Origin of the sequence: Herbiconiux sp. 11R-BC (assembly GCF_049472555.1) — a bacterium.
Lineage (GTDB): Bacteria > Actinomycetota > Actinomycetes > Actinomycetales > Microbacteriaceae > Herbiconiux.
Genome location: NZ_JBCEBO010000001.1, coordinates 514,271 through 629,613, shown reverse-complemented (window position 1 = coordinate 629,613; position 115,343 = coordinate 514,271). Strand labels below are relative to the sequence as shown.

The following is a 115,343-nucleotide window of genomic DNA, read 5'->3' as shown; positions in this document are numbered from 1 at the left end:
CGACCGCCACGAAGTAACCGCGCCGCACGGCGCGACCGGAAACGCATCAAGACAGGTCGGATAACGATGGCGACAACCGAAACACTCTCGAGGCGCTCCGCGGGGAACGCGGGCGGGGAGGCATCCACTCCTCCGCCCGCGCCCACCCGGCGCAAGCGCCGGCGGCCCTCCACCGGGCAGCTGGCTGCCTGGGGCTTCCTCGCCCCGCTCATCGTGTACCTGCTCGTCTTCTATGCCTATCCGCTCTACCGCAACATCGAACTGAGCCTGCACGACTACACCGTGCGCTCGTTCGTGCAGGGCGGGGCCGCCTTCGTCGGCTTCGACAACTACGTGTCGGTGTTCACCGACCCGACGTTCGGCCCCGCTCTGCTGCACACCGCCCTCTTCACCGTGATCTCGATCATCTTCCAGTTCTCGATCGGCATGGGGCTGGCGGTGTTCTTCCACCAGCACTTCAAGCTCTCCGCCACCCTGCGGGCCCTGTTCCTGGTGCCGTGGTTGCTGCCGCTGATCGTCTCGGCCTCGACCTGGGCCTGGATGCTCAACAGCGAGTCGGGCATCGTCAACTCGGTGATCGAGGGGCTCGGCGGCCAGCAGGTGAACTGGCTCACCTCGCCGCAGTGGGCGCTCACCTCGGTGATCATCGCCAACATCTGGATCGGCATCCCGTTCAACCTGGTGATCCTCTACAGCGGGCTGCAGAACATCCCGAACGACCTCTACGAAGCCGCCGCGCTCGACGGGGCGAACGGCTGGCAGAAGTTCTGGCGCATCACCTTCCCGCTGCTGCGCCCGGTGTCGGCCATCACCATCCTGCTCGGCCTGATCTACACCCTCAAGGTGTTCGACATCATCTGGATCATGACGCGCGGCGGGCCCGCCGACTCGTCGACGACGCTCGCGACCTGGTCGTACCAGATGGCGTTCGGCACCGCGCTGCCCGACTTCAGCCCGGCGGCGGCGGTGGGCAACGTGCTCATCATCATCGCGCTGATCTTCGGCTTCCTCTACATCGCCGCCCAACGCCGTCAGGAGAAGAACTCATGACCGCCCGCAAGACCTGGTGGAAGACCACGATCGGCGTCGTCCTGACCGCCGTGATGCTCTTCCCGGTGTACTGGATGATCAACGTCTCGCTCACGAAGACCGCCGACATGCGCAAGGACCCGCCGAACTGGTTCCCCTTCGACCCCACCTTCGACGGCTACCGGGCCGTGCTGAGCGAGCAACTCCCCTACCTCGGCACGAGCCTGATCGTCGGCTTCGGCACGGTGGCGCTGACCCTCGTGATCTCGGCGCCGGCCGCCTACTCGCTCGCGAAGCTGCGGCCGCGCGGCGGCACCCCGGTGAGCTTCGTGCTGCTGATCGCCCAGATGATCCCCGGGGTCATCATGGCGATGGGCTTCTACGCGATCTTCCTCAACATCGGGATGCTCAACTCGGTCTGGGGGCTCATCGTCGCCGACTCGACCATCGCGGTTCCGTTCGGCGTGCTGCTGTTCACCGCCTTCATGCAGGGCATCCCGAACGAGCTGATGAACGCCGCGACGATCGACGGCGCCGGCCGCTGGCGCACCTTCCGCTCGGTGGTGCTGCCGATCAGCCGCAACTCCATCGTGACGGTTTCTCTGTTCGCCTTCCTCTGGGCCTGGTCGGACTTCGTGTTCGCCTCCACGCTCGACGCCGGCGGCAAGCTGCAGCCCATCACCCTCGGCATCTACAAGTACATCGGCAACAACAACCAGGAGTGGAACTCGATCATGGCGACCGCCGTCATCGCTTCCATCCCGGCGGCCGTGCTGCTCGTCATCGCCCAGCGCTACGTCGCTGCCGGCGTGACCGCGGGCGCCGTCAAGGACTGAGACAGAAAGAACCGCACTGACGATGACACTCTCTTCCGACACCTCGACCGCGACCAGCCGCGGGGTCCGGCAGGCCGGCGCCCTGGGCGGCCCGGTCGTGCCGAGCACGAGCATCCTGCGCCCGCTCACGCAGCAGGAGATCTCGGTCACCGGCGGCTTCTGGGGACACCAGCAGCAGCTGAACGCCACCGTCGTGATCGAGCACTGCCTGAGCTGGATCGAACGCATCGGCTGGCTCGGCAACTTCGACCGCGCCGCCGCCGAGACGATCGGCTCCGATCACGCCGGCATCGAGTTCGTGGACTCCGAGGTCTACAAACTGCTCGAGGCGATGGCCTGGGAGCTCGGCCGGGAGCCGAACCCGGAGCTCGAGCAGAGCTACCGCACGGTGGTGGCCCGCGTGGCCGCGGCCCAGGAGGCCGACGGCTACCTGCACACGAGCTTCGGCCGATCCGGCCAGCCCCCGCGCTACTCGAACCTCGAGTTCGGTCACGAGCTCTACTCCTTCGGGCACCTGCTGCAGGCCGCCGTGGCGCGGCTGCGCACCGGCCACGACGACGAGCTGCCGGCGGTCGCGCGCCGGCTCGCCGACCATGTCTACCGCGAGTTCGGGCCCGACGGCCGGGTGGCCGTGTGCGGGCATCCGGAGATCGAGCCGGCGCTCGCCGAGCTCTCACGGGCGACCGGCGACGCCCGCTACCTCGAACTGGCCCGCCTGTTCGTGGAGCGGCGCGGCACGGGTACGCTCGCGCCGATCCCGTTCGGGGCCGAGTACTTCCAGGACGACGTTCCGGTGCGCGACGCCACCATCCTGCGCGGCCACGCCGTGCGGGCGCTCTACCTCGCCTCGGGCGCCCTCGACGTGGCGGTCGAGGACGGCGACGGGGAGTTGCGGGATGCGGTGGCCGAGCAGTGGGAGAACACGGTCGCCCGCCGCACCTACATCACGGGCGGCATGGGCTCCCACCATCTCGACGAGGCCTTCGGCGCCGACTACGAGCTGCCGAGCGACCGGGCCTACTCCGAGACCTGCGCGGGCATCGCCTCGGTGATGCTTGGCTGGCGCCTGCTGCTGGAGACCGGGGACGAGAAGTACGCCGAGCTGATGGAGCGCACGCTGCTCAACAACATCCTGGCCTCGCCGCGCGAGGACGGCCGCGCCTTCTTCTACACCAACACCCTGCACCAGCGGGTGGCCGGCGTCGAGCCCGACGAGAACGAGGTGAGCGTGCGCGCGCTGTCGAGCCTGCGTGCACCCTGGTTCGAGGTGTCGTGCTGCCCCACCAACGTGGCGCGCACGCTCGCGAGCGTCGACCTCTACTTCGCGACGGCCACGGATGCGGGGGTGCAGCTGCACCAGTACGGCGAGTACGCGCTCGACGTCGATCTCGCCTCGGGGGCCCGTATTCGGGCTCACCTGACCTCGGGCTATCCCTTCGACGGCGCCGTGACGGTGACCTTCGACGCCGACACGGCCGGGGAGATCGAGCTCGGGCTGCGCATCCCGGTCTGGGCCCGCCGCGGGGCGACGGTCACGGCCGGCGGTTCCACGACCCCGGCGACCCAGCCTGTGCACACGGTACGCGGCCGCTTCGCCGCCGGCGACTCGGTGCTGCTCGAGCTGCCGCTCGAGCCCCGGTTCACCACGGCCCACCCCCGGGTCGACGCGGTGCGCGGCCAGGTGGCCGTGGAGCGGGGGCCGCTCGTGCTCGCCGTGGAGTCGACCGACCTGCCCGGCGATCTCGACACCGAGCACGTCGTCGTCGACACCGAGGTCGCACCGGTCGCCACCGCGCGTGGCGCCCGGGTGAGGATGCTGCCCCGCGACGGGGCCGCCGACCAGGCGAGCTGGCCGTACGCCTCCGCCGTCGTGGAGGGCGAGGCAGCCGGCATCCACGTCGACTATCTGCCCTACCACGCCTGGGGCAACCGGGGCCCGTCGACCATGCGGGTCTGGGCCCCGCGCGCGAACGGCTGAAGCGGGCACGGGGGACGGATCATGGTCGGGTTCCAGGAGCGCAACGGAGCGCTCGAGGTGCGGCACCGCCACGAGGTGCTGCGCATCGAGGCGTGGGGTGACGACAGCGTCAGGGTGCGGGCGAGTCTGCACCGGCTGCCGATCGAGAGCGCCGGTGCGCTCGGCGATCGGCCGCCCGAGGGTCGGGCCGGTGTCGTGACCATCGTGTCGGCGACGCGGGCGACGCTCGACTCGGGTGACCTGCGAGTGGTCGTGGAGTTCGACACCACGGCGGCCTACCCGGAGCCGTTGCTCCGCTTCGAACGGCGCAGCACCGGGGAGACCCTGCTCGCCGAGAGCCGCGAGCACTTCTGGCTGCCGGGATCCCGGGTGTTCCTCGGCAACCGCTCCGGCGCCTACGAGGTGCACCAGCAGTTCGAGGCCTACCCGGGCGAGAAGCTCTTCGGTCTGGGCCAGCGCACGCACGGACGCCTCGACGTCAAGGGCCTGTCACTCGACCTCGTGCAGCGCAACGGCGAGGTGAACATCCCGTTCGTGCTCTCGAATCGGGGCTACGGGATGCTGTGGAACGTCCCCGCGCTCGGACGAGTGGAGTTCTCGGAGAACGTCACGCGCTGGCAGGCCGGTCAGGCCCGGGAGATCGACTACTGGTTCACCGCGGCGCCGAGCCCGGCCGGGATCCTCGGACGCTACGCCGACGCCACCGGCCACAGCCCGGAGCTGCCCGAGTGGGCGAGCGGGTTCTGGCAGTCGAAGCTGCGCTACCTCGATCAGGAGGAGCTCCTGGGCGTCGCTCGCGAATACAAGCGGCGGGAGCTGCCGCTCTCCGTGATCGTGACCGATTACTTCCACTGGTCGGCCATGGGCGACTTCCGATTCGACGAGGCCGAATGGCCCGACCCGCGCGCGATGGTCGACGAACTCCGAGAGCAGGGCGTCGAGCTCATGGTGTCGATCTGGCCCACCGTCTCGCCGCTCTCCGAGAACTTCGCCGACTACCGCGACCTCGGGTTGCTGGTGGGGGCCGACCAGGGCGTCGAGTTCCAGCAGACCATCCAGGACAAGCGGATGCCGGTGCCGATGCCGGTGGCGTTCTACGACCCCACCAACCCCGCCACCCGCGAGTACGTCTGGGGTCTGGTGCAGAACAACTACCTCGATCTCGGCATCCGCGTGTTCTGGCTCGACGCCTCGGAGCCGGAGCTCAACCCCGCGCATCCCTCGAATCTCGCCTTCTACGCCGGCCCGGGAGCCGAGGTGGCGAACGTCTACCCGCGCGAGAACGCTCGGCTCTTCGCCGAGGGGATGCGCGCGGCCGGGCAGCCGCCCACCGTGCTGCTCTGCCGCTCGGCCTGGGCCGGTTCGCAGAAGTACGGGGCCGCGGTCTGGTCGGGTGACATCCCGGCGACCTGGCTCTCGCTGACGCAGCAGATCCGGGCCGGCCAGGCCATCGCCGTCTCGGGCATCCCGTGGTGGACCACGGACATCGGCGGCTTCCACGGCGGCGACGCCCGCGACCCGGCGTACCGCGAGCTCATGATCCGCTGGTTCCAGTTCGGGGTGTTCTGCCCGCTGTTCCGGCTGCACGGCGACCGGGAGCCGCGAACGCCGACGAGCTCGGCGAAGACCGGCGGCCCGAACGAGGTCTGGTCGTTCGGCGCGGAGGCCTCCGACATCATCGCGGGGGTGCTACGGCTGCGGGAGAGACTGCGACCCTACATCCACGAGCAGATGCGCGTGGCGGCGGCACAGGGGCTGCCGCCTCTGCGGCCGGTGTTCGTCGATTTCCCCGACGACCCCGAGGCATGGACGAGCGAGGACCAGTTCCTGTTCGGGCCCGACCTGCTCGTGTGCCCGGTGTCGGCTCCCGGGGTCACGCAGTGTTCCGTGCACCTTCCGGCCGGCGCCCGCTGGGTCGATGCGGCGAGCGGTCGCACGTACGCGGGAGGCGCGTCGATCGTCGCGGACGCCCCGCTCGAGCGGATCCCGGTGTTCGTGCGCGAAGGGGCCGCGGTGCTGGGGGCGCTCGCCGCGTCCTGACCGACCGACCGGCCGGCCCCACCGACCGGCCGCACCGACCGGCCGCTCCGCCCTGCTTCCACCGTCCGACTTCCACCACCTGACTTCCACCACCAGCACCACCGAATCCGTCCGATGATGAAGGGACCGACCATGAAGACTGTCCACTCGAGCCGAGGGCTCGACCAGAGGCGGCACACCCGCCGGCGAGGAGCGTTCCGCGCGGCGGCTTCGGCCACCGTCGGGGCGGTCGTCGTCTCGCTCGCCCTCGCCGGAGCGGGCGTGGCCCATGCGGCGGCACCGGCATCCGGGGTTCCGGCTGCGGTGCCCGCGGTCATCCCCGACGGCAGCCTGCTCGCCCACTACGACTTCGACGGCGACCCGCTCACGAGCGGCACCGTCGTCGACCGCACGGGGCACGGCCTCGACGCGACCATCGTCAACACGGCGCAGGCGGCGCTCGAGCCGGGTTCGGCATCCGGATCGACCGCGCTCACGCTGCCCGGCGGGGCCTGGAACTCCAACGGCGCCTACGTCTCGCTGCCGAAGACGCTCATCGCCGGCAAGAGCGACATCACCGTGTCGGCCCGCGTGAAGCTGAACTCCTCCACGCAGGCCTGGCAGTGGCTGTTCGGCATCGGCACCAACACCACGCAGTACATCTTCACCACGCCCAAGAACAGCGACGGCTTCCTGCGTACGGCCGTCACCACGAACGGCCCCGGCGCCGAGGCGCAGGTCACCGGGTCTGCGGCGTTGCCGCTCGGCCAGTGGACCACCGTCACCGTGACGCTCGACAGCGCGGCGCACAGCCTCACCACCTACCTCGACGGCGTGGCGGTCGGCTCGGCCACGACGTCCGTCGACGCGACCCAGCTCATCGCGAACTCCGCGACCGTGGCGGGTTACATCGGCAAGTCGTTCTACAACGACCCCCTGTTCGCCGGTTCGATCGACGACTTCAGCGTCTACGGCATCGCCCTCTCGGCCGATCAGGTGACCGAGCTCGTCGACGGGGCCGTGCCCACCGTCGACGGCCTCGCGCAGACCGCGTTCGACGTGCGCACCACGGTCGGCACCGCTCCGGCGCTGCCCGCCACGGCCACCGCGCACTACTCCGACGGCTTCGATCGCCCGGTGCCCATCGCCTGGGACGCGGTCGACCCCGCGGCCTACGCCCAGCGAGGCAGCTTCACCGTGAACGGCACGGCGGCCGGGGAGGCCGTCACCGCCACGGTGAAGGTGATCGTGGCCGGCGAGCTGTCGATCGACCTCTCCAGCGACACCGGCGCCTTCCACGGCGGAGCCTCGGGAACGCTCTACGGCCTGTACGGCCCGGGCATCCCGAGCGACAACCTGATCGAGGGCATGGGGTTGCGCACCGTGGCGACCAAGGCGCAGGACGGCCCGCAGCATCCGGGCGCCGACGCCCTCGAGGTGGTGCAGCCGCTCGCGAACGCCACGAACGGCGACGTCTACATCTACATGACCGACATCAACCGCGGCTTCCCCTACGAGTGGGAGGGGGACACCCCGGCCGCCAAGCTCTCGGGCTACATGGACAAGATGGCCACCCAGGTCGACCAGGTGCTGCAGCTGCCGGCCGACCAGCAGGACAACATCGTGTTCGTTCCGTTCAACGAGCCCGAGGGCAACATGTTCGGCACCGGTCAGTGGAGCTACGACGGCGTCAGCTGGCTCGACAACCCCGCCGACTACTTCGCCGCGTGGGATGCCGCCTACCGCATGATCAAGCAGAAGATGCCGTCCGCGCGGATCGCCGGCCCGAACACGAGCGTGCTGTTCTCGCAGGTCGAGGGCTTCCTGCAGCACGCCGTGGCCGAGAACACGGTGCCCGACGTGATGACCTGGCACGAGCTCAGCAACCCGGCGAACATCCGCAACAACGTGCCGGTGTACCGCGCGATGGAGCAGCGCTCCTTCGCCGGGACCGCCTACGAGGGGCGGCAGCTGCCGATCAACATCGACGAGTACGCGTTCAACTACCACACCTCGGTTCCCGGGCAGATGATCCAGTGGATCTCGGCGATCGAGGACTCCAAGGTCGACGCCGACATCGCCTACTGGAACATCGACGGCAACCTCAGCGACTCCGCCGTGCAGTCCAACCGGGGCAACGGCCAGTGGTGGCTGCTCAACGCCTACTCGCAGATGAGCGGCCACACCGTGAGCGTCGACCCGCCCTCGCCCGACCAGAGCTACACCCTGCAGGGAGTGGCGACGCTGGACGAGTCGAAGGCCCAGGCGCGCGCGATCTTCGGCGGCGCATCCGGCAACGCCCTCGTGAGCTTCGACCACGTCGACCCGGCGGTCTTCGGCGACCGGGTGCACGCGTCGATCCAGCGCATCGACTGGAGCGGCCAGGTCGGCGACTCGGCCGGCCCCGCCGTGGTGTCGGAGACGGACGCCGTGGTCACAGGCGGCAGTGTCGACTTCGACTTCGGCGGCTCGCTGCCGGCGCTCGACGAGTCGTCGGCCTACGAGATCGTGCTGACCCCCGGAGCGAACGCCAGCGACCAGGCCGTCGCCCCGACGCTCTGGAAGGCCACGTACGAGGCTGAGGACGCGGCTCACACCGGCTCCGGCTACTCGAAGAACGGCGTCGAGGGCTCGCCCGCCGACGTCTCGAAGTTCTACACCTCGGGCGGCTACGACGTGGGAGGACTCCGAACCGGCTCGAACGTCACGCTCGACTTCCCGGTCGACGTGCCGCAGGCGGGCAGCTACGACCTCAGCGTGTTCGCGAACTCCCTGAACACCTACGGGCTCGTGGCCGACCAGGGGCCGACGAACGTGTTCCTCACGGTCGACGGCGGGGCCGAGCAGGAGATCTTCCTGCCGCTCGGCTACAAGTGGGTGGTGTGGGACCACACCGACACCACGGTCGACCTCACGGCCGGCGCCCACACCATCCGGCTCGCGGCGAAGAGCCTCGACGGAACCAAGGGCACCAAGGGCGACGCGATCGTCGACAAGATCGACCTCTCGCTGGCGAACCCCGCGGCGGCGGACCGGCTCTACGAGGCCGAGTACGCGAGCCTCGACGGCGCCACCACCGACTACTCGCACGCGGGGGTCTCGGCCTCCGGGGTGGCCTCCGTCGGCGCCGGGCAGTCGGCCACCTTCTGGGTGTACTCGGCCCGGGAGGGGGAATCGATCCTCGGCGTCGACACCCTCGGCGGCGGCACCGGCACCCTCACGGTGAACGGCAACGACGTGGCCACGGTCGGCGACAGCACGACCGCGACCGTCTTCCTCGACGGTGGCGTCAACAAGGTGACGGTCACGGGCACGGCGGGCAGCATCCTGCTCGACCGCCTGCGCGTGCAGCAGAGCGACGGAGCGCTCGCCTCCACCGAGTACGAGGCCGAGAGCGCCGTGCTCGCCGGCACCGCCACGGCCACACCGCTGTCGCTCGCGAGCGGCGGCCTGGCCGTCACCGGAGTGGGAGGGGCGCCCGGCAACGGCAACACCCTGACCTTCGACCACGTGACGGTCGACAAGGCCGGCACCTACGCGCTGACCGTGCGCTTCTCGAACCAGGAGCAGTCGCCCGCCACGCACTACAACCCCGACCCGCTGGCCCGGCCCGCGGACATCTCGGTCAACGGCGCGGCACCGGTGCGCGTGCTGTTCCCGCACTCGTTCCACCAGAACGACTTCTGGGAGCAGACCGTCGACGTGCAGCTGCAGGCCGGGGTCAACACCATCCGGTTCTCGTCGCAGGAGAAGACCAACTTCGACGGCACGAGCTACATCTCCGACACCTTCCCCGGGGTGCTGCTGCGCTCGCAGTACGCGCCGAACATCGACAAGATCCGGGTGACGCCGATCGTCGCGGACTCCACGCCGGAGCCGCAGCCGGTGGTGGTGGATCGGATCGCGGGTGCGGACCGGTTCGAGGTGGCGGTGAACACCTCGAAGGCGGGGTTCCCGGACGGGGCGTCGACCGTGTTCGTGGCGTCGGGTGCGGTGTTCCCGGATGCGCTCTCCGCGGCTCCCGCGGCGACCGTGGCGGATGCGCCCATCCTGCTCACCGCATCCGGATCATTGCCGGGCGTGGTGCGTGACGAGATCGTGCGGTTGCATCCGGACAAGATCGTGATCGTGGGTGGTGTGAACACCGTGAGCAGCACCGTCGAGACGGCGCTCGCCGCGCTCGCCCCGGTGTCGCGCATCGGTGGTGCCGACCGCTTCGAGGCGTCACGGAACATCGCCGCGGCGGCGTTCCCGAACGGTGCTCCGGTGGCCGTGCTGGCGGCCGGGGCGAACTTCCCCGACGCCCTCTCGGCGGGTGCCGCGGTGGCGGGACGCGGGCCGGTGATCCTCGTGAACGGCGGGGCCTCCGGGCTCGACGACGCCACGAAGGCTCTTCTCGGGCAGCTCGGCGTCACCGAGATCGCCATCGCCGGAGGGCCGAACTCGGTCTCGGACGGCATCCAGAGCGATGCCGCCGCGATCGCGGCGACGGTCCGCCTCGGTGGTGCCGACCGCTACGCGGCCTCGCGGGCCATCACGGCGCACTTCGCCACCACCGCAGACCGCGTGCTGCTGGCGACGGGGGAGAAGTTCCCGGATGCGCTGGCCGGTTCGGCGTTCGGCCCCAAGGTGGGCGCGCCCCTGCTCACGGTTCCGGGCACCTGCGTGCCGGCCGAGACGCTGGCGCAGATCACCGCGCTCGGTGCCACGAAGGTCACCCTCCTGGGCGGCCCAAACACTCTGGCTGAGGGGGTGGAGTCCCTCACCGCCTGCCGCTAGCCGCAGCCGCGGGGCATCGCGCCCGTCGGGAAGGCGTCCACTCCTTCGGGGGTGGACGCCTTCTCCGCGTCACTGGACCGGTCGCGACCCGGCCCGGGTGGGCTAGGCTGGGGGCGTGTTCGTGAATCCCTGTTGTCGCCGCTAGAGCGACCTTCTCCCTCAACAGTCGGATTCGCCACGCCCCAGCCGCCGCTCACGCAGCGCGCCGTGCGACACAGGCACGTGATCGCTGCGGGCCCCAGTCAAGGACACAAGACATGAAGTACGCGAACAGCGTCATCGACCTCGTCGGCAACACCCCGCTCGTCAAGCTCAACAGCGTGACCGACGGCATCCAGGCCACGGTCCTGGCCAAGATCGAATACCTGAACCCCGGTGGTTCGTCGAAAGACCGCATCGCCACCAACATCATCGACGCCGCCGAGCGCGAGGGCCTCTTGAAGCCCGGTGGCACGATCGTGGAGCCCACCTCGGGCAACACCGGCATCGGCCTCGCACTCGTGGCGCAGCAGCGCGGCTACCGCTGCATCTTCGTGCTGCCCGACAAGGTGGGCGAGGACAAGCGCAATGTGCTCACGGCCTACGGCGCCGAGATCGTCGTGACGCCCACCGCCGTGGCTCCTGAAGACCCCGACTCCTACTACTCGGTCTCCGACCGGCTGGCGCGCGAGATCCCGGGCGCCTTCAAGCCGAACCAGTACTCCAACCCCAACGGCCCGCTCAGCCACTACCAGACCACCGGCCCCGAGATCTGGCGCGACACCGAGGGCCTCATCACCCACTTCGTGGCGGGCGTCGGCACCGGCGGCACCATCAGCGGCACCGGCAAGTACCTCAAGGAGGTCTCCGACGGAGCCGTGCAGGTGATCGGCGCCGACCCCGAGGGCTCGGTCTACTCGGGCGGAACCGGCCGGCCCTACCTCGTGGAGGGCGTGGGCGAGGACTTCTGGCCCACCGCGTACGACCCCACCGTGGTCGACGAGATCATCGCCTCGACCGACGCCGAGTCGTTCGAGATGACCCGGCGGCTCGCCCGCGAAGAGGGCCTGCTCGTCGGCGGCTCGAGCGGCCTGGCCGTCTCCGTGGCCCTGAAGGCCGCGCGCGACCTCCCGGCCGACGCGGTGGTCGTGGTGCTCCTGCCCGACGGTGGCCGCGGCTATCTCGGCAAGATCTTCAACGACAAATGGATGCGCTCCTACGGCTTCGCCCCCGAGAGCGAGGGGTCGACCGTGCGCGAGCTCATCGGCGGCAAGAACGGGACCCTGCCGGCCCTCGTGCACGCGCATCCGAGCGACACCGTGCACGACGCCATCGACATCATGACCACCTACGGCGTCTCGCAGCTGCCCGTGCTCTCGGCCGAGCCGCCCGTGGTGATGGGCGAGGTGATCGGCTCGCTCGACGAGCAGACGCTGCTCGACCAGGTGTTCGGGGGCCGCGCCGCCATGACCGACAAGGTGGGCGACTTCGTCGCGCCGGCCCTGCCGCTGATCGGCATCAACGAGCCCGTGTCGGCGGCCCGCCAGGCCCTCACCACGGCGCCCGCGCTGCTCGTCTCCGACGACGGCAAGCCCGTCACCGTCATCACCCGTCAAGACCTCCTCACCTTCCTCAGCGAAGCGTGACCCCCGACCTCACGAAAGACACCATCATGGCTTCCAAGAAGAACGAGAGCTTCGAGACCCGCGCCATCCACGCCGGCCAGGAGTTCGACCCCACCACGGGCGCGATCATCCCGCCCGTCTACCTCACCAGCACCTTCGTGCAGGACGGCATCGGCGGCTTCCGCGGAGGCTACGAGTACGCCCGCGGCGGCAATCCCACCCGCACCTCGCTCGAGACGCTGATCGCCTCGCTCGAGGGCGCCAAGCACGGCCTCTCCTTCGCCTCCGGCCTCGCGGCCGAGGATGCGCTGCTGCGGGCCGTGCTCGAACCGGGCGACCGCATCGTGCTCGGCAACGACGTCTACGGGGGAACCCATCGCCTGATCAACCGCATCCACGGCAAGTGGGGCGTCGAGAACGTCGTGGTCGAGATGAGCGACCTCTCCGCGGTGGCGAAGGCCGTCGCCGGCGGCAAGACCAAGCTGCTCTGGCTCGAGACCCCTTCGAACCCGCTGATGAAGATCAGCGACGTGGCCGAGCTGGCCGAGATCGGCCACGCGGCCGGCGCCCTCGTGGTGGTGGACAACACCTTCGCGTCGCCCTACCTGCAGCAGCCGCTCTCGCTCGGCGCCGACATCGTGGTGCACTCCACCACCAAGTACCTCGGCGGCCACTCCGACGTGCTCGGCGGCGCCGTGGTGCTGAACGACGACGCGCTCGAGGAGAAGGTGCGCTTTCTGCAGTTCGCCTCCGGCGGCGTCTCGGGGCCGATGGATGCCTGGCTCACCGTGCGCGGCATCAAGACCCTCGCGGTGCGCATGGACCGGCACTCGAGCAACGCGCAGACGATCGCCGAGCACCTCGTGGGCCACCCGGCGCTCGACGCGGTGTACTACCCGGGCCTGCCTACGCATCCGGGGCACGAGCTCGCGAAGCGGCAGATGAAGTCGTTCGGCGGCATGATCTCGCTCGCTCTGAAGGGCGGCCCGAAGGCGGCCCGCAAGTTCGCGGAGTCGACCCAGCTGTTCCAGCTCGCCGAGTCGCTCGGCGGCGTCGAGTCGCTCATCGGCTACCCCTCGGAGATGACCCACGCCTCGGTGAAGGGAACGCCGCTCGAGGTGCCGGAGAACGTCATCCGTCTCTCGGTGGGCATCGAGGCGGTCGACGATCTGCTCGCCGACCTCGAGCGGGCACTCCCGCGCAAGTAGCGGAGCCGGCATGACCACTCGCGAGCAGCCCGACGAGGAGACCCTGCGCGGCCGAGCGGAGCGGCTGAAGGAACGCGTCTACGTCACCTTCACGAGCCTGGCCGTGGTGCTCGCTCTGAGCGCGCATCCGGAGGATACGACGGCCGGCGCTGCGGTGACGACCTTGCTCGTGGTGGTGCTCGGAACCCTGCTGGCCGTGTTCGTGGCCGACGTCATCTCCCACATCGCGGTGCACGCCGCGCTGCCGACGGGCGCGGAGTTCCGGCAGATGGTCGGCGTCACGGCCGGCGCGATCGGCGTGGTCGTGCTGCCGCTGGTCTTCCTCGGGCTCTCGGCCCTCGGGGTGTGGAGCCTGGCCGCGGGCCTGCGGGCGAGCTCGATCGCCCTCATCGCGGGGCTCGTGGTGATCGGCTACCTCGCAGCCCGGCGCGTGAATCTGCCCGGGTGGCAGCGGGCCATCGTGCTGCTCGCCGAAGCGGTGCTCGCCCTCGCGGTGATCGGCCTAGAACTGCTCGCGCACGGCTGAGTCCTGCTCGGGAGCCGGGGATGCGCCGCCCTCCGAGGGCAGCGGCTGCTGGATGCGCGCGGCGGCGATCGCCGCACGCCCCGACGGCAGCGCGATGGCGACCGTGATCACGAGCACCGTCGCGATGCCCGCGAGCACGAGCAGCAGCTGCACGCTCACGACGTCGGCCAGCGGCCCGAACACGGTCATGCCGATGGGGGTCGCGAGCGCCATCACGATGCTCACGTAGCTGAACACACGGCCGTGCATCTCGGGCTGCACGGTCTCCTGCACGAGCGTCATGAACGGCGTCGAGAACAGGGGAACCAGCAATCCGAACGCGAACATGAAGGCGTAGAACACCACGAGGTTCGGGCTCAGGCCGAGGCCCACGGTGAACACGGCGAAGCCGAAGGTCGACACCAGGATGAGGCCGATGCGGCTGCTCCTGGCCAGCACGGTCGACACGAGCACCCCGCCGAGCAGCATGCCCGCACTGAAGGCGAGTTCGAGCACGGTCACCATCCACACCTCGGGGCCGAAGGTGCGCGCCACCATGAGCGGCGTGATGAAGGAGGGCGCCACGGTGAGCAGGAACAGGATGGCGAAGACCACCAGCAGCCAGCGCACCACCCGATGGCCGCCGATGTAGCGCATCCCGGCGGCGAGGTCGGCGAAGTAGCCGCTGGTCCTCTCCGAGACGGCGGCGAGGGTGGGGACGCGCACGAAGAGCATCAGGCCGATGCCGATGGCCGCCGTGACCACGTCGATGAAGAACACCGGCACGATGCCGAAGAGACCGAACACCGCCCCGGCCGCCGCCGGGGCGAGCAGGGCCATCGCCGACTGCACCGTCTGGTACATGCCGTTCACCCGCATGAGCTGATCGGGCGGGGCGATCTGCGGGATCATCGCCTGCACCGCGGGGGTCTGGAAGCCCGCACCCACCGAGCGCACGCCGACGGCGAGCAGGATGATCCAGAGCTCGGTCACGCCGCTCAGCATCAGCAGGGCCAGTGCGAGGGTCACGATCGCGATGGTGCCGTCGGAAAGGATCACCAGTACCTTGCGGTTCATGCGGTCGGCGAGCGTGCCGCCGAAGATCGACACGATGCCCTGCGGGGCGAAGGCGGCGAGGGCGTAGAGGGCCACGGCGAAGCCCGACTTGGTCTCGAAGGTCACCCACCACATCACGGCGTACTGCACGACCATCGAGCCGAAGAGCGAGATGGTCTGGCCCGTCAGGAAGAGGCCCGCGTTGCGCTTCCAGTGCACAGGGCTCCTCTCGGGTGATCGCCGGGCGCGGATGTGAACAGCGTACACATCCCCGGTGTGGTGGTCGAGGTCGGGTCGTCGCTCAGTGGCCCGAGCCGAGCTCCACGAGGAGCACGCCCAGCATGATGAGGGCGATCCCACCCGCCATCACCAGGGTGAACGGCTCCTTGAAGAACACCCGGCTGAGCACGGCGGTGAGCGCCACCCCGACCGCGGCCCAGATGCCGTAGGCCACGCCGAGTGGGAGCCCCGTTCCGAGAGCGAGCGAGAGCAGGGCGAAGGCGGCGAGGTAGCCGGCCGCCACCGGAACGTACCAGAGCTTCGAGCCGTGCACGGAGGCGCGGAGCGACAGGGTGGCCGTGACCTCGGTGAGGATGGCGCCGGCGAGGAAGAGCCAGGCCATCAGAGGGCCCCGCTCTCGCCCGGAGGGGCGCCCTCGACCTCGGAGGCCGCCGTCTGCGCGGCGCGCCGCGCGGCGAGAGCGCGCTGCGAGCCGAGCTCGACGCACAGCACCCCGCCGATGATCACCAGGATGCCGAGCATCATCAGCGGGGTCAGCGGCTCGCCGAAGATCGCGGCGGCGAGCACCGCGGTCAGTGCCACGCCGAGCGCGCCCCAGATGCCGTAGGCCACGCCGAGCGACATGCCCGCGCGCAGCACCAGCGACAGGAACAGGAAGGCGGCGAGGTAGCCCACCACCACGAGCGCGTACCAGGCGGGATGCTCGAGGGCCGCCTTGAGCGAGAGCGACGCGGTGACCTCGCTCACGATGGCGCCGGCGAGCAGGAGCCAGGAAGTCATGCGTCGAATCTATCGCGCGGCGGGGATCCGCTCTTCTGCACGCGGGCCGCCGGGGGCGCGGGCGTGGGCCCGGCCGAGCATCACCCCGCCGAGCACGAGCGCGGTGCCCAGGGCCTGCGCCGGGCCGAAGACCTCGCCGGCCACGAGGGTGCCCAGCAGCACCCCGGTCACCGGGTTGAGCAGCCCGATCAGCCCCACCGTGGAGGCCGGCAGGTGGCGGAGGCCGGAGAACCAGGCGACGAAGGCGACCGCGGTCGCGACCACGGTGACGTAGGCGAAGCCGGCGACGGCGGGGGCATCCAGCGCGGGAGGGGCGCCCTCGACGAGGGCGGCGAACGGCAGCAGGAGCAGGCCGCCGGCCACGAGCTGCCACGAGGTGGTGGCGAGGGTGCTCTCGCCGCCGGTGCTCCACTTCTTGGACAGCACGAAACCCAGCGAGGAGAGCAGCATCGCCGCGAGGGAGGCCAGCACGCCGAGGGGCCGGATGCCGGCATCCGTGCCGGCGCTGCCGCCTCCGCCGAGCAGCATGACGCACACCCCGCCGAAACCCAGGGCGGCGCCGGCGATCGCGAACCCGCGTGGCCGCTCCGCGAGCAGCGGCCACGCGAGCAGCATCAGCGCGGCCGCCGAGCTCGCCATGATGGTCGAGGCCACGCTCGAGGGCAGGAGCTGCGAGGCCAGGTAGATCAGCACGAAGAACGCGCTCACGTTCAGTGCGCCGAGCGCGAGCGACTTCCACCACCAGGCCCCGCGGGGCCGCGAGCGTGCCACGGCGACGAGCAGGATGCCCGCGGGCAGCGCTCGCAAGGCGGCGCCCCAGAGCGGATGGTCCAGCGGCAGGAACTGGCGGGTGACGAAGTAGTTCGAGCCCCAGGCGATCGGTGCGATCGCGGTGACCAGCAGCCAGGGCCAGGTGCGCCGGGCTCGATTAGTTTCCATGGAAGCGACTATAGCTTCCAAGGAAGTTATAGTCGAGAGCATGGAGAATGCCGACCGGGTCGCCCGCATCCAGGAGGAATGGCGCCGCGAGCGCCCCGAGCTCGACGTGTCGCCGCAGGGCGTCATCGGCCGGCTGCATCGCCTGGCCGGCCATCTCACCGGCGAGCTCACGGAGGTCTACGCCCGGCACGGTCTCGGCGAGGGCGAGTTCGACGTGCTCGCCACCCTGCGGCGCTCCGGGCCGCCCTACGAGCGGGCGCCGGGCGAGCTCGCCGAACACACCATGGTCACCACCGGGGCCGTCACCAAACGGCTCGACCGGCTCGTGCAGGCCGGCCTCGTGACCCGCCGACCGGCCGGCGGCGACGGCCGGCGCCGAGTCGTCGCCCTCACGCCGAAGGGCGTGCAACTGATCGACGCCGCCTTCGCCGAGCACATGGCGAACGAGCGCCGGCTCGTGGAGCAGCTGAGCGCAGCCGACCGCGCCGCCCTCGAACGCATCCTCACCGGCTGGCTCGCCGCGTTCGAGGGCTGACGGCCCGCCCGGTCACTCCTCCAGTTCGCGGAGGTGACGGTACTTGCCCTTGAAGTAGAGCAGCGGCTCCTCCTTGTGCCAGGAGGCGGGGCTCATCTCGTTGACCTGGCCGATGACGATGTAGTGGTCGCCCGCTTCGTACTCGGCCCAGATGTCGCAGTCGAGCCACATCAGGGTGCCGTCGATCACGGGGTTGCCGGCATCCGTCGGGGTCCAGTCGATGCCGGCCCACTTGTCGGTGCCCTTGCGGGCGAACTGGTTCGACACGGTGTGCTGGTCGTGGGCGAGCACGTTGACGGCGAACCGGCCGGTCTCACGCACCCGCGGATAGGTGGTGGAGTTCGTCATCACGCTGAACGACACGAGCGGCGGCTCGGTGGAGACGGAGTAGAACGACTGGCAGGTGAAGCCGATCGGTCCGTCGTCGTCGACGCCGCTGATGATGGTGATGCCGGAGGCGTAGTGCCCCAGCGTGTCGCGGAAGACCCGGGGGTCGAACGCGGGGCCGGAGACGCGGGGTTCTTCGGGGGCGATGGTCATTGTCGTGAGCTCCTAGGTGCGGTTATGCAACCGGTGACGAGAAAGAGGCGAGGGCCCTGGTCGACGCGGCGACCGTGGCGAGGGCGGCGAGGTTGGCGGCGTACTCCGCGGCGGCCTGCTCGACGAGCTCGTCGAGGCGGTCCATCTGGCCGGCCACGAAGTAGAAGCCGCGGCCGGGCACGACCGCACCCAGCTCCACGAGCAGCGGTGCGAGGTTGACCGTCGGGCCCATCGCGTGGGTGAGGTCACCGCCCGTGTGCACCGGGATCGCCGTCACACCCGAGAGGCCGTTCGCCGGATACCGGTCGAGGAAGGCCTTCAGAAGGCCCGTGTAGGTGGCCTTGTAGGTGGGTGAGGCGAACACCGCGAGGTCGCTCTCCGCGACCCGGGCGTTCAGTGCCGCCATCTCCTCCGAGGGCCACGCGAAGATCTCGGCCGTGTGGTCGGCCAGATCGATGATCTCGAGCTCGTAGCTGCCCGGGGCGAGGAGTTTCTCGACCAGGGTCTCGGCGACCTTGAGTGTGCGCGACCTCGGCTTGGGATTGCCGACGACGATCGTCGTTTTCAGAACCATTGCTTCTCACTTCATACCGATTGACAGGAAATGAGGATGCCGTGGTCACCGCCCAGCACGACGAACGATCCGGAACCGCGAGCCGGGCATGGAGACAGCGACATCTCTCACACACCACCGAGATTTTTTGGCCCGGTGGGCCCGCAACGGCTTACGTTGCCTTTTCATTATGCGCGCCCGACGTTTCTCGCGTGTTACATGACGTCGAGTGACGGTATCTCGCGGCAAGCTGGCCGTTCTTCGCTTCACAGACCGGCGGGTGCGCGTCAGGCTGGGGTCATGTCCTCCGGCGGCTCGGTCGGGCTCGCCCAGGGGGCGGCCCTCTACGTCGCAGCCGTGCTCGGAACCGGCATCCTGGTGCTGCCGGCGCTCGCTGCCTCGGCTGCCGGCCCCGGCTCGATCATCGCCGTCCTGGCGCTCATCGTGCTCTCGGTGCCGCTCGCCGGCACCTTCGCCGCGCTCGCCGCCCGCTACCCGGATGCCGGGGGCGTCGCGACCTTCGTGCGGCGGGCGCTCGGCCCGACACCGGCTCGAATGGCCGGCTACTGGTTCTTCTTCGGCGTGAGCGTCGGAACACCCGTGGTCGCGCTCCTGGGAGCGGAGTACATCGTGGCGGTGCTCGGCGTCGACCCCGGGCTCGCCTTCGTGATCGCGCCGGCGCTGCTGGTGCCGCCCTTCGTGCTCAACCTCTTCGGCCTGCGCTTCTCGGGCCGGGTGCAGCTCGTGCTCTCGGGGCTGCTCGTGGCGATCGTGGTCGGCGTGGTCGTGGTGGCCGCCCCGGCGACGGATGCGCGGAACTTCGCTCCGCTGCTGCCGCACGGCTGGGCCGGCGTCGGCGTGGCCGTCAGCCTCTTCGTCTGGGCTTTCGCCGGCTGGGAGGCCGTCACCCATATCGCGGGCGAGTTCCGCCGGCCTCGCCGCACCATCCCGCTCGCCACGGCCATCGCGATCGTCGTGGTGGGCGCCTGCTACCTCGGTCTCCAGCTCGTCACCGTGGGAGTGCTCGGCGATCGGTCGGGGTCCAGCGCCGTTCCCCTGCTCGACCTCGTGGCCGCCACCGCGCCCGCCTGGGGCCGGTGGGCCGTCGCCTCCGTCGCCGGAGTGGTCGCCCTCGGGGTGCTGAACGCCTACGTGGCCGCCTTCGCCAAGCTCGGCGCCTCGCTCGGGCGCGACGGCGACCTGCCCCGGATGCTCGGGGCCGGCGCCGAAAGCGGCGGAACGCCCCGCCGGGCTCTCGGTCTCGTCGCCGTGCTGGCGGCCGTCTACTACGCGGCCATGGTGATGACCGGAGGAGCGCTCACGCCGTTCATCCTCATCCACACCTCCGACATGGTGGCGGTCTACGCGCTCGGGGTGGTGGCGGCGGTGCGGTTGCTGCCGCGCTTCGGTGCGGGGTGGTGGCTCGCGGTGGTCTCGGTGGTGCTCGTCGCCGGGCTCGTGGCGCTCGCCGGGGTGACGCTCGTGGTGCCGGCGGTGCTCGCGGTCGCCGCGGTCGCGGTCGGGCTGGTGCGGAGTGCCCGCGGCGCGCGACACGCCCGGCGCGTCTGATGTCGGTGGGTGGATTTATCCTCAGGTGAATCGGCCTCCACTCTCCACAGGGTGCTCGGGAAGGGCGGATTTCCGCCCTTCCGGCTGTGGATGGATTGGGGGCGGAGCTGTGCAGAGTTGTGGATTACCTGTGGATAATTACACGCGTGTAACACTTCATCTAGGGGTCCTCGATATCCCCGACAACTAGATGTAGTATTGAACTCCCGGCGCTGAGAAGCCCCTGAAAGTCTTTATCCACACCAGAAAGGTGCATTCCTTATGGCAATCACGGTCTACACGAAGCCCTCCTGTGTCCAGTGCACTGCGACCTACCGCGCTCTCGAGAACAAGGGGCTGGAGTTCGAGATCTTCGACCTCTCGGTCGACGAGAAGGCGCTCGAGACGGTCAAGGAGCTGGGCTACCTGCAGGCTCCCGTCGTCATGACCTCCGAGGGCGACCACTGGTCGGGCTTCCGCCCCGACAAGATCGCCGAGCTGGCCGCGCGCGCCGCGAGCTAAGGCGATGTCCGACGACCTCGTCTACTTCTCGAGCGTCTCCGGAAACACCCGCCGCTTCGTCGAGTCGCTCGGCCGACCGGCGTCGCGCATCCCGATCTACTCGCGAGAAGATCGGCTCACGGCCACCGAGCCCTACGTCCTCGTCCTCCCCACCTACGGCGGGGGCGGGATGGGCGGGGCCGTTCCCAAGCAAGTGATCCAGTTCCTCAACGATGAGCGGAACCGATCGCTCATCCGAGGCGTCATCGCCGCGGGCAACACCAATTTCGGCGAGGCCTACTGCCTTGCGGGCGACATCGTCGCGCGCAAATGCAAGGTCCCGCTGCTCTATCGATTCGAAGTATTCGGAACCCCGGATGACCGTGAGGCCGTCCAGATTGGATTGGACACACTGTGGAAGCAACTCTGATCGACGCGCCCACCGCCGCGCCGGCGCTCGACTACCACTCGCTCAACGCGATGCTGAACCTCTATGACGAGAACGGGCTGATCCAGTTCGACAAAGACAAAGAGGCCGCGAAGCAGTACTTCCTGCAGCACGTCAACCAGAACACCGTCTTCTTCCACAACCTGCGCGAGCGCCTCGACTACCTGGTCGAGAAGGAGTACTACGAGAAGGCCGTTCTCGACCAGTACTCGTTCGAGTTCATCCAGCAGCTCAACGACCTCGCCTACTCGAAGAAGTTCCGCTTCGACACCTTCCTCGGCGCTTTCAAGTACTACACGAGCTACACGCTGAAGACCTTCGACGGCAAGCGCTACCTCGAGCGCTTCGAGGACCGCGTGGTGATGACGGCCCTCGGGCTCGCCCAGGGCGACGAGAAGCTCGCCACCAACCTCGTCGAGGAGATCATCGGCGGCCGCTTCCAGCCGGCCACCCCCACCTTCCTCAACACGGGCAAGGCCCAGCGCGGCGAACTCGTCTCCTGCTTCCTGCTCCGCATCGAAGACAACATGGAGTCGATCGCCCGCGGTATCAACTCGGCGCTGCAGCTGTCCAAGCGCGGCGGCGGTGTGGCCCTGCTGCTGTCGAACATCCGCGAGGCCGGTGCCCCGATCAAGCAGATCGAGAACCAGTCCTCGGGCATCATCCCCGTGATGAAGCTGCTCGAAGACAGCTTCAGCTACGCCAACCAGCTCGGCGCCCGTCAGGGTGCGGGTGCGGTGTACCTGAGCGCGCACCACCCCGACATCATGAAGTTCCTCGACACCAAGCGCGAGAACGCGGATGAGAAGATCCGCATCAAGACGCTGTCGCTCGGCGTCGTCGTGCCCGACATCACCTTCGAGCTCGCCAAGAACGACGAGGACATGTACCTCTTCTCGCCCTACGACGTCGAGAAGGTCTACGGCCTGCCCTTCGGCGACATCTCGGTGACCGAGAAATACCGCGAGATGGTCGACGACCCGCGCATCCGCAAGACCAAGATCAAGGCCCGTGAGTTCTTCCAGACCCTCGCCGAGATCCAGTTCGAGTCGGGCTACCCGTACATCATGTACGAAGACACCGTCAACAAGGCGAACCCCATCAAGGGCCGCATCAACATGTCGAACCTGTGCTCGGAGATCCTGCAGGTCAACACGCCGACGACGTACAACGAAGACCTGTCGTACGACAACATCGGCAAGGACATCTCCTGCAACCTGGGTTCGCTGAACATCGCGCTCACCATGGACTCGCCCGACTTCGGCCGCACCGTCGAGACCGCCATCCGCGGCCTCACCTCGGTGTCGAACCAGTCGCACATCACCTCGGTGCGCTCGATCGAGGACGGCAACGACAAGTCGCACGCCATCGGCCTCGGCCAGATGAACCTGCACGGCTACCTCGCCCGGGAGCGCGTGTTCTACGGCTCGGAGGAGGGTGTCGACTTCACGAACATCTACTTCTACACCGTGCTGTTCCACGCGCTGCGGGCCTCGAACGCGATCGCGATCGAGCGCGGCGAGAAGTTCGACGGCTTCGAGGACTCGACGTACGCCTCCGGTGAGTTCTTCGACAAGTACACGGATGCCGAGTGGGCGCCCGCCACGGCCCGCGTCGCCGAGCTGTTCGAGACCTCGAACATCCACATCCCGACGCAGGCGGACTGGCAGGAGCTCAAGGCCTCCATCCAGGCCCACGGCATCTACAACCAGAACCTGCAGGCCGTTCCGCCCACCGGGTCGATCTCGTACATCAACAACTCGACCTCGTCGATTCACCCGGTGGCCTCGAAGATCGAGATCCGCAAAGAAGGCAAGATCGGTCGCGTCTACTACCCGGCGCCGTTCCTCACGAACGACAACCTCGAGTACTACGACGACGCCTACGAGATCGGCGCCGAGAAGATCATCGACACCTACGCCGCGGCCACGCAGCACGTCGACCAGGGCCTCTCGCTGACGCTGTTCTTCAAGGACACCGCCACCACGCGCGACATCAACAAGGCCCAGATCTACGCCTGGCGCAAGGGCATCAAGACCATCTACTACATCCGTCTCCGCCAGCTCGCCCTCGAGGGCACGGAGATCGATGGCTGCGTCAGCTGCATGCTGTAGCCGATCCCCGTTCCTTAGTTTTCTGAATCGAGAATGAGACGATGACCCCTCCTCCCTCCGAGCCGCTGAAGCTGCTCAACAAGGTGCAGGCGATCAACTGGAACCGCATCCAGGACGAGAAAGACGTCGAGGTGTGGAACCGGCTGGTCAACAACTTCTGGCTGCCCGAGAAGGTGCCGCTGTCGAACGACGTGCAGTCGTGGGCCACGCTCACGCCGGCCGAGCAGACGCTGACCATGCGCGTGTTCACGGGGCTCACGCTGCTCGACACGATCCAGGGCACGGTGGGCGCCGTCTCGCTGATTCCGGATGCGCTGACCCCGCACGAGGAGGCCGTGTACACGAACATCGCGTTCATGGAGTCGGTGCACGCCAAGTCGTACTCGTCGATCTTCTCGACGCTGTCGAACACCAAGGACATCGATGAGGCGTTCCGCTGGTCGACCGAGAACCCGAACCTGCAGAAGAAGGCCTCGATCGTTCTCGACTACTACCACGGCGACGACCCGCTGAAGCGGAAGGTGGCCTCGACCCTGCTCGAGAGCTTCCTGTTCTACTCGGGCTTCTACCTGCCGATGTACTGGTCGTCGCGGGCGAAGCTCACGAACACGGCCGACCTCATCCGCCTCATCATCCGGGATGAAGCGGTGCACGGCTACTACATCGGCTACAAGTTCCAGCGCGGGCTCGAGCTCGTCGACCAGGCGAAGCGCGACGAGATCAAGGACTACACCTTCTCGCTGCTCTACGACCTCTACGAGAACGAGGCTCAGTACACGCAGGACCTCTACGACGAGGTCGGTCTCACCGAAGACGTCAAGAAGTTCCTGCACTACAACGCGAACAAGGCCCTGATGAACCTCGGCTACGAGCCGATGTTCCCGAAGTCGGTGACGGACGTGAACCCCGCCATCCTCTCGGCCCTCTCGCCGAACGCCGACGAGAACCACGACTTCTTCTCGGGGTCGGGCTCGTCGTACGTCATCGGCAAGGCCGTGAACACCGAAGACGAGGACTGGGACTTCTAGGCCCTTCCGCTCGTCGTTCTTGCTCTTTCGGCGCCCTCCGCCGCCTGCCCGTCAGGTGTCGGAGGGCGCTGTTTATTTGAGTATGAGTACTTCGGGGTGGAGGACGTGACCTCTGCTATTTTCTGAGGTTATGTCACCTATGAATCGAAGGCTCGCCACCACCATCGCAGCGGGCGCCCTCCTCGCCGGAATCGTCGTCCCGCTCGGCGGGCAGAGCGCGCAGGCCCTGCCGCCGAACTGCACTATCGAAGAGACCTGGCACAACGGCACGTCCTATTACAGCGAGGACGACGACACATACGTCGAGACCGGCATCCATGCGACCAGGAAAGTAGTCTGCGGTCCGACCACCGATTGGACTCCGGGCGGCGATCCGTCGACCGGCGGTGGCCCGACGACGCCCCCGGGGGCACCCCCGGCGCCTCCCGGGCCGACACTCCCGAAGCCGCCCGACTCCGTTCCGCCGAGCGTCGCGCCACCCTGCGTCGACGGGGCGAACAATGACCCCACTCCGGGGAAAAGCCCCGGGGAGCCGACGGGAACGGGGGACACGCTGCTGGCCAACCTCGCAAAGCTCGCCGCCGACGGATACCTGAAGATCGACTCGACCGGGCCATCCCGCTTCGTGACCCTCGACATCCCGCTCAGCGACCCGGTCGGCAGGGAGGGCACCAACCCCTTCGCCGGGATGTCGCCGGAGGAGGCCACGCGAGCCATGTATTGGGAGAACGGGGTCGACCCCACTTACGCCGAAGTGGCCGGTGGGGCGAAGGCCGTGCTCAATCTGGTGAAGCTGGCGGTCAACGGCCTCAAGAGCCCGGCTGCCCGAGCGGAGTTCTACTGGGCCTACCGGCAACTGGATGCCGCTTCGCGGTCGGACGTCATCCTCAAGATCGGTCGAGTGGCCTATGAGATCGAGAAGGAGTGGAAGGGGAACATCCCGCCCGCGCTCAAGGGTGTGCTCGAGGACATCTACGCGCTGCTCGAGCAGCTCATCAACATGGCGAGTGCGGAACCTGCCGAGAAGACGTCGGCGGCGCTCTACGCGAGTGTCAGTGCTGCCCCGAAGGCAGGTGGACGTGACACCGGGAACACCGGGGTTTGCGGTCAACTCCAGCAAGCCACCGCGAGTGCCGGTACCGCACCGGCCGGACTGTCGGTTGCGGGGGACTGGGCGCACGTCACGCTCCAGGGAACGGTCGCGGGAACGCTGATCGCGAAGATCAAGGCACTCGCTCCCTCCCCTGTCACGTGTCCGACGGTCTCGATCGGCGTGACGGCCGGACCGAAGGAGCGCGTCAACGTGACCAGCGACTGTGAAGGAACGATCGTCGGAACGCGGGTGCTCACGCGCCAGGAGATCGGCGGTCTCTCGCCGATGGATCGGGCGACCCTGCTGGCGGGCAGCGAGTCCGACCCCTTCGTGACCGGGGCACTCGACTACTCCCCGAGTTCCGAGTTCGACTGGGCGACGCCGGATTCGACGTCGATGTTCTCCAACGCCGTCGCCTCCATGGCGGGCAGCAGCGCGGACGGAAGCCTCGAATACCAAGCTCCGGCGTATCGCGGCGGAAACAACGACGTGGTCGTGGTCGCAGCGATGGACGAAGCGGGCGTCGAGCATCCCTTCCTCGTCAAGGTCGCGGTGAAGTCACCTGCACGCTGCGACAACCTCACGAAGCCGGTCGGCCCGAGCACACCGACGTTCCGCGCGGTCATCCAGGATGGTGCGCTGCAGCTGGTGCGCAACGTTCCGTTCACCCTCAACCTGGGGTCGTTCTGCAGCACCGACATCCGCGACTCGTATCGCGTGATCATGGAGAAGGCGATTCCCGGAACGAAGGGCACCGTCAACGCCGACGGCACGATCACCTTCACCTGGACCGATCCGGACGTCGTCAGCGACCGGAAGGACGTTCTCACGCTGACCCCGTGGGACGAGACGACCGGGGCGCCGGGCGAGACCGTCGAGATCCCGGTGGTCGTGCGAGACGTCGCGGCATCCTGCGACGACCTGGAGGTCGATTACGACATGAAGACGCTCAAGGGCGCGCCGATGGAGATCCCGATGCAGTGCGGGATGGAGGGGGGACTGAAGGTGCTCGCACCGCCGTTCCTCGCCTTCAACGTGCCCGGCCCCGACCTCTCGACCCAGGTGGTCGACGGGGGGACGTTCAAGACCGACGGCACGACGCTGACGTTCACGCCGAGCGCGGCGGGTGCCGAGGTGTCCACGGCGCACGTCGTGCCCTGGACGGTCGATCCGGGCACCTACACGCCCTACAGGGTGCACGGCAAGGTGTTCGACATCGATGTGAGGATCTCGGACTGAGCACCGCGGGCTCCGCTCGGCCACACGGCCGGGCGGGGCCCGCGCTCTTGACAGGGGCGCCGTCGCGTGAGGGGATGGGCGCATGAGCCGTCGTGTCGTGATCGCGCCCGACTCGTTCAAGGGGAGCGCGAGCGCCGCGCAGGCGGCCGCCGCCATCGCCGCGGGGTGGCGGGAGGTGCATCCGGGCGACGAGGTGGTGTGCGTTCCGCTGGCTGACGGCGGGGAGGGGACGCTCGACGCGTTCGAAGCCGCGCACCCCGCGGCCGAGCGGATGCCGGTGCTCGTCACCGGACCGGACGACCGGGTCGTCGAGGCGTACTGGCTGCTGTTGCCGGCCGCGCCCGGAACCGGAGAGGGGGCGGGGCGCACCGCCGTCGTGGAGCTGGCGAACACGAGCGGCATCACCCTGCTGCATCCCCTGCGTCCGCTCGAGGCCCACACCCTCGGGTTCGGCCAAGCCGTGCGAGCGGCCCTCGACCACGGGGTCGGGCGGCTCGTGCTCGCCCTCGGCGGCAGCTCCTCGAGCGACGGCGGGGCCGGGCTGCTCACCGCGCTGGGGGCGCGATTCGTCGACGCGAGCGGCGCCTCCGTCGCCCCGGGCAACGGGGGCCTCGCACACGTGGTCGCGGCCGACGTCAGCGGGCTCACTTCCGTGCCCGCGGGCGGCGCGGTGGTGTTGAGCGACGTCACGAATCCGCTGCTCGGGCCCGACGGTGCCGTGGCGGTGTTCGGGGCGCAGAAGGGCGTCGAGCGCGCGCTCGCCCCGGTGGCCGAGGCGAACCTCGCCCGGTTCGCCCGACTGATGACGGAGGCCTTCGGCACTGACCCCGAGACGCCCGGCGCCGGCGCTGCCGGCGGCACCGGATTCGCGCTGCTGGCCTGGGGTGCCGAACTCGTCGCCGGGAGCGCGGCGATCGGAGCCGAGCTCGGGCTGCCGGGCATCGTGGCCGGCGCCGACCTCGTGATCACGGGGGAGGGACGCTACGACGACCAGTCCGAAGACGGCAAGGTGCCGGGGTACGTCCGCGGGGTGGCCGAGGCCGCCGGCGCGAGCACCGCGCTCGTGGCCGGGGCGATCGCCCGCCCGCCCGTGCTGTTCGGCGCATCCGTGTCGCTCACCGAACTCGCCGGCAGCAGCGAGTCGGCGCGCGGGGATGCGCCCCGCTGGCTCCGCGAGGCCGGCCGCCGGCTCGCGAGCGGCTGATGCCCGGCGGTCAGGGGTGCGCGAGGATCTCGGCGTTGAGCCGCCGCTGCCACGCCGCATCGGCCCACATCGGGTGGTGCGGCGCCGCGTTCGAGCACAGCACCATGCCCCACACCCCATGCTCGAGCGCCGTGCGGATGCCGTGCTCGGCGAGAGCGAGACCCCCCGGCCCCTCCTCGAAGCCGCCGTGCAGCGGGGTGTAGCCGATCCAGCCCTCGCCGACGACCGCCGGGATGCCCTTCCAGCGCGCCCACTCCGCCACCGCGATCACGCGCGACTCGATCTCGCGCCGCATGACCTCGCGATAGCCGTCGTAGTGGGCGTCGAGCCAGGCATCCCACGCGGAGGGGTCGAGCCAGTCGTAGCCGTAGATCATCTGATCGGTCACCACGGTGGCCTCGAACTTCCACGCCGCCGCCCGCCCGTAGGCGGCGACTGTCGGCGCATCCGGCCGCAGCAGGCTCCGCAGCATCGGGTTCGGGAAGTCGTCGCTGCCCTCCGAGCGGATGTCGATCAGCTTCTGCAGCGCATCCAGCACCCCGTAGCTGTAGATGTGGAACTGCGCGGCCCCGAAGCCCTCCGGCAGCTGATGCATGACGAGGTGCGGCGGCTTGCCGTAGCTGGCCGTCACGAGCAGATCGGGATGCGCCTGCCGCAGCCGCGCGAGCACCGCCGAGCCGCTCGGCTCGCCGGCCGGTCCGGCTTCGCCCAGAGCCGGGAGGATCGAGAAGTCGACCTCGTTGTGCAGTTCGACCAGGGCGATGCTCTCGCGGTGGCCGGCCTCGGTGAGGAAGTCGAGCATCCGGTTCCAGGATGCGCCCAGCACCGAATAGCGCTCGGCCAGAGGCACCGCGTCGATCGCGTCGAACCAGTCGCGGGCGCGCGCGAAGGCGGGCGACTGCTGATACTCCCAGCTCGCGAGGATGACCACGAGCCCGTGCCGCTCGGCCGACTCGAAGAGCTCGAGCAGGCGATCGCGCAGATCGACGCGGTAGCCGCCCGGGGTGTCGTACCAGCGCGTGCGCTGACCGAACCAGCCGCCGGCGGGTGACGCACCGAGGCCCTCGATCTCGAGCTCGGCGGCGAGCGAGGTCAGCGGGAAGCCCTGGTTGCTCAGGCCGCTGAACAGCAGCAGGGGAGCGGCGCAGATGCGGATGGCGTTGTAGCCGAGCGCGGCGGTGTCCGCGCAGGCGGCGTCGAGGTCGTCGTAGGGCCCGCCGGGTTCGGCGCGGGTGTACCAGGAGAAGTCCCAGAGGCTGATGGTGAGCCGTCGGGGGAGGTGCGGTGGGATGGGGCCGGTGAGCGCGGTGAGGTCCGGCCCCGGGGCGCTGCCGGAGCCGAGGTAGCGCGCGGTGGCGTCGTCGGGGTCGCTCACGCCGGGCCCTCCCCGCCGGTGCCGGCGGCGCCGCCGGCGGTTGTGGTGGTGGCGGCGCTCGCGGCGACACTCCTCGCGACGGAGATGCCGGAGCCGCCGTGGGCGCGGCCCTCGCGCGCCAGCGACCGCAGCTCGCGCGCCGCCGCCGTCCGCGCATCCGCGGTGTCGATGTCGAAGAGCAGCAGCTCGGGCAGCGAGGTGGCGAAGTAGTCGACCGCCGGCTTCTGCCGCTCGAGTTCGTCGGCACGCTCGTCGAGGGCGGCCCAGACCGCCTCGGCTCCGGCCGGCTCGCCGAGGCGCAGATGGGCGATGCCCACCCAGTAGTCGGCGGCCGCTGCGGGGCGCGGGGCCACGGCGAGCGGCCCAGCGCCGTCGCGGGCCTGCTGCCAGGCCTCGAGGGCGGCGGCGTCACCGGCGGCGTCGAGCGCGTCGCCGAGCAGAACGTAGCGTTCGGCCAGGCTGTCGGCGGGATGCCGCCCCTCGCCGAGGGTCTCCGGCACCGCGATCCCGGAGCGCAGCAGTTCGGCGGCGGCGCGCGCATCCGTCTCGAGCAGCCGGCGCGCGACGGCGAGCGTGGCCCGGTCGTAGAGCGCGATCGCCTGCCCTTCGCCGCCCTCGAAGGGCTGGAAGCGCCGGGTGGAGAGCACCTCGAGCGCCTCGTCGACCCGGCCCGTGGCGAGCAGCAGGTCGAGGCGGTGCAGGGCGAGGTCGTCGCGCGCCCAGCCGGCGTCGCCGTGGGACTCGATCGACGCCAGCCGCTCGGCGGCCGGGAGCCCGCGCATCGCCGAGAGCACGTCGCGTTCGAAGACCAGCCGCGGGTCGTGGGGGCTCAGCTCGAGGGCGCGAGCGAAGCATCCGTCGGCGCGTTCGGCGTCTCCGGTGGAGTTCATGATGGCGAGAGCGGCGTTCCGCCAGGCCACCGGATCGGCCGAGCCGAGCGCGAGGGCCGTCTCGAGTGCCCGACGCGCATCGTCCGGCCGTCCCGCGTCGAGCAGCCAGGCGCCGAGCAGCGCGGGGGCGGTCGCATCGGCGGGGTCGGCCGCGATCGCGGCGGTGAGGGCGTCGAACTCGTCGAGCCCGGCGGGGAAGGCGTGCCGGGCGTCGGTGGCGCGGGCGGCGGCGCGCTCGGCCGCGGCCGCGGCTCCGGCAGCGGTTGCCACCTCGGCACCGCCCTCGGCGTGCGTCTCCGCACCGGCGAGGGCCTCGAACCAGGTCGCGCGGAGGTAGTGGCGCAGCGGGTCGGGGTTGCCGAAGGCCGGGAGGCTGGTGCGAGGGGCGCCGGCCAGGGAACGGGCGGCCTCGGCGTCGCTGAGGGCGATCGCGGCGGCGAGCTCACCGGCCCGGGCGAGCCAGCAGGCCACCACGAGCGGGGTCTTCGGGTCGGCGGTGTCGAGCCGCCCGGCGAGGGCGAGCGCGATCGGGTCGAGCGGGTCGTGCCGCAGGGCGTCGTCGAGGGCGGAGGCCGCCGCGGCCTCCAGGCCGCCCTCAGCCGAGCGGGAGGCCCGGGGCGGTTTCGCCGTGCTCGACCGCTCGACCGCCGTCGGCGGGGCGGGTTCAGCGTGTTCACCGGGCGCGTCCAGTCGGCTCGGGACGCCCCGCGGAGCGGCGGCGGTGGCGCGCGCGATGTCGGCGGCGCGCTCCGCGGCCGCGAGGCGGCGCAGCGCCAGCACGCGCAGGGCCCGCGCCTCGGTGCTCGACGCATCCGTGCGCAGCGCCGCCTCGGCGTGCTCCAGCGCGGCACGCGCCTCCCCGGCGCGGAGGGCCAGGCGGGCGAGCGCGAGGCCGGCCGGATGCGCCCACGCGGCATCCCAGGCGGCCTTGGCGAAGCGCTCCCCGGCCTCGTCGAACCTGCCGAGCCGCTCCAGAACCAGCCCGAGACGGTAGCTCGCCTCCCCGCTCGCCGGGTTGAGGTTGCGCCGGGTCAGCCGTTCGAGGGCGGACTCGAACAGCATCCGGGCCTCCGCGTAACGGCCGTGCCGGTAGCGCTCGGCGCCGAGGGCGACCGCCGCGCGCGAGTCGTGCGGATCGCGCCGCAGCACCTCCTCGAAGTACGGCGCGGCCGACCGGGTGGGATGCCGGTACTGCGCCAGGTGCACGCCGGTGAGGTAGAGCTCGTCGGAGCTCGGGATGGCCGCCGGCAGCGGCGGCTCGGTGGCGACCCGCGGCTCGGCGCCCGCATCCGGCCGCCGCGGCGTCCACGAGATCAGTTCCCGGCCGTCCGCGACCACCCGCAGGGTGAAGTCGTGTGCGCCGAGTCCGGGCTCGGAGGCGGCGTCTCGGGGCGCAGCGACGCCGTCCGGGCCGGCCTCCGGGGTGACGTCGACGCTCTCGACGAACGGATGCCCCGGCGAGAGCGCGAGCTCCCACTCGGCCACGAGCTGCTCGCCCCGCGACAGCGCCACGGTGGCCCACTCGAAGACGGACGCGCTGGCGACCCCCACGCGCACCGAGAGCGCATCGCGACCGGCTCGGGAGCCGCCCGCCGCCCCGCCGCCCACCGGTCCGAGCGAGAGACTCACGGCCACCTCCGTCGTCGCCTGGTGCGCCGGCCCGATCTCGTGGATCGGGTACCAGTACTGGCTGAACCGCCGCGTCTCACCGGGCGCGAGATAGCTGAAATCGGGCTGGTTGTCGGTGAACACCCCGGCCATGAGCTCGATGTAGGGGCCGTCGCTGTCGGTGAGCTGCGCATCCCAGGCCCGGCCGATGGGGCCGTCACCCCAGGTCCACTGCTTCTTGCCGGGGGCGATGGTGTGCTCCGCCCAGTGCACGAAGCCGGCGCCGGCGCGGTGGTCGTAGCCGCCGAAGAAGTCGTCGCGGGTGTCGGTGATCATGTAGGAGGTGGGAACCGGGATGTTGCCGGCGAAGTCGAGCCGGTCGGCCCCGGGCCGCGACGCCGCCAGCGCCGGGTAGTCCACCCCGTAGTACGGCCGGTCGGCCCGGGGGAACGCCGTCACCGCCCGCCGCGCGTGATCGGCCACGTGCGTGACGTCGGTGGGGAAGAAGGACTGGTACTCGTCGTGCGATGCGGCGGCCACGTTCGCCCACCAGAGGAAGGTCTGCGGCTCATCGGTGCGGTTGTGCAGCCGGGCCGTGACCTCGACGAGCGCGCTGTCGCCGCGCATCCGGATGCCGTGCGTGCCCCGCATCCGCTGCAAGGGGTCGAGGTCGCTGTGCCAGACGGTCACGTCGTCGTCGGCCGCGCGCTCGATCACGGTCTCGACCGGCAGGAAGGTGGCCGGCCGGTGGTGCTGCGGCCAGTTGAACTCGACTCCGCCCGAGATCCACGGCCCGGCGAGCCCCACGAGCGCCGGCTTGATCACGTTGTTGCGGTAGAAGAAGTCGTAGCCGCGCACCTTGTCGAACCCGATGTGGATGCGGCCGCCGATCTCGGGCAGCAGCATCAGCCGCACGAAGGCGTTCTCGAGATGCACGGCCTGCCAGAGCCGCGGCGTCTTCTGGGCGGCGATGCGGTCGGTGAAGGGGATCGGGTACACCTTGCCGCTCGAGCCCTGGTAGACCCGGCGGTCGAGGAACAGCGGATAGCGGTCGGGCTCAGCGGGCTCGTAGGTGTCGATCGCCACGGGCTCGCTCCAGCAGGCGACACCGCCGGCGTCCAGGATGCGCTGCTGCGCGGGGGGCGCGGGAGGCAGGTCGATGCGGCTCTGGGCGTCTTCGGCGGTGCTCACGCATCGAGACTAGGCAGTGCCGCGCGCCGGATCCATGCTCGTATCGCCCGAGCGACCTGGACGATTCGCTGATCTGTGAGCGCGAGCAGTGCGTCGGCCGGCGGTCGAGACGGCGTCCCGCGCTCAGACGAGTGCGGTCGCCAGCACCGCCTGCCGCGCCGCGTACTGCTGCCGGATGACGGCGCGGTGGTCGGGCGCCGGGCTCGCCGCGAGCGAGAGCGGCCAGGCCGGTCGCGAGCCGCTGAGCGCCCACCCTGCCTGCACGGCGGCACCGTCGGCCACGTACTCGCCGGGCGTCGGGATGCTCACGGGTACGTCGAACACCTGCGCCGCAATGGCCTGCACGGCCGGGTTCAGCGCCGCTCCGCCGATGAGCAGGATGCGCCGCGGCGCCACGCCCACTCGGCGCACGGCGTCGAGGCCGTCGGCCAGTCCGCAGAGCAGTCCCTCGATCGCCGCCCGCGCGAGTCCCTCGCGCGTGGTCGAGGCGAGCGTCATGCCGAAGAGCGTGGCGGTGGCCTCCGGCAGGTTGGGGGTGCGCTCGCCTTCGAAGTACGGCTGGAGCACGAGCCCGCCGGCTCCGGCCGGGGCCGCGAGCGCGAGGCGGCCGAGGCCGTCGTGGTCCACGCCGAGCAGCGCGGCGGTGGCATCGAGGATGCGGGCGGCGTTCAGGGTGGCGACGAGCGGGAGGAACGCGCCCGAGGCATCCGCGAAGCCCGCCACCGTGCCGCTCTCGTCGGCCGACGGCTCCCCGGTCACGGCGAACACGGTGCCGCTCGTGCCGATCGACACCACGACGTCGCCCTCCGCCGCTCCGAGGCCCAGGGCGGCTCCTGCGTTGTCTCCCGCGCCGGCCGCGACGAGGATGCCCGCGGGCACGAGGACCGTGCCGCTCGCGTCGCGCACCTCGGCCGTCTCGCCCGCCGTCTCGGCCGGGCCGAGCACGCGGGGGAGCACGGCGTCGTGGCCGAGCGCGGCTGCGAGCAGTTCGCGGTCGTAGTCGCCGGTGCCGGGGTTCCAGTAGGAGGTGCCGCTCGCATCCGAGCGGTCGGTGGCCAGCGCATCGAGCTCGGGTCCGAGCGGGCCGTCCTCCCGCGACCCGAAGCCGCGCAGCCGCCAGCTCAGCCAGTCGTGCGGCAGGGCGACCGCCGCGACGCGTGCTGCGGCCTCGGGCTCGGCGTCCCGCAGCCAGCGCAGCTTGGTGGCGGTGAACGAGGCCACCGGCACCGAGCCGGTGCGTCGCGCGAGCGCGCCCGCACCGAACTCGGTGATGAGCTCCCGCGCGGCGGCCGCCGAACGGGTGTCGTTCCAGAGCAGGGCCGGCCGGATGACGCGACCCTGCGCATCCAGCACCACCATGCCGTGCTGCTGGCCCGCCACCGAGACGGCGGCGACCCCCTCGAGCCCGCCGGCGTCGGCGACCGCGGAGAGCAGGGCGTCCCACCAGGCCGCGGGGTCGACCTCGGTGCCCTCCGGATGCGCGGCGCGCCCCGAGCGCACGAGCGCGCCGGTCTCGAGCTCGCGCACGACGACCTTGCAGCTCTGGGTGGACGAATCGATGCCGGCGACAAGCGTCATTGGTGTCTCCCGAATACTGTGCGCAGCCGCACGGTGCGTAAAAGTTCTAGGTCACAACATATTCGATGAGTGCCCGGCTGCCAACCGGAACGGCCCGGCCGGGCCGCTCCGAAGAGCGATCCCGGCCGGGCCGTCGAGGTGGTGCGGTGGCTCAGGCGCGTCCCGCCGCCCGGCGCGAGCGGCGCGAGAGCGAGTCGATGATCACGGCGAGCACGAGCACGATGCCCGTGATCATGTAGCGCACCGAGGAGTCGAGGTTGAGCAGGGTCAGCCCCGAACTGATCGACTGGATCACGACGATGCCGAGCAGGGCCGAGAAGGCCGAGCCGCGGCCGCCGAAGAGGCTGGTTCCACCGATCACGGCGGCGGCGATGGCGTTCAGGTTGACGTCGCCGCCACCCGAGGACTGGTTCGCCGCCGCGAGCCGCGAGGCCGCCAGGATCCCGCCGATCACCGCGAGGGTCGAACAGAGCACGAACACCGAGATGAAGATGCGGTTCACCCGGATGCCCGAGCGCCGCGCCGCCTCCACGTTGCCACCCACCGCGAACACCGCACGGCCCCACTTCGTGCGGGTGAGCGCGTAGTTGATGATGAGCACGAGCGCGAGGAAGAACAGGAACATCGCACCCACGCCGCGCGTGAGGTTGAGGTACCAGGTGACGACCCCGAGCACCACGAGCAGCGCGATGCTGCGCACGAGGATGGAGCCGGTCGTCATGGCCGAGAGGCCGGCCTTCGCGCGGCGGCGGGCCTGCGAGACGAGCTGCCAGGCGAACACCGCGACCACGAGCACCACGAGCGTGTAGGAGGCCCACTGCGGCAGGAACCACTGCTGCGCGAACTGCACCAGGAAGGAGTCGAACGGCAGGTTGATCGAGCCGCTCGGGCCGAGCACCCACAGCTGCAGACCCAGGAATCCGAGCAGGCCCGCCAGCGTGATCACGAAGCTCGGCACGCCGAATCGCGTGTAGAGGAATCCGTACACCAGGCCGATGGCGGCGCCGACGGCCAGGGCGAGGACGATCGAGGCGATCGGGTTCCAGCCCAGGTTCACGAAGGTGACCGCGACGATGGCCGCGGCGAGACCGCTCACCGAACCCACCGACAGGTCGATCTCGCCGAGCAGCAGCACGAGCACGATGCCGATCGAGATCGTGCCCACCGCAGCGCACTGCATGGTGAGGTTCACGAGGTTCGTGGAGGAGAGGAAGTTCGGGTTGAGGATCTGGAACACCGCCCAGATCACGATCAGCCCGATGACCACCGGTAGCGAACCGAGATCGCCGCCGCGCACGCGGATGAAGAACGCGCGCACGGCGCCGCCGGCGCCGGAGCTCTGGATGAGCCGCTCGTCCTGCAGGTCGGTGGCGACGGTCGATGCCGTGGCGTCCTGAGTGGGCTCTGCTGATTTCGTGTCGCTCATTCGGAGACCTCCGTCACCATGGATGTCGCTGCGGTCTTGGCTGCGCGCCGGGTGACCGCGTTGTCGGATGCGCCGGTGATGGCGGCGATGATGGTCTCGCTCGTGACGTCGGCGACGCGGAAGTCGCCGTTGTTGCGGCCGAGACGGAGCACCATCACGCGGTCGGCGACCGCTTGCACGTCGGCGATGTTGTGGCTGATCAGCACCACGCCGAGGCCGCGTTCGCGCAGGCGCTCGATGAGGTTCAGCACCTCGGCCGTCTGGGCCACGCCGAGCGCGGCCGTCGGCTCGTCGAGGATGACGATGCTGGGCTCGCCGATGAGCGAGCGGGCGATGGCGACGGTCTGCCGCTGGCCGCCCGAGAGCGAGGCGATGGGGGTGCGCACCGAGGGGATCTTGGCGCTGAGCTCGCGGAGCAGGGTCCAGGAGCGCTTCTCCATCTCGACCTCGTCGAGGGAGCCGCCGTGGGTGAGCTCGCGGCCCAGCCACAGGTTCGCGACCACGTCGAGGTTGTCGCAGAGCGCGAGATCCTGGAACACCGTGGCGATGCCGAGCTCCTTGGAGTCGGCGGGGCTCACGATGTTCACCCGGTTGCCCTCGAACTCGATGGTGCCGCCGTCCGGCGGGTGCACACCGGCGAGGATCTTCACGAGCGTCGACTTGCCGGCGCCGTTGTCGCCGACGATCGCGACGACTTCACCCGCGTACACATCCATGTCGATGTCGGTCAGGGCTTGGATGGCACCGAACTTCTTACCGACTCCGCGGAGCGACAGCACGTGTGCTCCGGGGCGGTTCCGTTCGGTAGTGGGCGGTGACGTCAGCGTCATGTTCGTTCCCTTGTCGTAGTGAGGACGGTAGCACGCACGGGTGCTGACCGGAACAGGAGGTTCCGGCCAGCACCGTGCGTTCTACGTGGTGTTCGTTTCGGTAGCGGTGTCGCTGCTACTTGATGTTGTGCGCCGTGCACGCAGCGGCGTACTGGGTGGTGCAGATGTCGGAGACCTTGTAGAAGCCGTCCTTCACCACGGTGTCCATGATGTTGTCGACGGTCACGACGACCGGGGTGAGCAGGGTGGCCTGGGTTCCGCTGACGGTGGTGTCACCGGTCACGGTCTTGCCGCCGGCCAGGTCGACCGCGATCTCCGCGGCCTTCTCGGCCTCCTGCTTGATGGCCTTGTAGACGGTCATGTACTGGTCTCCCGCGACGATGCGCTGGATGCCCGCGAGCTCCGCGTCCTGACCGGTGATGATCGGCCACGGCGACACGTTCGCCGCCTTCAGTGCTGCCACGGCGCCACCGGCGGTGCCGTCGTTGGCGGCGTAGACGCCCGCGATCTGACCGGAGTACTGGGTGATCTGGCCGGCGACCCACTCCTGGGCCTTGTCGGGGCTCCAGTCGGGGGTGTCGAACTCGGCGAGCACCTTCACGCCCGAGGCGTCGATCTCCTTGTGGGCGCCTGACTTGAACAGGGCGGCGTTGCCGTCGGTGGGCGAGCCGTTGACCATCAGGATGCCGCCGCTCGCGCCGGTCTTCTTCAGCTCGTCGACGATCGCGGTGCCCTGGAGCTCCCCGACCTTCTCGTTGTCGAAGGAGATGTAGTAGGCGAGCTGCCCTCCGGCGACCAGACGGTCGTAGGAGATGACGGGCACGTTCTGCGCGTTCGCCTCGGACACGATGCTCACGGCCGCCTTGGCGTCGACCGGGTCGAGCACGAGCACCTTGGCGCCCGCGGTCAGCGCCGACTCAGCCTGCTGCTGCTGCTTCGATGCGTCCTGGTCGGCGTTGGAGTAGAGCACCTGTCCGCCGCCGAGGTCCTTGACCTTGGCCTCGAACAGCGGGCGGTCGAACTGCTCGTACCGGGCCGTCTTCGACTCGGGGAGGAGCAGGGCGATGGTTCCTCCGCTCGAGGCGGAATCGGTGCTGCTTGACGTTCCTGAGGAACCGCTCGAACACGCGGTCAGCGCTCCTGCCGCGACGAGGAGTCCGGCTGCCAGGAATGTGAGTTTCTTGGTGGTCTTCATTGATTTACCTCTCACTGGACCGCCCTCATTGGCGGTTTTGTCCGAGTGTGTCACTGGATTCACTTGGCGTCAACTCTTGAACTCAACAGAGGGTAGAAATGCAACCATGTCGTTACATCCCGAATTCAATGGGACGTTTCACTGAGCGGATTCGACAAGGCGGCCCTCGGCATCCAGGGCCACGTGGTCGATCGCGAGGGCGAGCGCGCCCATGAGCTCGGAGCGGTCGCCGAGGGTGGAGCGCATCACTTCGGGCGCCTCGGTGGTGCCGCCGAGGGCTGACCGTTCGAGGGCGTGGCGCAGCGGCGCGATGAGGATCTCGCCGCTCTGCGCGAGCTCGCCGCCGATGATGATGCGATCGGGATCGAGCAGGTTGCACAGGCTCGCGGCGGCGATGCCGATGTGGCGGCCCGCGTCCGCGATGACGCGGCTCGAGCTCGGATCGCCCTCCTCGGCGCGGATGATGAGGTCGCTCAGGCGCTGCACGCTCGGGTCGCTGCGGAACAGGTCGAGCAGCGCCCGCCCGCCCGCCAGGGTCTCGAGGCAGCCGCGGTTTCCGCAGCGGCAGATGGGGCCGTTCTCGTCGATCGTGATGTGGCCGATCTGTCCGGCCTTGCCGGTGACGCCGCGGAACGGCACGCCGTTCACCACGAGCCCCGCGCTGATCGTGTGGCCCACCCGGATGTAGGCGGCGACGCCCTCGATGCGCGAGAGATCCCCTCGGGTCTCGGAGATGGCGCCGAGGTTGGCCTCGCTGTCGACGAAGGTGGGGGCTCCCGTGCGGCGGGAGAGGCTCTCGGCGATGTCGACGCCCTCCCAGCTGCGCAGGAGCCCGAGTGGGGCGACGGTGCTGCTGCGGGTGTCGACCGGGGCCGGCAGGCCGACGCCGATGGCCAGGAGGTCGGAGAGGCTGGCGCCGAGCGACTCCGCCATGTCGGTGAGCAGCAGCGTGGCGCGATCGAGCTCGCTGTCGTGCCGGTGGTCGGCCGCGAGCGGCACGTGGGTCTCGGCCACGATCGTGCGGGCGGTGTCGGAGATGGCCACGCGCAGGTGCCGGCTCGAGAAGTGCAGCCCCGCCACGAGGCCGAGCTGGCGGGCGAGGGTGACCTGGATGGCGCGCCGCCCGCTGCGGGAGGTGGTGGAGGTGTGCAGCACCCCGGCCGCCGAGAGCTCCTTGACGATGTTCGACACCGTGGCGGGCGACAAGCCGGTGGCCCCCGCGAGCTCGACCTGGGTGAGACGGCCGTGGAACTTGAGGGCATCGACAATTCTCCCGCGATTGGCTTCGCGCAATGAACTCTGCGACCCCGGCGTCGGGTTGACGTGCACCACAGGGTCACCATACACGCGTCACCGCTCGGCACCCTCGCGAAAACCCGCTGTTCAACACTTGCGCTGCGCAAACTACTCGTGCGAGAGTAGTCGCGTGTCATCCATCCGTCTGTTCATCCTCGACGCCCTCGACAAGCGCGGCGACATGCACGGCCACCAGTTGCGCCTGCTCGCCGAGGAGGAGCACGTGCAGTTCTGGACCGACATCACCGTCGGCTCGCTCTACGGAGCCATCAAGCGCCTCGCCAACGAGGGCCTCATCGTCGAGGTGCGCACGGAGCGGGAGGGCGGCTACCCGGAGCGGCAGGTCTACGCCGTCTCCGCGAGCGGGCGCGCCGCGCTCGCGGTGCTGCGGGAGCAGGGTCTGGCCGACATCTCCTTCCGCCCCGACCCCTTCGACCTCGCCATCACGCGCCTCGACCCCGAGCGGCTCGACGAGCTCGGCGCAGCCCTCGGCCAGCGGCTCGCCACCCTGAGCACACGGCTGACCGAGCAGCAGGAGCGCAACCGGCGCGCCGATCCGTATCTCACCCTCGCCGAGCGCTGGGCGCTGCAGCACCGCGAAGACCGGCTCACGGCCGAGATCCGCTCGCACGAACGACTCCTCGACTCCCTCCCCGACATCATCGCCGACGAACAGGCACGAAAGGTCAACGGTCATGACTGACTCCCCGTCCCCCTCCTCCGGCGCGGCCACGGCCGGCGGGCCGCCGGCCGTCTCCCGCCGCGCCTGGCAGGCGCTCGTCGTGCTGCTCGCCGGCATGTTCATCGCCCTGCTCGACACCACCATCGTGAACGTGGCGCTGCCGAGCATCCGCACCAGCATCGACGCATCCGAGGCGACCCTGTCGTGGATCATCTCGGGCTACGCCCTCGCCTTCGGCCTCGCCCTCATCCCGGCCGGCCGCATCGGCGACCGCATCGGGCACAAATGGGTGTTCTTCACCGGCGTCGCGCTCTTCACCGTGGCGAGCCTGGCCTGCGGGATCTCGCAGAACGACGTGCAGCTCGTCGTGGCGCGGATCGTGCAGGGCCTCGCGGGCGGCATGTTCGTGCCGGCCGTGACCGCGTTCATCCAGCTGCTGTTCCCGCCGATGTCGCGCGGCAAGGCCTTCGCCATCATGGGCGCGGTCATCGGGGTCTCCTCGGCGCTCGGCCCGATCGTCGGCGGGCTCATCATCCAGGCGTTCGGTTCCGAGAACGGCTGGCGCCTGGTGTTCGGGGTGAACCTGCCGATCGGTGTCGCCACGCTCATCGCCGCGGCCATCCTGCTGCCGCACCGCGCTGAGACGGCGGCCGTCGCGGCGGCGGCATCCGGCCCGACGGCGGGGCGGGGAAGTCGCCCCGGTGGCGCCCCCGCGCCCGCGCCGGCGGCGAAGGCCGGGCTCGACTGGTTCGGCCTGGTGCTCATCACCGGCGCGCTCGTCGCCCTGCTGGTGCCCCTCATCCAGGGTCAGGACGAGGGCTGGCCGCTCTGGACCTACCTCTCGCTCGGCGGCGGAGTGCTGCTCCTGGTGGCCTTCGGCGCCTGGGAGGTGGCGTTCACCAAGCGGGGCCGCACGCCCCTCGTGCCGCCCCGGCTGTTCCGGCATCCGGCGTTCACGGGAGGCACCATCCTGGCGCTGGTGTACTTCGCGGCCTTCACGAGCATCTTCTTCACCATCTCGATCCTCTGGCAGGCGGGCCTCGGCCACACCGCGCTCGAGTCGGGGGTGGTCTCGATCCCCTTCGCCATCGGCAGCATCGTCGGCTCCTCGCAGAGCAACCGTCTGGCGCAGCGGCTCGGCCGCACCGTGCTCGTCATCGGAACGGCCGCCGTCGCGGTGGGCCTCGCCTGGGTCTGGCTCGTGCTGCTGCTCACGAACCCCTCGGATCTCACCAACTGGGAGCTGATCGCGCCCCTGCTCCTCGCCGGCCTCGGCAACGGGCTCTTCATCGCGCCCAACGCGCAGTTCATCGTGGCCACCGTCGACCGCAGCGAGGCAGGCGCGGCGAGCGGCGTGATCAGCGCCATGCAGCGCGTGGGCAGCGCCATCGGCATCGCGGTGATCGGCAGCGTCTTCTTCGGCTCGCTCGTCGTCAGCGGGCCCACTCCGGATGCGCTCGCCAGCGGTTTCGTGACCAGCGCGGCCGCCGCGATGGGTGTCAGCGTGGCCTTCGCCGTGGTGGCGTTCCTGCTGGTGTTCGCGCTGCCCAAGCGCACGGGGGCGCCCGGCGGCCACTGATCGCTGCCGGCTGATCGCCCATCGTCGATCGTGGCGGATGCTTGCGCTCGCGCGCGGGCATCCGCTACTGTCGGAGACCGCGACACACGGTCGTGAGGAGAAAGGGGAGGTGAGTTCCATGGTTCCGTTCATCGACATGGTGCTTCCCCCGGTCTCCCCCCTCGTCGCCTAGGCGTTCCGCCTGCTGCCGGGGCCGACCCCTGGGAAGCACCTCCACCCCGTTCGATCATCCGATCTTCGATGGAGAGAGTCTTCTCGTGTTCACCTCAGCTCTGCGCGCCCACGACGGCGCGCTCCTGCACTTCGTCAATCACGACCCGGTCTCCTGGGTCGATCCCGAGCAGTTTGGCCGCGGCATCGCGGCCGGGACGCACCGCCGCGAGTGGGTCTGGCTGGCCTTCGCCGACGAGGGCGCGAGCGAGCCTCTCGCCCGCGCCGTCTGGTGGGGGCCCGTCGGCTCCGTCCACCCCGTGGAGCTGCGGTGCCTGCTCGTGCACCCCTCGGTGCCGCACCCGGAGGTCTGGGCTGCCGCACTCATCCGCTCGGGGCACCGGGCGTTCGCGGAGGCGGGGGCCATCCTGGCTCCCGACCTGGTGGTGGAGGTCGCGGCCGCGCGCCGGGACCACCCCGCCGTGGAGCGGGCGCTCGCGTGGCGCCGGCTGGCCGCCGAGCAGGCCGGCCTGCCGGTCGTGACCGAGCGGATGCTGCCCGCCGGCAACCCCGCCCGAGCGGAGGGCGCGCTCGTCACCCGAGGCGCCGAGCCGGGGGGTGCGGCGGACGAGTTCCTTCGGGTCACCTACTCGGCGCGCCCGCTCGGCGCACCGAGCCGCCCGGCGCTCGCCGGCGCGGGGCGGTGACGCCTGCACCCGCCGCGCGGCCCGCGCGGCGCTCGTCGCGCCGGGCGTGCTCGTCCCGTCGGCGCACCCACGCTCGTCCCGCCGGGCCTGCTCGTCCCGTCGGGCGGGCTGGTCCGGCGGAGCTCGCGAGCGCGTCCGCGGGGTCCGGAGCGGGTAGCGTGTGAATCGTGACTGACGTGGCGGGCGAGGCTCCCGCGCCCCGCGCTGCCTTCCCCCGCTGGGGGCTCGTCGACGTGTTCGCCGGAGCGGTGGCCTTCCTGCTGCTCTCCTCGGCGGCGCAGCTCATCGCGCGGCTGCCGGCGGTGGCGGCGCAGCCGCAACTCGCGTTCTGGATCAACCAGGTGCTCGGGGGCTGGATCCCGCTCATCGCCGTCGTGCTCGTCGCCTCGCGCCGGCGCGGCCGCGGGCGCCTGCGCGCCGATTTCGGGTTGCGCCTCGAGCCGCTCGACCTCGCCATCGGGCTGCTCGCGGGCATCCTGCTGCGTTTCGCCTCGGTGGGCATCGCGGAACTCGTGCGCCTCCTGGCCGGAGCCCCGGCCACCCCGTTCGCCGGCGGCGTGGGCAGCGACCCGGTGTGGTTCGTGCTCACCGCCGTGGTGGCCGCCTCGATCGTGACGCCCGTGGTGGAGGAGCTGTACTTCCGTGGGCTCGCCCTGCGCGCCATCCAGAATGCGGTGCTCGGCGGTATGGGCCGCACGCGCTCGCGCGACTACGACCCGGCCCTGGCGCCGGCCGTCAGCCCCGCCCGCGCGACCGCGGCGGGAGTCGTGGCCGTGGCCGGATCGGCACTACTCTTCGTGGCGTTCCACCTCGACGGCGTGCCGGAGACCGCGGCCGCCGTCTCGCGCCTGATCAGCCTGCTGCTCGTCGGTCTCGTGCTCGGGATGCTCGCCCTGCTCACGAAGCGCCTCGGCCCCGCGATCGCGGCGCACGCCGTCTTCAACCTCTCGGTCGCGGTGCTCGACCTCGTGGCCGCCGCGTCCGCCCCCTCGGTCCCCACCCTCGGCTGACCCGGCACGCCCCCGGCCTCGTCATTTTCGGCTGAAAGGCCGGGTGGTTTGGCACCAGTAGTGACGAGGCTACCGGGGGTCAGGAGAGGGGTTCGCGGGAGGCGCCGGCCGAGGGCGTGACGACGAAGACATCCGGATGCGCGTAGCCGGCGTCGGCGAAGGCGCTCTCGACGGCGGCGCGCAGGGCGTCCACCTTCGAGCCGGCGATCACGGCGATGGCCGATCCGCCGAAACCGCCGCCGGTCATGCGGGCGCCCACGGCGCCCTGCAGCTGCGCGGTGCTGACGGCGAGGTCGAGCTCGGGCACCGAGATCTCGAAGTCGTCGCGCATCGACACGTGCGAGGCGTCGAGCAGCGGGCCGATGGCCGTGGCCCCGCGGTCGCGCAGGGTGCGCACCGTCTCGAGCACGCGCTCGTTCTCGGTGATGATGTGGCGCACGCGGCGGAACGTCTCGTCGTCGAGCTCCGCCTCGGCGCGGCCGAGGTCGTCGACGGTGAGGTCGCGCAGCGAGGTGACCCCGAGCAACCGGGCTCCGAGCTCGCACGAGGCGCGGCGGGCCGCGTAGCCGCCGGTGGCGTGCTCGTGGCTCACCCGGGTGTCGATCACGGCGATGACGAGGCCCGCATCCGCGAGTCCGAGCGGGATCACGGAGGCGTCGAGCGAACGGCAGTCGAGCAGCACCGCGGAGTCGCGGGCGCCGAGGAGCGACGCCGACTGGTCCATGATGCCGGTGGGCGCGCCCACGACCTGGTTCTCGTTGAACTGGCCGATGCGCGCGATGGTCTGGCGGTCGAAGCCGAGCCCCCAGAGCTCGGTGACCGCGAGGCCGAACACGCTCTCGAGCGCCGCCGAGGAGGAGAGACCCGCGCCGACGGGGATGTCGGACTCGAGGTAGGCGTCGAAGCCGGTCACGCCGTCCAGCGACGCCCCGAACTCGCGCGTTCCCCAGACCATGCCGAGCGGGTAGGCCGACCAGCCCGAGACGGTGTCGGGACCGATGGCGTCGATGGCGATCTCGACCGTGTCGGGCGCGAACGAGGTGGCGATGCGGATGACGCGGTCCTCGCGCATCCGCACGGCCATCAGGGTGCGGCGGTCGATGGCGAAGGGCAGCACGAAGCCGTCGTTGTAGTCGGTGTGCTCGCCGATGAGGTTCACCCGGCCGGGCGCCGACCAGAGCGAGTCGGGGGTCTTGCCGAAGCGGGCGGAGAAGCCCTCCAGCACGGTCTGTTCCAGGGTGGTCATCGTTCGCCTCCCGCGGCGGTCGTGGGGGTGGGGGCGGCGGTTTCTTCGGCGGCGGTCGCCAGATCGGCGCGCTCGAGCGCCTCGCGCAGCGCGGCGGCGCTCGTCTCGGGCGGCACGTCGCCGATGAAGGCGCCCATCGCCGACTCCGAGCCCGCCAGGAACTTGAGCTTGTCGACGGCCCGGCGCGGCGAGGTGATCTGCAGCATCAGCCGGATGTCGTCGCGGTGGGTGTGCACGGGCGCCTGGTGCCACGCCGAGATGTAGGGCGTGGGGGTGTCGTAGAGCGCGTCGAGACCGCGCAGGATGCGGCGGTACAGCACGGCGAGCTCGTCGCGTTCCTCGACGGTGGTCTCGGCGAAGTCGGGCACGTGCCGGTGCGGCAGCAGGTGGATCTCGATCGGCCAGCGCGCCGCGAACGGCACGAAGGCGGTGAAGTGCTCGCCGCGCAGGATGACGCGGTCGGACTCCTGCTCGAACGCCAGGATGTCGGCGAAGAGCGTGGGCCCGTAGCTGTCGATCGAGGCGATCAGCTTCTGGGTGCGCGGGGTGATGTAGGGGTAGGAGTAGATCTGCCCGTGCGGGTGGTGCAGCGTGACGCCGATGGCCTCGCCGCGGTTCTCGAACGGGAACACCTGCTGCACCCCGGGCAGCGCGGAGAGCGCGGCCGTGCGGTCGGCCCAGGCCTCCACCACGGTGCGGGCGCGCGATGCGGAGAGCGTGGCGAACGAGCCCTCGGTGGAGGGGCTGAAGCACACGACCTCGCAGCGCCCCACCGAGGGGCGGGTGCGGCCGAGGCCGATACGGGAGAGCTCCGCGAGGGTCTCGAGGTCGGCGGCGTCGGGGCCGGCGGTTCCGGATGCCCCGGTCGCCTCGGCGAGGTCGGGCCCGAACGAGGGCGACTTGTTCTCGAACACGGCGACGTCGTAGTTGCTCGGCACCTCGGTGAGGTTCTCGGGGCTCGAGGGCGCGAGCGGGTCGAGGTGCTTGGGCGGCAGCATCACGCGGTTCTGGCGCGCGGCGGCGATCGAGACCCACTCGCCGGTCAGCGGATCCTGCCGCATGGTGGCCACCGGGGGCCGCGGCACGGCGGGCCGGGAGTCGGGCGCCCGATCGGGGTCGAGGGTGGTGTCGGCGTCGTCGAAGTAGATGAGCTCGCGGCCGTCGGAGAGCCGGTGCGGGCGCTTCGCGATGCCGTGGGCGAGCACGGAGAGCTGGTTCACATCCCCGAGTAAGCCACTTTCGTTTGCACAAGTCAAGTCGAAAGTTGAGGGCGCGACTTACGGATTGACAAGAAACCCGAAGTGAACGAAGCTCGTGAGGTGACCAGCGAATCCGAGCAGTTGCCGGCGGCGGTGCGGCGCGAGCGCATCCTCTCCCGGGTCTCCGAGAACGGCTTCGTGCGTGTGGCCGACCTCAGCCGGGAGTTCGGAGTGTCGGAGGTCACCGTGCGCTCCGACCTCGACGCGATCGAACGCGAGAGCCCGATCGACCGGGTGCACGGCGGCGCCGTGCTGCGCGGCTCGCCGAGTCGCCGCGAGGAGCCCTTCGAGTCGGCGCTCACCACGGCCGCGCTCGACAAGCGGCTCATCGGCACGGCCGCCGCGCGGCTCGTGCAGAGCGGCATGAGCGTGATCCTCGACGTGGGCACCACTCCAGCCGCGGTGGCCGCGGCCCTGCTGGCCCGCGACGACCTCGACGACCTCGTGGTGGTGACGAGCAGCCTCACCACCGCGCTCGCGCTCGAACCCGCCATCCCGCGCTTCACCGTGGTGGTGACCGGCGGCACCCTACGGCCCCTGCAGCACTCGCTCGTGGCCCCGTTCGCCACGAAGGTGCTCGACGAGCTGCGGGTCGACGTGGCGTTCATCGGCGGCACCGGCGTGCATCCGCAGGGCGGGGTGACCAACGTCAACCTCGCCGAGACCGAGGTGAAGCGGGCGATGCTGCTCGCGGCCGACCGGGCCGTGGTGGTGGCGGATGCGTCGAAGCTCGGCCGCATCGACCTCGGCCGCATCGGGCGGCTCGACGAGTTCCGCACCCTGGTGACCGCGGGGGCCGACGCGGCCACCCAGGAGAGTTTCGCCCGCGCGGGCGTCGAGGTGATCTCGGTGTGAACCCGGCACCGTGAATCCCGCGGTGCCTCAGCTGTGAAAAGCTGTTAACCTCCAACAACCACCGGCGCCGTCGCCGCACATCAGCGGCAGCGCGCCCGCAGGAACAGCTCTTCGTGACCACAGTCCTCCACCCGGGCGATTCGCTCTCAGCCCGTCAGCGATTCGTCTACGTCATCATCCTCGGCGCCCTCACGGCTCTCGGCCCGTTCACGATCGACCTGTACCTGCCGGCGTTCCCGGTGCTGGAGGCCGATTTCGACGTGCCGGCCGCCGTCATCCAGCTCACCCTGAGCGGCACGACGATCGGCTTCGCGCTCGGCCAGCTGATCGTGGGCCCGTGGAGCGACCGGGTGGGCCGTCGCCTCCCGCTCATCGTGGCGACCACGGTGCACATCGTCGCGTGCGTGGGCGCGGCCGTGGCGCCCGACATCTGGAGCCTCGGCGCCTTCCGCGTGCTCCAGGGCATGGGCGCGGCCGCGGGCGGCGTGGTGGCGATGGCGATGGTGCGCGACCTCTTCGGCGGCCGGCGGCTCGTGGTGATGCTCTCGCGGCTCGCCCTCGTCTCGGGTCTCGCGCCGATCATCGCGCCCGTGATCGGCTCGCAGCTGCTGCTGATCGTCGACTGGCGGGGGATCTTCTGGGTGCTCGCCTGCTACGGCGCTCTCGTGGTCGCGGTGGTGGCTCTCTGGATCCGCGAGACCCTGCCGGTGGAACGGCGGCACGACAGCGGCCACACGACAGCGCGGCAGCGGTACCGGGCGGTACTCACCGACCCGGTGTTCGTGGGCGCGGCGATCATCGGCGGGATGACGTTCTCGGCGCTGTTCTGCTACCTCTCGGCGAGCTCTTTCTTGTTCCAGCAGGTCTACGGCTTCGACGCGCAGCAGTACGGGCTGCTGTTCGCCATCAACTCCCTCGCCGTGGTCGGCGGCTCGCAGGCGGCCGCGCGCCTCACGAAGGTCATCGGGCCGCAGTGGATCCTCGCGGGCTCGACCGCGGCCATCCTGATCTTCGCCGTGCTCATCATCGTGTTCGAGAGGCTCGGCTTCGGGCTCTGGGGCACGCTCATCCCGCTCTGGTTCTTCATCGCCGCGTGCGGCTTCACCTTCCCCTGCGTGCAGGTGCTCGCGCTGAACGGGCACGGGCACGAAGCCGGCACGGCGGCGTCGCTGCTCGGAGCGGCGAACTCCGGATTCGCCGGGCTCATCTCGCCGCTGGTGGGCGTGTTCGGCATCGGCAGCGCCGTGCCGATGGCCGCGGTGATGTCGGGGGCGGCGGTGGTGGGCATCCTCTCGCTCTGGTTCGTGGTGCGACCGCGGCGGGTTCCGGCCCTGGCGCGGTAGAGCTCCCGCGCCGGCTCGCGATGAGGGCTCTCACCCGGAGGCCCTCACCCGGTAACGTCGACTCATGAGAATTCTCCTTGTGGGCGCCGGCGGAGTCGGCGACGCCATCGCGAAGATCGCAGCGCGGCGATCCTTCTTCGAACTGCTCGTCGTGACCGACTACGACCTCTCCCGGGCCGAGCGCACGGTCGCCTGGATCGCGGCGAAGCACGGCGCGGACGTGGCCGCCCGCTTCGCGACCGACCGCATCGACGCCTCCGACCCCGACGACGTGGCCGCCGTCGCGGGACGGCACGGCGCCACCCACGTGATGAACGCGGTGGAGCCGAAGTTCGTGCCCACCATCTTCGCCGGGGCGCTCGCCGCGGGAGCCGACTACCTCGACATGGCGATGAGCCTCTCGGAGCCGCACCCCACGCATCCGTACACCCAGACCGGCGTGAAGCTCGGCGACGACCAGTTCGCGCAGTCGGCCGACTGGGAGACCGCCGGCCGGCTCGCCCTCGTGGGCATGGGCGTCGAGCCGGGGCTGTCGGACGTCTTCGCCCGCTACGCCGCCGACCACCTGTTCAGCGAGATCGACGAGCTGGGCACCCGCGACGGCGCGAACCTCGTGGTGCGCGACTCCGACGGCAACGAGATCTTCGCGCCCTCCTTCAGCATCTGGACCACGATCGAGGAGTGCCTCAACCCGCCCGTGATCTGGGAGAAGGACACGGGCTGGTACACGACGCCGCCGTTCTCGGAGCCCGAGACCTTCCTCTTCCCGGAGGGCATCGGCGAGGTCGAGTGCGTCAACGTGGAGCACGAGGAGGTGCTGCTGATGCCCCGCTGGGTGGACGCGAAGCGCGTCACCTTCAAGTACGGGCTCGGCAACGAGTTCATCGGCATCCTGAAGACCCTGCACCAGCTCGGCCTCGACAAGACCACGCCGCTTCGGGTGCGCTCGGCGAACGGCCCGGTCGAGGTCGCGCCGCGCGACGTGGTGGCGGCGGGCCTGCCCGACCCGGCCACGCTCGGCCCGTTCATGACCGGCAAGACCTGCGCGGGCCTCTGGGTCACGGGCACGGGCCCCGACGGCGAGCCGCGCGAGGTCTACCTCTACCACGTCAGTGACAACGAGTGGACGATGGCCGAGTACGAGGCCCAGTGCGTGGTGTGGCAGACGGCGCTCAACCCCGTCATCGCGCTCGAGCTGCTGGCCACCGGCGTCTGGTCGGGAATCGGCGTCCTCGGGCCGGAGGCCTTCGACGCGCAGGCCTTCCTCGACCTGATGGCTGCGCCCGAGTCGGGCGGGGGCTACGGCCAGGCCTGGGGACTCGAAGACCGGCTGGCCTGAGCCATGACCACCACGGCGCCGATCCACACGAGCGGCTCCGCGCTGCCCGTGACCGTCGAAGCGGTCGAGCTGCACCGCATCGCGATGCCGCTCGTGCGGCCCTTCGAGACGAGCTTCGGCCGGCAGACCGACCGCGAGGTGCTGCTCGTGCGGGTGCTGACGGATGCGGGGGAGGGCTGGGGCGAGTGCGTCGCCATGAGCGAGCCCGTGTACTCGAGCGAGTACGTCGACGGGTGCGACGACGTCATCCGGCACTACCTGGCTCCGGCGCTGCTCGACGCGGCGACCGTTCGCGCGTCGGACGTGGCCGGGGTCTTCGGCTTCGTCGTGGGGCACCGGATGGCGAAGGCCGCCGTGGAGACCGCGGTTCTCGACGCGCAGCTGCGCGCCTCCGGGCAGAGCTTCGGCGAGTACTTCGGCGCCGTGCGGCCCGAGGTCGACTGCGGCGTCTCGGTGGGGATCTCGCCCGATCTCGACACGCTGCTCGAGGAGGTCTCGGGCTACGTCGAGGCCGGCTACCGCCGGATCAAGCTCAAGATCAAGCCGGGCTGGGACCTCGAGCCGGTGGCCGCGGTGCGCGCCCTGATCGGGGATCTGCCGCTGCAGGTCGACGCGAACACCGCCTACACGCTCGCCCACATCGACCACCTGCGTGAGCTCGACGAGTTCGGGCTGCTGCTGATCGAGCAGCCCTTCCCCGAGGACGACATCGCCGCCCATGTGCGGCTCGCTCGCGCGATCGACACCCCGGTGTGCCTGGACGAGTCGATCACCGGGGTGGGCGTGGCGATCGACGCGATCGAGCGCGACGCGACCTCGGTGGTGAACATCAAGGCGGGCCGGATGGGCGGCTACCTCGAGGCGGTGCGCGTGCACGACGCCTGCCGCGACCGCGACGTGCCGGTGTGGTGCGGTGGCATGCTCGAGACCGGCCTCGGCCGGGCGGCGAACGTGGCGCTCGCGGCGCTGCCGGGCTTCACGCTGCCGGGCGACACCTCGGCGAGCGATCGGTACTTCGCCGAAGACCTCACGGAGTCGTTCGTGCTCGTCGACGGCCGCCTCGCGGTTCCGACCGGCCCGGGCTCCGGTGTGACCGTGCGCACCGAGCTCGTCGAGGCCTGGGCGGTGCGGCCGGCCGAATTCATCACCCGTGCCTGAGCGCCGCCGCGAGCCGGGGCTGCGTGTGCGGCCCTTCGATCCCGCCCGGGAGGCCGACCGCGCGGCGATCCTCGACATCTGCCTGCGCACGGGCGACGCCGGGGGCGACGCGAGCGCCCTCCACCCCGACCCGCGCGAGCTGACCGACCGCTACGCCACCCCGTACCTCGACGAGGCGCCGGAGTGGTGCTTCGTGGCCGAGAGCGCCGACGCCGGAACCGCTGCGCGTGTGGTGGGATACATCCTCGGGGTGCCCGACACCGCTGCCTTCGCGGCGGCGACGGGGCTGCGGCTCCCCGCGGTCGCGGGCCACCCCGCCCACCTGCACGTCGACCTGCTGCCGGAGGCCCAGGGCCAGGGCGGCGGCCGGATGCTCATGGACGCCCTGCTCGCCCGCCTCACCGCCGCCGGCATCCCGGGCGTGCACCTGGTCGTCGACCCGCGCAACACCGGCGCCCTCGCCTTCTACCCCCGCCTCGGCTTCACCGAACTCGCCCGCACCCCCACCGGCGTCATCTTCGCCCGCCCCCTCCCACACCCCCAACCTCCGAGCTAGCCCCCCGGCACCCGCGGCCCCGCGACCCCCCCACTACGTCGCCTTTGCCCGCACCGTGCCGCAGCCCGAGCCTTCGAGCTAGTCCCCTCCCCGAGTGCAGGCTGCAGGCCGCGCTCGACGACCCAGGGTGAGCGCGCGGCCGCGAAGCGACCGCCCGCGAACATGTCGCGCGGCGCCGGGCAAGGACCGGCGACGCCCGCGTGGGCCGCGCGCAGCACGGCCTACGCGGCAACCAGCACAGCGGGCGACATCAGCGCGATCAGAGCGAGCGCCAGCAGCGAGATCGCCCCCGCGACACACAGGCCGCCCACCCAGGGCCAGCGCTCGAACCAGTAGAGCAGCTCCGGTGACTCGGCGCGCAGCTGCGCCGCCGTGACAGGGTCGGGGAGGTGGCGGATCGGCACGTCGAACGCCGTCGCCACGCGGTCGAGGTCGGCGTCGGTCCAGAACTCGCCGCGCATGCGCAGCAGCAGCTCGCCGCCCGAGTCGAGCAGGAACAGCTGCCGGTTCGTCTCGGTGGAGACGCCCCGGTAGACGTCGACGAGGTAGGCCGTGGCGATGCGCTTGGCCGGGATGCGGTTGTCGTGGAAGAAGAAGCCGCGCTCGATCAGGCCGCCGCTCGTGAAACGGATGCTCACCTGCCGAAGCAGGAAGGCGCCGGCCAGATACAGGGCCAGCACGAACAGGAACGCGATGATGACGCGCGGCCAGGTTCCCCGGGGCAGGGCGAACCACAGCATGGCCGCGAACACCGGCAGGATGAGGGCGCCGGCCACGAGCCGGGTCTGCCCGAGAACCTGGGACCGCGGCCGCACGAGCGAAGCCCCGGGGTTCTGGGCGAGGCCCACGGTGGCGGCACGGGGGGTGGCGGCACGGGGGGTGGCGGCACGGGGCGAGGCGGCACTGGGGGAGGTGGTACTGCGGGTGACGGTACTGCGGCGGAGCGGCATCCGGTCTCGAATCTGCTGGGGGCTGGCGACGGACAGCCCTCGGTGGTCGGTTCCCTGTGCCGATGCTAGAGCCGCGCGCGCCGCCCGGACAGAGGCCGTCCGGGGGACAAAACCGACCCCGCTCCCAGGATTCTCCCAGAGCGGGGCCGGTTCGGTCGGGCCGCGCGGTGCGGACGTGACCCGGTGCTGTGCGGTGCCTCAGCCGATGTAGCCCTGCAGGGTCGCGTAGAGCGCATCCGACACCGTGTTCGGGCCGCCCAGCACCACGATCTTCGCCGGGTTCAGCCGGTTCAGTTCGGCCGCGACGGCGGCCGGGATGCTGTCGGCCGTGACGAGTAGCACGGGGCCGCCCTTCACGATCGCGGCGGCCGATCCGGAGAGGGCGTCGGGGAAGACGGCTCCGGAGGCGATGTAGACGTAGGGCACGCCCGGCGAGAAGGTGGCCGCCGAGACCGCCGCGGAGACCTCGTAGCGATCGGCGCCCGCGATCCGCGAGGTGGGGGCGATGCTCTGCAGCTGCGCCTTCACCGCGTCCGACACGGTGGCCGTGCCGCCCAGCACCACGATCTTCGCGGGGTTCAGCCGGTGCAGCTCGGTGGCGACCGTCGCCGGCACGCCATCCTTCGAGACCAGAAGCACGGGACCGCCGAGCTTGCCGGCGGCCGCCGACCCGGAGAGCGCGTCGGGGAAGACGGCTCCGGAGGCGACGTAGGCCACCGGCACGTTCGGCGAGAACGCGTCGGCCGAGACCGCCGCCGAGACCGCGAAGCGGTCGGCGCCGCCGATCCTCGTGGTGGGCGCGGTGGCCTGCAGGGCGGTCAGCACGGCATCCGACACCGTGTTGGTTCCGCCGAGCACCACGATCTTGTGCGGCATCAGGCGGGCGAGCTCGGTGGCGATGACCGAGGGGATGCCGTCCTTCGAGACCAGCAGCACCGGTCCGCCGAGCTTGCCGGCGGCCGCCGACCCGGAGAGCGCGTCGGGGAAGACGGCTCCGGAGGCGACGTAGGCCACGGCGACGCCGGGCGAGAAGGTGCTCGCCGAGACCGCGGCCGAGACCGCGTAGCGGTCGGCCCCGCCGAAGCGGAAGACGGTCGCGTCCGGGGCGATCACCGCCGCCGTGGGCGCGGAGGTCGCCGAGAGCGGATCGTAGCCTGTCTTCGTGCCCGAGGCCGTGAAGGTGATGGTCTTGCCGACGTCGGCGGCGACCGGGGTGTAGGTGAGACCGGTTGCTCCGGCGATCGCCGTGCCTCCGGCGGACCACTGGTAGGTCAGCGTCACCGGCGCCGGGGCCCAGGGTGCGACGGTCGCGGTGAGCAGTTGGCCCACCTGAGCCGTGCCCGCCACCGTCGGAGCCACGGGGCTGAGCGCGAGCAGCGGGGCGCCGTTGCTGTCGTACATCGCGTAGTCGTCGGTGGTCAGCTCGCCGTTCGCGGTGATGTTGAGGCCGAAGCTGATGCCCGTGATGTCGACGGGGATGGCGGGAGTGGTGAAGTCCGCCTGCGTGTAGATGCTCGCGGGCGGGAACAGCGGGCTCGAGGTCCAGTAGCTCCACACGCCCACGGTGTTGCGGGTGTAGATGGCGAACTGGGTGTTCGCCGTCGACATGTAGAACGCTCTCAAGGAGTAGGTGGCGCCCGGTGTCACGCTGGGTGAGCATCCGGATTCATCGAACAGGGCGAGCAGCTTCGCATCGCCGCTCACGTAATTCGTCATGGTGACCTTCGACGCCGTCGCTCCCGTGTGCCCCGGTGTGACCGTGGTGAACGTCGGGGTGTTCGTGCCGAAGCTCGATCCCCACCAGCACTGCGGGATGTTCGTGACGGTGCCGGGGGTCTCCAGGCTCGGGTTCTGCACGCCGTTCACGCCCGGGCCCGGAGGCGGGGTGAGGGGCGGGCCCTGCACGAGGGGCTTCACGGCTCCGCCGACGACCTGGTTCACGGTCTGCACGGTGCCGTTGCCGGCGGTCTGCCAGTCGGCGAGCCAGGTGGTGAACTGGTCGAACAGGGCGGCGTCGATGGTGGCGTTCGCCGGACTCGTGTCGCACGTGGTGGCACAGATGTGGTGGAAGGTGAACTGCACCCAGCCGTGGTCGACCGCCGCGGCCTGCGTGACGCGGGACTCCAGGGCGGCGAGGTCCCACGTGCTGTCGACCTGGTCGGCGGCGACCGTCATGAACGGGTCGGCCGGCGGGATGGTCTCGGCGACGCCGCAGTCCGGGCATCCGGAGCCGGGCGGGGTCTTCAGGTCGCCGAGCGAGCGGGCGCTGTTGTAGCCGCAATCCGCGACGGCCTGCTCGACGGCGGCGTTGGAGGAGGCGAAGGGATACGCGAAGTCGGTGATGGGGTAGCCCCAGTTGGTGAGGTTCACCCGGTCGTTGCAGATCTCGCGCTTCACGTCGTCGGCACTGAGTGTCGTGAGGTCGGGGTGGTGGACGGTGTGGCCGGCGATCTCGTTGCCGGAGGCGTAGAGCGTCGCGAGGTTGGCCTGGGTCATGTAGTCGGGGGCTCCGACGTAGCCGGAGATGATGAAGAAGGTGCCCTTGAGGCCCTTCGCGTTGAGCGTCGACGCGGCCGCCATCTGGTCGGCGTTGCCGTCGTCGAAGGTGAGCGAGACCACGGTGTTGCCGGCCGCGTGCGCGGGCTCTGCGACGGCGAGCACAGCGACCGCGCCGAACGAGGCCATGAGGGCGGCCACGGTGGCCACGGCGAGCCGCCGGAGGCGGGAGGGATGCGGCGAGGGCCCGGTGCGGGCTCGGGTCGTGGCAACGGCGCTCTCGTACATCAGGTACCCCCTACAGTCGGTTCGCCAGGCGCGATCGAGCGATCCGCCTGGCCGGGTCAGGGAAGTCGAGTCACTTCCTGGGGGGAAGTTAGCAGCGGCCCGGATGCTGGGCCCAGGTCGTTTCCCGCACGATTTCCTTGCGGGCAACCGCGCGGTTTTCCGCACCGCGGCGGGGCGTGGGCGGACATAGGGTGTCGGGGTGGGCAGACCGTCCCGCCGGCCGTCGGGACGCCACCGGCGCCGTCGGGACTTCACCGGATGGACTCCCCGCGCGGGCCCTTAGGCCCTAGGCGCGCGCCACCCGCCTACCTATGCTGAGCCCATGACGACCACATCGGGTTCGGTTCCACTCGCCGCCGTCGACGCCTGGTGGCGTGCGGCCAACTACCTCTCCGTGGGGCAGATCTACCTGCAGGGCGACGCGCTGCTGCAGCATCCGCTCACCGTCGACGACGTGAAGCCGCGCCTGCTCGGGCACTGGGGCACCACGCCGGCTCTCAACCTGGTGTGGGCGCACCTCAACAAGCTCATCGTCGAACGCTCCACGAACGTGGTCTACATCGCCGGGCCCGGCCACGGCGGCCCCGGCGTGGTGGCCAACGCCTGGCTCGACGGCACCTACTCGGAGCTGTTCCACACCATCCCGCTCGACGGCACCGGCATGCAGCGGCTGTTCCGCCAGTTCTCATTCCCCGGCGGCATCCCCTCGCACGCGGCTCCCGAGACGCCCGGCTCCATCAACGAGGGCGGCGAGCTCGGCTACTCGCTCGTGCACGCCTACGGGGCCGTGCTCGACACCCCCTCGCTCGTCACGGCCTGCGTGGTGGGCGACGGCGAGGCCGAGACCGCCACGCTCGCAGCGAGCTGGCACCTGAACAAGTTCCTCAACCCGGCCACGGACGGCGCGGTGCTGCCGATCCTCAACCTCAACGGCTACAAGATCGCGAACCCCACGCTGCTCGCGCGCATCCCGGAGCGCGAGCTGCTCGCCCTCTTCACCGGCTACGGCTACTCGCCGCGCATCGTCGCGGGCGGTTTCGACGGGGAGGACCCGATGCTCGTGCACGAGCGATTCGCCGCCGCGCTCGCCGCGGCTCTCGACGACATCGAGGTGATCCAGGATGCGGCGCGCCGCCCCGAGCATCCCGTCACCGAGCGCCCGGCCTGGCCGATGATCGTGCTCAAGACCCCCAAGGGCTGGACGGGCCCGAAGGTGGTCGACGGCCTGCCGGTGGAGAACACCTGGCGGGCGCACCAGGTGCCGCTCTCGGGCGTGCGCGACAACCCCGCGCACCTGGCGCAGCTCGAGGAGTGGATGCGGAGCTACCGGCCCGAGGAGCTGTTCGACGACGCCGGCCGGCCCGTCCCGTGGCTCGACGCCAACCGCCCCGACGGAGAGCTGCGGATGAGCGCCAACCCGCACGCGAACGGCGGGCTGCTGCTGCGTTCGCTCTCGCTCCCGCCGCTCGAACCGCACGCGGTCGACGTCTCGGCGGAGCGGGGCGCCGTGGTGGAACCCACCCGGATGCTCGGCCGCTGGCTTCGCGACCTCATCGCCCTGAACCCCGACAACTTCCGCATCTTCGGGCCCGACGAGGTGGCGTCGAACCGCCTCGACGACGTCTACGAGGTCACGGCCAAGGCCTGGCAGGGCGAGGTGCTCGCCACCGATGAGCACCTCGCGCACGAGGGCCGGGTGATCGAGGTGCTCAACGAGAACCTCGCGCAGGGGCTGCTGGAGGGCTACCTGCTCACGGGGCGGCACGGGCTGTTCACCTCCTACGAGGCCTTCATCCACATCGTCGACTCGATGTTCAACCAGTACGCGAAGTGGCTCGAGTCCAGCGCCCACGTGGAGTGGCGGCGGCCGGTGGCCTCGTTCACCTATCTGCTGTCCTCCCACGTCTGGCGGCAGGACCACAACGGCTTCTCGCACCAGGACCCGGGCTTCCTCGACCACGTGGTGAACAAGAAGGCGAGCGTCGTGCGGGTGTATCTGCCGCCGGACGCGAACACCCTGCTGGTGACCGCCGAGCACTGCTTCGGCACGCGCGACTATGTGAACGTGATCGTGGCCGGCAAGCAGCCGACCGCCACCCTGCTCTCGCTCGACGAGGCGCGGGCGCACGGCGCGCGCGGGCTCAGCGTGTGGGAGTGGGCCGGGACCGAGCGGGAGGGGTCGGAGCCGGACGTGGTGGTGGCGTGCGCGGGCGACATCCCGACGGTCGAGGCGATGGCGGCGGTGCAGATCCTCGCGCGCGAGATCCCGTCGCTCGCGGTGCGCTTCGTCAACGTGGTCGACCTGATGCGCCTGCAGGACAGCTCGGAGCATCCGCACGGCCTCGATTCGGACGACTTCGATGCGGTGTTCACCCGGGACAAGCCGGTGATCTTCGCGTTCCACGGCTACCCCTCGCTCATCCACCGGCTGACCTACCGGCGCACGAACCACGCGAACATCCACGTGCGCGGCTTCAAGGAGATGGGCACCACGACCACGCCGTTCGACATGCTGATGCTCAACGACCTCGACCGGTTCCGGCTCGTGATGGACGTCGTCAACCGGGTACCGGCGCTCCGCGTGGCCTACGCCGGGCTCTCGCAGCGGATGGACGACGAGCGCGTCGCCCACCGGGCGTACACCCGGGCCCACGGCGAAGACATGCCCGACGTCGTCGGCAGCGCCGGCCTCCCCTTCGCCCCCGGGGGAACGGATGCTGCTGCCGCGGCCGACACGGGCGACGACAACGCCCGCTAGACCGGCTCGATCCTCCCGATCGGCTCGCGCTTCTCCGCCTGGAAGCGGTCCTCGGTGCGCCCGAGGGCCCAGTAGCCCGAGAGGGAGAGCTGGTCGCGGGCGACGCCGCGGGCGGAGAACAGGGCGCGCAGGGCCTTCATCGACTCGCGCTCGCCGTGGGCGAAGATCTGGGGGCGGCCTTCGGGCCAGGGCTCCTCGGCCAGGGCTCTCGCGAGGTCTCCGGTGGGGTCGGGGCCCTCGGCGGCATCCGCCGCGTCGCGGACGAGCCAGTTCACGGTGACGCCCTCGGGGGCGTCGAGCGGGATGACGTCGTCGTCGTTCTCGACGGTGACGAACGCGAGGCCGGTGGCGTGGGCGGGCAAGGCCTCGAGGGCGGAGGCGATGGCCGGGAGCGCGGAGAGGTCGCCGGCGAAGAGGTGCCAGTCGGCGTCCGCGTCGGGGGCGTAGGCGCCGCCCGGGCCGCGGAAGGTGATGCGGTCGCCGGGCTCGGCGGAGCGCGCCCAGGGCGCGGCGAGCCCCTCGTCGCCGTGCACCACGAAGTCGAGCGAGATGGTGCGGGCCACCGTGTCGACCGAGCGCACGGTGTAGGTGCGGGTCACCGGGAGGTCGGCCGGGTCGAGGGTCTCCCGGAGCGCCTCCAGGTCGTAGGGCGGCTCGAGACCGAGCTCGGGCTTGGCGAAGAAGAGCTTCACGTACCTGTCGGTGAAGGGGCTGCCGGCCACGGCGTCGAAGGCGGGGCCGTCGAAGTCGCCGCCGCCCAGCACGAGCCGCACGAGGTGCGGGCTGAGGCTCTGCCGTTCGATCACCTGCACGGTGGTCTGCGGCCGGGTGGGACGGGTGAGGTTGGTCGTCATGGTGAGGGCAGCCTAACCCACGGGTCGCACCGTTGCCTGAGGTGGGGTGCGGCGCCGGGTGGCCGTACGATCGGAGCATGAGCAGCACGAATCTCCTCGGACTCCCGGAAACCCTTCTGCCCGACGAGCCGGAGGTGAAGGAGGCTCTCTCCCGCGCCATCGGCTTCGACGTCGACGAGGTGCTCGAGGCCACGGTGAAGGACTTCCCCACCTCCTCGCTCGCCTGGGCCACCCTGGCCGACCGTGCCTGGTACCGCGGCGAGATCGTCGCGTCGTACGCCTACGCGCGCGTGGGCTATCACCGCGGCCTCGACGCCCTCCGCAAGGCGGGCTGGCGCGGCCAGGGCCCGGTGCCGTGGTCGCACGAGGGCAACCACGGCGTGCTTCTCGCGCTCTACATGCTGCGCCGGGCCGCCGAGGGCATCGGCGAGAGCGCCGAGGTGGTGCGCCTCACCGAGTTCCTCGAGGGCGCCGACCCCGCCGCCATCCCCGCCATCGAGGCGGGCGGCCGCTAGCGCTCCCCGAGCGCCCGCCGGACGCCGAAGGCCCGGCCAGGGCGTGCTGCCCCGGCCGGGCCCTCAGAGCGTGCTCTAGTGCGGGCGGGAGGCCGTGCGGCGTCGCCGGACGGCGAGCAGCAGGGCCGAGCCGAGCAGCAGGGTCGCGGCGGTCGCGGCGAGCGGCAGGCGCGCATCCGGAGCCCCGGTCGCGGCGAGAGTGCCTGTTCCGCCACCGCTACCGGTACCCGAGGAGGAGCCGGTGAGGCCGATGCCGGTCGAGCCCGCCGGGACGGAGGAGCCGCCGGTGTCGCCAACGGTTCCGCTGGTGTCGCCACCGGTTCCGGAGCCGCCGGTTCCGCCGCCACCCGATCCGCCGCCGCCGGGCCCCGTGGTGGGCGGCGTCGTCGGCGTGGTGGTGGGTGGCGGGCTGGTCGGCGGTGTGGTGGCGCAGTCGCTGCCGGTGAACACGTTGTTCTGCAGCGTCACCGCCCCGTTCCGCGCGAGGGCGCGGCCGTCGACGGTGGCTCCGCTGTCGAGCGAGATCGAGGTGAGCGCCATGATGGTGCCCACGAACGAGGTTCCCGTGCCGAGCGTGGCCGTGCTGCCGATCTGCCAGAACACGTTGCAGCTGCGGGCGCCGTTGAGGGGCACGACGCTCGACGAGGTGGCTGTGGTGAGGGCCGAGCCGATCTGGAAGACGAACACCGCGTTCGGGTCGCCCTGCGCATCCAGGGTCAGCGGGCCGGTGAGGCCGATCGAGCTCGCTGCGGTGTAGACGCCCGGCGTCAGTGTGAGGCCCCCGAGGTCGCCGGCCACGCTCGCGTCGCTGGCCTGTCCGGCCGCGGCGTTGTAGGCGGTGGTGAGATCGCTTTGGGCCTGCAGAGCGGCCGCGTCGGCGGAGTGGCTCGCGCCGAGCACGATGCCGGGCGGGAAGCCGCTGATGGCGGACCCCGGACTCACTCCGATTCCGCGCGAGAGCACGCTCGGGCCCGTATTGGTGACGGCCTGGCCACCGAGCACCGAGTAGGCCGCGGCTGTGCCGAGACCCACGGTGGTGCCGATGGCTCCGGCGGGCGGCGCTGCCAGCGCCACGATGGCGAACGCGGCGATACCGGTCACGGTTCCGGCACCCAGCCGGACAGTGATGGATCGTCGACGGTTCGGGTTGTTGTTGTGGCTTTGCATGAAAGCCCCCCTGAATCTCCGTTGCACGGAGCCGCTCTCACAAGGTGCGAGTCTGTCTAACCGTACGCGCAGGCGCGCGCGTTAACTATGCTGATCGGCACATTGGCAGGCTCAGGTGTTAGCCTGCACACCAAGTGGACCGACTCCCAGACGATGAGTCAGCCTGAACAGGCACGTGGAGGTTCGGATGCACGAGGGGGAATTGTCGAGGCTCGCGCTCTCGGCCGGTCACGAAGATCTCCGCTTGCCGGAGCTCAGCACGGCCGAGCTCGAGAGCCTGTCGGTGCGGGTCTCGGCGCTGGCGACCGACCCGGCCATGGCGCCCGACGGCGCTCTCGCCCTGCGCTTCGAGTGGCTGCAGCCGATGATCGACGCCGAGCTGCGCACCCGCGACGCCACGGCCGGCTGACGACGAACCGGGCCGCCCTCCGAGGAGGACGACCCGGCGCCGGTGTTGCGGAACACGCGGCTCAGACGGTGAGTGTGACGTCCGCTTCGCCCTCGCGGTTCAGGCCCGCGGCGTTCGGCGGGGCCGCCGCCGCGTCGATGCCGCCGGCGGAGACGATGGCCTCCACGCGCTCGCCGAGCGTCTGGTCGACGTTCTTCCAGTACTGGATGGCGCGCGCCTTGATCTCGGACACCGTCACCTGCCCGACGTGCCCGGCGATGTTGTTCACCAGACGCTCCCGCGCGGCGTCGTCGAGCACCTCGCGCACGAGCGTGCCGGCCTGACCGAAGTCGTCGTCCTCGGCGTGCAGGGTGGCGGCGGTGCGCTGCAGCTCGCCGTCGTTCTGCCAGCCGGGGGTGTCGCCCGCGGCCTCGGCGGAGGCCGCGGGGCCGCCCACCGAGTTCGGGGCGTACACCGGCGTCGACGGCGGGTTGAAGGCGTAACGGGAGGCGCCGTCCTTCGAGTAGCTGTGCACCTCGGCCGCGTGCGGCGCGTTCACCGGCAGCTGCGCGTGGTTCGTGCCCACGCGGTAGCGGTGCGCATCCGCGTAGCTGAAGATGCGGGCCAGCAGCATCTTGTCGGGCGACGCCGCGATGCCGGGAACGAAGTTCGACGGCGCGAAGGTGGCCTGCTCGATCTCGGCGAAGTAGTTCTGCGGGTTGCGGTCGAGCGTGAGGGTGCCGACGCGGTGCAGCGGGTAGTCGCCGTGCGGCCACACCTTCGTGAGGTCGAAGGGGTTGAAGCGGTAGCTCTTCGCGTCCTCGTAGGGCATGATCTGCACCGACAGGGTCCAGCTCGGGAAGTCGCCGCGGTCGATCGCCTCGCCGAGGTCGCGGATGTGGAAGTCGGCGTCCTCCCCGGCGATCTGGTTGGCCTGTTCCTGGCTGAGGATCTCGATGCCCTGGTTGGTCTTGAAGTGGTACTTCACCCAGAATCGCTCACCCGCGGCGTTGATCCACTGGTAGGTGTGCGAGCCGAAGCCGTCCATGTGGCGCCAGGATGCCGGCAGCCCGCGGTCGCCCATCAGCCACGTCACCTGGTGGGCGCTCTCGGGGCTGAGCGACCAGAAGTCCCACTGCATGTCGTTGTTGCGCAGGTGCGAACCCGGCAGGCGCTTCTGCGAGTGGATGAAGTCGGGGAACTTGATGCCGTCGCGGATGAAGAACACCGGGGTGTTGTTGCCGACCAGGTCGTAGTTGCCCTCGGTGGTGTAGAACTTCAGGGCGAAGCCGCGGGGGTCGCGCCAGGTGTCGGGCGAGCCCTGCTCGCCCGCGACGGTGGAGAAGCGCGCGAGCGCCTCGGTGGTCACGCCGGGCTGGAAGAGCGCTGCGCGGGTGTAGGCCGACACGTCGTCGGTGATCTCGAGGGTGCCGAAGGCGCCGCCGCCCTTGGCGTGCACGATGCGCTCCGGCACCTTCTCGCGGTTGAACTGGGCGAGCTTTTCGACCAGGTAGTGGTCGTGCAGGGGGATGACGCCGTCGGCGCCGACGCTCTGCGAGTGGTCGTCGCTCGCGACGGGGGCGCCGGAGTTCGTGGTGGTGTAGTCGGTCATGCTCGTGTCTGTCTCCTCGGTTTCGTGTGCGTGCTTCTGGTCGGATGGGTCTCAGGCGTTCTGGCAGGCCGGGCAGAGCCCCCAGAAGGTGACCTCGGCGGTCTGGATGGCGAAGCCGGCCGCGTCGGAGGGGTGCAGGCAGGGCGCGTGCCCGACCACGCAGTCGACGTCCTGCACGGCGCCGCAGCGGGAGCAGATCGCGTGGTGGTGGTTGTCGCCGATGCGGCGCTCGTAGAGTGCGGGCGAGCCGGCCGGCTCGATGCGGCGGATGAGACCCGCCTCGGTGAGTGCGCCGAGCACCACGTACACCGACTGCAGCGTGATGTCGGGCAACGTGCGGCGGACGGCCCGATGTACCGCCTCGGTGTCGGCGTGCGGCATCCCGTCGAGGGCCTCGAGCACCGCGAGCCGCTGCGCGGTCACCCGGAGCCCGGCGGTTCGGATGCTCTCGGCGGGCTCGGGCGTCATCCTCCGACGCTAGTCGTTATTACGAACAATTCACAATAAGCCCGGTCACCCGGGCGATTCGCGAGCTGCTCCGGGCGGCCCGCATCCGGCCCGCGATCAGAGCAGTTCGTCGTTCTGCGGCACGGCGACCGCCCGCAGGTACGCCTCGCGGAGGTAGGGTTCCGCACCCGCCTGGCGGGCGCGCCAGCGGGGGAGTGCGGCCTCGAGATACGCGGCGGCCTCGAGGCGGAACTCGGCCAGCAGCATCCGCTCGTCGAGGAGGGTGGAGCGCCCGTCCTGCAGCACGCGGCGGCCGTCGACCCAGACCTCGTGCAGCGAGCTGCCGTTCTCGGCGAACACGAGCTGCTGGGCGGCGTCGTTGAGCGGCGTGAAGGCGGTCGTGGCGGTGAGGTCGAACACCAGCAGGTCGGCGGCTCGTCCCGGGCCGAGGGATCCGGCGCGGTCGCCCCAGCCGGCGGCGCGCGCCCCGGCGACGGTGGCGGCGTGCAGCACCTCCGACACGAGCGGCCAGCGCCGGTAGTCGGGTTCGGTGATCGTGTGCAGCAGGGCGGCAGACTTCAGCACCTCGAGCATGCTCAGCGAGTCGTTGCTCGAGGCGCCGTCGGTGCCGAGCGCCACCCGCACGCCGGCGTCGTGCAGGGCGCGCCAGCCGAGAAGCCCCGAGCCCAGCTTGAGGTTCGAGAGCGGGTTGTGCACCACCGTGGCGCCCGAGTGGGCGAGCAGGTGCAGATCGCCCGCGGTGAGCCAGACGCCGTGCGCCGCGGTGAGGCTCGCGCCGAGTACGCCGAGCACACCCAGGTCGGCGAGATGCTCCACCACGGTGCGCCCGTGGTACCGGCCGCGCGCGAGCACCTCCTGCATCCGTGTCTCGAGCAGATGCGTGTGCATGATCTCGCCGTTCCGGGCGGCGTCGGCCGCGATGCGGGTGAGGAGGCCGTCGTTCACGCGCTGCGGGGCGCTCGGGGAGGGCGCGAACCGGATGCGCGGGCGGGTCTCCGCCAGCCGTCGCGCGTCGGCCGTCAGGGCGCGGTAGGCGCTCTCGATCTCGCCCGACGGCGGAAGGGCGGCGCGACTGGCCGCGAGGATCCCGGCCGGCAGCACCTCGTCGGCGAACGGGAGCCGGTCGACCAGCGGCACATCCACCACCGAGGCCGCACAGGTGGCCCGGAGCCCGGCGTCGTCGTAGGCCCGCATCACCTGGGCGAGCGACTCCGCGGTCACCGCCGGAACCTCGCCCACGTCGTCGAGAACGGTGGTCGCCCCGCCGCGGAGCGACTCGATCGCGGCCACCATCGTGCGGAGGTAGACCAGGCGGTCGGATGCCGGTGGGGCGTCGGCGGGCGGATAGCTGAGCAGAGTCCACATCTCGAGCGGCAGCGGGGCGCTGGTGCCGCGGAGCAGGATCTCCCAGGAGTGCGTGTGCGCGTTGACGAGGCCCGGGGTGAGCAGGAGCCCGGTGGCGTCGATGACGGTGAGGTCGTCATCCGGAGTCCCGGTCGGAGCTCCGGCCGGACGGCGAGCGTCGCGGTCGGTGACCGACACGATGTCCGTGCCGTCGACGAGCAGGTCGCCGCGGAAGGGTCGGGCGCCGTGCCGCTCGTCCATCGCGATGATGAGGGCGTTGTTCCAGAGGGTCGCCATGGTGTCGCCGCCCCTAACGCAGCCGGGCGATGCGGGAGGTGAGTTCGGCGTAGAACGCGTCGGCGTCGACATCCCGCGCGTAGAGCACGTTGCGGGGAAGCTCCGTGATCTGCCAGTAGTCGGCCACGAGCATCCCCATGGTCAGCTCGCTGCCCGTCTCGACGCGCGCATTGATCAGCCGGCACCGGAACAGCTCGGGCCGCAGCAGGTAGAGCGGCACAACCGGGCCGTGCAGGGGAGCGCCCTCCCAGCCGTACTTGGCGAGATCGAAGGTCTCCGAGAAGGTGAGGAGGGCGTCGACCGCGCGACCGCACTCCGTGCCGAGGGCCGAGAAGGCGTCGAGGCGTTCGCGCGTGTTCCGCAACTGATGGGTGACGTCCAGCGGCAGCATGACGAGGGGGATGCCGGACTCCAGCACGATGGCGGCCGCGTGCGGGTCGACGTAGATGTTGAACTCGGCGGCCGGAGTGATGTTGCCGACCTCGAAGTAGGCACCGGCCATCATCACGACTTCGTCGATGTGGTCGGCGATGTCGGGCGCTTCGGTGAGGGCGACGGCGAGCGTCGTCATGCTCGAGAACTGTGCGATCGTCACCGAGCGCGGCGGGGCGGCGCGGCAGAGGCGGATGATCGCGGCGACGCCGGTCTCGCTCTCGGCCTCGCCCTGCACAGGCGGGAAGTCGTAGCCGTCGAGCCCCGTCTCGCCGTGCACGTGCGCGGCCGTGACGAGGGGACGCAGAAGGGGCTGCGCCACACCGCGGTGCACCGGCACCTCCGTCGCGCCGGCGAGCTCGAGCACGGCGAACACGTTGCGCACGGTGTTGTCGAGGCTGGTGTTGCCGGCGCTCGCGACGACGGCGAGCATCCGGAACTCCTCGGGTGAGGCGAGGATCGTCCAGAGGGCGACGGCCTGTTCCTGGCCGGGGTCGGTGATGCAGATGAGGTCGCGCATCCTGACGCCTTTCTGTGTCGGGAGGAGGGGGACGGGGGCGCCGGCGCCGGAGACTCGGTCCCCGGCGCCGGCGAGGCCTGGTCAGGGCGCCGAGGGCGTCTCGATGGTGATGGAACCGGCGATGATGCCGGCCTTGATGGTGTCGAGTTCACCCTGGAGCGCCGGATCGACCTTCGAGGCGAAGTCGTGGAACGGGCTCATCAGCACGCCGCCGTTGTCGAGCGTGCCGACGTAGGTGGTGTTGTCGAAGGTGCCGCCGGCCGAGGCCTGGATGACCTCGGAGATCGACTTGGGCATGTCGCGGGCGATCGAGGTGAACCAGATGTCGTCGTACTGCGGGTCGCTCACGTACATGTCGGTGTCGACGCCCACGAGGGCGATCGGGCGGGTCGCCTCACGGATGGCCTGCGCGGCACCCTGGTAGATCGGGCCGCCGACGGGGACGATGATGTCGGCGCCCTGGTCGAGGATGCCCTGGGACACCACCTTCGCCGCGTTGATGTCGCTGAAGTTGCCGGTGAACTGGCCCTCCTGGGTGTCGGGGTTCCAGCCGATCACCTGCACGTCGGCGCCCTTCTGCGCGTTGTAGTACTCGACGCCGCGGGCGAAGCCGTCCATGTAGAGCGTGACGGGCGGGATCTTCGCGCCGCCGTAGGTGCCCACCTTGCCGGCCTTGGAGTAGCTCGCCGAGGCGTAGCCCACGAGGAACCCGGCCTGCCCGGTGTCCCAAGCCACGCCCTTCACGTTCGGGGCCGAGATGGAGGTGTCGTCCACCATGATGAAGTGCACGTCGGGGTTCGCGGCCGCCGCCTCCTTGGTGGCCGAGGCGAGCAGATAGCCCATGGTGACGACGGTCGTGCAGCCCTGGTCGATGAGGCTCGCGATGTTGGGCGCGTAGTCGCTCTCGCTCGCGGACTGGACGTCGATGTGCTTCACGCCCAGGGTCTTCGCCGCGTCGGTGATGCCCTGCAGGCCGAGCTGGTTGAACGACTGGTCGTTGAAGCCGCCCTGGTCGCTGACGATGCAGGGGAGGAACCCGTTCGCGGCGGCCGTGGAGCCGGCCGTGGAGCCGGTCGTGTCGCTCGGTGCCGACGCGCAGCTCGCGAGGGTGAGGCCGCCGGCGAGCACCAGGGCGGTGGCGGCGGCGACGCGCCGGGTGCGGGTGGAGGTGGGAGGGACGTTCATGATGCTCCTGTCGTGGTCGGGTGGTGCGGGGGAGGGGGTGGATGGTGCGGGTGCGGGTGCGGGTGCGGGTGCGGGTGATGCGTGGTGCTGGTGGAACCTGGTGCAGGTGGTGCGGGTGGTGCAGGTGGTGCGGGTGTGGTGGTCAGCGGGGCTCGGCGACCCAGGCGTAGATCTCCCAGATGTAGCCGTCGGGGTCGACGAAGTAGCTCGACCGGGCTCCCCACTCGAAGTCGGCCGGCGGCCCCGACGCCACGAGGCCGCGGCCGACCAGCTCGGCGTGCAGCCGGTCGACCTCGTCGCCGCTGTCGAGCTCGACGGCGAGCATGAGGTGCCCACCTGCGTGCCCGAAGCCGTCGAGCGGAAGGGCGTCGACGGCCACGAGCACGAGCTCCGTGCCGCCGGCGTCGAAGGTGCTCCCGGTGCGGGCGAACCCGAGACGCTCGAGGAAGGCCGCGGTGCGATCGGGGTCGCCGACCACGATCTCGACGCGGCTGACTCTCGAATGCGCGGTCTCGCCCGCCACGAGCTCGAGGGCGAAGCCGTCGGGGTCGACCACCGAGACGCCGCCGGCGGCATCCCGCCGGGCGCCGGGCACGCGGCCCGCCACGTCGGCGACCATCTGCGCCGGCACCTGGATCGTCAGCCGGAACGGCAGTCCGGCCGCCGCCGGGTAGCCGGCCCCGACGGTCTCGGCGATGCTCGGGCGCATCCACATGGCCAGCCGCGGGCCCGTGGTGAAGACGAAGTCGGCGAAGCGCACGTTGCGCATGCGCCGCTCGAATCCGAGCAGCTCGCGATAGAAGTCGTCGCTCACCGCCACGTTCGTGTTGACGAGGCAGATGTCATCCAGTTTCATGGCTCTCCGAAGGTCGGGACGGGAGGGGGAGGGCGCGCCGGAGGAGCGCTCGTGGCGGGTGCACGAACGCGCGGCGGAGCCGGGGTGGGCGAGTGAGGAGGCGTGCGCCGCACGATCGGCCGACGAGGGGGCGCTCGCCGCGGGCCGCGTGGATGCAGCCTCGCGCCGAGCGCGCCGGGGTGCCGGTGAGGGCAGCGCGCGCCCGCTTCTCAGGCGGAGGCGGCTCGCAGTCGGCGCACTCCTCCCCGGAAGCGGGGCGGGGTCACGAGTTGAAGGAGAAGACAGAGGTGTTGTGGCGGCCGCTCTGGCGGCGCAGGCAGAACCACTGGCAGAAACCAGCTGATTCGTGCGACATCCTCATGACTCCGAAACTACGCCAGGCGTGTGACGCGCGTGTTTCCTGATGCGAACATCTGGATGACGGCGGGCCGGGTCAGAGCCAGCCGTTCTCCTCCGCGATGCGGGCGGCGTCGGCCCGGTTGCGGCCCGCGGTCTTGCCGATCGCGCTCGAGAGGTGGTTGCGCACCGTTCCTTCCGAGAGGTGCAGGATGCGCGCGATGTCGGCGATCGAGCCGCCCGTTCGCGCGGCCTCCAGCACGTCGGTCTCGCGCTCGGTCAGCGGGGAGTCGCCGTGCGCGAGAGACTCGGCGGCCAGCGTCGGGTCGACGACGCGCAGGCCCTGCTGCACGCGGCGCACCGCATCCGCGAGCTGGGCGGCCGGGGTGTCCTTCACCACGAAGCCGGACGCACCGGCCTGCATCGCCCGGCGGAGGTAGCCGGGCCGGCCGAACGTGGTGACGATGATCACGCGGCAGCCCGGGAGGGCGGCGCGCAGCTGGGCGGCGGCCGCGATGCCGTCGATGCCGGGCATCTCGATGTCGAGCAGCGCCACGTCGGCGCGAGCCGCGACCGCCGCGTCCTGCACCTCGTCGCCGCGGCCCACCTCGGCCACGACCTCGATGTCGGGTTCGAGGCCGAGCAGGGCGGAGAGCGCCCCGCGCACGAGGGCCTGGTCGTCGGCGATGAGCAGACGGATGGGGGCGCGGCCGGGGGCCGGAGCGGCGCCGCTGCCCTCGCCGGCGCCGCTCACAGCATCACCTTCAGGCTGAAGCCGCCCAGATCGCTGCGGCCGACGCTCATCCGGGCTCCCGAGCTCTCGACACGCTCGCGCAGGCCGGCGAGACCGCTGGAGCTCGCGGCCGCGGCCGAGGGGCCGACGCCGTCGTCGGCCACCTCGATCTCCCGCGGCCGGAACACGATCCGGCAGAGCGTCGCGCCGGAGTGCCGCACCACGTTCGTGACGCCCTCGCGCACCACCCAGCCGGCCAGCTCGCGGCGGTCGGCCGGCACGACGTCGGTCGACGAGGGGAGGTCTGCGGCGATCCCCGCCGCGTCCAACGCCGATCGGGCGGCGGCGAGCTCCCCGCTCACGTTGACGCCGCGGAAGCCGGCGGCCGTTGCGCGCACATCGGCCAGCGCCCCCCGCGCCAGCTCCTCGACCTCGGCGATCTCGGTGCGCGCCCGTGCCGGATCGACGTCGAGCAGCCGCCCGGCGAGCTCGGCCTTGACGGTGATGACCGTGAGCGAGTGGCCCAGGATGTCGTGCAGATCCCGCCCGAGGCGGTTGCGCTCGCGCTCGACGGCGAGTGCCTCGAGTTGCGCCTGCGTGTTGCGCAGCTGTGTCATCGCCGCGGTCGTGCGCCCGAACGCGGCCATCATCAGCGAGATCGACACGATGATCGCGGGCAGCAAGAGGATGTCCGAGGTCCAGCCCCAGGTGGCGCCCGCGGCGACGAGGGCCGCGGCTCCGAGCCCGATGATCGCCGAGAACGCCACTCTCCAGCTGAGGATGCTCATGCCCACCAGCACGCCGACGTAGGTCCAGCTCGCGATGACGTTCCAGCCGACCCAGGGGAAGAGGCTGAACGAGAGGGCGAGCAGGGCCGCCGGCACCAGCATCCTGAACCGCCGGGGCGTCGCCCATGACAGGGGCACGCTCACCAGGAAGGCGAGCGCGAAGACGACGATGAGGGCGATGCCGGCCACGGCGGAAGCGGCCGAGTCCGACTTCTCGACGACGTCCTGCCCGATGTTGAGCAGCCAGATCAGCGAGATCACCGCCCCGAAGTACCAGCGGCGGGCGCTCTGCGAGAGCAGGATGCCGGGGCCCGTCGGCCGGGAGGGTGCAGCATCCATGCCAGCCACTCTAGGCCGGGCCGCCGCCCTGGGCGGGGTTGCCGCTCTGGGCCGGGCTGCCGGTCTGGGCGGGGTCGCGGCCACCGACGTCACTGGCTCCGGCACGGTCACACCCGCTGGGTGTCGCGACGGAACGCCCAGGCGGTACCGGCCACGAAGAGCGCGAGCCAGGCGAGTGCGTTGACGACCCAGAGCAGGTCGAGGCCCTCGCCGGTCAGCGGCGCACGGGCGATCTGGCTGATGCCGTACACCGGGGTGAACGCCGCGATCGACTGCATGAAGTCGGGCATCGAGCTCACCGGGTAGAAGAGGCCGCCGAGGAAGGCGAGCAGCACGATGGCGAGGCTCGTGATCTGGGCGGCGTTCTCGCCGGGGACGAGGTAGCCGACCATCAGGCCGAGGGCGGTGAAGACGGCGGCGGCCAGGATCCAGCCGCTGAGGCCGGTGCCGATCCACTGCACGGCCGAGAGCTGCACGCCGCTGAACGCGCCCGCCGCGAAGGTGGCTGCGACGGCGAAGAGGCCCAGCAGCATGCCGGCGATCATCTTGATGATCACGTTCACGAGCGGGTTCAGGGGGGTCAGGCGCAGTTGACGGCTCCAGCCCTGCGCGCGCTCGACGCCCACGGCCGCGCCGGTCTGGGTGGCCGACATCATCGCGCCGTACATCGCCATCGACACCATGATGTAGGCGGCGACCGAGGGGCCGCCCTGCGCGATGGGCGTCGCGGTGAGCGGCGTGTCCACCTGCGGCACCCCGATGATGACGTAGAGCGCGATCGGGAACACGATCGTGAAGATCAGCGTGCGGCGGTTGCGCAGCTTACGCATCAGCTCGATGCGCAGATAGGTGAGGTTGAAGCCGCCGAGGGGCGGCACGCGGCGGTCGAGGGTGACGCGGTCGGATGCGGGTGCGGTGGTCATGAACGGGCTCTTTCGGAGGCGGAGGCGGATGCGGTTGCCGCGACGGATGCGGTTGCCGCGACGGATGAGGCCGCCGTGCGGTCTGCTGCGTCGTCGGAGGTGAGGGCGATGAAGACGCTCTCGAGGTTCTGGGCGGTGATCTCGACGTCGTGCGCCGCGGTCTGCGTGAGCAGGAACCGGGCGACGGCATCCGAGTCCCGCGTGTGCACGGCGATGCGGTCGCCCTTGGCCTCGACGTCGTCGACGCCGGGCAGCGCGGCGATCGCCACCGGGTCGGCGCCCGGCAGCGTGGCGTGCACGATCCGGCCCGAGACCAGGTTCTTGATCTCCGTGGTGGTTCCGTCGGCGACGATGCGGCCGCGGCTCATCAGCACGATGCGGTCGGCGTATTCGTCGGCCTCCTCGAGGTAGTGCGTGGCGAACAGCACCGTGCGACCGCGGGCGGCGTCGGCCCGGATGGCGTTCCAGAACGAGCGGCGGCCCTCCACGTCCATGCCGGTGGTCGGCTCGTCGAGGATGAGCAGCCCGGGGTCGGAGAGCAGGGCCATCGCGAAGCGCAGCCGCTGCTGCTGGCCGCCGGAGCAGACGCCGACGCGGCGGTCGGCGATCTCGGCGATGCCGGCGCGCTGCAGCACCTCCTCCACCGGGCGGGTGTCGGCGAAGAGGCTGGCGGTGAGGTCGAGGGTCTCGCGCACGGTGATGTCCTTGAGCAGGCCGCCGGTCTGCAGCACGGCGGAGACGAGCCCGTGCGCGATCGCGCCGCGTGGCGACTCGCCGAACACCTGCACGGAGCCGGCGTCGGGGGTGGCGAGGCCGAGCAGCATGTCGATGGTGCTGGTCTTGCCGGCGCCGTTCGGGCCGAGGAAGGCGACGATCTCGCCCTGCCGGATGTGCAGGTCGACGCCGTCGACCGCGCGCACGCTGCCGAAAGACTTGACGAGCCCGGTCGCGGCGACGGCGGGGGCGCTCTGGATGGTGGAGGTCGTGATGTCCATGTCCCCAGCGTGCTCGCTCGGAGCAGCGGATGCGCCCCACGGCCGTCACGATCCGCCCATGACATCCGTCACGGGTGGGGGGAGGGGGGCTGTGGGTGCTTGCGCGCACCCACAGCGCTGGTGTCTGGCGGAGGATGGGGGATTCGAACCCCGGCTGTGGGTGCTTGCGCGCACCCACAGCGCTGGTGTCTGGCGGAGRATGGGGGATTCGAACCCCGGCTGTGGGTGCTTGCGCGCACCCACAGCGCTGGTGTCTGGCGGAGAATGGGGGATTCGAACCCCGGCTGTGGGTGCTTGCGCGCACCCACAGCGCTGGTGTTGTGTGTCTGGCGGAGAATGGGGGATTCGAACCCCCGAGGGCTTTCACCCAACACGCTTTCCAAGCGTGCGCCATAGGCCACTAGGCGAATTCTCCAGAGCAGTCACCCTCGCGGGCGAATGACCACGGAACATCCTACCCGTACCCGGCGCGCCCTCGCGACCGCGCTCGTCGGGCCGCCCGCGTCAGGCGAGCGAGCGCAGCGCCTCCGCGATCGGGGTGGAGCCCGAGATCGCCTCGAACTGCGCGCCGCTGCCCGCGCCCGTGGTGAGCAGCTGCGCCACGATCCAGGCCACGTCGGCCCGCGGGATGCTGCCCCTCCCGGTCGAGGCGGCCAGGGTCACCAGCCCGGTCGCGGGCTCGTCGGTGAGCGCACCCGGCCGCACGATCGTGTAGTCGAGGTCGGAGGCGCGCACCGCGGCATCCGCTTCGCTCTTCGCGCGCAGGTAGATCTGGAACACGTCGTCGCTCGCCGGGTCGAAGGAGTCGGCGGCCATCGCGGAGACGAGCACGTAGCGGGTGGCGCCGGCCCGCCAGGCGGCGTCGGCGAGCAGCACGGCGCCGTCGCGGTCGACGGTGAACTTGCGTTCCGCGGTCGATCCCGGGCCGGCGCCGGCCGCGAAGACCACGGCGTCGATCTCCCGCGAGGAGAGCTCGGCGGCGAGCGTCTCGGAGTCCGACTGCTCGAGGTCGAGCACGAGCGCCTGTCCTCCGGCGGCCTCGATGTCGGCGGAGTGCGCGGGGTTACGGGTGATGCCCCACACCTCGTGACCGGATGCGGCGAGCAGCTTGGTGGTGAGCAGGGCGATCTGGCCGTGCCCACCGGCGATGGCGATCTTCATGTCACCAGCTAACGCCCCTCGGCCCCGCCGCTCAAGCTGCGAGCACCCGGCGCGGCTTGCTACACTGGTCGTCGGCTCCCCGTGTGGCGCCATCCAGGCCAACTCCCCCAGGGCGGAAACGCAGCAAGGGTAACCGGGCTCTGGCGGGTGCGCGGGGGGTCCTTTCTCGTTAACGGGTCTCTCGTCGGCCGAACCTGCGTCAGCCGATCGTGACGTGGCCGACCGGGTTCTGGCCCCTGTTCCGCGGCGATCATGGCAGCATCGTCTTCGACAGGTGTTTGCGAGTGCGACGCCGAGAAGGTGGGCAGAGATGCGTCGGCGGATGAACACGGTGACCAGCGCCACGATCGCGATCGCGGTCGCCCTGCTGGCCGGCGGATGCACTGCTCCGGCCCCGAGCCCCACGCCCACCCTCGCGAGTCCCACCCCGACGCCGACCGCCACCGCTGCCCCCACCGCGACCGCGAGCCCCGCCCCGACCCCGTCGGCGACTCCGGCCTCCCCGGCGGCCGCCGCTCCCGATCCGGCCGACCCCTCCACCTGGCTCATCGACTTCGCCGGCATCGGCCCGATGACGATCGGCACCCCGCTCGCCGAGGTGCAGGCCGCCATCGCGCTGCCCGTGGACCAGTGCCTCCCCAACACCGCGTGGTACTCCGTGGAGGGCGGCGCCGACGTGGCGGCGACGGCCGCCGACGGGGGCCTGGTCTCCGCGGCCCTGGTGGAGGGCGGCGGTTCCCCGGCAGCGGGGCATTCGCCCACCACCGCCGAGGGCATCGGCGCCGGCTCGACCCTCGCCGAGCTGCAGTCCGCCTACCCGGGCATCGGAACGCATCCGAGTTCCGTCGGCGACTACTGGTTCGTCACCGACGGAACCACCTTCATCAACTTCCGGGTCTCCGACACGGGTGTCGTGGGGGCGATCGCGGTCAGCACCTTCGAGGTGCCTCCGAAGGAGGTGTGCGGGTGATGCCCGCGGACGTTCCGGGACGCGGGCTGCAGATCATCCCGGTGCGCGCGGGCGGCGGCGTGGCCTCGGAGTACTGCGGCGCCTGAGCCGGGGACCTTCGTCCCAGGCACCGCGAAGCCCTTCGATCTAGGATTGAGCACGGACTAGCGAAGAGGATTCCGTGCCGTCACCCGAACAGACCCCAGCCGCCGCCGTCAAGAGCATCTACATCACCTCCGCCGAGGGCCATTCCGGCAAATCGACGGTCGCGCTCGGAGTGCTCGACACCCTCCGCCGCTCCGTGCAGCGCGTGGGCGTCTTCCGCCCGGTCGCCCGCTCCGTGAGCCGCCGCGACTACGTGCTCGAGATGCTGCTCGCCCACGACGGCATCGACATCGGCTACGAGCAGGCCATCGGCGTGACGTACGACGACGTGCACGACGACCCGGATGCCGCCCTCTCGCGCATCGTCGAGCGCTTCAAAGCGGTGGAGCGCGAGTGCGACGCCGTGGTCATCCTCGGCTCCGACTACACCGACGTCGGCAGCCCCACCGAGCTCACCTACAACGCGCGCATCGCCGCGAACCTCGGCGCCCCCGTGTTGCTCGTGCTCGGCGGGCGCAAGGGCCAGGGCTCCGACGAGCTGCTCGGCGCCTCCGAGGCGCGCACCGCCGACGAGATGCGGCAGATCACCGAGCTCGCCCTCGTGGAGCTGAAGAGCGCGCACGCCACCCTCGTGGGCATCGTGTCGAACCGCTCCGACCCGCAGAACCTCGAGAAGATCCGCGACGCCATCGGTGTGGCCGCGCGCGAGGCCGTCGCGGGGCTCGCCGCTGCGGCCGCCGCTCCGGCCCGGGATGCGACGGCTCCGGATGCGCCGGTGCCGGCCCCCACGCAGCCCCGCCGCATCCCCGTCTGGGCCATCCCCGAAGACCGCGTGCTCGTGGCGCCGAGCGTGCAGAGCATCCTGGAGTCCACCGACGGCACCCTCATCTCGGGCGATCCGCGTCTGCTCGCGCGTGAGGCGCTCGGAGTGGTGGTGGCCGCGATGTCGATGCGCAACGTGCTGCCGCGCCTCACCGAGGGCGCCGTGGTGGTGGTGCCCGGCGACCGCGAGGACGTGCTGCTCGCGGTGCTGATGGCGAACGCCTCCGGAACCTTCCCCTCGCTCTCGGGCATCGTGCTGAACGGCGGTTTCGACATCGCCGAGCCGGTGCGGCGGCTGCTCGACGGGCTCGACCCGCGCATCCCGATCATCACCACCCCGCTCGGCACCTACGAGACGGCGCTGCGCATCACCTCGACCCGCGGCCGGCTCGCCGCCGACTCCCCGGTGAAGCACGACAACGCGCTCGGCCTCTTCGAGCAGTACGTCGACGGCAGGCAGCTGCTCGAGCTGCTCGACGTCACGAAGTCCGACGTGGTGACCCCGCTGATGTTCGAGTACGGCCTGCTCGACCGTGCCCGCTCGCTCGACCGGCACATCGTGCTGCCCGAGGGGAGCGACGACCGCATCCTGCAGGCCGCCGGCACCGTGCTGAAGCGCGGGGTGGCCCGGCTCACGATCCTCGGCGAGGAGGACGCGGTGCGCGGCCGTGCCACCGAGCTCGGCGTCGACATCGACGCCGCGGCGGTCGTGAGCCCCTTCGACCCGGAGCTGCGGCAGCGCTTCGCGGAGGCCTACCAGCAGCTCCGCGCGCACAAGGGCATCTCCTTCGACATGGCCTACGACACCATCACCGACGTGTCCTACTTCGGCACGATGATGGTGCAGCAGGGCCTGGCCGACGGCATGGTGTCGGGGGCCGCCCACACGACGGCCCACACCATCCGGCCGGCCTTCGAGGTCATCAAGACCCGGCCGGGCGTCTCGGTGGTGTCGAGCGTGTTCCTGATGGCGCTCGCCGACCGGGTGCTCGTCTACGGCGACTGCGCCGTGGTCCCCGACCCCACGAGCGAGCAGCTGGCCGACATCGCCATCTCCTCCTCGGAGACGGCGCTGCAGTTCGGCATCGAGCCGCGGGTGGCGATGCTGTCGTACTCCACGGGCTCCTCGGGCTCGGGCGCCGACGTCGAGAAGGTGCGCGCCGCGACCGCCCTCGTGCGCGCGCAGCGGCCTTCGCTGCTGGTCGAGGGGCCGATCCAATACGATGCAGCGGCGGATGCGGTGGTCGCCGCGGCGAAGATGCCCGACTCGCAGGTGGCAGGTCGTGCCACAGTGTTCATCTTCCCGGACTTGAACACGGGCAACAACACCTACAAGGCTGTTCAGCGGAGCGCGGGAGCCGTGGCCGTCGGCCCGGTTCTGCAGGGGCTCAACAAGCCGATCAACGACCTTTCCCGAGGAGCACTGGTGCAGGACATCGTGAACACCATCGCCATCACGGCCATCCAGTCGGAGGGGGCCCGCGCATGACCACGATCCTCGTTGTGAACAGCGGCTCGTCGTCGTTCAAGTACCAGCTGATCGAGGTGGAGTCGGAGCAGGTGCTGGCCTCGGGCCTCGTGGAGCGCATCGGCGAGGAGTCGGGGCACACCCGGCACACCACGCAGGTCGGGCTGTGGGAGCGCGAGCTGCCGATCGCCGATCACACCGCCGGCTTCGAGGCGATGCTGCAGGCGTTCCGCGACCACGGGCCGAGCTTCGACACGCATCCGCTGGCCGCGGTGGGGCATCGCGTGGTGCACGGCGGCAAGCGGTTCCACGAGGCCACCGTGGTCACCGAGCTCGTGAAGATCAACATCGAAGACCTCTCGGAGCTCGCGCCGCTGCACAACCCGGCGAACCTGCAGGGCATCGTGGCGGCGGAGAAGGCCTTCCCCGACGTGCCACAGGTGGCGGTGTTCGACACGGCGTTCCACCAGACGCTGCCGGAGGAGGCCTACACCTACGCGATCGACGCCGCCCTCGCCGAGCGGCAGCGGGTGCGGCGTTACGGGTTCCACGGCACCTCGCACCAGTACGTCGCGGGCGCGACCGCGGCCTTCCTGGGCAAGCCGCTCGAGTCGCTCAAGCTGATCGTGCTGCACCTCGGCAACGGCGCCTCCGTCACGGCCATCGACGGCGGGCGCTCGGTGGAGACCTCGATGGGCATGACGCCGCTCGAGGGGCTCGTGATGGGCACGCGCTCGGGCGACATCGACGCCGGGGTGCTGTTCCACCTGCACCGCAAGACGGGCATGGGCTTCGGGGAGCTCGACGAGCTGCTGAACCGGAGTTCCGGACTTCTGGGCCTGTCCGGGCGCGGAGACATGCGCGACGTGCAGAAGGCGGCGGCGGGCGGCGACCCTGCCGCGGTGCTGGCGCTCGACGTGTACCTGCACCGCATCAAGGGCTACGTCGGGGCGTACTACGCCCAGCTCGGCCACGTCGACGCGGTGGTGTTCACGGCCGGCGTGGGGGAGAACAACCCGCTCGTGCGGGCTCGCTCGCTCGCGGGGCTGTCGGAGCTCGGCATCACGGTCTCGCCGGCGCTGAACGGCGTGGAGAGCCGCGCGGCGCGGTACATCTCGCCCGCCGACTCGCGCGTCGCCGTGCTCGTGGTGCCGACCAACGAGGAGCTCGAGATCGCCCGCCAGTCCCTGGCGGCCGTCTCTCGGTAACCTGCCCCCGTCCCCACTCGCCCCCGTCCCCCCTCGCCCCGTCCCCCCTCGCCACCTCCCCCCTCTGATCTCCCAACACCGCTCTCTTCCAAAAACAAGGAGATCTCCGGCGGCACGCCGGAGTCGACCGGCCGTGCCTCGGGGTTTCGGCCCTCAGCTCCTTGTTTTTGGGAGGGGGTGGCGAGTTCCGGGAGGCGGCGGGTGGGCCGGAGGGTCGCGGATGAACCGGGTCAGGCGTCGGGGATGAGCCGCTTGCCGTAGCTCGCGGCGGCGTCTCGTGAGTAGCCGATGGCGTCGTAGAATGCGGCCGCCGCCGTGTTGCCGTCGCGCAGCTGCAGGTTGAGCTTCGGGCAGCCCCGCTCGGCGAGAGCCCGTTCGGCCTCGGCCATGATCGTTCGCCCGACTCCGCGGCCCTGCAGCCCGGGCTCGACGGCGAGGTAATTCACCCACCCGCGGTGTCCGTCGTAACCGACCATGGCGGTGCCCACCACCCGAGGAGCGGCGCCGGATGCGGCTTCGCCCGCGCCCACGGCGGCCATGCCTGAGTTCGGGCCACCGGCGGCTAGGGCTTCGCCCGCGCCCGCTGCGCCCGCGCCCGCTTCGCCCGCGCCCGCTTCGCCCGCGCCCGCGGCGGCCCCGCCTGCGCTCGATCCCGGGGCGGCCCACACCTCCGCCGGATCCAGCTCGGCCACCAGGAAGAGCTCGGGCTGCACCGCGAGCTTGCGCGCGATGTCCTTGCGCGGGTCGTTCCAGGGTCGCACGAGTCCGGCAGCCTCCCAGAGCGCGACCACCGCATCCGTGTCGCCCCCCTCGAACGCCCGGATGCGCATCCCGCCCTCTCCCGCACCGCTCGCCTCGCCCGAGGTCGCAGCGGATGCTCCTGCCGCGCTGCTCCGCGCGCCTTCGCGCGCCGCCGGCGTGCCCAGGGCGCGGGTGACCGCATCCGTCACCGCCTGGCGCTGGGCGGCGGGGGAGTAGGTCTCACGGTCGGCGGTGCTCAGGCTGCTGAGTCCCTCGGTGAGGGCCACGAGGCCGAGCGCCTCGGTGCGGGCGCGCCCGGCCGGCCACTCGGGACGGCAGGCGCCCACGAGCCGGGTGATCCGCTCGACGAAGCGGCGGTTCTGCTCGACGTGCCGGGCGGCCAGGGCGGGGTCGGCGAGGGCGGCGGCGAGGAAGGTGATCCACACCCGGGCCTCGTCGTCGCTCGACGTGTCGAGGGCCAGCGCGTTGTGCAGCACGGAGAGCAGGGCGCCCTCCGGGTCGGCGGGGTCGGCTGCTGCCTCTGCGCCGTCGGCTGAGGCGGCCGTGCGGGCGTGCAGCTGATCGCGTGCGTGCAGCAGCAGCGACTCCTTGGTGGGGAAGGCGTGCATCACGAGGCCGGTCGTGCATCCTGCTCTTTCGGCGACGGCGCGGATGGTGAGTCCGGAGAGACCGCACTCGGTGAGCACCGACCAGGTGGCCTCGGAGAGCCGCTGCTGCTGGGCGTCGAGATTTCGGGTTCTGGCCATCCGGGAAGCATAACAAGTGTTACCGTAATGACCGTTACGAAATCCGGGACTGCCGGTGGAAGTGGAGAACCATGCCCGAGAAGGTCGCCGTCACCATCGCCCGCGAGCACTTCGACTCGCCTGACGCCGCCGCCCTGCGGCAGGCCCAGCGCGACGAGCTCGACGAGCGCTACGGCCGCGACGACCACGAGCCGGGGGAGAAGCCCACGGCGGCGAGCGTGCCGGTCTTCCTGGTCGCCCGCACGGCCGACGGAGCGGCGGTCGGATGCGGTGGCCTGCGCCCGCTCTCCGGCGGCGGCGCCGAGATCAAGCGGATGTTCGTGCACCCTTCCGTGCGCGGCACGGGCGTCGCGGTGGCCCTGCTCCGGGCGATCGAGGACGAGGCCCGCGCGATGGGGCTGGACCGCCTGCTGCTCGAGACCGGCACGGGCCAGCCCGACGCCATCCGCTTCTACGAGCGCGAGGGCTACACCCCCATCCCTCTCTTCGGCCCCTACGTGGGGTCGGGACTCTCCCTCTGCTACGCCCGCCCCCTCTAACCTGCCCCCTAAACCCCCTGCCCCTGACCCCCTGCCCCCCTAAACCCCCTGCCCCTGACCCCCTGCCCCCCTAAACCCCCTGCCCCTGACCCCCCGCCCCCTAAACCCCCTGCCCCAGCCCCCCAGCCTCGTCGCTTTCGGCTCGAAAACCGCCGTCGTTCGAGCCACAAGTGACGAGCCTGCAGAAGTCGGGGCCGGCAGCGGCACTGTCGGCGGTCGCGGGTAGTCTTACTTCGTGGTCACCGCCCTGTATCGCCGTTACCGGCCAGAGAACTTCGCCGAGATGATCGGGCAGTCCCAGGTGACCGATCCGCTGATGACGGCGCTGCGCACGAACCGCGTCAACCACGCCTATCTGTTCAGCGGCCCGCGCGGCTGCGGCAAGACCACGTCGGCGCGCATCCTGGCCCGCTGCCTCAACTGCGCCGAGGGCCCCACCGACACCCCCTGCGGCGTCTGCCCGAGCTGCGTCGAGCTCGGCCGCGACGGCCCGGGCTCGCTCGACGTCGTCGAGATCGACGCCGCCAGCCACAACGGTGTCGACGACGCGCGCGACCTGCGCGAGCGCGCGGTGTTCGCCCCGGCGCGCGACCGCTTCAAGATCTTCATCCTCGACGAGGCGCACATGGTCACGCCGCAGGGCTTCAACGCCCTGCTCAAGATCGTCGAGGAGCCGCCGGAGCACATCAAGTTCATCTTCGCCACGACTGAGCCCGACAAGGTCATCGGCACCATCCGCTCGCGCACCCACCACTACCCCTTCCGGCTCATCCCGCCGGCGCAGCTGCTCGAGTACGTGCAGCACCTCTGCGACGTCGAGGGCATCGACGTGGCTCCCGGGGTGCTGCCGCTCGTGGTGCGGGCCGGAGGCGGTTCGGCACGCGACACGCTCTCCATCCTCGATCAGCTCATCGCCGGCTCCGAGAACAACCACGTCGACTACGAGCGCGCGGTCGCGCTGCTCGGCTACACCCACGGCGCCCTGCTCTCCGAGGCCATAGACGCGCTCGGCACCCACGACGGCGCGGCGGCCTTCGACGCGGTCGACCGCGTCATCCAGACCGGGCAAGACCCGCGCCGCTTCGTCGAAGACCTGCTCGAGCGCCTGCGCGACATCATCGTCGTGTCGGCGACGCGGGAGCAGGCATCCTCCGTCCTCCGCGGAGTCCCGGCCGACGAGATCGAGGTGATGCGCCGCCAGGCCACCCTCTTCGGGCACGCCGAGCTCTCCCGGGTGGCCGACATCGTGAACGCCGCCCTCTCGGAGATGACCGGCGCCACCTCGCCGCGCCTGCACCTCGAGCTCATGATCGCGCGGGCCCTCGTGCCCGACTCCGACGACTCGCAGCGCGGTGCCCTCGCCCGCGTGGAGCGGCTCGAGCGCCGCATCGGCGTCGACGCTCCGGATGCCGCAGCCGGCGCCGCGCGCGCGGCCGCGGTGGGTGCGTGGCCGGTCGCGGCGCCGCCCGTGGCCACCGGGCAGGCTGCGGCCGCGGCACCTGCGGCACCTGCTGCGCCGCGCGCGAGTGCCTCCACACCCGGGGATGGGCCGGTTCCGGATGCGCCGCTCACCGTCTCACCGGCCGCGGCCGCCCCGGTCTCCTCTCCGCGCGAAGCCGCCCCGGATGCCGCGCGCCCGGCCCCTGAGACCACCTCCGTCGACCCGAACCGCCGCACCGATGCCCCCGCGGGCTCCGGCACACGCGGCGTGCCCGCGCAGGGCGGCGCAGCATCCGTTGCCCCGGCGCCCGGCGCGCCGATCGCGCCGGCGCCCGAGGGTGCCGTCCCGGGCGGCACCGCCTCCACTCCTTCGCCCAGCCGGGTGGCCGCCGCAGCGGGGGAGGTCTCGCTGCAGCAGTTGAAGGACGCCTGGCCCGAGATCCTCGAGGTCGTGCAGAAGGCCAAGATGACGGCCTGGCTCGTGGTCTACACCGCTCAGGTGCGGGCGCTCGACGGCGACGTGCTCACGCTCGCGTTCCCGAGCGAGAACGACGTGGCGAGCTTCAAGGAACGCTCGGCGCCCGGCCAGGGCGTGAGCGAATTCCTGCGCGAGGCCATCGTCGACGTGCTCGGCCTGCGCGTGAAGTACATCGCCCGCGTCGACACCTCGCTGCGCCCCCACGACGACCGCCCGGCCGCGACGCCGTCCGCCTCTGCGGGTGCGGGTGCGGGTGCCATGGCTTCCGCGCCGGTGCCGGCGGAGACGCCCACTGCCGGCACTCCGGCCACGCCCGCTCGGGCAGCGTCGCCAGCATCCGCCGACGCACTGACCGACGCTGGGGAGCCGGCCGAGCCCGACGACGACGACTTCGACCCCGACGAGCCCGACGAGGAACCGCCCGTCGAGGCCGAGCTCCCGCCCGAGCCCCGTGCCGTGGTCGACCCCTCGGGCTGGGCCGTGCCCGGCCTCACCGAGAACTCCCCCTCGCTCGACGCCCCCGCGCCCCGCACCCCCGAGAGCGACGCGGCAGAGGTCGCCCGCATGCGTGAGCAGATCGCCTCCCTCACCGCGAACAACCGCCCGTCGGGTGCCTCGCAGCCCACCAGTCCGGCGGCATCCGCCCCGCCCGCGAACGCCCCCCGCATTGCGTCGTCGGCGTCTCGCCCCGCTCCGGATGCGTCCGCCCCGGTCGCGGGTGCTCCTAGTACTGCCCCGTCGGCGCCTCGTCCGGTCCCGGATGCTGTCGGCTCGGGTGCGAGTGCCCCGCGCACTGCTCCGCAGGCTTCCCGCCCCGGCCCCGATGCGCGCCCGCAGCGCCCGGCTCCGGCTCCCACGACCTCGTGGGACGTCGTCGCCATCCCCACCTCCTCCGACGACGACGAGCCGCCCGCCTTCGATGAGCCGATGCCGAGCGACGAGCCCGAGCTGCCCGCCGACCGTGCCGACGCGTTCCCTTCGGTGCCGGCTTCCGCTCCCCGGGCATCCGGACCGGCTTCCGCTCCCCCGGCATCCGGCCCTGTCGCATCCGCGCCTGCCGCTACCGGCAGCGTCGCCGCACCCGGCTCCGGGCGCACATCCGCACCAGCCGCACCGTCCGCACCCGCAGGCCGCGCTCCCTCCTCCGGCGGTGACCCCGCGGCACGCCCCGGGGCGCTCCGCTTCGAGTCGCAGCCCTCGAGCGAGCCCGCCGGCGCCCCCGCTGCGTCCACGCCCACCGCCCCGAGCCCGGCCCCCACGACCGGCGGTCGCGCCCGCTACGGGGAGGCCGTGGTGCGCGAGATCCTCGGCGCGAACTTCATCGAAGAGCAGCCCCTCCCGGGCCGCGACTAGCCGCACCGGCACCGGAAACGGCAGCAGCGGGAGCAGGAGAACACCATGTACGAAGGCATCGTCCAGGAACTCATCGACGAACTCGGCCGCCTGCCCGGAATCGGACCGAAGTCGGCCCAGCGCATCGCGTTCCACATCGTGCAGACCGAGTCCTTCGATGTGTCGCGGCTGGCCGAGATCCTCACCGACGTGCGCGAGAAGGTGCACTTCTGCCAGATCTGCGGCAACGTCTCCGAGCAGGAGACCTGCGGCATCTGCCGCGACCCGCGCCGCGCCCAGAACCTCATCTGCGTGGTCGAGGAGGCCAAGGACGTCGTCGCCATCGAGCGCACCCGCGAGTTCCGCGGCCTCTACCACGTGCTCGGCGGCGCCATCAGCCCCATCGACGGCATCGGCCCCGACAACCTCCGCATCCGCGAGCTCATGCAGCGCCTCGCGAGCGGCGAGGTCACCGAGGTCATCATCGCCACCGACCCCAACCTCGAGGGCGAGGCCACGGCCACCTATCTCTCGCGCCTCTTGACCACGCTCGAGATCCGCGTCACCCGCCTGGCCTCGGGCCTGCCCGTCGGCGGCGACCTCGAATACGCCGACGAGGTCACCCTCGGCCGCGCCTTCGAAGGCCGGCGCCTCGTCGAGAGCTAGCACCACGCCTGCCCGCGCTCGCGCCACGCCTGCCCGCGCTCGCGCCCGTCTCACTGGCACCGGCCCCGGCGCTGCCCTCGGCCACGGCTTCGCCCTCGAGACGACCACCGGATGCTCGGCTCGGACGGCCCACTCGACACCCGGTGATGACTTACTACCAGAATTCGTCGGACCGACCCCGTATAGGGCACCACTCCCTCGCATTCTGGTAGTTACTGCCCACCACCTCACCCGCATGAGCCGCACCGGGTGCGCGCCGTGACCCCGTTCGTGATCGTCGCGGATGCGCCCGGAGACCGCGTGCAACTCCTCGACGCCGACGACAGCGGCCTGGTCATCGCCTTCGTGGAGGTCGAGGCGGCCGAGTTCCCGGCGGCCGTCGCCCGGCGCGAGCCGGCGCATCCGCGCTGGGTCTGGGACGACACCGCCCGCTGGTACCCGCGCCTCCTCGCCGCCGGCGTGCGGCTCGAACGCTGCATCGACCTGCGCCTGTGCCACACCATCCTCCGCACCTCCTCGCTCACGGAGAGTTCCGCCCTCGCGAGAGGTCCGGCCACCGCCTGGGATGCGCCGTCCCCCACCTCCGCCGCCGTCTCGCTCGCTCTCGCCCAAGCCCAGGCCGGAGTCGCCGGAACATCCGGCACCCGTCCCGAGCCGGACGCCCTCACCCTCTTCGACTTCCTGGCCGACGACGCCGCCGGCTCCGCCCCCACTCAAGCGGGAGCACCCGACCGCACAGGTGAGTCGTACTCCGGTGAAGGGTCGCGCCGCGCATCCGCATCCGCGCCGGGGGAGCTTTCCGGCGCGACCCGCAGGGCAGCGCTGACGCACGCGGGTGTGGCGGCAACCGGCGTCCGCGCAGGGTCAGGATCCGAGCTCGCCGAGCGCACCGATCGCGCCGATCGCGCGGAGCCGGTCGAGCGTGCCGCGCCCGCGGGGCCCCCCGAGCGCACCGAGCGCGCGGAGTCCGCCGAGCCCGTCGAGCGTGCGGAGCCGGTCGAGCGTGCGGAGTCAGTCGAGCGTGCGGAGCCGGTCGAGCGTGCGGAGTCAGTCGAGCGTGCGGAGCCGGTCGAGCGTGCGGAGTCAGTCGAGCGTGCGGAGCCGGTCGAGCGTGCGGAGTCCGCCGAGCGTGCCGAGTCCGCCGAGCCCGCCGAGAACCTCGGGGCGCCCGCGCGCCCCGAGCGCCCCGAGCCCGCTGAGAACCCCGGTGCGCCCGAACGCCCCGAACCCCCCGAGGCCACCGAGCTCCGGGCGCAGCGCCACGCTGTGCGCACCGCCTCCGACCCCAGCCGCATCGCGCTCCTGCTCGCCGCCGAGTCGGCGGGCGCCCTCGTGGCGGCCGAGATGCAGCACGCCGGCATCCCGTGGCGCGCCGACGCCCATGACCGGCTGCTCGAGAGCCTGCTCGGCCCGCGCCCGGCGACCCCGGGCATCCGCCCCGCCCGGCTCGAGCAGCTGCACCAGCGCATCCGCGACGAGCTCGACGACCCCGCGGCGAACCCCGACTCGCCCGTCGAGCTCGTGAAGTCGCTCCGCCGCGCCGGCCTCAGCGTCACGAGCACCCGCTCCTGGGAGCTCAAGACCATCGAGCATCCCGTCATCCCGCCCCTGCTCGAATACAAGAAGCTCGCGCGCCTCGCCTCCGCCAACGGCTGGAACTGGCTCGACACCTGGGTGCGCGACGGCCGCTTCCACCCCAACTACATCCCGGGCGGCGTGGTCACGGGCCGCTGGGCCTCGGAGGGCGGCGGCGCCCTGCAGCTGCCGAAGCAGGTGCGCGGCGCCGTGATCGCCGACCCCGGCTGGAAGCTCGTGGTCGCCGACGCGGCCCAGCTCGAGCCGCGCATCCTCGCCGCCCTCGCCGGCGATCGCGCCATGGCCGCAGCGGGCCGCGACCGCGACCTCTACGACGGCATCGTCTCCTCCGGTGCCGTCGACACCCGCGCCCACGCGAAGGTCGGGATGCTCGGCGCCATGTACGGCGGCACCACCGGCGAGAGCGGCCGGATGCTGCCCCGCCTCGCCCGCGCCTTCCCGGTGGCGATCGGCTTCGTCGAGGACGCCGCCCGCGCCGGCGAGGCGGGCGCCGTGGTCACCACGCGCCTCGGCCGCACCTCCCCGCGCCCGAGCGATGCCTGGCTCGACGTGCAGGACGCGGCGGGCGCCGACGACGCAACGGATGCCGCCCGCAGCCGGGCCCGATCGGCCGCCCGCAGCTGGGGCCGGTTCACCCGCAACTTCGTGGTGCAGGGCACCGCGGCGGAGTGGGCGCTGTGCTGGATCTCCTCGGTGCGCCGCCGCCTGTGGAGCCTCGATGCCCCGGATGCTCGTGGGCGCCTGGAAACGCGTCCTCACCTGGCATTCTTCCTCCACGACGAGGTCATGGTGCACACGCCTGAGGCTCAGGCCGACGCCGTCGCCGCCGAACTCCGCGCCGCCGCGACCGAGGCCGGGCGCCTCATTTTCGGCGACGCCCCCGTGCAGTTCCCGGTCACCGTCGCCATCGTCGACAGCTACGACCAGGCCAAGTAGCCTGCGCCTGCCCCGGACCCGCCTCCGGCCCCACCCCCAGCCGCGGGGAGCCGCTCAGGCCAGCGCGTCGACGAGCTCGTCGAACAGCGCGGTGCCCGAGTCGGGCGTGATCGTGCCGGCTTCGATGCCGGTGACGATGTTGTGGTACTCAAGGCGCCGTGCAGCGACGTCCGCGGTCACCGGGCGCATCGCCGTGTCGAACGCGATGTCGGCGCGAAGCCGGGCTTTCAGGGCCTTCTTGGTCCACTTGGTGCTGCTCACCCGGCGACGCTAACGCGGCCGCATGAATGGCTCGTGAACGGGTGCCGCGAATCCGCCGTCAGGATGCGGGGAACCGGTGCAGATCCGGCGCCGCGCCAGATCGCCGGCGCAGAGCGCCGAGCCAGACCGCCGGCCCAGAACGCCGAGCCAGACCGCCGGCCCAGAACGCCGAGCCAGGCCGCCGCGCCTAAGCGCCCGGAGTCAGCCCTCGCACGAGCACGTCGAGGTCGGCCGCGTCGAGCGCCACCGGCGTGCCCGAGTCCACCATCCTCTCGAAGCCCCCGTCGTCGGCCATCACGGTGATCGTGTAGAGCCGCTCGGTGTCGGAGGTGTTGACGATCCGGTGCTCCGAGCCCGGCTGCAGCGTCAGCACGTCGCCCGCGACGAGCGGCACCGTGGCCTCGTCCGAGTGCGCGAGCGCCGTCCCCGCGAGCACGATGAAGATCTCGGCCGAGTCCGCGTGCGAGTTGAGCGGCTGGGCCCCGCCGGGTTCCCAGATCTCGAGGAACACGCTCGCTCCGGAGCCCTGCGAGGGCCCGGAGAGTGGAGCGAGCCGCACGGTGTCCTGCGGGCTGATGAGAAAGGCGGGCAGCTCGGCGAGCTTCCTGACGCGGGGTGCTTCTCCGCTCATGCGGCGACCTCCAGACGGTGACGGGAACAGTGACGCGGCGGTGACGGCGACGAAGGCGCGTGACGCACATCCCGCCACCGGGCGCATCCCGCCACCCTACGCATCCCGTGTGACGCGGAGGTTTCGCCGCACGCGCCCGCGATATAGTAGGCAGTCGGGTTTTCCGCAACCCGCGAGAACCGAACCACCCGGGAGTCCCACGTGAGCTTGATCGTGCAGAAGTACGGCGGATCATCCGTCGCCGACGCGGAGAGCATCAAGCGGGTCGCCAAGCGCATCGTCGAGACGCGCAAGGCCGGCAACGAGGTCGTCGTGGCGGTGAGCGCCATGGGCGACACCACCGACGAGCTGCTCGACCTCGCCCACGAGGTGGCGCCCATCCCGGCGCCGCGCGAGATGGACATGCTCCTCTCGGCCGGCGAGCGCATCTCCATGGCCCTCCTCGCCTTGGCCATCGAAAGCCTCGGCCACGACGCCCGCAGCTTCACCGGCAGCCAGGCCGGCATGATCACGGATGCGAAGCACGGCTCCGCCCGCATCGTCGACGTCACCCCGGTGCGGCTCCGCGAGGCGCTCGACGAGGGCGCGATCGTGATCGTGGCGGGCTTCCAGGGCTTCAACCGCGACACCCGCGACATCACCACCCTCGGCCGCGGCGGATCCGACACCACCGCCGTCGCCCTCGCCGCGGCCCTCGACGCCGACATCTGCGAGATCTACACCGACGTCGACGGCATCTTCACCGCCGACCCGCGCGTGGTACCCAAGGCCTCGAAGATCGACCGCATCACGAGCGAGGAAATGCTCGAGCTCGCGGCCAACGGCGCGAAGGTGCTCTACATCCGCGCCGTCGAGTACGCCCGGCGCCACGGCGTCACCCTGCACGTGCGCTCGAGCTTCAACAACAACGAGGGCACCATCGTCTACAACCCGTCGGAGACCCTCGACGCGGCCACCCTCGTGGCGCGGGCGCGGGCGACCTCCAACACGAACACCAAGACCGGAAGCGAGTCCGCTGTGGAAGAGCCCCTGATCGCCGGAGTGGCCACCGACCTCTCCGAAGCGAAGATCACCGTGGTCGGCGTGCCCGACATCCCGGGCAAGGCCGCCCAGATCTTCACCCTCGTCGCCAAGACCGGCGCGAACATCGACATGATCGTGCAGAACGTGTCGGCCGCGTCGACCGGCCGCACCGACATCTCGTTTACGCTGCCGAAGAGCGAGGGCCAGACCGTGCTCACGGCGCTCCGCGCAGACCAGGCCGAGGTCGGCTTCCTGGGCCTGCAGTACGACGACCAGATCGGCAAGCTCGCTCTCGTCGGGGCCGGGATGCGCACCAATGCGGGCGTGTCGGCCAAGCTCTTCACGGCTCTGTTCGAGGCGGGCATCAACATCGAGATGATCTCGACCTCGGAGATCCGCATCTCGGTGGTCACCCGCGCCGACACCATCAACGACGCCCTCCGCGTGGTGCACACCGCCTTCGGCCTCGACTCCGACGACGTGGCCGTCGTGCACGCCGGCACCGGCCGCTAACCCACCCCACCCCGCCTCCTCCGCGCGACTCGCCGAAATCCGCCCTAAAATCGAGGTCTTAGGGCGAATTTTGGCGGGTCGCGAGGAGTTGTGATCCACATGAACGAAGGAAACACCGTGAGCAAGGCACTGAACGTCGGCGTCGTCGGCGCCACCGGCCAGGTCGGCAAGGTCATGCGCCGCCTCCTCGAGGAGCGCGACTTCCCGATCGAGTCGATCCGCTTCTTCGCCACCGCCCGCTCCGCCGGCACGGTGCTGCCGTTCAAGGGGCAGGACGTCGTCGTCGAAGACGTCGAGACCGCCGACCCCACGGGCCTCGACATCGCGCTGTTCTCCGCCGGCGCCACCGGTTCCCGCGCCCAGGCCCCCCGCTTCGCGGCGGCCGGCGTGACGGTGATCGACAACTCCAGCGCCTGGCGCATGGACCCGGATGTGCCCCTCGTCGTCTCCGAGGTCAACCCGCACGCCATCCGCGAGGCCCGCAAGGGCATCATCGCCAACCCGAACTGCACCACCATGGCGGCCATGCCCGTGCTCAAGGTGCTGCACCAGGAGGCGGGCCTCGAGCGTCTCATCGTGAGCACCTACCAGGCGGTCTCGGGCTCCGGCCTCGCCGGCGCCGAGGAGCTCGCGAACCAGGCCATCGCGGCCACCGCCGACCCCGAGGCGCTCCTCAACCTCGTGCACGACGGTGCGAGCGTCACCTTCCCGGCGCCGAACAAGTACGTGGCGCCCATCGCCTTCGACGTCATCCCGCTCGCCGGCTCCATCGTCGACGACGGCGAGCTCGAGACCGACGAGGAGAAGAAGCTCCGCAACGAGAGCCGCAAGATCCTCGAGCTGCCCGAGCTGCGCGTGGCGGGCACCTGCGTGCGCGTGCCCGTGTTCACGGGTCACTCGCTGAGCATCAACGCCGAGTTCGCGAACGACATCACGCCCGAGCGTGCCTACGAACTGCTGGCGGATGCCCCGGGCGTGCAGATCGCCGACGTCCCGACCCCGCTGCAGGCCGCCGGTACCGACCCCAGCTACGTGGGCCGCATCCGTCAAGACCAGTCCGCCCCCGGCAAGAAGGGCCTCGTGCTCTTCATCAGCAACGACAACCTGCGCAAGGGTGCCGCCCTGAACGCCGTGCAGATCGCCGAGGTCATCGCGGCCGACGCCGACGCGCTCACTCCCGCTCGCTAGCCATCCGATCGGGGCTCGCCTCCGAATACGAGGTGTGGTGAAGATGATGCGCGCGATGATTCTCGCGGTGGGGTTCGTCGCCGCGGTCACGGCCGGCCTCGCCGCACTGTCGGTGATCGCGCCCGGCGCGCACCGCTCCGGCGACGCGCCCGCCCGGCCCGTCGCATCCGGAGGCCTCTTTTCGGCGCTCCCGGCACCGGCCACTCCCGCCCCCACCGTTCCCGGTGCGCCCGGCGCCCCGGTCGTGGCCTTCTACGGCGACTCGTACACGCTCGGCACCGGCGCCTCCGACCCGTCGAAGCGCTGGTCGAGCATCGTCTGCGCCGAGCGCGGCTGGGCCGAGGTCAACCCGAGCGTCAACGGTCGCGGCTTCGTGAACAACCGCCCGAGCACGCCGCCGGACTACCTCGCGAGCGACGAGATCCCGCTCGTCGTCGCCGCGCATCCCGACATCGTGTTCGTCACGATGGGCCTCAACGACACCTTCTCGATGCCGGCGCGCGCCGAAGCCGTGCACGCCGCCATCGTCACCGATCTGGCCACCCTCCGGCGTGAGCTCCCGGATGCGCGGCTCATCGTGGTGGAGCCCTTCTGGTACACGGATGAGCGCCCCGCCTCGGTGCCGCAGGTCATCACCTGGGTGCGCGAGGCCGCCACGGCGCTCGGCGCCGACTACGTCTCCGGCGCCTCGCACTGGATCGAGGGGCATCCCGAGTGGATGGCTCCCGACGGCCTGCACCCGAACGATGCCGGCTACGCCGCCATGGCGGCCCGGATGTCCACCTCCCTCACCGCCCTCGGCCTCTGACCGCTCGCGAGAGCCGAGAGCCGCGAGCCGAGAGCCGAGAGCCGAGAGCCGAGAGCCGAGCGTCGGCCGCGGCCGGGCCTGTAGCTAAACTCTGCTCATGGTGAATGCGCGGCAGCTCGACGCACGGAAGGCGAACCAGCTCGTGGCCTTCGTCCTCGTGGCGTTCGCGGTCGCGACCGCCGTGGCCGGCATCGTCGCCGGACTCCTCGACCGGCCGCCGAGCTGGGTGGGCTGCGTGATCTTCCTGCTGAGCGTGGGTGTGACGGCCGTCTTCCAGATGCCGATCGGCCGCATCCCGGGCCTGCCGCCCATCGGGGTGGCCAGCGGTCTGCTCGCCGTCGCCGTGATCGGCGAGAACCCCGTCCTCGACGTGGGCCTCTGGGTGATGGCCTACTTCTTCTCCCGCGCCTGGGGCTCCCGCTCGATCTGGGTCACCGCGCAGTGGACCGGTGTCGCCGCCCTGGGGGCCATCGCGCTCGTCGCGAGCTCGCGGGCGCTGCTCGCCGCTGGCCTGTTCGCGCCGCTCGGGCTGCTGGTGGGCGTCATCGCCTACCTCGTCGTCGTGGTCGCCATCGAGTTCGCCCGTGAACGCGGTCTCTGGAACAGCGATCATTCCTTCGGCCTCAGCGGGCTGAGCGCCTGGCGCCTCGTCACCATCGTCGGGCTCTGCTGGTTGGTCTCGGTTCTGGTGTGGGCCTCGTCGACCGGTGTGCTCGCCTTCGTCGACGGCCCGCAGGAGCAGTTGCAGCTCGCGCGCGACACCATCCCGCTGCTCGTCGTGGCGCTCGTCTTCTACGCCATCGCGAAGCGCCGGCAGACCCGCGACAGCGAGCGGCGCCTGAGCGGAGTGGTGGATGCGGCTCGCGCACTGCCGTGGGACGTGCTGCAGGACCCCAAAGAGACGATGGTGGAGTTCGCCAAGCGCGCGATCGACGCCACGGAGTTCGAGATCCGCCGCAACCCTCCGGCCCGCAACGAGATCGGCACCCGCTTCTCGGCCATCTCCAACGCCGACCCGCAGCTCGAGCCCGACTCGATCGCCTCCGACGACGACGGCGTCTCGGCCGAGCACCGCGAAGACGCCGTCGAGCCCACCGAGTTCCTCGTGGCGAGCCGCAGAACCGGCGGAGCCCCGTTCACCCCCGAAGACGAGCGGGCCTTGGATGCGATCGGCCACATCGCCTCGGAGACCGCGCGGGTGCGCGGCGCCTACGACACCCTGCTCGACCGGGTCGACCGCGACTCCCTCACGGGCCTGCCGAACTACAACGCCTTCCAGCGCTCCCTCGCCCGGCTGAACGAGGACCGCACATACGCCTCCGGCATCGCCGTGCTCTTCCTCGACCTCGACCAGTTCAAGCGGCTCAACGACACCGAGGGACACCACATCGGCGACGAGGTGCTCTCCACCGTCGCCACGCGCCTGCGGGCGAGCGTGCGGCCGCACGACTTCGTGGCGCGGGTGGGCGGCGACGAGTTCGTCATCATCCTCACCAAGCTGCAGTCGCTCGCCGAGTCGAAGGCCGTGGCCGACCACATCGTGGCGAACGTGGGCGCCCCCGCGACCCTGGGCGGCCGCGAGTACCGCCCGCTCGTGAGCGTGGGGCTGGCCTACTCCGCCACGCAGGAGACCGATCCCCAGTCGATCGTGGTCGACGCCGACCACAGCATGCTCGCCATCAAGAAGTCCCGCCGCCAGGGCGGACCGGCGTTCGAGTCGTCGATCGGCATCTCGCCGCACCGCTCCAGCCGCATCAACGAGATCGTGGCGAAGGCCATCGACGACGGCGTGCTGAACGTGGTCTACCAGCCGATCGTCAACACGGTCGAGGACAAGATCTGGGCCTTCGAGTCGCTCGTGCGCTACACGCATCCGGAGCTCGGCCGCATCAGCACCTCCTCGCTGATCGAGAAGGCCAAGGGCCTCGGCCGCATGGACCTGCTCACGAAGCAGGTCATCGCCGCCTCGCTGAAGTCGGCCCGCGAGTTCCGCAAGGTCGTGCCGGGCATCACGGTGATGACCATCAACCTCGAGGTCGAGCAGATCCGCGACGAGCACGTGGGGGCGTTCCTGAAGGACATCGTGCCCCGCTACCCCGACGTGTCGCTCTGCCTCGAGCTGAACGAGCGTTCCACGAAGGACATCGACGACGACCTGCGCGCCCAGGCCGAGCACTTCCGCGAGCTCGGGATGCTGATCGCGCTCGACGACTACGGATCCGAGGCGTCCAGCGTGGGCGCCCTGGTGCGCATCCCGATGGACATCCTGAAGATCGACCGCTCCCTCGTCGACAACCTCGACGACACCCGCCAGCGCGAGGTGGTGCGGGCACTGCAGGGCTTCGGCGACGCCTTCGACTACTCCACCGTGGTCGAGGGCATCGAGACCCAGGATGCCGTCGACGTGCTCGTGGGCATCGGCGTGCGTCACGCGCAGGGCTTCTTCTACGGCCGCCCGGTGCCGTTCGCGCAGACCATGGCCCGGCTCAAGGCCTACGGCGCCGCGGGCACCGTGAGTCGCGCGGTCCCGGTGGCGCGCGCCGCCTCAGCATCCTGAAAGCCGGCTCCGCCTAGAGTGGACACAACGGTAGGGGGAGGATCACGGTGAGCAACGTGCTGCAGCGCATCGGTCTCGGAGTCGCCATCGTCGCCATCGTCGGCGTTCTGGCGGCGATGGTGGTGGGTGTGAGCGGAATCCTCGCCCAGGGCGGCATCGCCCCGGACAACCCCTTCGCCGGCAAGACCCTGTTCACCGACCCCGGGTCGAAGGCCGCCACGGCCACGACCACGGCGACGGATGCTGGCGACACGGCCGACGCCACCACTTTCGGCAGGATCGCCGCGGTGCCCACGGCCATCTGGCTCACGCCGGAGAAGCACCCGACGGGCGAGATCGGCGGCTACGTGCAGGGCCTCGTGACCGAGGCGTCCAAGCTCGGGCAGACTCCCGTCTTCACCGTCTACGGGGTGCCGAACCGCGACTGCGGCAATCACTCCGCGGGCGGTCTGTCGACCGCTGAATACCCGGTCTGGGTGAAGGAGATCGCCGCCGGCCTCCAGGGCAGCGGTTCGGTCGTCATTCTGGAACCGGATGCGCTGGCCCTGGCCAGCGAGTGCGACAACGTCGACGAGAGGCTCACCGAGGTCGGTACCTCCGTCGACACCCTCGCCGCCGCGGGACTCGTGGTCTACATCGACGCCGGCCACTCGAACTGGGGCCCGGCCGCCGACATGGCCGCCCTGCTGAATCGTGCCGGAGTCAGCCGGGCCCGCGGTTTCTCCACGAACGTCTCGAACTACAACGCGACCGATCTCGAGCAGAAGTACGCGAACGAGATCTCGAGCCTCACGAACGGCGCGCACTACGTCATCGACACCTCACGCAACGGCAACGGTTCCACGGGGGAGTGGTGCAACCCGCCCGGCCGCGCGCTCGGAGCGATGCCGGCCGCCACGAAGTCCGGGTCGGCGCAGGATGCGAACCTCTGGGTGAAGCCTCCGGGGGAGAGCGACGGCACCTGCAACGGTGGCCCCGCGGCGGGCGAATGGTGGAATCAGAGCGCGCTCGATCTCGCGGCCGGCGCGGGCTGGTAACTCGCGCCCCTCGCTAGGGGCGTAGCGGCAGCCCGGCGGCTCCGCGCACCATCTCGGCCACGAGTCCCATCGGAACCGACTTGTCGAGCACGCAGAACGCGCCGGAGGAGACCGCGTGCTGCACGTCGTCGCCGCTGTCCGCGGCGGTCATCACGATCACCGTGGTGCCCGCCGCCCGGATGGTGCGCACGCGCGACTCGATCGAGTTGCGTCGGCTCGACCCGGCGTCGAGCACCACCACGTCGGTGGGGAACTCCGGCGCGTGCAGCAGGTCGCCCCAGCTCGTGGCGGTGAGCACCACCTCGAGTGCCGTGTCGTGCTCGCGGAGCCAGGCGGTCACGGCGTCGCTGAAGGCCTCGTCCTTGCTGACCACGGCCACCGTCGCGCCCTCTCTCGCGGAAAGACTCATCGGATTCCCCAACCGTTGGTAGCATCAAGGCAATGGACACTAATGCGGAACGACGCGTCGCGGTGATCATCGAGGATGATGCTGACATCCGCCACCTGCTGGAGACAGTGCTCACCCAGGCAGGATTCGAGGTCATCGCCACCGGCAATGGCCTCGACGGGGTGCAAGCGGTCCGTGCCTACGATCCCATGGTCACCACGCTCGACGTGAGCATGCCGGGCATAGACGGTTTCGAGGCGGCCAAGCGCATCCGGGCCTTCAGCAACACCTACCTGGTGATGCTCACGGCTCGCGACGAGGAGATCGACACGCTGCAGGGCCTCGAGGCCGGCGCCGACGACTACCTCACCAAGCCGTTCCGTCCGCGCGAGCTGCGTGCTCGCGTCGAGGCGATGATGCGGCGCCCGCGCCAGGTTCTCGCGGCCGACGGCTCCGGCCCGGTCGCTCCCGTGCCGGTCGCCGCGGCTCCGGTGGCTGCTGCTCCCGTGGCCGCCGCGGTTCCGGTCGCCGCGCCCGCGCCGGTGGCGGCGCAGCCCGTGGCCGCGCAGCCGGTCGCGGCTCCGCTGGCAGCAGCGGAGCCGGTCGTTCCCGAGAGCGTCGGACCCAAGGTCTACGACAAGGAGGACGGCTGGATCGAGCACAACGCCCTCTTCGTGAACTCCGAGATGCGCCTCGCCGAGAAAGACGGCAAGGCCATCGACCTCACCCGCAGCGAGTTCGACCTGCTGAACGCCCTGATGGAGAGCCAGCGCCGGGTGCGCAGCAAGGCCGACCTCGCGCTGCTGCTCCGCGGCGAGAGCTACGTCACCGCCCACTTCGTGAGCGAGGCCGACAAGCGCGCCATCGAGGTGCACATGGCGAACCTGCGCCGTAAGCTCGCCGACAGCATCACGACGCCGCGCTGGATCGAGACCGTGCGCGGTGTCGGCTACCGCCTCGCCGCTTCCGAAGACGACTGAGCCGCTCACATCGTCGGTGCCGCTGAGGGCGTCTGCACGAGGAGAACGAGTTCACGGCAGGTGTTCGCGCCCACTTCGTGGAGCCGCGCCAGGTGCGACATGCTGCGGGGCAGATCGGCGTCTTTGACAGCAGAATGCACCATGCCGGCGATGGCCTCGAGAGGCCACGCGCCGAGCATGGTGCTGCTGGACCGGATGCTGAGAAGCACGACGTCCGCGTCCTCGTAGTCCTGGCTGCCCAGAGCTTTCATCAACCTCTGGGATCGGGTCTCCCAGAGGTTGATGAAGTCGTGCACGAACCGGCTCTGCTGTTCCTCTCCTCCCAGAGCGGAGAGGAGAGAGAACAGCGCGGCCTGATCGACGAATCTCGATGGGGTCAAACCTTGTACCCCCGGTAGCGGCGGAGCACCTTCGCGAACATCTCGACGGTCTGCAGGATGGTGATGACTCCGAGGATCGGCCAGCCGATCCAGAGGATGGTCGACTGCATGAAGGGGTCGAGCTGGAACCAGCCGAGCACTAGAACCGCGATCACGAGCACGAAGATGACGAGCGGCACGAGGTAGCCGTTGCCGCGGCCGCGTTCGGCCTTGGCTTGGGCGGCCCAGTTGTCGGTCTGCTTGCGGCTGAGGAACTTGGTCCACGCCCGGAGGAAGTGGCCGAGTCTCACCCACATGTAGATCTCCGCCGGGAAGAGCAGCAGGGCGAAGGCGACGTCGCGGTTGCTCCGGTTCTTCATCGAGAGCGCGGTGCGGAGGTTGAGCAGGATGGCGATCGCCGGCGGGATGGCCCAGACCCAGGAGAACACGAAGGCGCCGATCGACAGCGATGCGAACAGCAGCAGCACGAACATCACGCGGGTGACGAGGTTGACGAGCATCGAGAAGTTCTCGAACCAGCGCAGGCGCAGGTTCGGGTGGAAGGGCTGGCCCTTCGTGTCGCCGCGCTGACCGGGCCACATGAGCTCGATGGCGCCGAAGTTCCATTTCACCTGCTGGGCGTCGAGACCGCGGAGGGTGGTCATGCCGCCCACGTCGGCTCGGGCCTGGGCCGAGATCTTGGTGAGGTAGCCGGCGCTCTTGATCTGCAGCGAGAGGAGCGAGTCCTCCACCTCGGAGTCCTTCACCCAGGGGGTGTCCTGGTGGTTCTCCACCATGATCTGGCGCAGCGCCTTGGTGCTGAAGATCGAGAACTGACCGCCGAGCACCGCCATGTTGCGGCCCTTGAGCATGTTCTGCATGTTGAAGGCGGCGAACTGGAAGCGCTGGCCGGTGATGAGGAACTTCGCGATGAAGCCCTTGATCGGGGCCTCGTCGATCGAGAAGATCGCCGAGATGCCGCCGATGCGCGAGTCCGAGGTGATCTCCTCGGCGAGGCGCTCGACCGCATCCGGAGCAGCGGTGGTGTCGCCGTCGACGCCGAGGAGGAAGTCGCAGCCCTCGACCAGCTGGTAGCCGTAGTTGAGGGCGCCGACCTTCTTGTCCTTGTTCTTGCCGATGTCGTGAACGTAGACCTCGGTGAACTGCTCGATGCCGTCCACCTCTTTCAGGTGCGGACCGGCGTACTGCGCGGCGATCTTGACGGTGTCGTCGGTGGTGTTGTTCACGACCACGTGGATGACGTCGGGGAGGCGGGTCTGAGTCAGGAGCGACTCGAGCACCTCGCCGATGGACTCGGCCTCGTTGTACGCCGGGATGATGCATCCGATGGTCGGACGGTACGAGGGGAGGGATTCCACCGATTCGATGAAGTCGTTCCCGAACTCGCCCTCGGACTCACCGAGGTCGGTGCGGTCCGTCACGTAGGGGTTGATGCTCTCTGCCATGACTCCAGTGTGGAGCACCACCCACAGCGTTCCCCCGCCAATGCGCTAGGGTCGCCTCAAGATCGGCTTAAGATTGGGTCAGGGCCAGAGGAAGGGTGTTCTCGATGGCAGGAATTCGTCGATCGGGGGCCCGTCGGGCCGCCAGATCCGTGGCCGTCGCGGCCCTCGCTTTCGCCGCAATCGCGGGCCTCAGCGGCTGTGGGACGGCGCCGTGGGACCAGACGCAGTTCAACACCTCTGCGGCCACGCCGTCGCGCACCCCGGTGCCCACGCCCACCGCCACGATCACCCCGGTCATCAACGAGCTGGCCACCGGATCGGCCCGGCACGAGCTGCAGGCCGGCGACATCGGCCTCACCATCAACTACTACTCCACGCTGAGCATGGACCAGTGGACGGCCTCGGCCAACAAGCCGGTGAGCTTCTCGATGACGGGCAAGCTCGGCACCGACCAGGGCCAGAGCTTCTACCTCTCGCGTGTCACGGTGACCCCCGCGGTCCTGGGCCCCACCGGCGCGCTGCCGGCGCCGCCGGCGAACACCGACCAGGCGAGCGTTGCTCCCGGCTACTACATCAAAGACCCCTACAGCTACAGCCAGACCTTCATCATCCCGGCGCTCGACCCCGCGGCCACCTCGATCACGCTCTCGTTCACCTACGAGATCCTGCTGCAGACGGCTCCCGGCTCCTCCGACTACGCCAAGCAGACGGCCTCCGACCAGCTCACGATCGCGATCGCCCAGCCCTAGCGGGCGCTCCGGTCGGTGAAAGGGCCTCCAACCGTGACGGTTGAAGGCCCTTTCGCTCTCGTGCGTGTCGTTATGGGGCGAGGTAGCCCTTCAGGGCGTTGAACACGTCCTCGGAGATCGTGTTCGGGCCGCCCAGCACGACGATGTGCCGTGGCTTGATCCGCCGCAGTTCCGCGGCCACCGAGTCGGGCACGCTCGTCGACGTCACGAGCAACACCGGCGCCCTGCTCGCGATCGCGGCCGCCGACCCCGACAGCGCATCGGGAAACACCATGCCCGAGGCGACATAGACGGTCGACGTCCCGGCCCCGAACGCCGCCGCGGACACATTCGCCGACACCTCGAACCGATCCGTGCCCCCGATCCGACTCGTCGGCGCCGTGGCTTGGAGCGCTGTGACGACTCCTTCGGACACGGTGTTGGCCCCGCCGAGTACGACGATCTTCGCAGGGGCAAGCCTTGCCAACTCAGCCGCGATGCTCGCCGGAATGCTGTCCTTCCCCACGAGGAGCACGGGTCCGCTCTGCAATCCGGCCGCCGCCGACCCCGAGAGCGCGTCTGGATACACGGCCCCGGAGGCGACATATGCCACAGGCGCGCCGGGGGAGTATTGCCTCGAGATTGCCGCGGACACGGCATAGCGGTCGCTTCCAGCGAGCCTCGTGACCGGATTGCTCGCGTAAGCGGTCAAGGCCGCCTCGACGCCCGCCGATATCGTCGCCTCGCCACCGACGAGGACGATTCTCTGCGGCTTCAGACGCGTGAGCTCCGTGGCGACCGCCGTCGGGATGCTGTTCCTGGTAACCAGGAGAATTGGCGCATGCTGGCTTCCGGCGATTGCGGATCCGGAGAGAGCGTCGGGGAACACTTCGCCCGAGGAGACGTACACAGTGGTGACGCCCGATTTGAATTGAGACAAGGATATCGCCGCCGACACCTCGTATCGATCAGTTCCGCCGACACGGTCGACGGACGCGGGGTCTCTCGAATCGCGCACATACACCTGGGAGAAACTTGAATCACCGACAGGAGAGAGATTGGCCGCAAGTGACGCGTATGTAACGCGCGTTCCATCCCCCGACAGGACCGGGTTACTCGAATCCGCCGCGCCCGCGACCGTCGGAGAGCCCTCGCTACTAATGAGAATGGAGTTCCCGGTCGCCAGTTCGGTTTTATAGACCTGGGCAACTCCTGGGGGGAAGGAGGCGCCGTCGCTCACGATATGTCTATCGTTGGATACGAAGGTGAGCAGGGTGCCGTCTGGCGAAAGCGTCGGGCTAGTGCCTCCCGCCAAAGCAGAATGTGTGACGTCGAGCGAACCGGCCTTCGTGGTGCCTGCCTGAAGATCTCGAACAAAGACTCCTTGGACCCCGCCGTTGTTGGCAGGGGCGACGACCGCGTCGCTTGCCCCGCTTGAAAAGGCGAGGTATCGACCACTTCCCGACAGGGTCGGGTTCATGGCATCGTGGTCTAATCCAGCCGTGCCCGTGGCGTTCGTGCTTGCCAATTCAAGGGTATCGCGAGCTCGGTCACGGATGTAGATCCCGAGATGCGCGTTTGGAGTGGCTGTGAGTTGTGCGAGCGTGATGAAGGCTATCGCTTTGCCGTCGCCTGAGATTGTCGGGCTGACCGCATTCCACCCTGATCCGGCGACAGGCGTGACGGTGTTGTCCCGACTGGCGAGGGTTGTGGATCGCGTGACGAGATCGCGCACGAACACTTGAAGGACTCCCCAGGTCTTCTCTGGAGTGAGGTTCGTGGAATCACTACTCCAGGCGACGGTTTTCCCATCTGCGGATAGTACGGCGGTGGCTGCGCCGCCGTTCTCCATTTGTGGCGCTGAGTCATTCGTCACGCTCACGACCTCGGTCGTGCCCGTGATCGCTGACCAGAGCAGTACTTGGCTGGTGCTACCTGAGGCAGGATACAGATTCGTGGCCTGGGAGACGAAAGCGACAAGGCTGCCGTCGGCCGAGATGGACGGCGACGAGGAAGGTCCGTCTCCGGCGATTCCCGCGCGCGTGGCGCTCAGCAATCGGGTCGTGCCCGTCACCGTGTCGCGCAGGTAGACCTGGCGCACGCGGTCGGGACTGATGCTGGTGAGGTTCGAGGCCTTGGAGGCGAAGGCGATGTAGCGGCCGTCAGCTGAGATCGAGGGCTGGTCGGAGACGTTGTCGCCCGGAACGGGCGGAGTCGTGTTCGAGATGCTGACGAGCTGGTTCTCGCCCGGGGCCGGCGCTGCGGCTGGAGCGACGGCTCCGGTGGCGGGCGCCGCGGTGGCCGGCGCGAGCGGCGCGGACAGGAGCACCGCCGCCAGAGCAACCGTGGCCGCGGAGGCGAACAGAGGGGACTTTCTCATCGGGTACTCCGTATGATTCGATGTCGGGGCGGCCCACACAGAGGGCCGTAAGTGACATTTTATCAGTTCGGGAGCGAGAAGGCACGGGAAAGCGAGAAAGCCTCGAGGTTCAGTCCAGCGCGAGCGGCGCGGGGCGGCCGACGACGATGCGGTTGCCGCCCTCGTCGCGGGCCGTGAGGGTGGCGTCGTCGAGGGCGCGGCGGAGGGCCGGCAGGCTGTAGCCGAAGGCGTCGGTGTCGACCACGCCGAAGCTCGCCGTGGCGCGCAGCGACTGTTGCGGGTCGATCGGCTCGTCGACGAGGGCGGTCTGCAGCCGGATGGCCAGCTGCTCGGCGTCGGCCGCGTTCGAGGTGACCACCACGATCACGAAGCGCCCGGCGCCGGTGTGGCCGAGCAGCGAGGTGGTGGGGGCGTAGTGCCGCACGATCTGCGCCACGGAGCGGATGGCGGCGTCGCCGAAGGTGCGCCCGAAGGCGGTGTTCATCTGGGGCAGGTTGTCGACGTCCATCGAGATCATCGCCAGCCGGTCGCCGTGGAACGAGGCGCGTTCCACCCAGTCGGCCCACTGCTGCATGAACGAGGCGGCCGAGAGCACGCCCACCACCGAGTGCACGCCCACCGTCACGTCGCCGAGCGCGCGGGCGCCGGAGCGTTCGGCCTGCAGGATCGACATCGAGATGCAGCCGACCAGCACGAGCAGGATGGTGAGGATGGTGGTGTTCGACGAGCCGAAGTAGGTCACGAACACGTTGCTGTCGGGCCCGAGGGTCACGAAGATCGACGAACGCAGCACGTAGTAGGCGCAGACGATCCACAGGCAGAAGCTGAGGATCCGCGCGTTCAGGTTGCGGCGCATCCGGGATCGCATGGTCTCGGCCCCGCCGAGGCCCGCGAACACCGCGATGCCGATGAAGAGCCCCGTCGACCCGGTCCACACCCCGGAGTCCGGCCCCTCGACGCCGGTCAGGATCGCCACGACCACACCGGCGGCCAGGGGGATCCAGATGTGGGAGCGGCGCCCGTTGAACACGCGCGATCCGGCCCAGATGGCCCCGATGGAAATGACGTAGGCCGCGTTGCCCACCATGAGCACCCACCACAGGTGGGGAGCGACGCCCCAGACCGAGAACGAGAGCGCGGTGAGCATCCCGGCGATGAAGGAGATGCTCCACAGCCGGCCGGAGGCGTCGTTGCGCCGCATGGCCGTGTTCAGGATGAACGAGATGCCGCAGAGGATGATGACGAGCCCGCTGACGAGCAGCAGGGTCGGCTGGTCGAGCACCATCAGGCCCACCCCCTCGAATCGATCGCTGAGTCGGAGTTTAGCGCGAGCGGGGGATGCGCGCGGTGAAGGTCGTGCCCACGCCGAGCGTGCTCGTGACCGTCAGGTCGCCGCCGTGCCGGCGCACGATGTCGCGGCTGATGGTGAGACCGAGCCCGGAGCCGTGGATCGACGACTGCCGCACCCCCTCGGCACGGAAGTAGCGGTCGAAGAGCTTGGTCTGCTCGAGCTCGCTGAGCCCGATCCCGGTGTCCTGCACCGTCAGCTCGACGTCGTTCCCGGTGGCGCGCACGTCCACGGCGACCCGGCCGTTCTCGGTGTTGTACTTGATGGCGTTGGTGAGCAGGTTGTCCACTACCTGCCGCAGCCGGAAGCCGTCGGCCTCGAGCAGCACGGGCCCGGATGCGCCGTTCTCGAGCGTGATGCCGCGCTCGCCGGCGGCGAGGCTCTGCGCCTCGATCGACTGCCCCACGATCTCGGCGAGGTCGCACTGGCTGAACGACATCACGATCTGCTGGTCCTTCTCGCTCGCCGCCGTGAGGAGGTCGGCCACGAGGGCGAGCAGCCGGTCGGCGTTCGACGACGCCACCTCGAGCATCGACCGGGTCGAGGCGTCCAGGGTCTCGTCGTCGAGGGCGAGTTCGAGGTAGCCGAGGATGGAGGTGAGCGGGGTGCGCAGCTCGTGCGACACCGAGGCGACGAGGTCGTCGCGGGCCTGGATGGCGTTGATCTCGGCCGTCACGTCGCGCGAGACCATCACGCCGCCGTCGAGTTCGCCGTCGGGCGAGAGCAGCGGACGCGAGCTCACGGACAGCGCGATGCGGTGCTCGCCCGGCTCGCCGAGCCACACCACCACGTCATCGAGCCGCTCGCCCTGCACGGCACGGGCCAGGGGGCGATCGCCGGGGTCGTAGGGCGTGGTGCGGTCGGCCTTGTACATCGTGGTGCTGCCGACCTGGCCGTCGTCATGGCCGAACTGCGCCTGCAGTTCCCGCTGCCCACGGTTGACGATGCTGAGGGTGCCGTCCCGGCCGAACGCCACCACGGCGAAGGTCACGGCGTTGAGCACCTCGTCGAGGGTCTGCTCCTGCCGCCGGGCACGGCGCAGGGCTACCTCGAGCAGGTCGGCCTGCTGGCGGAGCAGTCCCCGTTGCGCTGCGGTGCGGCTCGAGGTGGTGAGCGTCGTGGTGGCGATGAACACGAGGGTGATGGGGAGCACGAGCAATCCCGGCAGGCTCGCCAGAGTCAGGGGACCTCCGGTGACTGCGGCGCTGGCCCAGAGCAGCAGCGACGACGTCGCCACGCTCGCCACGGCCCCGCCGAGCCCGAAGTAGCTCGACAGCCAGATGACGGGGAACACCAGCAGCAGCCCCGCGCCCAGTACGGAGTTGCCGTTGCGGATGGCGATGATGGCGATGATGTCGATCAGCGGCACCACCGCGATCGCCCACCGTGGCAGGCGCGACCACGGCATCAGCGCGGCCGTGCCGGTGAGCACGAAGACCACGGCCACGCCGGTGAAGAAGCGCACGTCGAGCACCGAGGTGGGGGCGAAGATGTAGGCCGCGCAGACCAGCAGGAGCAGCGCCGCCGCGAGCAGGAGCTGCGATTGGAACACGGCTCGGTCGACACGGGAGCGTCGTTCCGCCTCCGTCGCGTCGCTCCCCGGGCTCATGTGTTGAGATTACAGCCAAGCGGATGCCCGCCCGCGGTCCCACGCACCGGATTGGACGGAGCATCTGCCCCGCGGATATCCTCGAACGGGGGGAAATCCGTGAATCTCAGCGTCACCGCTCGAACAGAGCAGCAGCGCACGGTCGGTATCGTCGACGACCACGAACTCATCCTCGACGGCCTCGCCGGCTGGATCGGGGCGAACGCGCCCGATCTCGAGGTCGTCGTCCGCGCCACCTCGTGGATCGAGATGGCCCGCCACACGCAGTTCCCGCCCGAGCTGGTGATCATGGATCTGCAGCTCAAGGAGCCCATCTCGGTCGAGGCGCGCATCCGCATCTGTCGCTCCGTCGGCGCCGCCGTGGTGGTGATGAGCGCGCTCGACTCGCCCGAGACGGTGAAGCGGGTTCAGGATGCCGGCGCCGCGGCCTTCGTGTCGAAGGCGCGGCCCGCGAGCGAGCTCGTCGACACCGTGCGCAGCGTGCTCGGCGCGGCCCGCGCTCCCCACGGGGTGGCGTGGGACGACGCCCCGCGTCTGTCCCCGCGCGTGACCGGGTCGAGCATCCGCTTCACCGAGGACGAGGAGGAGACGTTGCGTCTCTATGCCTCGGGCCACAGCCCGGTGGAGGTGGCGATGATCCTCGGCACGAACATCCAGGCCGTGAAGAACGGTCTCGAGCGCATCCGCCAGCAGTACGCCTCGGAGGGACGCGTGGCCGACAAGAAGCAGGACCTCATGCTCCGCGCGGCCGAGGACGGCTACCTGGCCTGAGCCCGGGGCTTTCGTCGGGCGCGTGTCGCCTATCATGGGGCAGGGTGGGCGGCCGCTCTTCGTGGGAGCGCGCGGCCGAAAGGGTGCGGGTGACACTTCAGATTGCGGCAGACGTCGGCGGCGTCGCCACGAGTCGCGCTCTCGGCAAGGCCGGCGTCTGGTTGGCGTGCGTGTTCGTCGGCGCCACAGCGCTCATCGCGGCGCTCCTCATTCCCGTCACCGGGCACGTCGAGATCCTGTTCGGCGTCGGCGCACTGCTCGTGTGCGCGGCCGGCGTGGTGCTCGCGCTCCTCACGCCCGCCTTCACGAGAGCCGTCATCTTCACCCTGGTGGCCTGCGCCGGTCTCTACGGCTTCGCCCTCGTCGCGGCCGAGGTCGCGGTGGCGGTGCCGGGCCCCACGCCCTCGAGCGACTTCGTGCTGCTCTCGATGCCCGAGTTCGCGGTGCTCGTGGTGGGCATCTCACGGCGTTCGCTGGCCACGTCGCTCACGCTCGGCGCGCTCGGGTTCGTGGCCGGCCCGGGGCTGGTGCAGCTGGCGGCCTGGCAGGCGGGCATGCCGCTCGCGCCCGACGTGCCGGTGCTGGCCTCCTTCGCGGCGCTCAACCTCTTCGTGACGGCGCTCTGGATGGGGCGGCGTGATGCCGCGCGCGGCACGGCGCTGATGTCGGGTGCGGCGCTCGCCGAGGAGAAGGACGTGGCTCTCGGGCGCTTCTCCCACCGGGCGGCGACCTGGGTGCACGACACGGTGCTCAACGATCTGCGGGTCATCGCGGCCGGGGAGCCGGGCCCGCTCGACGAGCGCCAGCTGCTTGCCATCGACCGCGACCTCGCGAACCTCGCCGACACCCGGCTCATCCTCGAGGTCCCCGGCGCGAGCGGGTCCGCGACGCGTGCGCTGGCCACCGTTCCGATGCTCGTCGCCGTGGTTCGCGGCGCCGAGCAGGCGGGGCTGCAGCTGCGGGTGAGCGGCGACATCCAGGCCGTGAACGCCTTGTCGGCGTCCGCGCTGCGCAGCCTCGAGCGCGCCATCGCGGAGTGCCTCGACAACGTGGTGCAGCATTCCGGGGTTCGTGAGGCCGAGATCTCGGTGATGTCGAGTCCGCCCGAGCTGAGCGTGATGGTGTCGGATGCGGGGGTCGGTTTCGACGTGAACGAGACCGGGGTCGACACGGTCGGCCTTCGCATGACGGTGGTCGACGCGATCGTCGAGATCGGCGGGTCGGTGCAGATCTGGTCGCGGCCCGGCGCCGGCACCGCGGTGTTCATGACCGTTCCCGGGGTCGCGCAATGAGCCGCGCCCGTGATCTGCGTCCCCCGCGCGGAACGACCGCGCTCGAGCTCGACCCGCTCGCCGCCATCAGCGCGCGGGGCTTCCTGATCGTGGTGGCCGTCGTCTCGCTGATCTGCGCGGTGGGGCTCACCCTCGCCACGCGCGAGCAGATCTCGTCGTGGCCGATGGCGATCGCCGCCGTCGTCGCCCTGGCGGGCGGCTATGCCTGGTTCGCGCGGAGCGCCTTCCGTGGGGGAGCCGGAGTCACGAGCGACCGCTTCGCGCTCGCCTTCGCCCTGATCGCTCTCGGCACCGTGCTCAACTCCCTGAGCTGCCTCGGCACCAACGTGGCCATCCGTGACGACTGGGGGCTCGTCACCATCGGCCTCGCCCTGATGGCGGCGGCTCCGTTCCGCACCTCCTCCGAGCTCGGCGTCTACGCCGCCATCTCGGTGGCGCTGGCCGCGCTGCTCGCGGTGGTGCACATCATCCTGAGCTTCACCGACGGACTGCCACCGCTCATCGTCGTGACCGTCGCGGTGGCACCGGCTCTGGCCTTCGGGCTCGCCTCCGCGGCCTACGCCCGCGAGCTGCTCGCCGGCATCTACGCCGAGCGGCTGATGCAGGCCGAGGAGCGCAACCAGCAGTTCGACCGGTTGCGGCAGGACTTCGTCGACGACGACGTGGTGGGGGAGATCGGCGGGTTGAGGGCCGAGGTGGTGCCGTTCCTCGCCCGCATCCGTCAATCCGGCGTCGTCACGGCCAAGGACCGTGCCCTGGCCGGGCGGCTCGCCCAGAACCTGCAGGCAGCCGTCACCGATTCGCGCCACGTCGACTCCCTCGGCGACCACGCGGGCCGGCTGATCGACGAGAGCGGGCTCTCGCCGCGGCTGCACGAAGACGATCGGGCCACCATCCGGGCCCTGCTCATCGGTCTCGAGACCTCGCCGCTCACGGTGCCGGGCTCGATCGTGGTGGAGTTCATCGAAGGGGAATCCGACCGTTTCGGCATGGTGCGCTGCGCGAGCGACGACGTGCGGGCGCTGCGGGCCGAGGTGCTGCCGTTCCTGCGCATGGTGCGGCTGATGTTCCGCACGGCGAGCGAGCAGGTGAGCGGGCGCGAGCTGCTCGTGCAGTTCGACATCGAGCGGCTGGCCTGAGGCCGGGCCGCGCGTTGCCGCGGATGCTCGTGCGGCTTGCCGCATCGTTCGCGCATTCTTGATCGGCGGCCCGTTCGGCGGGTTCGCCTGCTGTTAGCGTCGTGCCACGTCGAGGTGGTCGCCTCGATGGTGACGAGGGAGTGCCCGATGTTCCTGTGCGACGCAGTCCTGCTGGGCACCCGTGCCCGGGCCGGACACGCGGGCAGCGCGGCTCCGGCGCGGGGCGTTCCGCACGCGGTTCGGTGCACTCCCGGGTCCTCGGCAGCGGCGGTGAGCGCCGCCGGTTCACCCCACCCCGCGGCGCACCACACCGCTGCCGAGCTCACTGCGGCGACCTCACGAGCAGCTCCATCCGCTCGTGGGGTCGTCGCGCCAGACGCGGCGTCCCGCACCACCCCGGTCGTGCAGATCGTGTGCAAGGCCCCAGGGCGGCGTTCGGGTCCGCCGCGATGGCGGCGTCACGGCACGGCCCCGGGTGGTGCGGGGCGTCGCCCCTGTCCGTAGCGGCCAGGCGAAAGGCGCGGCGCGGCGCGGATTCTCCGTCTCGCCCTAGGCGACCGAGCGGATGCGCGGCTTCAGCATGCTCGCGGCCCGGGCGAGCGTGAGAGCCTGCCCGGCCTCGACCGCGCGATCGTAACGGCGGCCGGAGAGCGCCACGTAGACACCGCCGGTGCGCTCGATGTAGCCCAGGAACTGCTCGCCGGAGACGACCTCGTAGACGCCCGCCTCGCGCCGTTGCACACGGAAGGCCTCGCCGTTCGAGATGAGCGTGATGCTGTTCATCGGCTGTCTTCTCCTCACGTGTCGGTAACGATTGCGAACCTACTCAGCATTTCTCCCGGGCGCGTGGGGTTGACTCGAGGAGGCCGCCGAGCTACGCGGCTGTGATTTACTACAGGTGAACGTATCGGCGTGGCCTGGTGGGAGCGCCACGTCTTGGGTTTGGGGGTTGCACGATGGCCGATCCCATCGCTGCCGCAGAAGCGCAGCAGAGACGATCGCGCATCCGGGCGTCCGAGGTGCGCCGGCGGGTTCTGGATGTCGCACTCGACCGGGTGGGCGGAATCGGCCTCACGATCGGCTTCGAGCACATCGTGATGGACGACCTCATCCGCGAGGCCGGGGTGCCGCGCAGCTCCACCTACCGGCTGTGGGACTCGAAGGAGGCGTTCGTCGCCGACCTCCTGATCGAGATCGCGGCCGAGACCTCGACGAGGCTCGCCGACGACGAGACGCTCGCGCTGAGCGAGCGCATCCTGTTCGACAACCTCGAGCTGCTCACCTCGCCGAGCGACCGGCAGCGGGTGATGTACGAGGTCATCCGGGTGGCGCTCGAGCACAACTACCGCGCGGTTATCGCGTCGGTGGCGTGGCAGTCCTACGTGGGGCTGTCCGCCACTCTGCTCAGCCACATGGAGTCCTCGGCGCGGGAGGAGATCGAGCTCGCGCTCCGCAACGGCAGCGACGCGTTCATCGAGCGCATGGCCGAGTTCCACAAGTGGTTCTCGACGATTCTCGGTTACCGCATGCGGGCCGAGTGGAACGACGACTACCGGCCCTACGCCGTGGTCATCTCGGCCGTCGTGGAGGGGCTCGGGCTCCGGCACCTCGGCAACCCCGGCATCGTGGATGCGAGCTACCACGGGCCCGCCACCATCACCTCCGACGACGCCGAGTGGGCGTTGCCGGCCATCGCGCTCGTGGCCATTCTCGAGCGGTTCCTCGAGCAGGATCCCGACTTCGACGCCGAGGCGACCGTGGCGGAGCTGCGGGCGATGAAGGCGGCGAGGGAGGCCGGCGAGGATGGCGAGGGCGATGACGGCGACGGCAGCGGCGCCGATGCCGACGGGGTCGCCGAGGCTGCTGCCGAGGCGTCTGCCGGCGGTGCGGGCGCCGACGCCGGGGCGGCGGGCCCGTCGGGCGGTTAGGCCCGCTGCGCGGTCAGGCCTGGCCCGAGGCTCTGCCGAGACGCACGTCGAGGTCGTGGGCGAGCGCATCCGTCGCCGTGGCGATCGCGCGGTGCAGCCGATCCGACGCCGGGTGCCGCCCCGACCCCTGCCCCGGCTCCGCCGCAGGCCGTGACGCCGGCACCGGCACCACTGCGAAGCTCGGCGCGGAGGCGTCTTCGAGCGGTGCGGTGCGGGCGTAGTCGGTGCGCATGAGCTCGGCGAGTCCGCTGGCGGCGGCGAGCGCGTCTCCGGGGTCGGTTCCCGGGCGGGAGAACAGCAGCGCTGCGAAACGGTCGTCGGGCAGGCGGCCGAGCAGGGCGTCATCCGGGATCCGGTCGATCATGGCCTGCGTGAGCGAGCGCGTGACGTCTTTGGCGTGGGCCACGCCGAAGGCGCCGCGGAGGGTCGCGATGAGGTCGACGGTGCCGAGCACGAGCACAGCCTCGGGTCGTCGCGCCAGGCCTTCGGCGGCGAGCCGCTCGAAGGTGCGCGGGTCCTCGACGCGGCGGCGGTGGCCGTCGGCGCTGTAGCGGGTGAGCTCGCGGCGGGCGGATTGCAGCCGGATGGCGATGATGGAGGCACCGCCCGTGATCACGAGCAGGATGTTCATGAGCGTGGTGGCCCGGGTGCTGAAGACGGCCTCGTAGATCGCGCTGCTCGGGCCCGAGGTGAGGTACACGGCGGAGCGCGCGATCACGAACACGGCTTGCGCCGCCAGGGTGGCGGCGAGAACCCAGGCGCCCGGGTAGCTGCGGAGCGGGCTGCGCAAGCACTCGATCACGGCGAGCACGGAGAACAGGGCGAGGGCGGCCATCTTCTCGGCGGCGCCCGCCCAGGTGGTGCCGCCGGAGGACGGGAGCGCGGAGGCGACGCCGACCACCGCGGAGAGCAGCACGACGGCGAGCACGTACGTGCGGCGGCGGTTGAAGGCGCGGCTGCCCATCCAGATGGCGCCCACGGTGAACGTCATGGTCGCGTTGCCGGCCGCCACCGCCCACCAGATGCCGTCGCTCTGCCCGCTCACGAAATAGGCCACCGAGCACAGCAGTGCCGACACGAACACGAGCGCCCAGTACCGGCCGGCGCTTCGCGCGGGGGAGCGCAGCTTGTCGACGAAATAGACGGCGGCGAGCGGCACCATCACGAAGCTCATGGCGACGAGCGCAGTGGAATACTCCAGCTCCATGGGCCCCTCCCGCGCCCATTCAACCATGTGCCCCGAACGGAATGAGATTCGGGCCGAATCGGCTGATTTCGTCGATGACATGCCCGATTCTCATTCCGTTCGGGCCGCTCCGCGCGGCCACAGGTGCTCGCGCCGGCGCACCAAGTCGAGGATGGTGGTCTCGCAGGCGTCCCACGAGTACGTCACTTGCTCGTAACTCAGGCGCAACAGGGTGTAGCCGAGGCGCGCGAGTTCGAGGCCTCGCCGCCGGTCTTCGTTGAAGTCCTTCTTCTTCGAATGCCAGGCGTAGCCATCGAGTTCCAGTACCAGACGCTCTCCGATCAGGAGGTCGACGTGCCCCACCCCAGGAATCTCGACCTGGCTCCTCGTTCTCAGCCCCCGCCCTTGCAGCCGGACGCGGGCCTTCGTCTCCAGCCCTGACTGCGATGCGGGGTCGACGAGCCCGAGGTAGGCGCGGTATTTCGCGGGCAGCGGCGCGAGCACATCGGCGAGCGAGCTCGGCGACACCAAGCCGAGCGCCAGCGCAGAGTCGAGCGTGACGATCGCGTCGAGCTGCGGCTGGCAGACGGTTGCGCAGGCCAGTGCGACCGCGATGTCGTCGACAGCCGAGCGCGACGGCCGTGCCCACGAAGGCCGGTGCACCACGACCGGGTGGCGTGGACTGAGCGCCGCCGACGGTCGAGCGGCGACGCCAGGTGCGAGATGTTCGGCGGGACTCGCACGTGCATACGGCCGTCGGTCAGGCACCACAGGCCCTCACGACCCAGGGCCGAGACGCAACTCAGGGCGCCCCCCACGCGCACCGCCCCAGCGACATCCCGGTCGGCGTTCGGCACCGCGACCCACCCCTGTCGCAGCCGCACCAGGTCGCCGCGCTCCACGGCCGCGCGCACCGAGGCGGCGCTCACCCCGTGCGAGTGCAATTCGCTCGTGGACGTGACGCCGTCGAGGGCGTCCAGCACAGAGAGCAGCATGGGAAGATCGTGCCGCGCCGGCAGCATCCGTGGCCCGACGCCTGCGGTATCTGTGGAGAATCCCGCTCGTCGCCGGCCTGGGGAGAACAGTGCGCAAGCGGATGCGCGCGGCCGGTAGCGTAGAGGGGTGGCCGCCTTCTCCGTACTCACCGTGTGCTCCGGCAACATCTGCCGCTCCCCCCTGGCGGAGCAGATCCTGCGGGCACGGCTCGCCGACATCCCCGACTTCGCGTTCTCGAGCGCGGGCACCTTCGCCGGCGACGGCGACCGGATGCCCGAGGAGGCCGCGGCGCTCTCGCTGCGGTTCGGGGGCGACCCGTCGCAGCACAGCGCCCGCTACATCACCGAGACGATGGTGGCCGACGCCGACCTCGTGTTCGCCATGGCGCGCAGCCACCGCCGCGAGATCGTGGAACTCGTTCCGCGCAAGGTGGCCGTGACCTTCACGCTGCGCGAGTTCGCGCGCCTCTCGCGCGAGCTGAGCGACGCCGAGATCGCGGCGGTCGCCTCCGGTGCTCCCGCCACGCGCGCCGGCATCGCCGAGGTCGTGGCCTACGTGGCCTCACGCAAGGGCCAGGTGGGTTTCCCGTCGTCGACGGGCGACGACGACGTGCTCGACCCCTACCGCCGCGGCGACGAGGCCTACGAGCAGGCCGCGGCCCAGCTCGTTCCCGCCGCCGACGAGGTGGCCCGGGTGCTGCGCGTCGCAGCCTCGGTCGCGCACTGACCCGGGCCACCTCGTCGGCCGCCGGCCTACAGCCCGTTCACCCGCGCGAGCAGTCGCCCGCGCACGAGCACGAGAACCCCCGTGGCGATGCCGAGCAGACTCACGATGAACACCACGTTCGGCCCCACCCGGTAGTTGTGCACGATCTGCGGACCGAACGCGTCGCCGTCGACGTCGTAGGTGCAGTCGATGCCGAGCGGGAGGATGCTCCGCTCACCCGACATCCGAGTGCCCTCGGCGAACGGCCCCCCGAGCTCGGGCACCGGCGCCGAGATGCACTGGCTGTAGGGCGAACCGATGCCGTCGATGATCCACCCCACGTTGATCATCACGATCGCCACCACCGCGCAGAACGCGATCACGACCCATCCGACCACTCTGTGCGCCCTCACCGACATGCGCCCAGCCTCTCACGTGCCGGCGACCTTCTTGCACAGGCGTCGAACGAGTGATGCGGTGGGGACATGAGCTCCTTCCCCGCCGGCGGGGCCGCCCGACCTCGTGATGCCGTGGCCCGAGCTCGCCATCCCGGAGTCGCGCACGGTGATGTCGGGCGAGGGCGTGCGCGAGCTGGCGGCCGGCGTGCGGCGCCTCGGGGGCTAGGGGGTGTCTTCCCACCGGATGCCTGTCGCGCGGCCGGCGCCGGAGCCGAACGACCGCAGCTCTCTGCGCACCGCCCCCGCGGCATCCGCCACCACGATCGAGACCCGCAGCTCGCCCGCCGTCGCCCCCAGGGTCATCCGCGCGGTCACCGACCCCGGGCCCGCTCCCCACTCCGGGCCGGCCGGCCGCGCCTCCGCCGGGGCGAAGCCCGCGTCAGCGTCAGCGGCAGCCGCGGCTGTGGCCTGCGCCAGCCACTCCGCCACGGCGCCGCGCGCTCCCTCGGGGAGCGGCGCTCCCTGGGTGTCGTCCAGCAGCAGCACCTCGACCCCGCGCAGCCGTGCCTCGCGCACCGCCGACACCGCCGGTTCGGCGCAGAAGCCGCGTCCGCGGATGCGATCGCGCAACGCCCCCTCGAGCGCCGCATACCCGGCGCGCTCCGCGGCGCTCGCCGGCGTGCCGCTCGCGATGGCGCGAAGGCTCTCGCCGACCTCGGCTGCCAGAGACTGCACGTGCCTCTCCCGCACCTCGAGCGCGGTCACGCCGGCGGCGATCTCGGCGGCGCGCGCTGCTTCGAGGGCGTCGAGCCGCTCCCGGTCGCGCAGGAGCCGCCGCAGCAGCAGCGCGAACAGCGACCCCGCGAACAGCGCGATCGACTCCCGCTCCACGAGCATCAGCCCGAACGCGGGCCCGGCGCCGTCGGCGGTGGTCCAGACCATGCACACCGCGGTGAGCAGCCCAAAGCCGATCCAGGCCAGAGCGATGCGCCCCCGCACCGCGAGCGCGAGCAGCAGCAGGGTGGCGGCGAGGATGTGCCAGGCCGCATACCCCGGCCACCCGCTTCCGTCGAGCCCCGCCGTGAGCAGGATGCTCACCGCCGTCGTGCCCACCACGGCCGCCACGGCGCGCGGAAGAGCCAGCGGGTAGGCGCCCGGTGCGAACAGGATGCCCGCCGTCGCGACCGTCGCCGCGAGCGCACCGAGCCCGAACCAGCTCTGCATCACCGGTCCGCCGGCCGTGACGGCGAGCGTCGCGACGCTGACGAGCCCCAGCGCGAGCAGCGCGTACGCGCCGGCGCTCGGGATGCCCACGAGCCGTCCCGGATCGGCAGACCGGCGGATGCCGCTCCCGGTTCCCTTCCGCCCCGCACCCCCGCCGCGCCACCCTTCGGCACCGCCGCCGACGTGGGTGGCCGATCCCGTGCCGCCCGTGCCGTCCGTGCCGCCCCTGCCGACCGTGCCGACCGTGCCGACCGGGCTGGCCGTGCCGCCCGGGCCGGCCGTGCCGGCCGCGCCCGCGGCACTCGCCGCAGCCCTGCGCTCGGCCTCAGCCCCGCGCGTCTGGTGCCTCCCGAGTCCAGAGCAGAACCACCCGCGTGCCCGCCCCCGGAGCCGAGTGCACGGACGCCGACCCGCCGGGAACCGCCTCCATGCGCTGCAGGATGCTGCGGCTCAGTCCCAGCCGATTCGGCGCGACGCGAGTGGGGTCGAACCCGACGCCGTCGTCGAGCACCAGCACGCGCAGCTGCCGCGCGCCGAACTCCACCGCGACGGCGCGCGTGACGTCCTCGTCGCCGGACGCGCCAGACCCGTCGGACTCGCCAGACCCGCCCGACAAGTCGGACCCGCCGGCCGCCGACATGCCAGTGACCGACCTGCGAGTGTCCGGCCTGCGAGTGTCCGGCCTGCCGATGGCCACCCCGCCAGCCCCGGGCCCACCGGCCCCACCGCGCCGCCCGGCGTGCTGCACGCTGTTCCGCAGCGCCTCGGAGGCGGCCTGCACGACGGTGTCGACCACATCCGAGGGGATCGTCACCCGTGCCGCATCGCCCACGGCCGTGAACTGGGCGAACGGCGCGAGCTCACCCGTGGCCTCGCGCAGCGCCTGCTCCAGCTCCGCACCGCCGACCTCGCGCACGTCACGCAGGTCGCGCATCTCGCTGAAGCGTGCGATCTCGTCGAGTGCCCGCCGAGCCAGCTCCGGGGCCTGCGCCCGTGCCCCCACCTGCGCCCGTGCCCCCACCTGCGCCCGCGCAGACGTCACCGCACCGCCCGTCGCATCTCCGTCTCCGTCCCCGTCCCGGTCGATGTCGCCATCCCCGCCCCCGCCATCCCCGCCCCCGCCATCCGTCCCGACACGCCCGCCCCCGCCGGCCCGGCTCGCCACCAGCAGAGTCGCCAGCACGTTGTCGTGAATGAGCGCATCCGCGCGCGCCTGCTCCTGCACCCGGGCCCCGATGCGGGCGGCGGCCACGAGGTCGTCGCGCGCAGAGGTGGCAGCGGCGTCGAGCGAGCGCGCCCCGCGCAGGCTGGCGACGGCGAGCCCCACGAACACGAGCTGCAGCAGCAGCCCGACGAGGGCGTCCTGGAGGGCGACGTCGAGGATCGACCCCGGATAGGCGGCGATGCGGTCTGCGGCCAGCAGCCCGGCGAGCACCAGCGAATACGCCCAGGAGGCCGCCGCGGGCATCACGAGAACCGCCGCCGTGGCGGGGATGGGCGTGAGCCCGAGCATCCATGGCGCCCCCAGGTCCGGCGGCAACGAGCCCGAGCTCAGCGCGGGCAGCAGCGCGATCATCATCAGCGGAAAGCCCACCACGAGGGCGGCAGCCCCGATGCGCACCGCCGTCCCCGTGGTGAAGAGCGCGAGAACCGCGCTGACGACCGGGATGCCCACGGCCGTCACGACAGCGCCGGCCGTCCACCACGAGGCGAGCAGCGCCGCCTGTCCCGCGATCGAGCCGCCGACGACAGCCGCGGCCCCGGCCGACGCCACGCCCAGGCAGATCGTGACGCTCCGCACCAGCCGCGCCTGTGCGCTGTCGGCCCGCCGCATCCGCGTGCTCGCGAGCCGACGCCGCGGCCGGGTCGCACGCGCGAGTCGAGGCGTCTCGCCGGCCACGATCCCGGGGCCGGGCCCCGCTCCCGAGCTCACAGATCGGCCCCCGGCACCGGCAGCAGTCCGTCCTCGAGCGCCCGCTTGTAGAGGTCGATCTTGGTGTGCGCGGGTCGCCCCGACGACGAGTACTTCGACCGGATGCGCCGCACGTAGTCCTCGACCGTGCCGGTCGCGATCCCCAGCTCGCTCGCCACCACCTGCGTCTTCAGCCCGTCGGCGAACAGCTCGAGCACGCGCTGCTCCTGCGGGCTGAGCCGGGCGTCGGTGATCTCGGGGTCGGAGTGGATGGCGGCGGCGAGATCGGCCGACATGACCGCCTGCCCGGCCGCGGCCGCGAGCAGCGCCTCGCGCAGCGCGGCGACCGGCTCCGACTTGCGTACGAGCGCAGTGATGCCGCTGCGCGCCGCCAGCCGGATGAGATACGGATGCTCGCCGGAGGTGTACGCCACCACCACGGCTCCGGTGGCCTCCCGCACACGCTCGGCGTTGCGCGCGGGCGACGAGCCGTCGCGCAGCCGCAGGTCGAGCATCACGACGTCGAGCGCCTCCGCCCCCGCCCCGTCGCTTGCAGCGGGCGCCTCGGATGCCGTCGCCAGCATCTCGTCGACCGTCGCCGCATCCGTCACCACGTCGATCGCGGGGTCACCCGCGAAGGCCTGCCGCACCCCGACCCGGATCGCCTCGTGATCGTCGACCACCGCGATGCGAATCGCCCGTGATTCTGCGCTGTCGCCCATGGACCCACCCCTTGCCCGCCCGTGCGACAAGTGTAGAGGCGTGGGCAAAACCTGCGGGCCCGCCGGTCACCCCCACTTCGGGGTCGTCGTCCCCCCTACGAGCGCGGCGGCAGGGGCGGCGGCGTGCCGTGCGTGCGGTCGAACTCGGCGACCTTGCGGCGCGACGACAGGATGCGCTCGACCCCGAGCACGAGGATCACCGCGAGGAAGACGGTCACGAGCCACGAGGCCACGTCGCTGCCGCTGCCGAGCACGAACAGGGCGATGCGCAGCGCGAGGCCGAGACCGGCGAA

General features: G+C 70.9%; 95 protein-coding genes, 1 tRNA gene and 1 other RNA gene (2 of these 97 running past the window's edge). 49 read left to right on the top strand and 48 right to left on the bottom strand.

The window, feature by feature from the left end; all coding sequences use genetic code 11:
- The 9 genes from VD659_RS02780 to VD659_RS02740 form a co-directional block, all read left to right on the top strand.
- Positions 1-17 carry the 3' portion of a sugar ABC transporter substrate-binding protein gene (locus VD659_RS02780; RefSeq protein ID WP_423259612.1) on the top strand. The gene continues 1,240 nt to the left of window position 1, outside the view, so the window shows 17 of its 1,257 coding nt (coding positions 1,241-1,257); its start codon lies off the left edge, out of view; its stop codon occupies positions 15-17.
- A gap of 49 nt (positions 18-66) precedes the next feature.
- Positions 67-1,050 carry a carbohydrate ABC transporter permease gene (locus tag VD659_RS02775; protein ID WP_137837794.1) on the top strand — a complete coding sequence of 328 codons (984 nt, stop codon included), beginning with the start codon at positions 67-69 and terminating at the stop codon, positions 1,048-1,050.
- Positions 1,047-1,865, top strand: coding sequence for a carbohydrate ABC transporter permease (locus VD659_RS02770; RefSeq protein WP_423259611.1), 819 nt, complete (start codon positions 1,047-1,049; stop codon positions 1,863-1,865). Before VD659_RS02775 ends, VD659_RS02770 begins: the two co-directional genes overlap by 4 nt.
- A gap of 22 nt (positions 1,866-1,887) precedes the next feature.
- A complete protein-coding gene (locus VD659_RS02765; protein ID WP_423259610.1) occupies positions 1,888-3,843 on the top strand; it encodes a glycoside hydrolase family 127 protein in 1,956 nt (651 codons plus the stop codon).
- 21 nt (positions 3,844-3,864) lie between these two features.
- Complete coding sequence (locus VD659_RS02760) at positions 3,865-5,883, top strand: TIM-barrel domain-containing protein (RefSeq protein ID WP_423259609.1); 2,019 nt, start codon at positions 3,865-3,867, stop codon at positions 5,881-5,883.
- 132 nt (positions 5,884-6,015) lie between these two features.
- Positions 6,016-10,641 carry a cell wall-binding repeat-containing protein gene (locus VD659_RS02755; protein ID WP_423259608.1) on the top strand — a complete coding sequence of 1,542 codons (4,626 nt, stop codon included), beginning with the start codon at positions 6,016-6,018 and terminating at the stop codon, positions 10,639-10,641.
- A 257-nt stretch (positions 10,642-10,898) separates the two neighbouring features.
- A complete protein-coding gene (locus VD659_RS02750; RefSeq protein WP_423259607.1) occupies positions 10,899-12,266 on the top strand; it encodes a cystathionine beta-synthase in 1,368 nt (455 codons plus the stop codon).
- Positions 12,267-12,292: 26 nt separating this feature from the next.
- Positions 12,293-13,453: a cystathionine gamma-synthase gene (locus VD659_RS02745; RefSeq protein ID WP_423259606.1), complete on the top strand. Its 1,161-nt coding sequence runs from the start codon at positions 12,293-12,295 to the stop codon at positions 13,451-13,453.
- A gap of 10 nt (positions 13,454-13,463) precedes the next feature.
- A complete protein-coding gene (locus VD659_RS02740) occupies positions 13,464-13,979 on the top strand; it encodes a hypothetical protein (protein ID WP_423259605.1) in 516 nt (171 codons plus the stop codon).
- On the opposite strand, the gene VD659_RS02735 is transcribed toward VD659_RS02740, so the two are convergent.
- The 4 genes from VD659_RS02735 to VD659_RS02720 form a co-directional block, all read right to left on the bottom strand.
- Positions 13,956-15,233 (bottom strand): MFS transporter, encoded by a 1,278-nt coding sequence (locus VD659_RS02735; RefSeq protein WP_423259604.1) that lies wholly within the window; start codon positions 15,231-15,233, stop codon positions 13,956-13,958. The two genes, VD659_RS02740 and VD659_RS02735, sit on opposite strands and share 24 nt — an antisense overlap.
- Positions 15,234-15,315: 82 nt before the next feature.
- Positions 15,316-15,636: a DMT family transporter gene (locus tag VD659_RS02730; protein ID WP_423259603.1), complete on the bottom strand. Its 321-nt coding sequence runs from the start codon at positions 15,634-15,636 to the stop codon at positions 15,316-15,318.
- Positions 15,636-16,034 (bottom strand): DMT family transporter, encoded by a 399-nt coding sequence (locus VD659_RS02725; RefSeq protein ID WP_423259602.1) that lies wholly within the window; start codon positions 16,032-16,034, stop codon positions 15,636-15,638. Before VD659_RS02725 ends, VD659_RS02730 begins: the two co-directional genes overlap by 1 nt.
- A gap of 9 nt (positions 16,035-16,043) precedes the next feature.
- A complete protein-coding gene (locus tag VD659_RS02720; protein ID WP_423259601.1) occupies positions 16,044-16,973 on the bottom strand; it encodes a DMT family transporter in 930 nt (309 codons plus the stop codon).
- Positions 16,974-17,013: 40 nt separating this feature from the next.
- Here VD659_RS02720 and VD659_RS02715 point away from each other — a divergent pair, with 40 nt between their 5' ends.
- On the top strand, positions 17,014-17,508 hold the full coding sequence (locus VD659_RS02715; protein WP_423259600.1) for a MarR family winged helix-turn-helix transcriptional regulator: 495 nt from the start codon (positions 17,014-17,016) through the stop codon (positions 17,506-17,508).
- Between the two features lie 12 nt (positions 17,509-17,520).
- Here the strand turns inward: VD659_RS02715 and VD659_RS02710 are convergent, their stop codons facing one another.
- Together VD659_RS02710 and VD659_RS02705 are read right to left on the bottom strand one after the other, a co-directional pair.
- On the bottom strand, positions 17,521-18,048 hold the full coding sequence (locus VD659_RS02710; protein WP_423259599.1) for a flavin reductase family protein: 528 nt from the start codon (positions 18,046-18,048) through the stop codon (positions 17,521-17,523).
- A 22-nt stretch (positions 18,049-18,070) separates the two neighbouring features.
- The gene (locus tag VD659_RS02705; RefSeq protein WP_423259598.1) at positions 18,071-18,622 is read right to left on the bottom strand and encodes an NADPH-dependent FMN reductase; all 552 of its coding nucleotides are present in this window, start codon (positions 18,620-18,622) and stop codon (positions 18,071-18,073) included.
- Between the two features lie 279 nt (positions 18,623-18,901).
- On the opposite strand from VD659_RS02705, the gene VD659_RS02700 reads away from it, so the two are divergent.
- The 7 genes from VD659_RS02700 to VD659_RS02670 all read left to right on the top strand — a co-directional run bounded on the left by VD659_RS02700 (position 18,902) and on the right by VD659_RS02670 (position 27,776).
- Positions 18,902-20,170, top strand: a complete 1,269-nt coding sequence (locus VD659_RS02700) for an APC family permease (protein WP_423259597.1) — start codon at positions 18,902-18,904, stop codon at positions 20,168-20,170.
- Between the two features lie 261 nt (positions 20,171-20,431).
- A complete protein-coding gene (nrdH, locus tag VD659_RS02695) occupies positions 20,432-20,671 on the top strand; it encodes a glutaredoxin-like protein NrdH (protein ID WP_137837922.1) in 240 nt (79 codons plus the stop codon).
- Between the two features lie 4 nt (positions 20,672-20,675).
- The gene (nrdI, locus tag VD659_RS02690; RefSeq protein WP_423259596.1) at positions 20,676-21,080 is read left to right on the top strand and encodes a class Ib ribonucleoside-diphosphate reductase assembly flavoprotein NrdI; all 405 of its coding nucleotides are present in this window, start codon (positions 20,676-20,678) and stop codon (positions 21,078-21,080) included.
- Complete coding sequence (gene nrdE, locus VD659_RS02685; protein ID WP_423259595.1) at positions 21,065-23,212, top strand: class 1b ribonucleoside-diphosphate reductase subunit alpha; 2,148 nt, start codon at positions 21,065-21,067, stop codon at positions 23,210-23,212. The genes nrdI and nrdE overlap by 16 nt, the downstream gene beginning before the upstream one ends.
- Before the next feature lie 41 nt (positions 23,213-23,253).
- Positions 23,254-24,240, top strand: a complete 987-nt coding sequence (nrdF, locus tag VD659_RS02680; RefSeq protein WP_137837924.1) for a class 1b ribonucleoside-diphosphate reductase subunit beta — start codon at positions 23,254-23,256, stop codon at positions 24,238-24,240.
- Between the two features lie 139 nt (positions 24,241-24,379).
- The gene (locus VD659_RS02675) at positions 24,380-26,572 is read left to right on the top strand and encodes a hypothetical protein (protein ID WP_423259594.1); all 2,193 of its coding nucleotides are present in this window, start codon (positions 24,380-24,382) and stop codon (positions 26,570-26,572) included.
- 82 nt (positions 26,573-26,654) lie between these two features.
- Positions 26,655-27,776, top strand: a complete 1,122-nt coding sequence (locus VD659_RS02670; protein ID WP_423259593.1) for a glycerate kinase — start codon at positions 26,655-26,657, stop codon at positions 27,774-27,776.
- A gap of 10 nt (positions 27,777-27,786) precedes the next feature.
- Here VD659_RS02670 and VD659_RS02665 read toward each other — a convergent pair whose 3' ends face one another.
- From VD659_RS02665 to VD659_RS02635, 7 genes are all read right to left on the bottom strand, one after another.
- Positions 27,787-29,151 (bottom strand): cellulase-like family protein, encoded by a 1,365-nt coding sequence (locus VD659_RS02665; protein WP_423259592.1) that lies wholly within the window; start codon positions 29,149-29,151, stop codon positions 27,787-27,789.
- Entirely contained in the window at positions 29,148-32,840 is a 3,693-nt protein-coding gene (locus VD659_RS02660) for a DUF5107 domain-containing protein (RefSeq protein WP_423259591.1), read from the bottom strand. Before VD659_RS02660 ends, VD659_RS02665 begins: the two co-directional genes overlap by 4 nt.
- 123 nt (positions 32,841-32,963) lie before the next feature.
- Positions 32,964-34,418 (bottom strand): xylulokinase, encoded by a 1,455-nt coding sequence (xylB, locus tag VD659_RS02655; protein ID WP_423259590.1) that lies wholly within the window; start codon positions 34,416-34,418, stop codon positions 32,964-32,966.
- 151 nt (positions 34,419-34,569) lie between these two features.
- Positions 34,570-35,844, bottom strand: coding sequence for a sugar ABC transporter permease (locus VD659_RS02650; RefSeq protein WP_423259589.1), 1,275 nt, complete (start codon positions 35,842-35,844; stop codon positions 34,570-34,572).
- Positions 35,841-36,674 (bottom strand): sugar ABC transporter ATP-binding protein, encoded by an 834-nt coding sequence (locus VD659_RS02645; protein ID WP_137837931.1) that lies wholly within the window; start codon positions 36,672-36,674, stop codon positions 35,841-35,843. The genes VD659_RS02650 and VD659_RS02645 overlap by 4 nt, the downstream gene beginning before the upstream one ends.
- A gap of 115 nt (positions 36,675-36,789) precedes the next feature.
- Positions 36,790-37,869, bottom strand: coding sequence for a substrate-binding domain-containing protein (locus VD659_RS02640; RefSeq protein WP_137837932.1), 1,080 nt, complete (start codon positions 37,867-37,869; stop codon positions 36,790-36,792).
- A gap of 138 nt (positions 37,870-38,007) precedes the next feature.
- Positions 38,008-39,201, bottom strand: a complete 1,194-nt coding sequence (locus tag VD659_RS02635; protein WP_423259588.1) for an ROK family transcriptional regulator — start codon at positions 39,199-39,201, stop codon at positions 38,008-38,010.
- Positions 39,202-39,295: 94 nt separating this feature from the next.
- Between VD659_RS02635 and VD659_RS02630 the strand changes: the two genes are divergently transcribed.
- The 4 genes from VD659_RS02630 (at position 39,296) to VD659_RS02615 (ending at position 43,293) form a co-directional block, all read left to right on the top strand.
- On the top strand, positions 39,296-39,868 hold the full coding sequence (locus tag VD659_RS02630; RefSeq protein ID WP_423259587.1) for a PadR family transcriptional regulator: 573 nt from the start codon (positions 39,296-39,298) through the stop codon (positions 39,866-39,868).
- Positions 39,861-41,426: an MFS transporter gene (locus tag VD659_RS02625; RefSeq protein WP_423259586.1), complete on the top strand. Its 1,566-nt coding sequence runs from the start codon at positions 39,861-39,863 to the stop codon at positions 41,424-41,426. The genes VD659_RS02630 and VD659_RS02625 overlap by 8 nt, the downstream gene beginning before the upstream one ends.
- 257 nt (positions 41,427-41,683) lie before the next feature.
- The gene (locus tag VD659_RS02620) at positions 41,684-42,283 is read left to right on the top strand and encodes a hypothetical protein (protein ID WP_423259585.1); all 600 of its coding nucleotides are present in this window, start codon (positions 41,684-41,686) and stop codon (positions 42,281-42,283) included.
- Positions 42,284-42,450: 167 nt separating this feature from the next.
- Positions 42,451-43,293: a type II CAAX prenyl endopeptidase Rce1 family protein gene (locus VD659_RS02615; RefSeq protein ID WP_423259584.1), complete on the top strand. Its 843-nt coding sequence runs from the start codon at positions 42,451-42,453 to the stop codon at positions 43,291-43,293.
- A gap of 79 nt (positions 43,294-43,372) precedes the next feature.
- Here the strand turns inward: VD659_RS02615 and galK are convergent, their stop codons facing one another.
- On the bottom strand, positions 43,373-44,539 hold the full coding sequence (gene galK, locus VD659_RS02610) for a galactokinase (RefSeq protein WP_423259583.1): 1,167 nt from the start codon (positions 44,537-44,539) through the stop codon (positions 43,373-43,375).
- On the bottom strand, positions 44,536-45,759 hold the full coding sequence (gene galT, locus VD659_RS02605; RefSeq protein ID WP_423259582.1) for a galactose-1-phosphate uridylyltransferase: 1,224 nt from the start codon (positions 45,757-45,759) through the stop codon (positions 44,536-44,538). Before galT ends, galK begins: the two co-directional genes overlap by 4 nt.
- Before the next feature lie 99 nt (positions 45,760-45,858).
- Here galT and VD659_RS02600 point away from each other — a divergent pair, with 99 nt between their 5' ends.
- From VD659_RS02600 to VD659_RS02580, 5 genes are all read left to right on the top strand, one after another.
- Positions 45,859-46,653, top strand: coding sequence for a DeoR/GlpR family DNA-binding transcription regulator (locus VD659_RS02600; protein WP_423259581.1), 795 nt, complete (start codon positions 45,859-45,861; stop codon positions 46,651-46,653).
- Positions 46,654-46,766: 113 nt separating this feature from the next.
- Complete coding sequence (locus tag VD659_RS02595) at positions 46,767-47,996, top strand: multidrug effflux MFS transporter (RefSeq protein ID WP_423259580.1); 1,230 nt, start codon at positions 46,767-46,769, stop codon at positions 47,994-47,996.
- A 64-nt stretch (positions 47,997-48,060) separates the two neighbouring features.
- Complete coding sequence (locus VD659_RS02590; RefSeq protein ID WP_423259579.1) at positions 48,061-49,335, top strand: saccharopine dehydrogenase family protein; 1,275 nt, start codon at positions 48,061-48,063, stop codon at positions 49,333-49,335.
- Between the two features lie 3 nt (positions 49,336-49,338).
- Positions 49,339-50,493, top strand: a complete 1,155-nt coding sequence (gene menC / locus VD659_RS02585; RefSeq protein WP_423259578.1) for an o-succinylbenzoate synthase — start codon at positions 49,339-49,341, stop codon at positions 50,491-50,493.
- Positions 50,486-51,049 (top strand): GNAT family N-acetyltransferase, encoded by a 564-nt coding sequence (locus VD659_RS02580; protein WP_423259577.1) that lies wholly within the window; start codon positions 50,486-50,488, stop codon positions 51,047-51,049. Before menC ends, VD659_RS02580 begins: the two co-directional genes overlap by 8 nt.
- 221 nt (positions 51,050-51,270) lie before the next feature.
- On the opposite strand, the gene VD659_RS02575 is transcribed toward VD659_RS02580, so the two are convergent.
- Both VD659_RS02575 and VD659_RS02570 read right to left on the bottom strand, forming a co-directional pair.
- A complete protein-coding gene (locus VD659_RS02575; protein ID WP_423259576.1) occupies positions 51,271-51,999 on the bottom strand; it encodes a hypothetical protein in 729 nt (242 codons plus the stop codon).
- Positions 52,000-52,197: 198 nt separating this feature from the next.
- A complete protein-coding gene (locus tag VD659_RS02570) occupies positions 52,198-54,783 on the bottom strand; it encodes a cell wall-binding repeat-containing protein (protein ID WP_423259575.1) in 2,586 nt (861 codons plus the stop codon).
- 322 nt (positions 54,784-55,105) lie between these two features.
- On the opposite strand from VD659_RS02570, the gene VD659_RS02565 reads away from it, so the two are divergent.
- Positions 55,106-57,541, top strand: a complete 2,436-nt coding sequence (locus tag VD659_RS02565) for a phosphoketolase family protein (RefSeq protein WP_423259574.1) — start codon at positions 55,106-55,108, stop codon at positions 57,539-57,541.
- Here the strand turns inward: VD659_RS02565 and VD659_RS02560 are convergent.
- Positions 57,538-58,395 (bottom strand): siderophore-interacting protein, encoded by an 858-nt coding sequence (locus VD659_RS02560; protein ID WP_423259573.1) that lies wholly within the window; start codon positions 58,393-58,395, stop codon positions 57,538-57,540. The genes VD659_RS02565 and VD659_RS02560 overlap by 4 nt on opposite strands.
- A 77-nt stretch (positions 58,396-58,472) precedes the next feature.
- On the opposite strand from VD659_RS02560, the gene VD659_RS02555 reads away from it, so the two are divergent.
- A complete protein-coding gene (locus VD659_RS02555) occupies positions 58,473-58,910 on the top strand; it encodes a DUF3151 domain-containing protein (RefSeq protein ID WP_423259572.1) in 438 nt (145 codons plus the stop codon).
- A 75-nt stretch (positions 58,911-58,985) separates the two neighbouring features.
- On the opposite strand, the gene VD659_RS02550 is transcribed toward VD659_RS02555, so the two are convergent.
- The gene (locus VD659_RS02550) at positions 58,986-60,077 is read right to left on the bottom strand and encodes an ice-binding family protein (protein WP_423259571.1); all 1,092 of its coding nucleotides are present in this window, start codon (positions 60,075-60,077) and stop codon (positions 58,986-58,988) included.
- A 187-nt stretch (positions 60,078-60,264) separates the two neighbouring features.
- On the opposite strand from VD659_RS02550, the gene VD659_RS02545 reads away from it, so the two are divergent.
- Positions 60,265-60,486 carry a hypothetical protein gene (locus VD659_RS02545; RefSeq protein ID WP_423259570.1) on the top strand — a complete coding sequence of 74 codons (222 nt, stop codon included), beginning with the start codon at positions 60,265-60,267 and terminating at the stop codon, positions 60,484-60,486.
- A 61-nt stretch (positions 60,487-60,547) separates the two neighbouring features.
- On the opposite strand, the gene VD659_RS02540 is transcribed toward VD659_RS02545, so the two are convergent.
- From VD659_RS02540 to VD659_RS02485, 12 genes are all read right to left on the bottom strand, one after another.
- Positions 60,548-62,077 carry a catalase gene (locus VD659_RS02540; RefSeq protein ID WP_423259569.1) on the bottom strand — a complete coding sequence of 510 codons (1,530 nt, stop codon included), beginning with the start codon at positions 62,075-62,077 and terminating at the stop codon, positions 60,548-60,550.
- Between the two features lie 51 nt (positions 62,078-62,128).
- Positions 62,129-62,545 carry a Fur family transcriptional regulator gene (locus tag VD659_RS02535; protein WP_423259568.1) on the bottom strand — a complete coding sequence of 139 codons (417 nt, stop codon included), beginning with the start codon at positions 62,543-62,545 and terminating at the stop codon, positions 62,129-62,131.
- A gap of 96 nt (positions 62,546-62,641) precedes the next feature.
- Positions 62,642-64,186 (bottom strand): amidohydrolase family protein, encoded by a 1,545-nt coding sequence (locus VD659_RS02530; RefSeq protein ID WP_423259567.1) that lies wholly within the window; start codon positions 64,184-64,186, stop codon positions 62,642-62,644.
- 13 nt (positions 64,187-64,199) lie between these two features.
- On the bottom strand, positions 64,200-65,138 hold the full coding sequence (locus VD659_RS02525) for a nucleoside hydrolase (protein ID WP_423259566.1): 939 nt from the start codon (positions 65,136-65,138) through the stop codon (positions 64,200-64,202).
- Between the two features lie 81 nt (positions 65,139-65,219).
- Positions 65,220-66,323: a BMP family lipoprotein gene (locus VD659_RS02520; RefSeq protein WP_423259565.1), complete on the bottom strand. Its 1,104-nt coding sequence runs from the start codon at positions 66,321-66,323 to the stop codon at positions 65,220-65,222.
- Between the two features lie 142 nt (positions 66,324-66,465).
- Positions 66,466-67,179, bottom strand: a complete 714-nt coding sequence (locus VD659_RS02515; RefSeq protein ID WP_423259564.1) for a VOC family protein — start codon at positions 67,177-67,179, stop codon at positions 66,466-66,468.
- A gap of 433 nt (positions 67,180-67,612) precedes the next feature.
- On the bottom strand, positions 67,613-68,269 hold the full coding sequence (locus VD659_RS02510) for a response regulator (protein ID WP_423259563.1): 657 nt from the start codon (positions 68,267-68,269) through the stop codon (positions 67,613-67,615).
- Positions 68,266-69,375 carry a sensor histidine kinase gene (locus VD659_RS02505; protein ID WP_423259562.1) on the bottom strand — a complete coding sequence of 370 codons (1,110 nt, stop codon included), beginning with the start codon at positions 69,373-69,375 and terminating at the stop codon, positions 68,266-68,268. Before VD659_RS02505 ends, VD659_RS02510 begins: the two co-directional genes overlap by 4 nt.
- A gap of 107 nt (positions 69,376-69,482) precedes the next feature.
- Positions 69,483-70,298: an ABC transporter permease gene (locus VD659_RS02500; RefSeq protein WP_423259561.1), complete on the bottom strand. Its 816-nt coding sequence runs from the start codon at positions 70,296-70,298 to the stop codon at positions 69,483-69,485.
- Entirely contained in the window at positions 70,295-71,293 is a 999-nt protein-coding gene (locus VD659_RS02495) for an ABC transporter ATP-binding protein (RefSeq protein WP_423259560.1), read from the bottom strand. The genes VD659_RS02500 and VD659_RS02495 overlap by 4 nt, the downstream gene beginning before the upstream one ends.
- Positions 71,294-71,620: 327 nt before the next feature.
- Positions 71,621-71,708, bottom strand: a tRNA-Ser gene (locus VD659_RS02490).
- A gap of 89 nt (positions 71,709-71,797) precedes the next feature.
- On the bottom strand, positions 71,798-72,454 hold the full coding sequence (locus VD659_RS02485) for an SDR family oxidoreductase (RefSeq protein WP_423259559.1): 657 nt from the start codon (positions 72,452-72,454) through the stop codon (positions 71,798-71,800).
- A gap of 70 nt (positions 72,455-72,524) precedes the next feature.
- Between VD659_RS02485 and ffs the strand changes: the two genes are divergently transcribed.
- The 4 genes from ffs (at position 72,525) to VD659_RS02465 (ending at position 77,006) form a co-directional block, all read left to right on the top strand.
- Positions 72,525-72,621, top strand: an RNA gene (ffs, locus tag VD659_RS02480) — signal recognition particle sRNA small type.
- 155 nt (positions 72,622-72,776) lie between these two features.
- Positions 72,777-73,424 (top strand): hypothetical protein, encoded by a 648-nt coding sequence (locus VD659_RS02475; protein WP_423259558.1) that lies wholly within the window; start codon positions 72,777-72,779, stop codon positions 73,422-73,424.
- 160 nt (positions 73,425-73,584) lie between these two features.
- Positions 73,585-75,819 (top strand): phosphate acetyltransferase, encoded by a 2,235-nt coding sequence (pta, locus tag VD659_RS02470; RefSeq protein ID WP_423259557.1) that lies wholly within the window; start codon positions 73,585-73,587, stop codon positions 75,817-75,819.
- Positions 75,816-77,006: an acetate/propionate family kinase gene (locus VD659_RS02465; RefSeq protein WP_423259556.1), complete on the top strand. Its 1,191-nt coding sequence runs from the start codon at positions 75,816-75,818 to the stop codon at positions 77,004-77,006. Before pta ends, VD659_RS02465 begins: the two co-directional genes overlap by 4 nt.
- Positions 77,007-77,236: 230 nt before the next feature.
- Here the strand turns inward: VD659_RS02465 and VD659_RS02460 are convergent, their stop codons facing one another.
- Positions 77,237-78,514, bottom strand: a complete 1,278-nt coding sequence (locus VD659_RS02460) for a GNAT family N-acetyltransferase (RefSeq protein WP_423259555.1) — start codon at positions 78,512-78,514, stop codon at positions 77,237-77,239.
- A gap of 71 nt (positions 78,515-78,585) precedes the next feature.
- Here VD659_RS02460 and VD659_RS02455 point away from each other — a divergent pair, with 71 nt between their 5' ends.
- From VD659_RS02455 to VD659_RS02440, 4 genes are all read left to right on the top strand, one after another.
- The gene (locus tag VD659_RS02455; protein WP_423259554.1) at positions 78,586-79,053 is read left to right on the top strand and encodes a GNAT family N-acetyltransferase; all 468 of its coding nucleotides are present in this window, start codon (positions 78,586-78,588) and stop codon (positions 79,051-79,053) included.
- Positions 79,054-79,336: 283 nt separating this feature from the next.
- Entirely contained in the window at positions 79,337-82,324 is a 2,988-nt protein-coding gene (locus tag VD659_RS02450; RefSeq protein ID WP_423260039.1) for a DNA polymerase III subunit gamma and tau, read from the top strand.
- Positions 82,325-82,369: 45 nt separating this feature from the next.
- Positions 82,370-82,969, top strand: coding sequence for a recombination mediator RecR (gene recR, locus VD659_RS02445; protein ID WP_423259553.1), 600 nt, complete (start codon positions 82,370-82,372; stop codon positions 82,967-82,969).
- A gap of 837 nt (positions 82,970-83,806) precedes the next feature.
- Positions 83,807-85,501: a bifunctional 3'-5' exonuclease/DNA polymerase gene (locus VD659_RS02440; protein WP_423260038.1), complete on the top strand. Its 1,695-nt coding sequence runs from the start codon at positions 83,807-83,809 to the stop codon at positions 85,499-85,501.
- A gap of 54 nt (positions 85,502-85,555) precedes the next feature.
- Here the strand turns inward: VD659_RS02440 and VD659_RS02435 are convergent, their stop codons facing one another.
- Together VD659_RS02435 and VD659_RS02430 are read right to left on the bottom strand one after the other, a co-directional pair.
- Positions 85,556-85,762 carry a hypothetical protein gene (locus VD659_RS02435; protein ID WP_137838376.1) on the bottom strand — a complete coding sequence of 69 codons (207 nt, stop codon included), beginning with the start codon at positions 85,760-85,762 and terminating at the stop codon, positions 85,556-85,558.
- 187 nt (positions 85,763-85,949) lie between these two features.
- Positions 85,950-86,393 (bottom strand): cupin domain-containing protein, encoded by a 444-nt coding sequence (locus VD659_RS02430; protein ID WP_423259552.1) that lies wholly within the window; start codon positions 86,391-86,393, stop codon positions 85,950-85,952.
- 201 nt (positions 86,394-86,594) lie between these two features.
- Between VD659_RS02430 and VD659_RS02425 the strand changes: the two genes are divergently transcribed.
- The 5 genes from VD659_RS02425 to VD659_RS02405 all read left to right on the top strand — a co-directional run bounded on the left by VD659_RS02425 (position 86,595) and on the right by VD659_RS02405 (position 93,519).
- Positions 86,595-87,929 carry an aspartate kinase gene (locus VD659_RS02425; protein ID WP_423259551.1) on the top strand — a complete coding sequence of 445 codons (1,335 nt, stop codon included), beginning with the start codon at positions 86,595-86,597 and terminating at the stop codon, positions 87,927-87,929.
- Between the two features lie 117 nt (positions 87,930-88,046).
- Positions 88,047-89,117: an aspartate-semialdehyde dehydrogenase gene (locus VD659_RS02420; protein WP_423259550.1), complete on the top strand. Its 1,071-nt coding sequence runs from the start codon at positions 88,047-88,049 to the stop codon at positions 89,115-89,117.
- A 55-nt stretch (positions 89,118-89,172) separates the two neighbouring features.
- Positions 89,173-89,925 carry an SGNH/GDSL hydrolase family protein gene (locus VD659_RS02415; protein ID WP_423259549.1) on the top strand — a complete coding sequence of 251 codons (753 nt, stop codon included), beginning with the start codon at positions 89,173-89,175 and terminating at the stop codon, positions 89,923-89,925.
- 97 nt (positions 89,926-90,022) lie between these two features.
- Complete coding sequence (locus tag VD659_RS02410; RefSeq protein ID WP_423259548.1) at positions 90,023-92,482, top strand: putative bifunctional diguanylate cyclase/phosphodiesterase; 2,460 nt, start codon at positions 90,023-90,025, stop codon at positions 92,480-92,482.
- Positions 92,483-92,529: 47 nt separating this feature from the next.
- Positions 92,530-93,519, top strand: coding sequence for a glycoside hydrolase family 6 protein (locus VD659_RS02405; protein ID WP_423259547.1), 990 nt, complete (start codon positions 92,530-92,532; stop codon positions 93,517-93,519).
- Between the two features lie 13 nt (positions 93,520-93,532).
- On the opposite strand, the gene VD659_RS02400 is transcribed toward VD659_RS02405, so the two are convergent.
- Positions 93,533-93,898, bottom strand: coding sequence for a hypothetical protein (locus tag VD659_RS02400; RefSeq protein WP_423259546.1), 366 nt, complete (start codon positions 93,896-93,898; stop codon positions 93,533-93,535).
- A gap of 62 nt (positions 93,899-93,960) precedes the next feature.
- Between VD659_RS02400 and VD659_RS02395 the strand changes: the two genes are divergently transcribed.
- A complete protein-coding gene (locus VD659_RS02395; RefSeq protein ID WP_423259545.1) occupies positions 93,961-94,887 on the top strand; it encodes a response regulator transcription factor in 927 nt (308 codons plus the stop codon).
- Between the two features lie 5 nt (positions 94,888-94,892).
- On the opposite strand, the gene VD659_RS02390 is transcribed toward VD659_RS02395, so the two are convergent.
- A complete protein-coding gene (locus VD659_RS02390) occupies positions 94,893-95,183 on the bottom strand; it encodes a hypothetical protein (protein ID WP_423259544.1) in 291 nt (96 codons plus the stop codon).
- An 80-nt stretch (positions 95,184-95,263) separates the two neighbouring features.
- On the bottom strand, positions 95,264-96,712 hold the full coding sequence (locus tag VD659_RS02385; protein WP_423259543.1) for a glycosyltransferase family 2 protein: 1,449 nt from the start codon (positions 96,710-96,712) through the stop codon (positions 95,264-95,266).
- A gap of 104 nt (positions 96,713-96,816) precedes the next feature.
- Between VD659_RS02385 and VD659_RS02380 the strand changes: the two genes are divergently transcribed.
- Complete coding sequence (locus VD659_RS02380; protein WP_423259542.1) at positions 96,817-97,461, top strand: hypothetical protein; 645 nt, start codon at positions 96,817-96,819, stop codon at positions 97,459-97,461.
- Positions 97,462-97,531: 70 nt separating this feature from the next.
- Here the strand turns inward: VD659_RS02380 and VD659_RS02375 are convergent, their stop codons facing one another.
- From VD659_RS02375 to VD659_RS02365, 3 genes are all read right to left on the bottom strand, one after another.
- On the bottom strand, positions 97,532-99,820 hold the full coding sequence (locus VD659_RS02375) for a cell wall-binding repeat-containing protein (protein ID WP_423259541.1): 2,289 nt from the start codon (positions 99,818-99,820) through the stop codon (positions 97,532-97,534).
- Positions 99,821-99,929: 109 nt separating this feature from the next.
- Positions 99,930-101,105, bottom strand: a complete 1,176-nt coding sequence (locus tag VD659_RS02370; RefSeq protein WP_423260037.1) for a GGDEF domain-containing protein — start codon at positions 101,103-101,105, stop codon at positions 99,930-99,932.
- A gap of 37 nt (positions 101,106-101,142) precedes the next feature.
- Positions 101,143-102,777 (bottom strand): ATP-binding protein, encoded by a 1,635-nt coding sequence (locus VD659_RS02365; RefSeq protein WP_423259540.1) that lies wholly within the window; start codon positions 102,775-102,777, stop codon positions 101,143-101,145.
- Positions 102,778-102,876: 99 nt separating this feature from the next.
- Between VD659_RS02365 and VD659_RS02360 the strand changes: the two genes are divergently transcribed.
- From VD659_RS02360 to VD659_RS02350, 3 genes are all read left to right on the top strand, one after another.
- Positions 102,877-103,548, top strand: coding sequence for a response regulator (locus tag VD659_RS02360; protein ID WP_423259539.1), 672 nt, complete (start codon positions 102,877-102,879; stop codon positions 103,546-103,548).
- A gap of 89 nt (positions 103,549-103,637) precedes the next feature.
- Positions 103,638-104,840, top strand: a complete 1,203-nt coding sequence (locus tag VD659_RS02355) for a sensor histidine kinase (protein WP_423259538.1) — start codon at positions 103,638-103,640, stop codon at positions 104,838-104,840.
- Entirely contained in the window at positions 104,837-105,979 is a 1,143-nt protein-coding gene (locus VD659_RS02350) for a hypothetical protein (RefSeq protein ID WP_423259537.1), read from the top strand. Before VD659_RS02355 ends, VD659_RS02350 begins: the two co-directional genes overlap by 4 nt.
- 549 nt (positions 105,980-106,528) lie before the next feature.
- On the opposite strand, the gene VD659_RS02345 is transcribed toward VD659_RS02350, so the two are convergent.
- The gene (locus VD659_RS02345; RefSeq protein ID WP_423259536.1) at positions 106,529-106,762 is read right to left on the bottom strand and encodes a hypothetical protein; all 234 of its coding nucleotides are present in this window, start codon (positions 106,760-106,762) and stop codon (positions 106,529-106,531) included.
- Positions 106,763-106,935: 173 nt separating this feature from the next.
- Between VD659_RS02345 and VD659_RS02340 the strand changes: the two genes are divergently transcribed.
- Positions 106,936-107,907, top strand: a complete 972-nt coding sequence (locus tag VD659_RS02340) for a TetR/AcrR family transcriptional regulator (RefSeq protein ID WP_423259535.1) — start codon at positions 106,936-106,938, stop codon at positions 107,905-107,907.
- 13 nt (positions 107,908-107,920) lie between these two features.
- On the opposite strand, the gene VD659_RS02335 is transcribed toward VD659_RS02340, so the two are convergent.
- Positions 107,921-109,114 carry a hypothetical protein gene (locus VD659_RS02335; protein ID WP_423259534.1) on the bottom strand — a complete coding sequence of 398 codons (1,194 nt, stop codon included), beginning with the start codon at positions 109,112-109,114 and terminating at the stop codon, positions 107,921-107,923.
- A 90-nt stretch (positions 109,115-109,204) separates the two neighbouring features.
- Positions 109,205-109,759 carry an endonuclease domain-containing protein gene (locus VD659_RS02330; protein ID WP_423259533.1) on the bottom strand — a complete coding sequence of 185 codons (555 nt, stop codon included), beginning with the start codon at positions 109,757-109,759 and terminating at the stop codon, positions 109,205-109,207.
- Between the two features lie 456 nt (positions 109,760-110,215).
- Here VD659_RS02330 and VD659_RS02325 point away from each other — a divergent pair, with 456 nt between their 5' ends.
- Positions 110,216-110,815 (top strand): low molecular weight phosphatase family protein, encoded by a 600-nt coding sequence (locus VD659_RS02325; protein ID WP_423259532.1) that lies wholly within the window; start codon positions 110,216-110,218, stop codon positions 110,813-110,815.
- Between the two features lie 26 nt (positions 110,816-110,841).
- Here the strand turns inward: VD659_RS02325 and VD659_RS02320 are convergent, their stop codons facing one another.
- The 5 genes from VD659_RS02320 to VD659_RS02300 all read right to left on the bottom strand — a co-directional run.
- Complete coding sequence (locus VD659_RS02320) at positions 110,842-111,213, bottom strand: hypothetical protein (protein ID WP_423259531.1); 372 nt, start codon at positions 111,211-111,213, stop codon at positions 110,842-110,844.
- 201 nt (positions 111,214-111,414) lie between these two features.
- The gene (locus tag VD659_RS02315) at positions 111,415-112,506 is read right to left on the bottom strand and encodes a hypothetical protein (protein ID WP_423259530.1); all 1,092 of its coding nucleotides are present in this window, start codon (positions 112,504-112,506) and stop codon (positions 111,415-111,417) included.
- Positions 112,507-112,741: 235 nt separating this feature from the next.
- Positions 112,742-114,217, bottom strand: coding sequence for a hypothetical protein (locus tag VD659_RS02310; RefSeq protein ID WP_423259529.1), 1,476 nt, complete (start codon positions 114,215-114,217; stop codon positions 112,742-112,744).
- A gap of 128 nt (positions 114,218-114,345) precedes the next feature.
- Entirely contained in the window at positions 114,346-115,050 is a 705-nt protein-coding gene (locus VD659_RS02305) for a response regulator transcription factor (RefSeq protein WP_423259528.1), read from the bottom strand.
- A gap of 95 nt (positions 115,051-115,145) precedes the next feature.
- Positions 115,146-115,343, bottom strand: partial view of a hypothetical protein gene (locus tag VD659_RS02300; RefSeq protein WP_423259527.1) — the 3' portion only. 72 nt of this gene lie beyond the right edge of the window; 198 of the gene's 270 nt are visible here — the last part of the coding sequence; its start codon lies off the right edge, out of view; it ends in the stop codon at positions 115,146-115,148.

What these genes read in the sequence shown, in the direction of transcription:
- VD659_RS02775 (WP_137837794.1), top strand. Translation starts at nt 67, where the DNA reads ATGGCGACAACCGAAACACTCTCGAGGCGCTCCGCGGGGAACGCGGGC.
- VD659_RS02770 (WP_423259611.1), top strand. Translation starts at nt 1,047, where the DNA reads ATGACCGCCCGCAAGACCTGGTGGAAGACCACGATCGGCGTCGTCCTG.
- VD659_RS02765 (WP_423259610.1), top strand. Translation starts at nt 1,888, where the DNA reads ATGACACTCTCTTCCGACACCTCGACCGCGACCAGCCGCGGGGTCCGG.
- VD659_RS02760 (WP_423259609.1), top strand. Translation starts at nt 3,865, where the DNA reads ATGGTCGGGTTCCAGGAGCGCAACGGAGCGCTCGAGGTGCGGCACCGC.
- VD659_RS02755 (WP_423259608.1), top strand. Translation starts at nt 6,016, where the DNA reads ATGAAGACTGTCCACTCGAGCCGAGGGCTCGACCAGAGGCGGCACACC.
- VD659_RS02750 (WP_423259607.1), top strand. Translation starts at nt 10,899, where the DNA reads ATGAAGTACGCGAACAGCGTCATCGACCTCGTCGGCAACACCCCGCTC.
- VD659_RS02745 (WP_423259606.1), top strand. Translation starts at nt 12,293, where the DNA reads ATGGCTTCCAAGAAGAACGAGAGCTTCGAGACCCGCGCCATCCACGCC.
- VD659_RS02740 (WP_423259605.1), top strand. Translation starts at nt 13,464, where the DNA reads ATGACCACTCGCGAGCAGCCCGACGAGGAGACCCTGCGCGGCCGAGCG.
- VD659_RS02730 (WP_423259603.1), bottom strand. Translation starts at nt 15,636, where the DNA reads ATGGCCTGGCTCTTCCTCGCCGGCGCCATCCTCACCGAGGTCACGGCC.
- VD659_RS02725 (WP_423259602.1), bottom strand. Translation starts at nt 16,034, where the DNA reads ATGACTTCCTGGCTCCTGCTCGCCGGCGCCATCGTGAGCGAGGTCACC.
- VD659_RS02720 (WP_423259601.1), bottom strand. Translation starts at nt 16,973, where the DNA reads ATGGAAACTAATCGAGCCCGGCGCACCTGGCCCTGGCTGCTGGTCACC.
- VD659_RS02715 (WP_423259600.1), top strand. Translation starts at nt 17,014, where the DNA reads ATGGAGAATGCCGACCGGGTCGCCCGCATCCAGGAGGAATGGCGCCGC.
- VD659_RS02710 (WP_423259599.1), bottom strand. Translation starts at nt 18,048, where the DNA reads ATGACCATCGCCCCCGAAGAACCCCGCGTCTCCGGCCCCGCGTTCGAC.
- VD659_RS02705 (WP_423259598.1), bottom strand. Translation starts at nt 18,622, where the DNA reads ATGGTTCTGAAAACGACGATCGTCGTCGGCAATCCCAAGCCGAGGTCG.
- VD659_RS02700 (WP_423259597.1), top strand. Translation starts at nt 18,902, where the DNA reads ATGTCCTCCGGCGGCTCGGTCGGGCTCGCCCAGGGGGCGGCCCTCTAC.
- nrdH (WP_137837922.1), top strand. Translation starts at nt 20,432, where the DNA reads ATGGCAATCACGGTCTACACGAAGCCCTCCTGTGTCCAGTGCACTGCG.
- nrdI (WP_423259596.1), top strand. Translation starts at nt 20,676, where the DNA reads ATGTCCGACGACCTCGTCTACTTCTCGAGCGTCTCCGGAAACACCCGC.
- nrdF (WP_137837924.1), top strand. Translation starts at nt 23,254, where the DNA reads ATGACCCCTCCTCCCTCCGAGCCGCTGAAGCTGCTCAACAAGGTGCAG.
- VD659_RS02675 (WP_423259594.1), top strand. Translation starts at nt 24,380, where the DNA reads ATGAATCGAAGGCTCGCCACCACCATCGCAGCGGGCGCCCTCCTCGCC.
- VD659_RS02670 (WP_423259593.1), top strand. Translation starts at nt 26,655, where the DNA reads ATGAGCCGTCGTGTCGTGATCGCGCCCGACTCGTTCAAGGGGAGCGCG.
- xylB (WP_423259590.1), bottom strand. Translation starts at nt 34,418, where the DNA reads ATGACGCTTGTCGCCGGCATCGATTCGTCCACCCAGAGCTGCAAGGTC.
- VD659_RS02650 (WP_423259589.1), bottom strand. Translation starts at nt 35,844, where the DNA reads ATGAGCGACACGAAATCAGCAGAGCCCACTCAGGACGCCACGGCATCG.
- VD659_RS02645 (WP_137837931.1), bottom strand. Translation starts at nt 36,674, where the DNA reads ATGACGCTGACGTCACCGCCCACTACCGAACGGAACCGCCCCGGAGCA.
- VD659_RS02640 (WP_137837932.1), bottom strand. Translation starts at nt 37,869, where the DNA reads ATGAAGACCACCAAGAAACTCACATTCCTGGCAGCCGGACTCCTCGTC.
- VD659_RS02625 (WP_423259586.1), top strand. Translation starts at nt 39,861, where the DNA reads ATGACTGACTCCCCGTCCCCCTCCTCCGGCGCGGCCACGGCCGGCGGG.
- galK (WP_423259583.1), bottom strand. Translation starts at nt 44,539, where the DNA reads ATGACCACCCTGGAACAGACCGTGCTGGAGGGCTTCTCCGCCCGCTTC.
- VD659_RS02590 (WP_423259579.1), top strand. Translation starts at nt 48,061, where the DNA reads ATGAGAATTCTCCTTGTGGGCGCCGGCGGAGTCGGCGACGCCATCGCG.
- menC (WP_423259578.1), top strand. Translation starts at nt 49,339, where the DNA reads ATGACCACCACGGCGCCGATCCACACGAGCGGCTCCGCGCTGCCCGTG.
- VD659_RS02575 (WP_423259576.1), bottom strand. Translation starts at nt 51,999, where the DNA reads ATGCCGCTCCGCCGCAGTACCGTCACCCGCAGTACCACCTCCCCCAGT.
- VD659_RS02570 (WP_423259575.1), bottom strand. Translation starts at nt 54,783, where the DNA reads ATGTACGAGAGCGCCGTTGCCACGACCCGAGCCCGCACCGGGCCCTCG.
- VD659_RS02565 (WP_423259574.1), top strand. Translation starts at nt 55,106, where the DNA reads ATGACGACCACATCGGGTTCGGTTCCACTCGCCGCCGTCGACGCCTGG.
- VD659_RS02560 (WP_423259573.1), bottom strand. Translation starts at nt 58,395, where the DNA reads ATGACGACCAACCTCACCCGTCCCACCCGGCCGCAGACCACCGTGCAG.
- VD659_RS02555 (WP_423259572.1), top strand. Translation starts at nt 58,473, where the DNA reads ATGAGCAGCACGAATCTCCTCGGACTCCCGGAAACCCTTCTGCCCGAC.
- VD659_RS02550 (WP_423259571.1), bottom strand. Translation starts at nt 60,077, where the DNA reads ATGCAAAGCCACAACAACAACCCGAACCGTCGACGATCCATCACTGTC.
- VD659_RS02545 (WP_423259570.1), top strand. Translation starts at nt 60,265, where the DNA reads ATGCACGAGGGGGAATTGTCGAGGCTCGCGCTCTCGGCCGGTCACGAA.
- VD659_RS02540 (WP_423259569.1), bottom strand. Translation starts at nt 62,077, where the DNA reads ATGACCGACTACACCACCACGAACTCCGGCGCCCCCGTCGCGAGCGAC.
- VD659_RS02535 (WP_423259568.1), bottom strand. Translation starts at nt 62,545, where the DNA reads ATGACGCCCGAGCCCGCCGAGAGCATCCGAACCGCCGGGCTCCGGGTG.
- VD659_RS02530 (WP_423259567.1), bottom strand. Translation starts at nt 64,186, where the DNA reads ATGGCGACCCTCTGGAACAACGCCCTCATCATCGCGATGGACGAGCGG.
- VD659_RS02525 (WP_423259566.1), bottom strand. Translation starts at nt 65,138, where the DNA reads ATGCGCGACCTCATCTGCATCACCGACCCCGGCCAGGAACAGGCCGTC.
- VD659_RS02520 (WP_423259565.1), bottom strand. Translation starts at nt 66,323, where the DNA reads ATGAACGTCCCTCCCACCTCCACCCGCACCCGGCGCGTCGCCGCCGCC.
- VD659_RS02515 (WP_423259564.1), bottom strand. Translation starts at nt 67,179, where the DNA reads ATGAAACTGGATGACATCTGCCTCGTCAACACGAACGTGGCGGTGAGC.
- VD659_RS02505 (WP_423259562.1), bottom strand. Translation starts at nt 69,375, where the DNA reads ATGGATGCTGCACCCTCCCGGCCGACGGGCCCCGGCATCCTGCTCTCG.
- VD659_RS02500 (WP_423259561.1), bottom strand. Translation starts at nt 70,298, where the DNA reads ATGACCACCGCACCCGCATCCGACCGCGTCACCCTCGACCGCCGCGTG.
- VD659_RS02495 (WP_423259560.1), bottom strand. Translation starts at nt 71,293, where the DNA reads ATGGACATCACGACCTCCACCATCCAGAGCGCCCCCGCCGTCGCCGCG.
- VD659_RS02485 (WP_423259559.1), bottom strand. Translation starts at nt 72,454, where the DNA reads ATGAAGATCGCCATCGCCGGTGGGCACGGCCAGATCGCCCTGCTCACC.
- VD659_RS02475 (WP_423259558.1), top strand. Translation starts at nt 72,777, where the DNA reads ATGAACACGGTGACCAGCGCCACGATCGCGATCGCGGTCGCCCTGCTG.
- VD659_RS02465 (WP_423259556.1), top strand. Translation starts at nt 75,816, where the DNA reads ATGACCACGATCCTCGTTGTGAACAGCGGCTCGTCGTCGTTCAAGTAC.
- VD659_RS02460 (WP_423259555.1), bottom strand. Translation starts at nt 78,514, where the DNA reads ATGGCCAGAACCCGAAATCTCGACGCCCAGCAGCAGCGGCTCTCCGAG.
- VD659_RS02455 (WP_423259554.1), top strand. Translation starts at nt 78,586, where the DNA reads ATGCCCGAGAAGGTCGCCGTCACCATCGCCCGCGAGCACTTCGACTCG.
- VD659_RS02450 (WP_423260039.1), top strand. Translation starts at nt 79,337, where the DNA reads ATGATCGGGCAGTCCCAGGTGACCGATCCGCTGATGACGGCGCTGCGC.
- recR (WP_423259553.1), top strand. Translation starts at nt 82,370, where the DNA reads ATGTACGAAGGCATCGTCCAGGAACTCATCGACGAACTCGGCCGCCTG.
- VD659_RS02430 (WP_423259552.1), bottom strand. Translation starts at nt 86,393, where the DNA reads ATGAGCGGAGAAGCACCCCGCGTCAGGAAGCTCGCCGAGCTGCCCGCC.
- VD659_RS02415 (WP_423259549.1), top strand. Translation starts at nt 89,173, where the DNA reads ATGATTCTCGCGGTGGGGTTCGTCGCCGCGGTCACGGCCGGCCTCGCC.
- VD659_RS02410 (WP_423259548.1), top strand. Translation starts at nt 90,023, where the DNA reads ATGGTGAATGCGCGGCAGCTCGACGCACGGAAGGCGAACCAGCTCGTG.
- VD659_RS02395 (WP_423259545.1), top strand. Translation starts at nt 93,961, where the DNA reads ATGGACACTAATGCGGAACGACGCGTCGCGGTGATCATCGAGGATGAT.
- VD659_RS02385 (WP_423259543.1), bottom strand. Translation starts at nt 96,712, where the DNA reads ATGGCAGAGAGCATCAACCCCTACGTGACGGACCGCACCGACCTCGGT.
- VD659_RS02380 (WP_423259542.1), top strand. Translation starts at nt 96,817, where the DNA reads ATGGCAGGAATTCGTCGATCGGGGGCCCGTCGGGCCGCCAGATCCGTG.
- VD659_RS02375 (WP_423259541.1), bottom strand. Translation starts at nt 99,820, where the DNA reads ATGAGAAAGTCCCCTCTGTTCGCCTCCGCGGCCACGGTTGCTCTGGCG.
- VD659_RS02370 (WP_423260037.1), bottom strand. Translation starts at nt 101,105, where the DNA reads ATGGTGCTCGACCAGCCGACCCTGCTGCTCGTCAGCGGGCTCGTCATC.
- VD659_RS02365 (WP_423259540.1), bottom strand. Translation starts at nt 102,777, where the DNA reads ATGAGCCCGGGGAGCGACGCGACGGAGGCGGAACGACGCTCCCGTGTC.
- VD659_RS02350 (WP_423259537.1), top strand. Translation starts at nt 104,837, where the DNA reads ATGAGCCGCGCCCGTGATCTGCGTCCCCCGCGCGGAACGACCGCGCTC.
- VD659_RS02345 (WP_423259536.1), bottom strand. Translation starts at nt 106,762, where the DNA reads ATGAACAGCATCACGCTCATCTCGAACGGCGAGGCCTTCCGTGTGCAA.
- VD659_RS02340 (WP_423259535.1), top strand. Translation starts at nt 106,936, where the DNA reads ATGGCCGATCCCATCGCTGCCGCAGAAGCGCAGCAGAGACGATCGCGC.
- VD659_RS02335 (WP_423259534.1), bottom strand. Translation starts at nt 109,114, where the DNA reads ATGGAGCTGGAGTATTCCACTGCGCTCGTCGCCATGAGCTTCGTGATG.
- VD659_RS02320 (WP_423259531.1), bottom strand. Translation starts at nt 111,213, where the DNA reads ATGTCGGTGAGGGCGCACAGAGTGGTCGGATGGGTCGTGATCGCGTTC.
- VD659_RS02305 (WP_423259528.1), bottom strand. Translation starts at nt 115,050, where the DNA reads ATGGGCGACAGCGCAGAATCACGGGCGATTCGCATCGCGGTGGTCGAC.